Source organism: Methylobacterium soli, from assembly GCF_008806385.1.
GTDB classification, from domain to species: domain Bacteria; phylum Pseudomonadota; class Alphaproteobacteria; order Rhizobiales; family Beijerinckiaceae; genus Methylobacterium; species Methylobacterium soli.
This window is the reverse complement of sequence record NZ_VZZK01000031.1, coordinates 1-86,438: the sequence shown is the minus strand read 5'-3', so window position 1 is coordinate 86,438 and position 86,438 is coordinate 1. Positions and strand designations below refer to the sequence as shown.

The window sequence follows — 86,438 nt, the reverse complement described above, 5'->3', positions numbered from 1 at the left end:
CAGGGGCCGGATCGACTGATCCAGATCCTCCGGACGGCTCTCCGGGCTCAGAAGCGTCGGCGCCGACGGCGCGCCCGCTGGCCCGGAGGAGGCACGCTTGGCGGAGGGCCTGGGGGAGGACGGTCTAGGGGGCTTGCTCATGAGCCCGCCCTCCTAGCGCGCGCGGCGTCGGAAGTCGAAGCGCCGCGCGACCGGCCTCACGCGACCTCGGGCTCGATCTTCTCGAGGCCGCCGATATGGCGCTGGGCGTAGAGGGGCAGGCCGATCTGCTTGATCAGCTCGAGCTGGGTCTCGAGGAAGTCGATATGCCCTTCCTCGTCCGTGGCGAGGTCCTCGAACAGGATCTTGGACACCCGGTCGTTGATCGAGTCGCAGTACTTGGCCGCTTCGAGATAGAGCGCGCGCGCCTCGTTCTCGGCGGCGAGATCGCACTCGATGATCTCCTGGACGTTCTGGCCGATCCGCAGCGGATCGAGTTCCTGGAGGTTGGGGAAGCCTTCGAGGAAGAGGATGCGGTCGACGAAGCGATCCGCGTGGTTCATTTCCTCGATCGATTCCTTGCGCCAGAACTTGGCAAGGTCGATGTAGCCCCAATCGTTCAGCATGCGGAAGTGGAGCCAGTACTGGCTGACCGCCGTCAGCTCGCTGCGAAGTCCTCGGTTGAGGTACTCGACAACCTTCGCATCACCCTTCATCGGTCCGTCTCCCTGCGGCACATGTCAGCCGGAAGGGAGGGCCGGCGCGGTCTGCGCGCTCAGGCGGCGATCCCCTCCTCCGCAGTTTGGACCTTGACCAGAGTACAGCTGCTTGCGCAAGCGCTGGAGCAGGAATGCCCGGCCTCGTCGAGGGCCTTCTGCATGATCGACCGGATCGTGCGGGCGCAGCGCCCGCATTTCGGGCTGCAGCCCAGGCAGGCATAGACCTGCGCGGGCGTGCGCGGACAGGCCGGGCCATCTTGGAGGCAGGCGCGCACGGCGCCGTCGGACAGGACGTTGCAGGAACAGACGATCATTCGGGGCCGCAACTCGCGCGTGGATCACGCCGCAGGAGGAGGGGCGACCGTGCGGGCAAGGCCCGTCCGGCCGGTGAGGGATCGGGATGCGGGAGCGAAAACGCGAAGCCCCACACCAGCTTGTCTGCTAGATTAGAACTCTTGAAAACTACATTACTATCAACAACTTAGCCCCGCGCAGGCGGTTTGGCAACCTGGCATCCCAGGCGCACGCGCACAATTCAGTCGCGTGCGGCCGTTGGCCTCCGGGCGCGGCGGAGCGGGCAGAGCCGGGGATCGCGCTCAGCGGGCGAGCTCGCGCAGCCCCAGCCGGATCAGGGTCTTGGCCTCGGCGCCCTCGCCGGCCGATTTCAGGGCGGCCGCGACCGCGGTCGCGGCCTGGACCTGCGGGTAGCCGAGATTGACCAGCGCCGAGACCGCATCCGCCACGGGGCCGGGCGCGGTGCGGTCCGCGACCGCGTCCGTGAGGGCGATCAGGGCCGGGTCGATGGGGGCGTAGGCGGGGGCCTTGTCCTTGAGCTCGGCCACGAGGCGAGCGGCGAGGCGCGGGCCGACGCCGGGGGCGCGTGCCACCGCGCCCTTGTCGCCGGTCGCGATGGCGTTCGCCAGGGCGTCCGGCTCCAGCACCGAGAGCACCCCGAGGGCGACGCGGGAGCCGACCCCCTGCACGGTCTGGAGCAGCCGGAACCATTCCCGCTCCGGGTCCGAGCGGAAGCCGTAGAGGCGGATCATGTCCTCGCGCACATGGGTCTCGATGGCGAGTTCCGCGGCCTCGCCGGGCTTCGGCAGGCGCTGCAGGGTGCGGGCCGAGCAATGCACCACGTAGCCGACGCCCTGCACGTCGAGGATTACGAAATCCTCCCCGAAGGAATCCACCACGCCCCTGAGCTTGCCGATCATCGCGCCTCACCCGCCTCCGCCCCGTCCGGGCCTGCCTACAGGGCCGCGCGGGCGAAGGCCATGCGGCCGACACGGCCGCCCGGGATCGCAGGGACTTGGCCGAGACGGCCGCCCGATCCGGGGACCGGCCGGCGGGGACCCGGCAGAACCCGTCCGGTGTCGCCCGGGCGCGGCCGGCCCGCCTTGAGGCGGCTCCGGCTTCGTGACATCGAGGGAGCGCCCGCCACACGCGACGAAATGAGCCCGATGCGCCAGACCGCGCCGACCCTCGCCCTCTCCCTCCTGCTGCTGGCCGCCGGACCCCTGGCGGCCGCCGAATCCGGCACCCCGCCCGCGGCGGCCCCCGCCGCCCCTTCCATCGCCCCTTCCACCGACCCGACCCAGGTGCGCCCGGGCGCCTACCGGCTCGATCCGGCGCATGGCAAAATCACGTGGTCGGTGAGCCATCTCGGCTTCTCGACCTATTACGGCGGCATCACGGACGTGGCGGGCACGGCGCAGATCGACCCGAAGGACCCGGCGAAGTCCCGCCTCACGGTCACGATCGGCATCGACAGCGTCAACGGCCTCAACGACCAGCTGAACCAGCACCTGAAGTCGCCGGACTTCTTCGACGCCGCCAGATTCCCCAAGGCGATCTTCACCGCGACCGCGGTGGAGCCGACGAGCCCGACCACCGCCCGGGTCACCGGCGACCTGACGCTGAAGGGCGTGACGAAGCCGGTGGCCTTCGACGCCAACTTCAACCAGGCCGGGATCAGCCCCGTCGACAAGCAATACACGGTGGGTTTCGACGGGCGCGCCGTGATCAAGCGCTCCGATTTCGGCATCAGCGCCTTCCTGCCGCTCCTCGGCGACGAGGTCTCGCTGCGCCTCGAGGGCGAGTTCAAGGCGGTGGAGTAACCGCCCGCTCAGCGGCGCGCGAGCGCCGCCGCGATCCGGGCCGCGCCCGGGCCGGTGGCGCCGGCCGGGTGCAGGTGGTCGCGCCGCAGGGCGTGGGCGCCCCGGTGGCTGTTGTGGGTGATCGCGATGGCGAGGGCGTCGGCCGCGTCGGCGAGCTTGAACTCGGCCTTGGGCAGCAGGAACTTCACCATGGCCTGGATCTGGGTCTTCTCGGCGTGGCCCGAGCCCGCCACCGTCTTCTTGATGAGGTTGGCGGCGTATTCGTAGACCGGCACCCCCGCGAGGGCGGGCACGAGCAGTGCCATCGCGCGGGCATGGCCGAGCTTCAGCGTCGCCTGCGCGTCCTTGTTGACGAAGGTCTCCTCCACCGAGACCTCGTCCGGCCGGAAGGCCTCGACGATGCGGGTGATGCCCTCGTAGAGCTCGCGCAGGCGCAGAGCCAGGGGCAGGTCCCCGTCCGAGGTGACGACGCCGCAATCCACGTAGGCGAGCTTGGTGCCGGTGGCGGCGACGACGCCCCAGCCGGTGCGGCGCAGGCCCGGATCGATCCCGAGGATGCGGACGGGAATGCTCATGGGCCCTGCCTGAACGGGAGTGCGGAACGCGGCGCGTTTCCCCGCGCCTCTCCCGGAGCCATAAGGACATAGCGTGAACGAGGGGTTTCACCAAGCGCGGGCCGCCGCGGCGGGAGCGCGCCGGCGCCAACGTGCTGCAGCGCACGCAGCGGCGGCCCGCCCCTGTAACGCGAGCGGGCGCGCTCCGAACTCTCAGGACATCGCCCCGGCTCCGCGCCGGCGGCGCTCCCGATCCGGAGGCCCTGAGATGAAACTCCTCCTCGCCGCGACCCCGCTCACCGGCCACCTCAACCCGCTGCTCGCCCTCGCGCGCCTCGCCCAGGCGCGCGGCGACGAGGTGGTGGTGACGACCGCCCGCGCCTTCGCGGCGCGGGTCGCGGCGGCGGGCTTCCGCTGCGTGGCCTATGCCGACGACGACGCGCCGGAATACCGCGCCACCGAGCTGCCCGCCGGCCCAGAGCGCTCCCGGCGCGAGTTCGAGCGCCGCTTCGTCGACCCGATCCCGGTCCAGGCGGCGGCCCTGCGGAGGCTGATCACGGAGGAGCGGCCGGACGTGATCGTGGCCGGCACGATGTTCCTCGGCGTATTGCCGCTGCTGCTCTCGGAGGCGCCGCGCCCGCCCATCGTCGGCTACAACGTGAGCTTCCTGTTCCGCGACCGGGCCGACGGGGCGCCGCTCGGGCCCGGCCTGCCCCCGTCCCGGGACGCGGCCGAGCGGGCCCGCTACATCGCCTTCGGGGCGGCGGCGGACGCGGCCTTCGTCAACCCGGTGCGGGCCTACGCGGACGCGGTCCTGGCGCGCCTCGGCGCCCGGCCCCTCCCGGCCTCCCTGACGCAGTCGATCCTGATCCTGCCCGACGCCCTGATCCAGCCGACGGTACAGGCCTTCGAGTACCCGGAGGGCGCCCTGCCCGAGCGCCTGCACTTCGTCGGGGCGCTGCCGCTCCCCGCCGCCGAGACGCCGCGGCCGGATTGGTGGCCGGAGCTCGACGACGACCGCCGCGTCGTCCTGGTGACGCAGGGGACGCTCGCCAACGGCGATCTCGGCGAGCTTCTCGAGCCGACGCTCGCGGCGCTCGCGCACCGGGACGACCTCCTGGTGGTCGCCTCGACCGGCGGGCGCCCGGTCGAGGCCCTCAGCGGCCCGATCCCGGCCAATGCCCGGGTCGCCCCCTTCCTGCCCTTCGGGGCCCTGATGCCGAAGCTCGACCTCTTCATCACCAACGGGGGCTACGGCAGCGTCACCCAGGCGCTGGCCTCGGGGGTGCCGATGGTCTCGGCGGGCGTCACCGAGGACAAGGCCGAGATCGGCGCCCGCATCGCCTGGTCGGGGGCGGGGCTCAACCTCGCCGCCAACGCCCCCGGGCCGGACGCGATCCGGGCCGCCGCCGAGACCGTTCTGGCCGATCCGGGCTTCCGCGCCCGGGCCCGCGCCCTCGCGCTCGATTTCGCCCGCCACGACACGCCGCGGGAGATCCTGGCCGTCATCGACGGGGCGGCCGGCGCCCTGGCGCATCCGGCCGCGGCCTGAGGCGGCGCGCCCTGCGGAGCCGGGTGCCTCACGCCCCATACGCAAACGTGTAGAGCGGGTCCGGGCACCGCCAGGCCCGTGGCGCCGTTGTGACGGGAGCGCGCTCCCGCGCTCCGGAGCCCCGACCCCGCCATGGCGAGCTGGCCGCGTTGGCTGTTCAGGCGCGAGACGCTCCTGGGGGGTGGGGCGCTGATCCTCGCCGCCGGGACGGCGCTCGCCTGGTACGGCCTGCAGGCCACGGTGCTGACCATCGCGGTCGCCCCGCGGGACGGGACGGAGCCGGAGCTGATCAAGGCCTACGCGGACGGGCTCGACGCCGACCGCGCCGGCATCCGCCTGAAGATCCTGTCCTTCGACGACGTGCGGGAGAGCGCGGCCGCCCTGCAGGATGGCCGCGCCGACCTCGCGGTGGTGCGGCCGGACGTGGCGCTGCCGACGAACGGCCTCACCCTGGCGATCCTGCGCGACCAGGCGATGATCATCGCCTCGCCGGAGGCCTCCGGGATCAGGAGCTTCCCCAAGCTCGCGGGCAAGCGCCTCGGCATCGCCGCGCACAAGGAGGCGGATCTGCGCCTCCTGCAGAACCTCCTCGGCTATTACGGCCTGACGCTCGACACGGCCGCCGGCCCGGTCCCGCCCCGGGGCGTGCGCCTCGTCCCGGTGGACCAGGACGCCCTCGCGGCGGCGCTGCGCGGCCGGCAGATCGACGCCTTCGCGAGCATCATCGCCCCCTCGGCGCCCAAGGCCCTCGAACTCGTCGCGGCGGTCCAGTCCGTCAGCCGGAGCGGCAAGGTGGATTTCATCGCGGTGGCCGAGGACGACGCCATCATCGAGCGCTTCCCCAAGCTCCAGGCGGTCACCATCCCGGGCGGCCTGTTCGGCGGCCAGCCCAAGCTGCCGGACGACGACGTGAAGACGGTGGGCGCCTCCTACCGGCTGATGGCCCGCGCCTCCCTGGGCCGGGTCGCGGCCGCCGACGTCACCCAGCACCTGTTCGAGATGCGCACCATCGCCGGGCAGGCGACGGATGCCGCCGACTACATCCTGGCGCCGGCCTACGAGACCACCGCGGCGGCCACGAGCGCCCGCATCCCGATCCATCCCGGCGCGATCGATTACTTCGAGCGCGAGCAGCACAGCGTCATCGACCGCTACGGCGACACCCTCTACCTGCTCGCCGCCCTGGCGGGCGGCCTCGCCTCCGCCCTCGCTTGGCTGCGCCAGCGCCTCGCGACCCTGCGGCGCGAGCGCATCGACGAGGTGATGGACCGGCTCCTGGCGATCATCGAGGAGGCCCGGACGCTCGGCGACCCCGCCGCCCTCGCGGCCCTCACGGTGGAGATCGACCGCCTCGCCACCGACGTGGTGCGCTACGCCCGGGCGCGCGAGCCCGACGCCCGCACGATGGCGGCGGTCGCCATCGCGATCGAGACCGCCAAGGCCTCGGTGGCGGATTGCCGCCAGGCCCTCGCGGCGCGAGAGCCCGCGGCCGCCCCGGGCAAGCTCCGGCTCCACCTCGCCGGCACGGACGCGACCGCGTGAGCGCGGAGGGCGCCGAACGCACTGCCTCCACACGATCGGCGCGTCCGGAGCCGAGGCGGGCGGTCCTGTCGCGGCGGGCGGGCCGCGGACGCATCTGGTCTCGGTCGGGAGCGCGCCGTCAGTTCGTCAGGCGGACCGAGGCCACGGCGGTCTGGAAGAGCGCCTGCATCGCCGCGTTGATGTCACCGCCCGTCGAGACCTGGAAGAAGAGTCCGTCGGTCGCGCAGGCTTTCAGGCGCGTCGGGATCTTGGTCTCGAAGGGTTTGACGTTCGCATTGTAGAACCCGTTGTCGTAGATCGGCAGGTAAGTCGTGTAGATGATCCCGATGCGGATGCCCTTGTCCTTCATCGCCTGGCAGGTCGTCGGGTTGATCGGGCCGATGAAGCGGTTGTTGGTGATCTTGTAGCCGATGCTCGGGTCGCTGACGGCGCCGTCGATGGGCGTATCCTGAACGCCGTCGGTGACGAAGAACAGGAACCGGATCGGCGAGGCGGCCGTCACCCCGTTCCCGCTCGTCGGCACGACGCTGTTCATCTTCGTGATCGCCCGCTCATAGGACGTCTGGTTGTCGGGTTCGTTGTAGAGCGAGTAGGCGAGGTCGATCTGCGAGGCGTCGGACTTCGTCCGGTCGAGGTTCGTCGTGAGGGCGGAGATCTTGGTCTGGATGTCGCTGAAGGTCCAAACCTCCATGCGGAACTGCTGCGCCAGGCTCATGGTCTCCTTGGCGGTATCGACGAGGTTCATCACCGCGTCGCGCAGCACCTGGATCCGAAGCTTGATGTTGTTCTTCTTGGCGACATGGTAGAAATCGGTCTCGTCGTCACCCTTGATGTTCCCCTTCGAATCGAACTTGTACTCGTGGCAGGCGAAGGCACAGCCGCCCGTCAAAGCCTTCATGTTCGAGACGTCGGTATCGGTCGCGGCCAAGCCCATCGAGGGCGAGTTGTCGAGCAGCAGATAGAAATCGATGTATTGGGACATGTTGCGCGTCCCGGAGGCCGTGCCGCTGATCGCGAGCGCGCTGACATTCATCAACCGGCCGAGCGTGGTGCTCACCTTCGCGGCGTAAGTCGCGGACAGGGTCAACGACGTGACCGTCGTCAGGGGATTGGGAACGAACGAGGTCAGGGTCACGCCCGGGATCTTGGCGGCCTCGGCGCGGAACTGACGCTCCATGTTGGTCAGGGTCGCGGCGTCGATGGTGTTCGATTTCTGGCTCATCACGGCCAGGACCGCGGCATCCAGGGCCGCGTCCAGGCGGACCTTCGCGGCGTTGCGCCGGCTGTAATCGATCGCGGCGCCCGAGGCGAAGAGCATCGGCACCAGCATGAGGCCGAAGATGAGGGCGATCTGTCCGCTCCGGTCCGCGGAGAGGCGGCGCAGAGCTTGCCCGAGCTTCACGAGAGCGGTCATCGCAGGTCTCCGCCATCGCGGTTGGGACGGCCGAACGGCCAGGTCAGAAAATCGGGCATTTCGCGCCCCCCGGCATGACGATCTCGGTATCGGTCCGCTCGGCCCAGGCGACCTGCTGGCTGAAGACCAGGGACGTCGTGCCGAAGATCATGCGGTAGATCTTCGAGCCGACCAGCGGCACGTACGGCATGCTGACTTCAGCCAGGATGTAGCGGGCTCCGTCGGACTGGAAGGTCAGCGGAACGGCCGGAATCCCCTTGGTGCCGGTCAGGTCCAGGCGCGTGCGCGGCGTCGCGTTGGTCGTCGCGACGCTGGAACAGACGCCGCCGAAGAGTTGGCCGCCGATCGCCTCGACCCCCATGGCGCTGACCACGATCGCCACGTCCCGCGTGTCGAAGGGCTGCAGGATCGCCGCGGACGCGTTGAAGATGGTGTCCATCGACGACACGCTCGTACGGCCGCTGAGATCCGCGATGGTTCGGGCGAACTGGTTGAACCGGCGGCTGTTGTCGATCGCCCGCATCGTCTCGACCGTGCCGAAATATGCGATGAGGAGGAACGGCAGGATCAGGGCGAATTCCAGGGACGCGATCCCGTGCGATCGGGTCGCGAAGGCGCGGGCACGGCGCCGGACGCCCCCGAGGAGGCGGATCGCGCGCTGCGGCCTCACGAGGTGCAGACCTTCGTCGAGTCGTAGGGCTCGACCCGGAACACGGTTGCGGCCTGCAGGACGCGCTTGGCGCCCGCGAGCGTCACGAAGCCGGGGGACCACTGGCTGAAGAAGACCGGGAAGTCGACGGCGGCCTGGATGATGACGATGCCGCCGTTCTTGCCGCAGGCGTAGGAACCGCCGAAGGACGGATTCCAGTTGTTCACCCCGGTCCTGCTGGTGACGGTCGGGGAAACCAGCGCGACCTTGTCGAATTCGTCGACCTGCGTGATGTTGAGCCGCACGTTGGCGCAGGTGAAGAGCGTCCTGCGCGTCTGGCCGTTCTCCTTGCACAGCTCCGTCCGGAACGCCGTCAGGAGGTTGGCCGCCCCGCTCGTCGTGGCCGTGTTGGCCTGGAAGCGGCCCGTATAGATCTGGCGCCCGGCCTCCGCGACCGCCTGTTGCAGCATGTCCTCGGCCCATCCCCCAACCGCGACTTCGAGGGTCGCGCAGAGAAGGCTCAGGAACGGGATGACGACGAGGCTGAACTCGACCGCGGCCGAGCCGCGCTCGGCGCGCAGGAAGCGCCGGGCCCGGAGAAGCGGGCGTGGCGGGCGGCAGCCGGGAGGCGCCGCGGGGATTTTTGGGAGGCTCGACATCGGCTCGGTCGCGATGCGCTTCACGGGTCCATACGGCGCCGGCCGCAGGCCGGCGGAACGATTCTGAGCTTCGTCCGGCGCCGCATGATTGCGATCTCTGATCGCATTGATGCGGCGGCAGCCCGTTGAAGCTGTACAAGACTGCTTTAGAGCCAGGGCCTTGAAGATTCCTTTCCAGGTTGGCTGAGTTTTTGATCTTCTGAATAGATTCCGCGCTTCTCACGCGTCCTGGTGGCGGCTGAGGGCGCCGCAGGGGCATCGCGATCCACAGGAACATCGCAATCGACCCGGGCCTGACCGATCCGGGGGGCCCCATTCCGATCCCCGGCGAGCGGCAGCCCGGCGCCACGTCGCAAAAAACTTGACAAAAATCCTATTCTATGATCACTTGCCCAGACCTGCCGCCCGTCTCGACGGGGGCTCGTCCGGTGACCGACCGGGCGGGTTGGGGTGGTGGGGCGGTGCCCGCGTCGGTGGCTTCGGTCGCCATCGCCCCGGGCGGCGGCTCGACGCAACGCCGGCTCGGATTGCGGCGGGGGACCGGCGGAGGAAATGCCTCGGCTCCCGACCCTGTTCTGGGGGGCACGGGAAGAAACTGCGGCGCCGCCCAAGACGAGGCGGCGTGCGAGGAAAGCTCGTTCGGATCTCCTCGGGGGCGATACGCGACCCGCAGGATCGATAGCGCAGGTCGAGAGGCGTCGGAGACACCGCGACGTTGGACCGGCGGAGGCAGGAGCGCCCCCGCCGCGGGACGCCGGGAGACCGGCAAACACACGTTTCCCTGAGTGGCCTCGCGGCGTCCCGCGTCCCCCTCACGGCGCGACGGAACTGGGCCATGCCCCCGGAGCCTGCGGCTCGCGGGGGCCGGAACGCGTGGGCGCCGGGGAGGCGCGCGCGGCCTCAGGCCTCGAGCTTCGCCATCAGGGCATCCGAGAGGGCGAAGTTGACGTAGACGTTCTGGACGTCGTCCTGATCCTCGATCACCTCGACGAGGCGCACCAGCTTCTCGCCGGTCTCGTCGTCGACCTCGATGGTGTTCTGGGCCTTCCAGACGAGGCCGGTGCGGCTCGGCTCGCCGAAGCGGGCCTCCAGCGCCTTCGAGACCTCGCCGAAGGCCTCCTGGGCGCAGGTGACCTCGTGGCCGTCCTCGCTCGAGCGCACGTCGTCGGCGCCGGCCTCGATCGCGGCCTCCAGCATGGTGTCGGCATCGGCCACCGGGGCCGGGAACGCCACGATGCCGACCCGGTCGAACATGAAGGCGACGGCGCCGGTCTCGGCGAGGCTGCCGCCGGACTTGGTGAAGGCCGAGCGCACGTCGGAGGCGGTGCGGTTGCGGTTGTCGGTCTGGGCCTCGACGATGAGAGCGGCGCCGCCCGGGCCGTAGCCCTCGTAGCGGATCTCCTCGTAGCTCTCGCCCTCGCCGCCGGTCGCCTTCTTGATGGCGCGCTCGATATTGTCCTTGGGCATGTTCTCGGCGCGGGCCGCCAGGACGGCGGCGCGCAGGCGCGGGTTCATCGCCGGGTCGGGCGTGCCGAGCTTGGCCGCCACCGTGATCTCGCGGGCGAGCTTGCCGAAGAGCTTCGAGCGGACCGCATCCACCCGGCCCTTGCGGTGCATGATGTTCTTGAACTGGGAATGGCCGGCCATGGCGTGACCCTGTGGGTTTGTGTCGCGACGGAAATCGCGGCCCCGCCCCGGGGCTCGATCCTCGACGTCGCCGCGTTGGGATGGCGGGGTTATAGGCCGGCGCCCCGCCGGGAGGCAACGCGGGTCCGCGGCCCGCCCCGGCCGAACGCCCGCAGGACAACCGGAGACGCCACGATGCGGAACGCGACGATCGACCCGGACCGGACGGACGCAACCCGAGAGGGGCCCCGCGCCAAAATCACGCCGGGTCCGCGCTGGCTCAGGCTCGGCCTCACCCTGGCGCTCGGCCTGGCCGCGGGGGCGACGCTCTTCCCCCGGAAGGCAGAAGGGCGATCCGGGCGCAGCGCCCGGGCCGACGAGGCGGGCGGCTGAGACCTCAGCCCCGGGCCGCGTGCCAGGCCCGGAGCGCTGCGAGCGTCACGACGCCGCCGGGCCAGGCGACACCCGCGATTTGGCGGTGGGGGCGGCCGGGCTCGCCGAGATCGGAGATCGCCGAGAAGGCGCCGTCGAGGCGGTGGCTCTCGGTATAGGCGCTGCGGGTGGCGAGGACGGGCAGCCCGGCATCCAGTGCCGAGCGGATGCCGGCGGCGGAATCCTCGAACGCGACGGCCTCGGCGGGCGCGACGTCGAGGCGCCGGATCGCGAGGTCGAAGATGTCGGAGGCCGGCTTCTTGCGCGGGGCCTCGTCGCCCGACGCGATCACGTCGAAGGGCGCGTCGCCCGGCGGGAAGTTGACCGCGAGCAGCCGGTCGACATTCGGGCGGCTCGTGGTGGTGGCGACCGCGAGCTTCACCCCCGCCGCGCGGGCCTCGGCCACGAGGCGGGCGATGCCGGGCCGCAGGCCGAGCGCCCCGCTCTCCACGAGGTCGCCGTAGAGTTCGGTCTTCAGGCCGTGGATCTCGGGGAGGCGCGCGAGCAGCGCCCCGGCCTCGCCCGGATGGCAGGTCTCGATGTAGTGGGCGAGCCGCTCCTTGCCGCCCATCACCCGGAGCAGGTCGGCATAGACGGGCGGCGCCCAGTGCCAGGGCAGGCCGAGCCGCCCGAAGGCGGCGTTGAAGGCCTGCCGGTGCAGGTCCTCGGTCTCGGCGAGCGTCCCGTCGACGTCGAAGATCAGGGCCCTCAACATGACAGGGCGGCCCCGCCTCCCTGCGCGGCCGCCGCGCCCTCCCGGATCGCCGCGATGTGGCGGGCGTAATGGCCCGGCCCCTCGTGGAAGACGGCGTTGCCGGCCACGAACACGGTGGCGCCGGCCGCGGACGCCCGCGCCGCCGTCTCGGGGCCGATGCCGCCATCGACCTCGATGTCGATGTCGCGCCCCGCCGCCATGGCGCGGATCCGCGCGACCGTCTCGAGGGCGCTGCCGAGGAAGCTCTGGCCGCCGAAGCCCGGATTCACCGTCATCACCAGCACCAGATCGACCATGTCGATCAGAGGCTCGACCGCGGCGGCCGGGGTGCCGGGATTGAGGGCGAGGCCGGCGCGCTTGCCCATGGCCCGGATGGTCTGGAGCGAGCGGTGGCTGTGGGCGCCCGCCTCGACATGGACCGTGATCGTGTCGGCGCCGGCTTCCGCGAAGGCCGCCAGGTAGGGATCGGCCGGAGCGATCATCAGGTGCACGTCGAAGGGCTTCGCCGTGTGCCCCCGCAGGGCCTTGATGACGGGAGGCCCGAAGGTGAGGTTCGGCACGAAATGCCCGTCCATCACGTCGAGATGGATCCAGTCGGCGCCGGCCGCGTCGATCGCCCGAACCTCCTCGCCGAGCTTGGCGAAATCGGCCGAGAGGATCGAGGGGGCGATGAGGGGGCTCTTCATGGGATCCTGACCGTGATGACGTGCCGCGGGACGCCTCGGGCCGTGCCGCCCGGTGTCCGCTGTCTTGCGCCGTAATGTCTTGCGCCGTGGAGCCTTGCGCGAACCGTGCCGGCCGCGCCGCGATATAGTGTCGAACGTCCCCTCGCGACAGGACATTCGACATTCGGGTATGGACTGGTCGCCCGAGGCCCCGGCCCGCCGGTCAGGCGAGCCGGCGCCGGCGCTCCACCAGTTGCATGATGATCGGCGTGAGGATGAGCTGCATGGCGAGGTCGAGCTTGCCGCCCGGGATCACGATGGAGTTCGCCCGGCTCATGAAGCTGTCGTGGATCATGGAGACGAGATAGGAGAAATCGATGCCCTTCGGGTCCTTGAAGCGGATCACCACCATCGATTCGTCGGCCGTCGGGATCCAGCGGGCGATGAAGGGATTGGAGGTGTCGACGGTGGGGACCCGCTGGAAGTTGATGTCCGTCCAGGAGAATTGCGGGCAGATCGTCTGCACGTAATCGGGCATCCGCCGCATGATCACGTCGGTGACCGCCTCCGTCGAGTAGCCCCGGTACGAGCGGTCCCGGTGCAGCTTCTGGATCCATTCGAGGTTGATCACCGGCACCACGCCGATCTTCAGGTCGGCGTAGCGGGCGAGATCCACGCAAGCGTCGACGACGCAGCCGTGCAGGCCCTCGTAGAACAGGAGGTCCGAGGCCTCCGGGAACGCCTCCCAGGGGGAGAACGTCCCCGGGGGGGTGCCGTAGCGGGCCGCATCCGCCGCGTCGTGGGCGTAGTGCCGCGTGCGCCCACGGCCGGATTCGCCGTAGGTGCGGAACACCTCCTCGAGCTCCGGAAGCAGGTTGGCGCGGGGCGCGAAATGGCTGAGCGTCGGCTCCTCGGCCATCATCTTGCGCATCGTGTCGCGGTCGAAGGCGTGGAAGGCGTCGCCCTCGATATAGACGGCGCTGACGTCCTCGCGCCGGAAGATCTGCTCGAAGGTGTTGCGGACCGAGGTGGTGCCGGCCCCCGAGGAGCCGGTCACCGAGATGATGGGATGACGCGCGGACATGATTCAAACGGACATGGTTGCGACCGGCGGCGCGGAGCGCCCCGCCTAGCCGCGCATCAGCCCGCGCTGGCCGAAGAGCGGCGAGCGCGTGGCGGCGTGGTTGCGGCCCCCGTAATACTTGGCGACGCAGGCGACCTCCTCCTGCGAGCCGAACACCAGCGGCACCCGCTCGTGGATCCCGGTCGCCGCGATGTCGAGGATGCGGCGCTCGCCGTCGGTGGCGCCCGCGCCCGCCTGCTCCATCAGCATGGCGATGGGCGCCGCCTCGTAGAGGAGGCGCAGGCGGCCCTGCGCGTAGCCCTTGCGGCCGTCGCCCGGATACAGGAACACGCCGCCGCGCATGAGCACCCGCTGCGCGTCGGCCACCAGCGAGCCGAGCCAACGCATGTTGAAGTCCTTGTCCCGCGGCCCGTCGGCCCCCGCGAGGCAATCCTCGATGAAGGCCTTGATCGGCCCGTCCCAGTGGCGCGCATTCGAGGCGTTGATGGCGTATTCCTTGGCCGAGACCGGCACGTCGAGGCTCGCATGGGTGAGCCGGAAGGCCCGCACGTCGCGGTCGAGGACGTAGACCTGTGTGCCCTCGCCGAGGGTCAGGATCAGGGCGGTGGCCGGGCCGTAGGTGACGAAGCCCGCCGCGCGCTGCGCGGTGCCGGGGGTCGTGAAGGAGGCGATCGGGTCGGCAGGATCCTGCACCGCCGGCCGGATGCCGAAGATGGTGCCGACCGCCATGTTGACGCCGATATTCGACGAGCCGTCGAGGGGATCGATCGCGACCACGAGCGGCGCGCCCGGGTTGAGATGCATCACGCCCTCGGCCTCCTCGGAGGCGACCTCGGCCACCGGCGCCCCCTGCAGCGCCTCGGTGACGCGCTTGTGGGCGATGACGTCGAGGGCCTTCTGGACGTCGCCGTCGCTGTTCTGCTCGCCCGTCGCCGCCAGGTCGCCCCCGAGGGCGCCCCGGCCGATCACCTCGCTGATGTCGATCGCCGCCGCCGCGATCGCCGCGACGACGCTCGCCACGTCCTTGAGGTCGGCCCGGTCAGCGACGCTCTGCGCCAGACACGCATCGAGCCGAGACCCGATCGTCAGAGATCCCGTCGCCATCGGCTTCCTGTCCTTCCTCTGCCTGCGGGCCGCCTTCGCGCGCCGCGCCGGTCCATCCCGTCCGGGCACGAGCCCATACCCGTGACGGCCGCCGCATGATACCGCCCGGCCACGCCGGAGCGCCAGTGGCGTGCATTTCCGGCGGGAAAGATTTCTAAAAAAACTTGCGGCCAATCGCAAAAAAACTAGAAAACTCGCATGCGTAACCTGTCCCTGAAACAACTCCAGGCGGTAGCTGCCGTTGCCCGGCTCGGGACCATGACCCGGGCCGCGCAGGAGCTGAACGTCACCTCCGCCGCCCTCTACGCCCGCATCCGCCAGCTGGAGGAGGAGGCGGGCCTGCTCCTGTTCGACCGGACGCCGACGGGGCTGAAACCCACGGATGCCGGGCGCGAAATGCTGTGGGCGATCGACAGCATCAACACGGTGCTGGAAACCTGCACCGACCGGTTGCGCACCCTCAAGGGCGGCGCGGGCGGCCGCGTGACGATGGGCGTGGTCTCGACGGCCAAGTACTTCGCCCCGCAGGTGATCGCAGGGTTCGTGCGCCGGCATCCCGGCGTCGAGATCAACCTCTCCGTGGGCAATCGCGGCAGCACGGTGGAAGCCTTGCGCAACTACGAGATCGATTTCGCCATCATGGGCCGCCCGCCGCGCGACTTCGCGATCGAGGCGGAGATCTTCGGGCCGCACCCGCTGGTGCTGATCGCGGCGCCGTCGAATCCCCTGATCGGCCGCAAGGGTCTGACCCGGGCGGATCTGTCGGAGGAATCCTTCCTGGTCCGCGAGGAGGGCTCGGGCACCCGCACGGTGTTCGAGGAATTCATGAACGGGGTGATCATCAAGCGGGCCAGGCTCGGGATCGATTCCGGCTCGAACGAGACGATCAAGCAGGCCGTGATGGCGGGCCTCGGCATCGCGCTCCTGTCCGCCCACACGGTGGCGGCGGAGGTGGAGAGCGGGCGCCTCGTGCTCCTCGACGTGCAGGGCCTGCCGATCCGGCGGGACTGGTACGCGGTGCGCCGCGCCGACAAGGTGCTGGGCCCGGCCGCCCAGGCCTTCTGGGAGTACCTGATGCAGGACGGGGCCCGCTGGCTGCCCGGCGTCGACGCCGCCGCGGCCCTGGAGGCACGGGCATCATGAGCGGCATCGTCGTCGTCGGCGCCGGCCAGGCGGGCTTCCAGGCCGCGGCGTCCCTGCGGGAGGCGGGGTGGGCCGAGCCGATCACCCTCGTGGGCGACGAGCCGGGCCTGCCCTACCAGCGCCCTCCCCTCTCCAAGGCCTATCTGGCCGGCAAGTCGGATGCCGACGCCCTCAGCCTGCGGCCGGCGAGCTACCTCGCCGAGCACCGCATCACCCTCCGGGCCGACACCCGCGCGGCCGGCATCGACCGGGCGGCACGGCGCCTGCGCCTCGGCGACGGCGAGAGCCTCGCCTACGACCACCTCGTCCTCGCCACGGGGGCGCGCAACCGGGCCTTGCCGGTGCCGGGGGCCGATCTCGACGGGGTGCGCCAATTGCGCGGCCTCGCCGATGCGGACCGGCTCAAGGCCGATATCGCGACCGCCGGGCGCATCACGGTCGTCGGGGCGGGCTTCATCGGGCTCGAATTCGCCGCGGTCGCCGCCGCCCGCGGCATCGCCGTGACGGTCGTGGAGGCCACCGCCCGGCCGATGGCGCGGGCCGTCTCGGCCGCGATGGGCGCCTTCTTCCGCGCCGCCCACGAGGCGCTCGGGGTGCGCTTCGCCTTCGAGGCCGGGGTCGAGGCGATCGAGGGCGAGAATGGCCGGGCGACGGGCCTGCGCCTCGCGGGTGGCGAGCGGGTCGCGGCCGACCTCGTCCTCGTCGGCATCGGGGTCCGGCCGAACCAGGAACTCGCCGAGGAGGCCGGGCTCGCGGTCGCGGACGGGATCCGGGTCGACACGCTCCTGTCCACGGACGATCCCGCGATCTCGGCGATCGGCGATTGCGCCCGCTTCCCGAGTCCCTTCGCGCAGGGCCTCTCGCCGGACGGATCGGTGCGCATCGAGTCGGTGCAGAACGCCGTCGACCAGGGGCGCAGCCTCGCGGCCCGGCTCACCGGCCGGCCCGCCGCCTACGCGGCCGTCCCCTGGTTCTGGAGCGACCAGGGCCGCCACAAGCTCCAGATCGCCGGCCTGACGGCACCGGAGGACGCGAGCGTGACGCGCGGTTCCGGCGAGGCCTTCTCGGTGTTCCGCTTCCGGGGTGGTGCCCTCAGCGGCGTCGAGTCAGTGAACCGGGCCGCCGACCACATGGTCGCCCGCCGCCTCCTCGCCGCCGGCACGCCGCTGAGCCCCGAACAGGCCGCCGATCCGGACTTCGACATCAAGGCCCTGGCCATGAGACCGACGTGAGGGGCCGGGCTGAGGCCGGCGTGATCCCGGCCTGAATCTCAGCGGTCGTTCTCGGTGGTGAGGTCGTCCGCCCGCGTCCCCTCGTCGGGGGCGCTGCGCCGCTCCAGCCGAACGCCGGGCGAATCGCCGTTGCTGAAGACGGCCCCGGCCGCGATGAGCGCGCTGCGCAGGGCCTCGATCTGCCCGGAGGCCGGATCGCCGCGGCCGGCCTCGAAATCGCGCACGAAGGCCTCGCCGAGGCCGACCTTGGCGGCGAGGTCGGCCTCCGACCAGCCGAGGAGCCCGCGGGCCGCCCGCGACTGCGCCGGGCTCATCGGGGCCGACGTCCACCCGCTCTGCACGCCCTCGTCCGATCCCGTCAAACCGATCTCTCCTCGATCCTGCACGCCGCCGCTCCGGCAGGCGCCCAGACGACAACGACGGGGGTGGCCGATCGTTTCCGGGATCCGCCCGCGAGGATCCCGCGGCGGCTGCGGGAATCGCCCCGACCTGCGCCGCGGGTCGGCCCCTCGGCAAGGCTTCACCCGCCGATTTCCCCGGGAATCGCGGGAAAACCCACCTTCATCCGGTCTTGACCATATTTGTGCTGAAATCTTATCCGATTGGCGCTGCTGCACGCCACGGACTCAAGGTCCCGCTGGACAGCGCCGAGATCGTCGGCGTGCAGCCGAAGCTCTCGCGCATCGCCGCGAGCCCGGAATCAGGATCGACGCGATGCGGACACATCAAGGGACCAGACGATGAGAGCGACACTGATCGCCGCGTTGGTCTGCGCCGTGGCGGCCGGGGCGGTGACCGCGGCCACGCAGGCGCAGGCTCAGGGCATGTCGGGCTTCGGCAAGAAGAACCGCCGGCCCGAGGGCGAGGAGGAGAAGAAGCAGTACATCCCGGCGGCCAAGCCGCAGGAGAAGATCTTCCCCCTCGATTCGACCTGGACTGCCGTGACCCTGAACGGCAAGCCGTTCGGGGGCGCCGACCGGCCGAGCTTCATCATCGACAAGCAGTACCGCGCCCGCGGCTACGGCGGCTGCAACACCTTCGCGGCCACGGCCTTCCCGCTCCGCGAGCAGCACCTCGCGGTGGGTCCCCTCGCGCTGACCAAGAAGTCCTGCGACAAGAGCCTCCAGAGCGTCGAGCAGGCCTTCTTCGTCGCCCTGCGCACGGCCGCGCAATGGGACCTCGTCGGCTCGCAGCTCGTCATCAAGAGCCCGAACGGCGAGATCCGCTTCGACCGCGCCCTCTGAGGATCGCCGGCGCGCCGCCCGAAGCCGTGGCGGCGCGCATCTGAATACGCGCATCCGCGCGCTTTAAGCGCCCGTTGACCACGCTCCCGGGTTTGCCTGCCGGGTTTACCCTGCCTTGAACCGCCCGGCTCTTTGCTTCGTCCCGGATCAGGAACGAGGCGGGCATGCTTCAGCGAATCGGGTTTCGGGCAGGCGGCACGGCGCTTCGGCGCGACGCGCAGGACGACATGCGCTACACCGCACCCGAGAGCTTCCACCCCGGAGCCATCCGGATCGCGGCCGGCTCCGCCCTCTTCGCGACCCTGCTGGTGCTCTCCGCGCGGCTCTTCGGGCTCTGAGCCCGGACCGTCCGTCGCGGCGGCGTTCTCCCGCCCCGACCCGGCCTGCTGCGGACCCGGCATGAATCCTCCGCGCCCCATCCTCCACGTCATCTCGGGCCTGCGCACCGGGGGGGCCGAGACGATGCTGGTCGCGCTCTGCCGCGCCCTCGCCGCGCAGGGGCTGCCCCAGCACGTGGTCAGCCTGACCGAGGGCGGGCCGAACCAGCCCGTTCTGGAGCGGATCGGCGTGACAGTTCACGTCCTCGCGCCCGGCGGCCTCGTCGGCTCCGGCCTGACCGTGCTGGCCCTGGCCCGGCTCGTCCGGCGCCTGAAGCCCGCCGTGCTGCAGGGCTGGCTCTATCACGGGGACCTGTTTGCGGCCCTCGCGCACCGCCTCGCCGGGGCGCCCTGCACCACGCTGCTCGCCTGGGGCCTGCGCAACTCGGACATCGACCATGCCCGGTACGGGCGCCTCCTGGCGCTCGGCGCCCGCCTCTCCGGCTGGCCGGGCCTCGTGGTCTCGAACAGCCAGGCGGGGGCGGATTTCCACCGGGCGCAGGGGTACCGCCCGCGCCGCCTCGCGGTGATCCCGAACGGCATCGACACCGCCCGGTTCCGGCCCGACCCCGCCGCGCGGGCCGCCGTCCGGGACGAGCTCGGCCTGGCCCCGGACGCCGTGGTGGCGGTGCACGCCGCCCGGCTCGACCCGATGAAGGACCACGCGACCCTGCTCGCCGCCGCCGCGCGCGTGCCCGAGATCGCCCTCGTCCTCGTCGGCGCCGGCACCGAGACCTTGCGCCTGCCCCCCCATGTCCGCGCCCTCGGCCGCTGCGACGATCCCGAGCGGATCAACGCGGCGGGCGATATCGTGGTGTCCTCCTCCCGCTTCGGCGAGGGCTTCTCGAACGCCCTCGCGGAAGGGATGGCGGCCGGCCTCGCGCCCGTCGCCACCGCGGTCGGCGATGCCGGTCTGATCCTCGGCGGGCTTGGATGGCTGGTGCCGCCGGGCGATCCCGACGCCCTCGCGCGCGCGCTTGGAACCCTCGGTGCCCTCGCGCCTGCGGAGCGCGCGCAGGTGGGCGCGCAGGCGAGCGCGCGCATGCGCGAGGCCTTCAGCGTCGCATCCATGGCCCGACGCTTCCTCACGACTTGGCGCGACGCAGGCGCAGAGATCGCCGATACCGCAATCAACAGAACAACTTCGTGAATTAGAAGATACCTCGACGAGATCCGGGATATCGGCTAGGCGTGACCGCTGACGGCATCCGCCGCACGTTCGCGGCGTCGATCACGAAACCTGCCGCTCAGGAGACTTCCATGGCCGATTCCGCTGTTTCGTCCCATTCCGGCAAGCCCGGCTACGGCCGCGTCTTCGGCTCGATCACAGAGACCATCGGCAACACGCCCCTCGTGCGCCTCAACCGGCTGCCCCAGGAGCGCGGGATCGATGCCGAGATCCTGCTGAAGCTCGAGTTCTTCAATCCGATCGCGAGCGTCAAGGACCGGATCGGCGTCAACATGATCGACGCGCTGGAGGCCTCCGGGCGCCTGAAGCCCGGCGGCACCCTGGTCGAGCCGACCTCCGGCAATACCGGCATCGCGCTCGCCTTCGTGGCCGCCGCCCGGGGCTACCGCCTCATCCTGGTCATGCCCGAGACGATGTCCCTGGAGCGCCGCAAGATGCTGGCCTTCCTGGGCGCCGAGCTCGCCCTCACCCCCGGCCCGCAGGGCATGAAGGGCGCGATCGCCAAGGCCGAGGAACTCCTCAAGGAGATCCCGGGCGCGGTGATGCCGCAGCAATTCGAGAACCCGGCGAATCCCGAGATCCACCGCAAGACGACGGCCGAGGAGATCTGGAACGACACGCAGGGACAGCTCGACGCCTTCGTGGCCGGCGTCGGCACGGGCGGCACCATCACGGGCGTCGGCCAGGTGCTCAAGCCCCGTCTGCCGAACCTCAAGGTCGTAGCCGTCGAGCCGGAGGATTCCCCGGTGCTCTCGGGCGGCCAGCCCGGCCCGCACAAGATCCAGGGCATCGGCGCGGGCTTCATCCCGGGCATCCTCGATCGCGAGGTGATCGACGAGGTCATCACGGTCTCGAACCAGACGGCCTTCGAGACGGCGCGCCTCCTCGGACGCCTGGAAGGCATCCCGGGCGGCATCTCGACCGGCGGCAACGTCGCGGCGGCCCTCGAACTTGCGAGCCGGCCCGAATTCAAGGGCAAGCGCATCGTCACGGTCGCCTGCTCGTTTGCCGAGCGCTACATCTCCTCGGCCCTGTTCGAAGGGATCTGATCGCTTCGCGGACCCGGCGCGTCCCGCCGGGTCCGCTCACCGCGCGTCGTCGCCCGCCGGCCGCCCTGGAGCCGGAGCCTCTCTGGCCGCCTGCGCGGTCCTCGCCCGGAAGCCGCTCCGCGTGCCCAGCTCCGCCAACTGGCTCTACCGGCTGCGCGCCGTCTCGCGCCGGCCCTGGCTGCGGGTCGCCCTGTACAGCCTCGCGGCCGTGCTGGCGGCCCTGGCCTCGGCCTTCTTCGCGCCCCTGGTGCCGCCGAACCTCGCGGGCTCGATCGGCTCCGAGGCGGTTCATCAGATCCTGTCGGTGCTCGCGAGCAGCATGCTGCCCGTGGCCACCTTCTCGCTCGCGACCATGGTCCAGGCCTATGGCGCCGCCGACAGCAACGTGACGCCGCGTGCGGCCAACCTGCTGATGCAGGATCGCAGCGCTCAGACGGCGCTCGCGAGCTTCATCGGGGCGTTCCTCTACAGCGTCGTCGGGCTGATCGCCCTCAGGACCTCCGTCTACGGCGAGCAGGGTCGGGTGATCCTGTTCGGCATCACCCTGGCGGTGCTGGCGCTGGTGGTGGCGACGCTCGTGCGCTGGATCGACGCCCTCGCCCGCCTCGGCCGCATCGGCGAGACGATCGGCGCCATCGAGGCCGCCGCGGACGCGGCGATCCGGCGTCGCGCCAAGGCCCCTACGCTCGGCGGCCTGCCGTGGCGCCCGGCGCCCGCCGGGGCGGCGCCGCTGAGAGCCACGCAGACCGGCTACGTCCAGCATGTGGATGCCGGTGCGCTCGACGACCTCGCGGAGGCCAACGGGCTGGTGCTGCACCTGGCCGTGCTTCCGGGCAGCTTCGTGCATCGCGGGCATCTGCTCGCCGAGATCGTCGGGGAAGCCGACGACGAGGTCCGGCGGTCCATGGCCCTGGCCTTCGTGATCGGCGACAGGCGTATGTTCTAAGACGATCCGCGCTTCGGGGTGATCGTCCTGGCCGAGGTCGGGTCCCGGGCCCTGTCCTCGGCCATCAACGATTCGGGCACCGCCATCGAGGTGATCGGCGCCCTGGTGCGGGTCCTGACCCTGTGGCACGACCTGCGTCGGGAGGAGCCGGAGGCGCATTGCCATCGCCGTCTCTACGTGCCGGAAATCACCGCCGACGATCTCTTCGTCGACGGCCTCCAGCCGATCGCCCGGGACGGGGCCGGGATCGTCGAGGTCGGGATCCGCCTTCAGAAGGGTCTAGCCGCCCTCGCGACGCTGGGCGCCCAGGATGTCGCGCAGGCCGCCACGCGGCACGCCGATCTGGCCCTCGCCCGAGCGCTCTCGACCCTGACCTTCGCGGAGGACCGCGCCATGATTACGGCCGCGCGCCACGATGGCGCGATTTCCTCAGGCATTCCGAAGGATTGAAGCGGCCGTACCGGACGCCTGCACCCGGGCTTGCGCGGGCTCCGCGGCGGAGGCGAGCGTGCACCGCATCGGCTGAAAGCCTCGGCGGCGGACGGCTTCACGTCGCCGAGGCCACGCAACCTCGTTGCTCCGGACTCGGTTGTCCCGCCACATCAGGAGGAACAGCCATGACGGAACAGAATCGCGACAGGCCGTCGCTGAAGCAGTTCGATGCCTATACCGATCGCAACGGGCAGGATCTCGGCGGTGAATCTCCCCTCGACGTCGGCGTGCCCTCGCGAACGCAAGCCGATCTGAAGGGCGATCCCTCCGGCGAGGCCGAGACGGCCCGGCTGGCAAGCGACATGCCGCGTCAGGACGCCACGGACGAGACCGAAGCCGAGACGCCCCCTGAGAACCTGCGCCACATCGGCGACGCCTCGCAGCCCGACACCAAGGCGAAGGACGCGATCGACCGTGCGACCGCTGCCGTCGGCCAGGATGACGGGAAGCGGTGATGGCCAAGGACAACGTCCCGACCGGGACCGTCACCCGCAAGCCCGATGAGGATGTCGGCACGCCCGGTGGTCCAGCCGCGGGGGGTGGCCGCCAGACAGCGCAGCAGGCTGAGATGACGCGCATGGGCTCCGGCGGGCGCACCGATGGCGACCGCAACGAGGGCTGGGACGCGGCGGGCGGCGAACCCGGCCGCAACCCGCCGGCCTTGGGCGGCTCCTCGGCCGGTCATTCCGACCAGAAGGCCTCGCATGGACCCCGGGCCGGCGAGACCGTGGCGGATGGTTTGTCGAAGGCCGAGCGGAAGGCACGCTGAGGCGACGAGGAGCGACGATGAGCGACAGGACGGATCGAACCGAGGAGCAGGCGCCCGCCCCCGGGAAGAAACCCGCCAACACGGCGCCTGATGCCGTGATGGATCCGAACGAGAAGACCGAGGGAAAGCCTGGCCTCGGCCCGCGAGGCGGTGCGTCGCAGGACGACGAGACGGACCCCGGCAGCGGTTAGGGGCCCCCGGGCTTCAGGACCCGCGCCAGAACGACGGGTGGCCGCGGCTGACGTCACGGGAAGGCGCCGATCCGGATCTCGCCGGAACCGGCGCGAGCGATCCCGTGGGTGGCCTGGCAGGATGTCTACGGACCGACGGGGCCGGAGGCTCCGGAACGAGAAAGGGCCGGGCAATGATGCTCGGCCCTGTCCCATCCGTGCCCGGTGCTGAGCGCGTTCAGGCTCCCAGGGATTCCTTCGAGCGCTCGAAGCGCTTGCGATCATTAGGGTCGAGATGCGTCTTGCGCAGCCGAATCGATTTCGGCGTCACCTCGACGAGCTCGTCGTCCTGGATCCAGGCCAGCGACTTCTCCAGCGTCATGCGGATCGGCGGCGTGAGGCGGACGGCCTCGTCCTTCGAGGTGGTGCGGATGTTCGTCAGCTTCTTACCCTTGAGCACGTTCACCTCGAGATCATTCTCGCGGTTGTGCTCGCCGATGATCATGCCCTGATAGACCTTCCAGCCGGGCTCGATCATCATCGGGCCGCGATCCTCGAGGTTCCACATGGCGTAGGCGACGGCTTCGCCCTTGTCGTTCGAGATCAGCACGCCGTTGCGGCGGCCGGCGATCTCGCCCTTGAAGGGCTCGTAGGCCTTGAACAGCCGGTTCATGATCGCGGTGCCGCGGGTGTCGGTCATCAGCTCGCCCTGATAACCGATGAGGCCGCGGGTGGGCGCATGGAAGACGAGCCGAAGGCGATCTCCGCCGGACGGGCGCATCTCGAGCATGTCGGCCTTGCGCTCCGACATCTTCTGCACGACGACGCCGGAATATTCCTCGTCGACGTCGATCACGACCTCTTCGATGGGCTCCAGGATCTCGCCATTCTCGTCCTTCGACAGGACCACGCGGGGGCGCGAGACCGCGATCTCGAAGCCTTCGCGGCGCATCGTCTCGATCAGGATCGCGAGCTGCAATTCGCCGCGGCCCGAGACGTAGAAGCTGTCCTTGTCGGCCGCCTCCTCGATCTTGAGCGTGACGTTGCCCTCGGCCTCCTTGAACAGGCGGTCGCGGATCATCCGGCTGGTCACCTTGTCGCCCTCGGTGCCCGCGAGCGGGCTGTCGTTGACGATGAAGGACATGGTCACGGTGGGCGGATCGATCGGCTGAGCCTGGATCGGGGTATCGACCTGCGGATCGCAGAAGGTGTCCGCCACGGTACCCTTCACGAGGCCCGCGATGGAAACGATGTCGCCGGCCTCGCCGACATCGATCGGCTGGCGCTCCAGGCCCCGGAAGGCAAGGATCTTCGAGACGCGGCCGGTCTCCACGACCTTGCCGTCGCGGTCGAGGACCTTGATCGACTGGTTCGGCTTGACCGTGCCGGCGGCGATGCGGCCCGTGACGATGCGGCCGAGGAACGGGTTCGCCTCGAGCAGCGTGCCGAGCATCCGGAACGGGCCCTCTTCGGTCTTGGCCGGGGGCACGTGCTGCAGGACGAGGTCGAACATCGGGGCGAGGCCATCCGCCTGCGAGCCGTCGGGCGCCGTCGCCATCCAGCCGTTGCGGCCGGAACCGTAGAGGATCGGGAAATCGAGCTGCTCGTCGGTGGCGTCGAGAGCCGCGAACAGGTCGAAGACCTCGTTGACGACTTCGTTGATGCGCGCGTCCGGACGGTCGACCTTGTTGACCGCCACGATCGGGCGCAGGCCGATCTTCAACGCCTTCGACACCACGAACTTGGTCTGCGGCATCGGGCCTTCGGCCGCGTCGACGAGCACCACGACACCGTCGACCATCGAGAGGATGCGCTCCACCTCACCGCCGAAATCGGCGTGACCGGGCGTATCGACGATGTTGATGCGCGTGTCCTTCCAGACGACCGAGGTCGCCTTGGCCAGGATCGTGATGCCGCGCTCCTTCTCGAGGTCGTTCGAGTCCATCGCCCGCTCCTCGACCCGCTGGTTCTCGCGGAAGGTGCCGGATTGCTGGAGCAGCTTGTCGACGAGCGTCGTCTTGCCGTGGTCGACGTGGGCGATGATGGCGATATTGCGCAGCTTCATGGGATATCCGAAGCGAAAAGAACCCGTCACGCCGCGAGCCGCGGGGTTGCGGCCGGCCACGCCGGGTACGGGTTCGAGCTGTTGCGTTGCAATAGAAGGTGCGGACGCATCCGGCAAGTGCTGGTGGCTCGGGTCGGTGCGGCAATCCTCGAATGCCCGGCATTCAAGATCTGGGGTCGATCACCAGAACCGCCAACACCGCTCTGGCCCGGATCACGCATAGACGTCATCAGATAAGGGACAGGAGACGTCCGGGGGGTTGATGTTCGAGCGCGTCATTCACGCAGTGCTGAGTCTCGTCCTGCTGCTCGGCGTGGCGGTGCTGTTCTCGGCCAATCGGCGGGCGATCCGGCCGCGGGTCGTTCTGGCGGCGTTGGGCCTGCAGATCGCGATCGGCGCCCTGATCCTGTTCGTTCCGACCGGTCGCGCCGCCCTCGGGGCGGTGGCCGGCGTGGTTCAGACCGTGCTGTCCTACGGCGACAAGGGCACGGCCTTCCTGTTCGGCGGGCTCGTCGAGCCCAGGATGTTCGAGCTGTTCGGGGGCAGCGGCTTCATCCTGGCGCTGCGGGTTCTGCCGCAGATTCTCTACGTCTCGGCCCTGATCGGCGTGCTCTACCATGTGGGCGCGATGCAGACGCTCGCCCGCGTGCTCGGTTCCGGCCTGCAACGGCTGCTCGGCACGTCGCGGATCGAATCGTTCTCGGCCGTGATCACGATCTTCATCGGCCAGAGCGAGATCGCGGTCGCCCTGCGGCCGTTCCTGACGCTGCTGACCGGCGCCGAGCTCTTCGCCGTGATGACGAGCGGCGCATCCTCGACGGCGGGCTCGATCCTGGCGGGCTACGCGGCGCTCGGCGTCCCCATGGAGTACCTCCTCGCAGCCTCCTTCATGGCGATCCCGGGCGGACTTCTCTACGCCAAGATGCTAGTTCCGTCCGTCGAGCCGAGCCGGATCACCACCACACGGGTCGAGTTCGCTGAGACCCGGGCCGCCAATCTCATCGAGGCCGCCGCCGATGGCACCCAGAAGGGGCTCGCGGTGGCGGTGGCGGTCGGCGCGATGCTGATCGCCTTCGTGGGGCTGATCGCGTTCGCGGACGGCATCGTCGGGTATGCGGGCGGGCTCATCGGATATCCGGCAGCCTCGATCGAGGGCATCCTAGGCTGGGCTCTCAGCCCCCTCGCCTGGATCCTCGGGGTGCCTTGGGATCAGGCCTCCCTCGTCGGCGGCGCCATCGGGCAGAAGCTCGCCTTCAACGAGTTCCTGGCCTATGCCAATCTCTCGCCGACCCTGAAGGCCGGCAGCCTCGATCCGCGCACGACCGCGATCCTCTGCTTCGCCCTCTGCGGCTTCGCGAACTTCGCCTCGATCGCGATCCAGCTCGCGAGTTTTGCGAGCCTTGTCCCCGAGCGCCGGGCGGAGGTCGCCCGGTTCGGGCTGCGGGCGATCCTGGGCGGCACGCTCTCGAACCTGACGAGCGCGGCCATCGCGGGCCTCTTCCTGGCCGCTTGAACGCGGCCGGCAAGATCAAGCACCGCAAGATCAAGCACGACGACATCAAGCCCGGCGACATCGGGGGCGCAGCGCACGCCCTTCCGGCGACGGCCAGGAGGGCTGCGGCCGTGAGAGGGTGGTACGAAGGATCATGATCGTGGGTTTTTCCACTTCTGCCAGGGCGTGTCGCCTCGGCCCGTGCGACGAACGTGCTTTGCAGCCCGGCATGGATCGGACAGATTGGATCGATCATGACGATTGATCATGTCGATCTATCTCGGGTTGATCTGAACCTGCTGGTCGCCCTCGATGCGCTGCTGACCGAGCGAAGCGTGACCCGGGCCGCCGCGCGCGTCGGCCTCGGCCAATCGGCCATGAGCAGCACGCTCGCGCGCCTGCGCAGCCTGTTCGGCGACGAACTCCTGACGCGGGCTCCGGACGGCATGCGCCCAACGCCGCGGGCGCTCGCGCTGGCCGAGCCGGTGCGCTCGGCACTCCGGCAAATCCAGGCTCTGGTGCGCCGGGACGACAGCTTCGATCCACGCACCGTCGAGCGGGTCTTCACTATCGGCCTGCCGGACAGCACCGAGGTGCTGCTCGGGCCGAAGCTCCTGGCTTATCTGCGGGCCGAGGCGCCCGGCATCAGCCTGCTCCTGCGCTCGATCGACCGCATCCGGATCCTTCAGGAACTCGATGCCGACCGGGTCGATCTCGGCATCGGCCTGTTCTCCGAGGGCCAGTCGCACCACAAGCAGCGCCTGCTCTATCGCGACAGCTACGTCTGCCTGTTGAACGCGGATCTGCTCGGCATCGCGCCGCCGATCTCCCTCGACGATTACCTGCGCTTTCCCCACGTGCTGACGAGCCTGCGGGAGACCGCTCACGGGGTGGTGGACGACGCGCTGGCGAAGCTCGGCCTGAGTCGGACACTCGCGGTCACCACGCCTCGCTTCCTCGCCGTGCCCTTCCTGGTGCGGAGCGCCCCCGTGATCGCAACGATGCATGCACGTCTCGCGCATGTCTTCGCCGGCACGTTGGGGCTGACGGTCAGCCCGGTTCCGGTGAGCCTCGAGGACGTGTCCTTCTCGATGCTCTGGCACGCCTCCTACGACAACGACCCGGCTCATACCTGGCTGCGCCGGACCCTGGTGCGCCTCGCCGCGGACGCAGACCCACGGCCGTGATCTGAGGCGTCTCAGGCTGGGTTCTTGCGAGCGGCGAGCAGGAGGGTGTTCGGGCGGGTCTGCCGGGGCAGCGGCAACAGGCGGTTCAGCACCAGAGCCGCGCCGTAGGCGAAGGCCAGCGCCGCGTACCAGCTCTTGACCGGCTTGAAGTAACGGTCTCGGCAGCGGACCGGCGTCGCCTTCGCCATCCAGTGGATCATCGAATCGTGCCGATCCATGCCGATGGCGTGCACGCGCTCCGGCGTGAAGCCAAGGCTGCGGGCGAGCGCCTCCAGGGCGTTCGGCGTCCACCAGGTGAGGTGGTGCGGCGGCGCGTTCATGATGAAATTCGGGATCGTGGTGTTCGGCGAGGGCCAGAGCGGCGTGCCGACGAGGAGCGTGCCGCCGGGCTTGAGACAGGCCGCCATGGCCCGGGCGAAGCCGAGCGGGTCGGCCACGTGCTCGATCACCTGGAAGGCGCAGACGACGTCGTAGACCGGACCGAGGCGTGCCGCGTGCGCCTGGAGGGTCTCGGCCAGGATCGTGCCGCTCGGATCCTCCGCGGCGAAATTCGGGTCGAGGCCCAGATAGGTCGCGCCGGGCACGTAGGTCCGGAACCCGCCATGGCCGCAGCCCACATCGAGCACCCGCGCGCCGGCGGGCACGTGCTCGGCCGCCGCGCGGAATTCGAGGCGCTGCGTGCGGGATCCGGCGAGCTTATCGTGGGCGCCGATCTTGCCGTAGAAGGTGCGGTAGAAGGGCTCGTCGCCGGCGATCATCGGATCGAAGAAGATCAGCCCGGTCGGCGATTCCCAGAGGCCGAAGCGCCGGGCCGGCATCAACAATCCGCTGACGTCGACACCGCCGCCGTAGCGCCAGAGGTCGGTCAGCAGACGCGCCGAGACCCATTGGACGAGTCGCACCGCCGGCTCCCCGGTGATCGGGCAGGCTGGTGCCCCGTCCACGACCCTGTGCTCTGTGCCGGCCATCGGCGTCTCCGTTGGCATGGATGCGGCCCCATCACAACGGTCAGCGAGATGCGGCAAGGACCGGAACGCGGGAAAGCGCCGCGTCCTGGGCGTGTTTACACGGAAAGCCGCCTCCGCCATCAACCCGGGCGTCGGAACGGCGACGGGAGCCACGATGGACTCGGCCCAGGCACGCCTTCGCGCCGCACTACTTCGCGCCCCGCGCCTCGTGCCACCCGCGCGCGAGCCGCCGGACCGGGACCCGCCAACCCTCGCCTACCTCGCGGCTCTGCGCACCAACGGCATCGGCGGCTGGTCCCGGCGCGCCTACACGGACTCGATCGTGCCGCGGCGCATCTTCGGGCGGAACACCTTCACCCTCAGCGATCCGGACGCGATCCGCCACGTCCTCATCGACAACGAGGCCAATTACGCCCGCACCTCGGCCTCGGTCCGGATCCTGCGCCCGGTTCTGGGCGACGGGCTGCTGATCAGCGAGGGGCAGATGTGGCGCCGCCAGCGCCGGGCGCTCGCCCCGGCCTTCACCCCGAAGGCCGTGGAGGAACTCGTGCCCCACATCGCCGCCTCGGTCGAGGCGGCCCTCGCCGATCTCGCGGAGGCCGCCGCCCGCGGTCCCGTCGACCTGTTCCCGGCTCTGCACGGCCTCGCCCTGGAGATTGCCGGGCGCACCATGTTCTCGATGGGGATGGCACGCCACGGGCCGGCCTTGCGCGATCTCGTGACGGAGTACGGCGAGCGCCTCGCGCGACCGCATCTCCTCGACATGCTCCTGCCCCTGAGCCTGCCCGCGCCCCTCGATTTCGCGCGGGCGCGCTTCCGCCGGAAATGGACTCCGTTTCTCGACGGAATCATCGCCGCGCGCGCCGCCGAGCAGGCCGCGGAGACGGGGCCTCGCGCCTCGCGGGACCTCCTCGATCTCCTCGCCGCCGCGCGCGATCCGGAGACGGGTGAAGGCTTCTCGAAGGCACACCTGCGCGATCAGGTCGCCACCATGATCCTGGCGGGCCACGAGACCACCGCGGTGGCACTCCTCTGGGCCAGCTATCTCCTGGCGCTGGCGCCCGAGATTCAGGAGCAGGTTGCCGCGGAGGCGGCCGGAATCGAGCTCTCGGGGGACAAGGCACTGGAGAGCCGGCTGCCGCTGACGCGGGCGGTCATCGATGAGACCCTGCGTCTGTACCCGCCGGCCTTCGTGATCGTGCGCGCGGCGCGTGCGGCCGACAAGCTCGGCGACCACGCGGTCGCCAAAGGCGACGTGGCGGTGATCTCACCTTGGGTGCTGCACCGGCACCGGCGCCTCTGGGCGGATCCGGACGCGTTCGATCCGGCGCGCTTCCTGCCGGGCGGACCGGCCGTGCCGCGCTTCGCCTATCTGCCGTTCGGGGCGGGCCCGCGTGTCTGCATCGGGGCGCATTTTGCCCTGACGGAGGCGACGCTGGCGCTCGCCAAGCTGGTGACGCGCTTCCGGATCAGCCTGCCGGAGGGCACGGCGATCCTGCCGGCGGCTGTCGTCACGACCCAGCCCGACCATGCGCCGGCCTTCACCCTGCACCAGCGGCGGCCTTGAGGACCGCCGCCGGGATCAGGCCGCGACCGCCTGCTTGGCCTTGGCCGCCGTCTCGGTCCGAGCAGCCGTCAGCCGCGCGGCGGCGGGCAGGGGCAGCTCGATGTCGAGGCCGAGCGTCGAGACGCCCTCGCCGCGCTCCACCTTGATCTGCACCTTGTCCGGCTCGATCGCGACGTGCTTGGCGATGACTGCGAGGATCTCCTCGCGCAGGATCACCACGAGGTCGGAGCGGCCGTGATCGGCCCTCTCGTGGGCGATGATGAGTTGGAGGCGCTCCCGCGCCACCGGCGCGGATCCGCGCCGGGAGAAGATGTTGAGGAGGCTCATGCGGCCCTCCTTGTGAAGAACTTGCCGAGGAATGACTTGCGGTCGCTGGGCACGCTCATCGGCACCGCCTCGCCCTGCAGGCGGCGCACGGCGTCCGCGTAGGCCCGGGCCGGCGCCGAGAGCGGGTTGTTCAGGGTCACCGGGCAGCCGACATTCGAGGCGCGCAGCACCTCTTCGCTCTCCGGGATGATCGCCAGCAGCGGGATCGACAGGATCTCGAGCACGTCCTCGACCTTCAGCATGTCGCCGCGGTCAGCCCGGTTGGGGTCGTAGCGGGTGAGGATGAGGTGCTTCTCGAGGGTCTCTCCCTTCTCGGCCTTGATGGTCTTGGAATCGAGCAGCCCGATGATGCGGTCGGAATCGCGCACCGAGGAGACTTCCGGGTTCGTCACCACCACGGCCATGTCGGCGTGGCGCATGGCGAGCGTGGCGCCGCGCTCGATGCCGGCGGGAGAGTCGCAGATCACCCAGTCGAACTTCTCGCGCAGTTCCTCCATCACCCGGGCCACGCCCGCGTCGGTCAGCGCATCCTTGTCCCGCGTCTGCGAGGCTGGCAGCAGCGCGAGCTTGTCGAGCCGCTTATCGCGGATCAGCGCCTGCGCCAGCTTGGCGTCGCCGTTGACCACGTTGATGAGGTCGTAGACCACGCGCCGCTCGGCCCCCATCACGAGGTCGAGGTTGCGCAGGCCGACGTCGAAATCGACGACGCAGACGCTCGACCCGCTCTGCGCGATCGCGGCGCCGAGCGCCGCCGTGGTGGTCGTCTTGCCGACCCCGCCCTTACCCGATGTGACGACGAGAACCTTGGACATTCTCGCTTCTCCTTAATCCAGACTTGCCATTTTGATTGCACCGCCATCGAGCCAGATCTGCGCGGCCTTCCCGCGCAGGCTCGGACCCATCTCCTCGGCCGTTCGGACGAAGCGATCGATCCCGAGCAATTCGGGCTCGAACTTGCGGCAGTAGATGCGGGCGCGGGGGTTGCGGGCGGCGCCGGCGATGGCCCTCCCGCGCAGCGCGCCGTAGACGTGGATGGAGCCGCCAGCCAGGATCTCGGCTCCCGAGGAGACCGAGCCCATCACGGTGACGTCGCCACTCGGATGCACGATCGATTGCCCGGAGCGGACCGCACCCTCGATGGTCAGGGAGGTCAGCGGCTCAGGTTCCGGCGGAACCTGCGGGATCTCGACGGTGGTGACGGGATGCCCGTTCAGCAGAAGCGGCGGCAGGGCCTCGCTCATGCTGGCGGGTTCGGCACCCTCGACGCCGAGGACGCGAATGCGGCGCTGGCCGAGATCGGCTAGGATTGCCGCGAGGGCGTCCTTGCCGGGCTTGAGCGCGGCAACATCGAGGATCAGGGCGCGCCCCTCGAACAGGGTCGGGGAGCGCTTCAGCGTGGCGTCGAGATCGGCCAGCCAGTCGGCCAGCGGCATCTCGGGCGTCAGCGACAGGGCCTTGAAGGCGCGGCCGCGGAGCGGGAGGGGTCGACGGGGAGGAGCTTGAATGGTCACGGCGGTGAACGATTCCTTACCGGACCATTGGCGGCCGATATGGTTACCGAACGGTTAAGAATTCCGCCCCATCGTTAAAAGCACGCCGGTTTCGCGACCGCGGCGCCCCGATGGGAAGTTGGGCGACGCCCACCCCTTGCAATCGCACGATGAGGGAAGAAACCCTGCCCAGGCTGGTCTTCCGCAGGGAGGCTGAAAAGCATCAGCCTGACGGCATCCGGCGCAATGTACATTTGAGTACATCCGGCAGGATCGGAGCGTTACCGTTCCGCTGACTGCATCAAAGCGCAATGTTTTCGACGCGGTCCCGCGCCCTATCTTGGCGGACTCACAGGATATCCCAGGATCCTGTTGGGTGTTTCCGTGTCATTCCGGGACGAAAGGGAGGCCCCGAGCGGCCGGATCGACGCCACCACCGCCTCAATCGAGAGAGGTCACCTTGATAGTGTCCTCCACGAGACGGACCTCGACGGCCTGCCCCCGCTGGCCGGGACCGAGATCGTCGGCGGTGCGATAGAGCCCGTCGATGGCGATGAGTTCCGGTTCGAACTTGCGGCAGTAGATCCGTGCCTGCGGGTTGCCGGCCGCCCCCGCGATCGCCCGCCCGCGCAGGGTCCCGTAGACATGAATGGACCCGCCGGCGATCACCTCCGAGCCGGACGCCACCGAGCCCATCACGGTGATGTCACCTTCGAGATGCAGGATCGTCTGGCCCGAGCGCACCGGGTTGTCGAGGATCAGCGAGCGCACCGGCATCGGCGCGGTCTCGACGGGAGGCGGTGCCGCTGCGCCGGGTTCCGGCTCGGCGATGTCGCCGGCCGGACGCCCCCCCGAGAGCGGCGGCGGCAGGCCCGGACCGAGAAGCGCGGGCCCGGCGCCCTCGATCCCGAGGATTGCGATGTCACGCGCCCCGAGATCCGAGACGAGCCCGACGAGGTCATCGCGCTCGAGGCTGAGGCCTGACACGTCGAGGATGACGGGCCGCCCGGAGAAGAAGGCCGGCGAGCGCCGCGCCAGCGCATCGAGATCGGCGAGCCAGTCGACGACCGGTAGCGCCGGGGCGAGCACCATCGCCATGAAGGAGCGGCCACGGAAACGGATCGGGGGGCGGGGCGCTGTTTGGGTCACGGGACTGCTTCACGTTCGAATCGGCGGGCGCGCCCGCGTGGTGTTTCAGGGGCGGAGACCCTGCGCGCAGGCCAGAAGCCTACCCCGGCTTCCGCGCGCGGGGGGCCGGCGCGATGGGACCGTCAACACGTTTCGCGGACCGGTTCAATCCGCACAGGTTTTGACAGCGATCAGTCAAACATCCTCACTCCAGAGTAATTTGGAATGATTCCGAAACATAGGCATTGCAGCATCAAGCATCCACTTGCTACTGCCCGGGGGAAGGTCCTGCATTCAGCGTTCCGGGTGGTGGAGCAGTCGAGCCTGCGGAATCCGGCCCGCGGGCATCGCGCGGCCCTTCCAGATGGTCCCGCGGCCGCCCACGCCGCGCAATCACAGGTAACATGCTGCGCATGAGCGGGAAACACGGCGAGCGAGGCATGGTCTACCGGGCCGCGGTGGCGGGCCGCGTCGTGCTGGCGATCCTCGGGGGGTACGGCGTGGCCTCCCTCTGCACGGCGCTGCTCTCGCTGACGCTGCCGCTCGTCCGCTCCGAGGCCGTGACGCTCGCGACGCTCGTGAGCTTCGCCATCATGGTGGCGGCCGTCGTCTACGTGTTCGCGGCGCGTTCCCTCGGGCGCGCCGTCGTCGGGCTCGGCAGCTTGAGCCTTCTCCTCGGGGGCGGGCTCTGGCTCGTCAACGGCTTCGCGTGAGGGTCGCGTCCCCATGAGGCAGGGATTCCGCCAATCGATGGCGTGGCTGCACACGTGGTCCGGCCTCGTGGTCGGCTGGGTGCTGTTCGCCGTCTTCGTCACCGGCACGGCAACCTATTACCGCGCCGAGATCTCGGAATGGATGCGGCCCGAATTGCAGGCGGGCGCCTCGATCGAGAGCGGCCGGGCGGCGGATCTCGCGGCCGATTACCTGAAGGCCAAGGCGCCCGACGCGCAGGGTTGGTTCATCGGCCTGCCGCAGCCCGAGAAGCCGCTGATCGAATTGCATTGGTGGAAGGATCTCGTCTCCCCGATGCAGCACGCGCTGCTCGATCCGCGGACCGGCGCACCGACGCAGGCGCGAGACACGCAGGGCGGCGATTTTCTCTACCGCTTCCATTTCGAGCTCAACATGCCGCCGCTCTGGGGCCGCTGGATCGTCGGCATCTGCGCCATGATCCTGCTGGTGGCGCTGGTCTCGGGCATCATCACCCATCGGCGCATCTTCGCCGACTTCTTCACTTTCCGGCGCCACAAGTCGGCCCAGCGCGGCTGGCTCGACGCGCACAACGTCACGGGCGTGCTGGCCCTGCCGTTCCACCTGATGATCGCCTATACGGGCATTGTCACCCTGGCGCCGATGTACGTGCCCTGGGGCATCACCGCGGCCTTCGATGGCGACGCACCCCGCTTCTTCGTCGAGGCCGGGTTATCGCCGGAGGTGCGGGCGCCTGCCGGCAAGCCGGGCGGCCTGGTCTCGCTGGCCCCCCTCGTCGCCGCGGCAGAGGCCCGGGTCTCAGAGCCCCTGGAGCACGTCGCCGTCTACAATCCGGGCGATGCCGCAGCCACGATCGTCGCCATCTTCGAGGAGCGGAAGGGATTGGCGCACCTGCATCCGCAGATCGCCTTCGACGGTGCCACCGGCGCCGAGCTCGGCGCGACCGGGGCGGTGCGCCCGGCGACCCATATCTCCACGGCCTTCGTCGGCCTGCACGAGGCCCATTTCGCGGGGCCAGCCCTGCGCGCCCTGTTCTTCCTGTGCGGCCTGATGGGAGCGGCCGCGATCGCCTCCGGCCTCGTGCTGTGGAGCGTGGCACGCCTGCCGAAGGCGGACGAGCGGCCAGGCTTCGGCTTCCGGCTCGTGCGCGCTCTCAATGTCGGCGCGGTCGCGGGCCTGCCGGTCGGGCTCGCGGCCTATTTCCTGGCCAATCGCCTCCTGCCCGTGGGCCTCGCCGGACGGGCGGACATCGAGGTGCGGATCTTCTTCGGCGCCTGGGCGATGATCGCGCTCGCCGGTCTCCTGCGGCCCCATCTCCGCGCCTGGCGCGAGAGCCTGGGGCTCGCGAGTCTCCTGTTCCTCGCGATCCCGGTGGTCAGCGCCCTCACCACGGGCGCGCACCCCTTCGATGGCGAGGCGCGCTTCCTCGGCTTCGACGCCGCCATGCTGGCGACCGGCCTGCTCCTCGCCTTCGCGGCCTACGAGGCCGGGCGCGCCCGGCCCCAGCGCCGGGCCGTGCAGGCCGATCCGGCGGCGGAGCCCGCGCGGATCCCGGCGCCGCGTCCGGCCGGCACGCCGCAGAAACGCAATGCCGCCCTGCCGCAAGCCCGCCGCAGCGCGTGAGCCTGCACCCGAGAGCTCACAGCCGTGAACCCCCGCGCATGACCCCCATCGTCCTCGCCCTCAACCTTGCCCTGAGTTTCGCCGGCCTCGCGGCGCTCGCCCTCAGCCTCGACCGGCACCACCGCGACGCGTTCCTCACCCGCGCACCGACGAACCGGGCCCGCAGCCTGCGCTGGACGGGCTGGGGCGCAATTCTCCTGTCACTCGCGGCCTCCATCGCCCTGGATGGCTGGAATTTCGGTCCGGTCCAGTGGATCGGTGCGCTGACCGGCGCGGCCCTTCTCGTCGTTGCCCTGCTCTCCTACCGTCCGGGCTGGCTGCGGCCGGCGGCGCTGGCAGCCCTGCCGCTGGCGCTCCTCGCCCTCCCCTTCGCATTGCGGGGCTGAGGCCGACCCGAACCAATCCAGAGCCTCGGCTGTGTTTCGCCGCAGACCGGCCGGATGGCGCGGCAGGATCTTCGAGGGCATAGTCCCCCGGGGGCGCCAGGAGGTTTCGGTTTGCGGCAGGCATTCGCGCTGCAGGATGCGGTCGGTCTCGTCACCGGCGCGGGCAGCGGCATCGGCGCGGCCCTGGCGCGGACGCTCGCCGCCAAGGGTACGGCGCTCGCTCTGGTCGATCGCGACGCGGAGGGGCTCGACGCCACGATCCGGGCGGTCGAGACGCTCGGCGGGACGGCGAGCGGCCACGTTCTGGACCTTGCCGATGCCGAGGCGATTCAGGCGCTTCCCGCCTGGATCGAGGCCCGGTTCGGGCGCCTCGACCTCCTCGTCAACAATGCCGGCGTGGCGCTCGGCGGGCGCTTCGAGGAAACGGATCTCGCCGATTTCGAGTGGCTGATGGACGTGAATTTCCGCGCTGTGGTGCGGATGACCCACGCCTTCCTGCCATTGCTGGTCCGCGCGCCGATGGCCCAGATCGTCAACGTGTCGAGCCTCTACGGCCTCATCGCCCCACCGGGGCAAACCGCCTACGCGGCGAGCAAATTCGCGGTTCGGGGGTTCAGCGAGGCGCTGCGGCACGAATATGCGGGCACGCCGCTCGGCGTCACCCTGGTGCATCCGGGCGGGGTCGCGACGGGGATTGCCCGCAACGCCCGGCATCCCCGCGGCCTCGATGTGGCAACCGTCGAGAAGGCCCGGGTCGCCTTCGAGCGTTTCCTGCGCCTCAGCCCCGACGCCGCTGCCGCCGAGATCGCGCGGGCGATCGAGCGGCGCGCGCCCCGGGTCATCATCGGGCGGGATGCGAAGCAGGTCGCCTTCCTGCAGCGGCTGATGCCGGTCGGATATTGGGCACCGATTGCGCGGCTCACGGGACAGATGCGGTCGAGCGCGCGATGACGAGCCTGCGTGCCTACGCGTATGCCTGGCTGGTGAAACGCAACGTCCGCGCCCGCCTCGGCCCGATGCTCGACATCGCGCAGGTCCGGAAGACCCTGGAGGCACCCGCCTTTCCGGATCCCGGCGGCGTCACCTATGCGCCCGGCTCCGTCGGCGGCATCGCCGGCGAATGGGTTTATCGCGATGCGGCCGCCGGGAAGCCGCGCCTCCTCTACCTGCATGGGGGCGGCTTCATCGCCTGCTCGGCGCGCACGCACCGCCCCGTGACCGGATACCTCGCGCAGAGGGGTTTCGCGGTCTTCGCGCCGAACTATCGCCTCGCGCCCGAGCACCCCTTCCCGGCAGCGATCGAGGATGCGGTGGCGGTCTGGCGCGCCTTCGCGGCGGAGGGTCCGGCCGTGCTCGCGGGCGACTCGGCCGGCGGCAATCTCGCCCTCGCGCTGCTGCTCAGCGCGCGCGATGCCGGCCTCACCCTGCCGCGGGCCGCCGCCCTGTTCTCACCGGCCACGGATTTCCTCGGCGCGGGCGTCTCGCACACGGCCAATGCCGCGCGCGACGCGATGTTCGCCCCAGAAGGGCTCGCCCGCCTCCTGCCCGTCTATCTCGCGGGCGCCGACCCCGCCCAACCTCTCGCCTCGCCGCTCTACGCGGATCTCACGGGCCTGCCGCCGCTCCTGCTCCATGTCGGCGAGCGGGAATTGCTGCGCGACGACTCGACCCGCCTCGCCGAGCAGGCGCGGGAGGCGGGCGTGGCGGTGGACCTCACGGTGTTTCCGGTGGTGCCGCACGTTTGGCAATTCGCCCACGGCTTCCTGCCGGAGGCGCGCCGCTCCCTCGATCGCGCCGTCGCCTTCCTGACGGCGCAGGGGGCCGAGGCGGCGGGACAGTTCCGGACGAGGGCCGGTTCATGAGCGATTCCAACGCCCCGCTTCCTGGAGGCACGCTCGCCGTCCTCATCATCGGCTCCGGCTTCTCGGGCCTCGCCATGGGGATCCGCTGCCGGCAGACCGGGATCGGCCCCTTCGCCATCGTCGAGAAGAGCGACGGAATCGGCGGCACCTGGCACGAGAACACGTATCCGGGGGCGGCCTGCGACATCCCCTCCCACCTGTACTCCCTGTCCTACGTGCCCAAGCACGATTGGTCGCGTCTCTACCCGCAGCAGCCCGAGATCGCCGCCTACCTGCGCGAGACCGCGCGCGCCCAGGGCCTCCTGCCTCACCTCCACCTGCACACGCGGGTCATCGGGGCCAGCTGGGACGAGGCCGAGGCCGTGTGGCGCGTCGAGACGAACCGGGGCCCGCTTCGGGCGCGGGCGATCGTCTCGGGCATGGGCGGCCTGCACCACCCGGCCCTGCCGAACATCCCCGGCCGCGAGAGCTTCGCCGGAACCGCCTTCCATTCCGCCAGCTGGGATCATGCCTGCGACCTCCGGGGCAAGCGCGTCGGGGTGATCGGCACGGGCGCGAGCGCGATTCAATTCGTCCCGCAGATCGCGCCCGAGGCCGCCCACCTCACCCTGTTTCAGCGCACACCCGCCTGGATCATGCCCAAGCACGACCGCCCCATCACCGAGCGGGCGAAACGGGCCTATCGCCGCCTGCCCCTCGTCCGGCGACTGTTTCGCGCGCAGCTGTTCTGGATCCACGAGGTTCGGGCCTTTATGGGCTTCACCAAGGTGTCCAAGCTGACGGGCCAGGCCGAGGGTCTCGCCCGTCGCCACCTCGCCAAGGCGGTGCCCGACAAGGCGCTGCGGGCCAAGCTCACCCCACGCTACCGGCTCGGCTGCAAGCGGGTCCTGATCTCGGACGATTTCTACCCGACGATGATGCGCCCGAACGTGAGCCTCGAGACGGGAGGCATCGCCCGCATCACCCCCTCCGGCGTCATCCTGGAGGATGGCAGCGCCCACGCCCTCGATGCCATCATCTACGCCACCGGCTTCGACCTGACCGGGGGCTTCCAGAAGCTCGACCTCGTCGGGCGCGGCGGCCTGACCTTGCCGCAGGCCTGGCGCGACGGCATGGGCGCCTTCCAGGGCATCACGGTCGCGGGCTTCCCGAACCTGTTCCTGCTGATGGGGCCGAATACCGGGCTCGGCCACAACTCCATGATCCTGATGATCGAGGCTCAGGTGGAGCATGCCCTCTCCTGCCTCAAGGCGATGCGGGACAAGGGTGTGCGGGTCTTCGACGTGAAGCCGGAGGCCCAGGCCCGCTTCCTCGCCGACGTGCAGGCGCGGATGGCCGACAGCATCTGGCAGACCGGCGGCTGCACGAGCTGGTACCAGGACCACAAGGGCCGCAACACCGCCCTCTGGCCCGGCTCCGTCCTGGCCTATCGCCGCGGCGCGCGGCGGGCGCGTGTCTCGGATTACCGGGTCTCCTGACCCGGCGGAGCGGGCCGCACGGAAGCGGGCCGCGTCCGGCCGGCGACGGAACAGGGTTCGCCGCCCGCCCGTTATCCTGGCAAAGCTGCGCCATTCGCGCAGCCTGTCCAGCGCGAGGATGACCCCATGAGCCTGATCGGACGCATCGTCACCAAGATCCTCGGCAACGAGGACCGCCCCACCAGCCGCGACGACCGCAACGCGGATTCCAGCAATCTCGTCGGCCGGATCGTCACCAAGATCCTGCGCCGATAAATCCAGCCGAGGGCGTCCGGCAGCGCGGCGCGCGACCGGGCGCCTCAGGCCGCGCGGCGCTTCGCCTTGCGCTCCCGGCCCTGCCCCGGCGCGCTCTTGCCGGCTCGCGCCCGGTCGAGCACGAAGCGGGCATAATCATCCATGTCGCCGGAGAACGGCTTCACGGTGTTGTCGGCCGCCAGCCACAGGCGGTCGGCCACGAGCTCCATCAGCGAGCGGTCGTGGGTGATCAGGATGACGGCGCCCGCGTAGTCGTTGAGCGCGTCGAGGAGCGCCCGGCGGCTGTCGATGTCGAGGTGGTTCGTCGGCTCGTCGAGGATGAGCAGGTGCGGCGCCTGCAGGGCCACGAGGTTGAGGAGGAGGCGGGCCCGCTCGCCACCCGACAGGTTGTCGACAGCGGTCTCCTGCTTCGCGAAGGGCAGGCCGAAGCTCGCGAGTCGCGCGCGCCTGGCGGATTCGCTGTCGTCGGGCCGCTCGCGCCGGATGATGGCCAGCGGCGTGTCGGTCGGGTCGAGGGCCTCGATCTGGTGCTGGTGGAACCAGCCGACCTGCACGCGGCTCTCCCGCGCCATCCGCCCGGCACGCACCGCGAGGGCGCCGGCCGCCATCTTGGCGAAGGTCGACTTGCCCGCCCCGTTGACGCCGAGGAGCCCGATGCGGTCGTCGATGTCGAGGGTGAGATTGAGGTCGCGCAACACGGCCGGATCGTCGCCGTAGCCGACCTCCACGTCGGTGAGGTGCATGAGCGGCGGGGCGAGCGGCCGCTTCGGCGAGGGCAGGTGGAACTGTGCCACGTGTTCCTCGATCGTGGTGGCGATCGGCTCGAGCTTGGCGAGGCGCTTCATGCGCGACTGCGCCTGCGCGGCCTTCGAGGCCTTGGCCTTGAAGCGGTCGATGAAGCTCTGGAGATGCGCCCGCTCGGCATCCTGCTTCAGCTTGGCCGAGGTTTGGAGCCGCGCCTTCTCGGCCCGGCGCTTCTCGAAATCATCGTAGCCGCCCGTGTAGAGTTCGAGCTTCTCGCCTGAGACGTGCAGGATCGCGTCGACCGAGTTGTTCAGCAATTCCCGGTCGTGGCTGATGATGAGCGCCGAATGTGGGTAGCGCTTCAGGCGCGCCTCGAGCCACAGCGCCCCTTCGAGATCCAGGTAGTTCGTGGGCTCGTCGAGGAGGAGCATGTCGGGTTCGGCGAAGAGCGCGGCGGCAAGCGCCACGCGCATGCGCCAGCCTCCGGAGAATTCCGCCATCGGCCGGGCAAGGTCGGCCACCGAGAAGCCGAGGCCGGCCAGGATCTCGCCGGCGCGGGCCGGAGCCCGGTCAGCATCGATCTCGATCAGGCGCGCGTAGATCTCGCCCATGCGCTCGGGCGCGGCGGTCTCGAGTTCCCGGTTCAGGGCCTCGCGCTCGAGGTCGGCCGCCAGGATCGTGTCGATGAGACTGACCGAAGTCGCCGGGTGCTCCTGATCGACGGAGCCCACCTTGGCCGCCTTCGGCAGGTAAACGAGACCGGAATCCGGCTGGAACGCGCCGAGGATGATCTTGAAGAGGGTGGATTTGCCGACGCCGTTGCGGCCGACGAGCCCGACCTTCGATCCCGGCGGAACCGCCACGCTGGCCTTCGTGAAGAAGCGCCGCCCCCAGGCATTGAAGGTGAGATCTTCGATCTGGAGCATGCAGGGGACCGGCTGAAGCGAGAGGCCGCACCCTTGCGGATCACGGACGGAGCCGAGATCTACCGCAGCGCAGCAATCAACGCGAGGTTTCGCGCCGCATCTCTGGCCCGCATCCCCTGAATGCGGGCCGGCCTCCGCTCCTTACTGGGTCGCGGCCGTGACGGTCTTCAGGAGCGGCGCGGCCGGCACCGTATGCTCCCAGAAAGCCCCCGAGCGCGCCTTGTCGTAACCCGCCTGGTAGAGCTGGCGCATGTAGCCGGTGTCGAAGCCGCGTGCCGTCGTGGTGGTCGGCCCGCGCTCGTCAATATAGGTCAGGTTGAAGCCGACGCCGTTGGCGCGGGTGAAGGCGTAGGTGGTGGCGAGCGCCGCTCGGCTGCGGGCGCGGCTGCCGGTGGTGAAGGATCGCTCGACGATCGAGAGCGTGTTGTTCTTGGTGACGTCGAATTCCGGCTCAAGCCGCCCGTTGATCACGACGTAGATGCTCGCCTTGCCGTTGGTGCGCAGGCGCCCATCCCGCAGCAGGAAGGATTGGGGGAGCGTGAAGACCGGCGTCACCACCGATCCGTCGACATGCAATTCCTGGAAAGCACTGTTGCCGGCCTGCACGCCGATGAGCTGCGGCGGGAACACGGCCGGGATGCTGGCCGAGGCCGTGAGCACGTCGCGGAACAGATCGACCGCGTTCGGCGCTCCGCTCGCCGCGATCGCGCCCATGTTCCAGATCACGGCGCGCTGCGAGTCGAGATTCGTCGTCACGACGAGCAGGCGCCGGCCCTTGGCGTGTTCCGCCGCGACAGCGGCGAGCAGGTCCGCCGTGACGTAGCGGCCGATCAGGTCGCGCAGGCGGCCATCCCCGAAGAGCCCGGAGCCGAACAGCACGTTCGTCAGGCTCGGCGACTGCACCAGCGTCTCGGCGACGCCGCTCGTGTAGAACTCCGTCAGATAGGAATCGTAGGCCGAGCCGAGGAATGCGAAGGGGGCGATCAGCGCACCCGTGCTCACCCCCGAGACGAGGGAGAATTCCGGCCGGGCGCCGGATGCCGTCCAGCCGTTGAGGATGCCGGCCCCGTAGGCGCCGTCGCCGCCGCCGCCGGACAAGGCGAGATACGTGAAGGCCTGGCGCTTCGCCTCGGGGCGCGCCGTCATCTCGGTGAAGGTTTCCGCAGAGGCATCCGCGTAGGCGCGCGCCCCCGGAATGCCCGGAACACTCGCGAAGGAGGCCTGCTCGGCGGTGTACGAAATGCGCGGAACGGAGGAGCAGGCCGCCAAGTGACCCGCCAGCCCGAGCGCGAGCACGGCGCGCAACCATCCAAACCGACGTGGCATCACAATGTCCCAACGCTCTGCCTTCGACCCCTCAACCGAACGAGCTTGGCCATACTAGCGTTCCGGTCCAAGCTGAGCAATTGACGCGATGTGATCGGACTGATGCAGTGGCGCCACAGGATGCGGCCTCTGCGGCCGCTCGTGGACCGGCCACGGCCATTGCCGGTGGAAATACCGGCCCCGACGGCCAAGTCCGATTGTCGACTCTTGCATCGTCCACGAGGCCTCTTGTAGGTTCGTCCCGTCGCCGCGGGGGTCACCCGCGACGGCCATCACCAGTGGCGCACACCAACGGATTTCGCACCGGCAGACTCTGCACCGACGCGTTTCGCGCGCGGCCTGCGGTGTGCCTCGCGCGCCCGTATCCACGCCATGCCTGCCGGGGGGCAGAAGCGGTGACCGCATGCGTTCGGAGGGGGCGATGATGGAAGTGAGCCTGAGCTGGACGGACGAGCGCGTCGATCTCCTGCGCCGCCTGTGGGAAGACGGACAGAGCGCCAGCAAGATCGCTGCGCAGCTCGGCGGCGTCACGCGCAACGCCGTCATCGGCAAGGTCCACCGGCTGGGTCTCGCCGGCCGGGTCAAGCCCGTGGCCGGCACGCCCGCAACCACCCGCAAGCGATCGATGCGCGAGTCCGAGCCCGAGGCCGCGTCGGTCACCGAGATCGCCGCCGAGGCGCCCGAGCCGATCGCGATCACGTCGCATCGCCCGGCGCCGGATTTCCCGCCCGTACCGCCGGCCGCCATCGTCGACGCGGTTCCGCTCGCGGTCTCGCAGCGCGTCACGATCATGGATCTGCGCGAATCGATGTGCCGCTGGCCGATGGGCGATCCGACCACGCCGGAATTCCGCTTCTGCGGCGGCCGCTCCATCACGGGACTTCCCTACTGCACGCATCACGCGCAGATCGCCTACCAGCCGGCGGCCGAGCGCAAGCGCGACCGCCGCGTGGCGGGCTTGCGCTGATCGGCTGACCCGGGAGGGCGCTGCGCCGGGAAGAGCGCGGCAGGGTCTCGCGCCGGAAGGCGAAAGGGGCGATCCGCGTCCCGCCCGGGCACCGCCGAGATTGCCCCGGCCCAGGATGCCTCAGGCGGCGGTCGCGAACATCTCGTCGAACGAATAGCCGGAACCGCGCACGGTGCGGATCGGGTCCGATTGGCGCGGCCGGTTGATGGCTTTTCGCAGGCGCCCGACATGCACGTCCACGGTGCGCTCGTCGATATAGACGTCGTGGCCCCAGACCCCGTCGAGCAATTGCTCGCGCGAGAAGACCCGGCCGGGGCTCTGCATCAGGAACTCGAGGAGCTTGAATTCTGTCGGGCCGAGATGGATCTCGCGGCCCGAGCGGCGAATGCGATGGCTGACCCGGTCGAGCTCGATGTCGCCGGCGACCAACAGGTTCGCCACATGGGCGGGCTTGGCGCGGCGCAGGAGCGCGCGGATCCGGGCGAGCAGTTCCGGCACGGAGAACGGCTTGACGATGTAATCGTCTGCTCCCGTGCCGAGGCCGCGGATGCGGTCGCCCTCCTCGCCTCGGGCGGTCAGCATGATGATCGGCAGGCGCTCCGTCTCGCGGCGCGCCCGGATGCGACGGCACAGCTCGATCCCGGAGAGGCCCGGCAGCATCCAGTCGAGCAGGATCAGGTCGGGAAGTTGCTCCTGCAGGCGGAGGTCGGCCTCGTCGCCGCGCGCGGCCGAGTCGACGACGTAGCCTTCGGCTTCGAGGTTGTAGCGGAGGAGGAGGGTCAAAGCCTCCTCGTCCTCGACGATCAGGATTCGAGTGCTCATGCTCACGTGCTTATCCGCCGTGACGGTCTCAGGCGGAAATCTGGGGGCTGATCGTGGCGTAGTTCGAGGCGTCGTTCTTCGGCCGCTCGGTCGTCAGCGTCTCGCCGGTGACGAGGTAATGGATCGTCTCGGCGATGTTGGTGGTGTGGTCGCCGATGCGCTCCACGTTCTTGGCGCAGAACAGGAGGTGCGTGCAGAACGAGATGTTGCGCGGATCCTCCATCATGTAGGTCAGGAGCTCGCGGAACAGCGAGTTGTAGAGCGCATCGATCGCGCCGTCGCGCTCCCAGACGTCGTGGGCGGCCTTGGTGTCCCGGGAGCCATAGGCGTCGAGCACATCCTTGAGCTGCTCCTGCACGAGGTCGCTCATGTGCTGGACGCCGAGCACGATCTTCTGCGGCTGGGCCTGATCGCTGATCGCCACGACGCGCTTGGCGATGTTCTTGGCGAGATCGCCGATGCGCTCGAGATCGCCCGAGACGCGGATCGCCGAGATCGTCTCGCGCAGGTCGATGGCGAGCGGCTGGCGGCGCGCGATCAGCAGCACCGATCGCTCCTCGATCTCGCGCTGGAGCACGTCGAGGCGCTTGTCGGCGACGATGACGTTCTGCGCCAGCACCGTGTCGCGGCGCACGAGCGCGTCGGTCGCCTCGGTCATCATCTTCTCGGCCACGCCCCCCATTTCGGAGATCGAGCGGCGCAGATCCTCAAGATCGTTGTCGTAGGATTTGACGATGTGATCGGACATGATCGCTGGTCCTCGATCGGCCCGCGGGGCGGGATCGTGGTGAGGGAGTGAGGCTGGCGGCTCAGCCGAAGCGGCCGGTGATGTAATCCTGCGTCTGCCGCTTCTTGGGGTTCATGAAGATGCGGTTCGTCGGGCCGAACTCGACGAGCTCGCCGAGATACATGAACGCGGTGAACTGCGAGATGCGGGCCGCCTGCTGCATGTTGTGGGTCACGATCGCGATCGTGAACTCGTTGCGCAATTGCTCGATCAGCTCCTCGATGCGTCCGGTCGAGATCGGGTCCAACGCCGAGGTCGGCTCGTCGAACAGGATCACCTCCGGGCGCTGCGCCACGGTGCGGGCGATGCAGAGCCGCTGCTGCTGGCCGCCCGAGAGCCCCATGCCGGATTGCTTGAGCTTGTCCTTGACCTCGTCCCAGAGAGCGGCCTTGCGCAGGGATTCCTCGACGCGGACGTCGAGTTCCGCCTTCGGCAGCTTCTCGTAGAGACGAAGACCGAAGGCGACGTTGTCGTAGATCGACATCGGAAACGGCGTCGGCTTCTGGAACACCATGCCGACGCGGGCGCGCAGCTCGTTGAGATCGACCTTCGGGTCGAGCACGTTGCGTCCATCGAGCAGGATCTCGCCCTCGGCGCGCTGCTCCGGATAGAGGCTGTAGATGCGGTTGAAGGTGCGCAGCAGCGTCGACTTCCCGCAGCCCGAGGGCCCGATGAGCGCCGTGACCTGACGGTCGCGGAAATCGAGATTGATGCCCTTCAGGCCGTGGAAGCTGCCGTAGTAGAAATCGAGATTCTTCACGGCGATCCGCACGGGTGCGGTCTCGTTGGCCTGGCTGCGCCCGGAGGGGGCGGCGCTGATCGCGGGAGCGGCGTTCATCGGTGATGTCCTTCGGCAGGCATTCGAAGCAGATGGGCGCGCACGACGCGCGGAAGGCAGCGGGTCAGCGCGCGCGCTGCGGCTTGATCACGAACCGCGCGACGATCGAGAGGGCCAGGATCGTCATGGTGATGACGAGCGCGCCGGCCCAGGCGAGGCCTTGCCAGTTCGGGTAGGGCGAGAGGGCGAACTGGTAGATCATCACCGGGAGGTTCGCGACGCCGCCCATCAGGTTGGCGTTGAACCAGGAATTGTTGTTGAGCGCCGTGAACAGCAGCGGCGCGGTCTCGCCGGCGATGCGGGCGAGCGCCAGGATGATGCCGGTCACGATGCCGGCGGACGCCGCGCGCCAGGTCACGCTCATGATCACCCGCGACGGCGGCGCGCCGAGGGCGGCTCCGGCCTCGCGGAGCGAGCCCGGCACGAGGCGCAGCATGTCCTCGGTGGTGCGCACGATGACGGGCGTCGCGATGATGGCGAGCGCCACGCCGCCGGCCCAGCCCGAATAGGTCCCCATCGGCCGCACCATCAGGGTGTAGACGAACAGGCCGATCAGGATGGAAGGCGCCGAGAGCAGGATGTCGTTGAGGAAGCGGATCAGGTCGGCAAGCTTCGAGTTGCGGCCGTACTCGGCGAGATAGGTCCCGGCCATCACGCCGATCGGGGTCGCCACGCCGATCCCGATCAGGGTGAGAACGATGCTCCCCAGAATCGCGTTCGCGATGCCGCCACCCTCGGAGCCCGGTCCTGGCGTCGGCTGGGTGAAGAGCGTCGGCGAGAGCCCCTTCACGCCCTCGACGATGAGCATGAGCAGGATCGAGCCGAGCACCGCGGCCCCGACGAGGGTCGCCACGAGGCAGGACAGGCGCAGCACCCGGTCGGCCACCCGCCGCCCGGGGCGGACCCGGACCGTGAGCGAGGTGGCCGCCTGGGCGTCGGCGAGCGGGTTTCTGGCATCCATCGGAAGATCCTCAGGCGACCTTGACGCGGCGCACGAGCAGGCGGGCGATGATGAGGACGATGAAGGTGATGACGAACAGGATGCAGCCGAGCGCCATCAGGGCGTTGAGCTGCATGCCGTCGGCCTCGTTGAACTCGTTGGCAATGCGCGAGGCGATGGTGGAGCCCGGATCGAAGATCGAGGCCGAGAGCCGGTTGGCGTTTCCGATCACGAAGGTGACCGCCATGGTTTCGCCGAGCGCCCGGCCGAGGCCGAGCATCACGGCGCCGATGATCGAGACGGCGGCCTGGGGCACGAGGACGTGGCGCACGACCTCCCAGGTGGTGCAGCCGATGCCGTAGGCGCTCTCGCGCAGCATGGTCGGGATCTGGTCGAGCATGTCCCGGGTGATCGAGGCCACGAAGGGCACGATCATGATGGCCAGGATGATGCCGGCCGTCAGGATGCCGACGCCGGAAGGAACGCGTGCGTAGAGCAGGGTCCCGACGACGGGCAGCCCCTCGACGAGGTTCGAGGTCGGCACCTGCACGAAGCGCGCGAAGAGCGGCGCGAAGATGAACAGGCCCCACATGCCGTAGATGATGCTCGGCACCGAGGCGAGAAGCTCGATGGTCATGCTCACGGGCCTGCGCGCCCAGCCGGGGCAGAGCTGCGTCAGGTAGACCGCGATCCCGAGCGAGAGCGGCACGCCGATCAGGAGGGCGATCACCGCGGACGCGAGGGTGCCGATGATGGCCACCAACGCCCCATATTGCTCGGTGCCGATATTCCAGGCGCTGGACGTGACGAAGCCGAAGCCGAACTCCCGGAAAGCGGGCCAGCCCCCATAGGCGATCGAGGCCAGGATGCCCCCGAGCATCAGGAGGACGAGGAGCGCCGCGCCGTAGGCACTCGCCCGGAACAGGCCGTCGAAACCCTTGCCGGGGGCCTTGCGGACCACCGACCTCGCGCGCGCGAGTGCAATCTGTTCAGTCAAGGCGGTCATCCGCGTTTCTCTTCACCGGGAGGCGTGGTAGCGCGCGACGGGGCTCGACGCGAGCCGGACCGGATCGCCCGAGGGGCAGGCACCGCTCGTGGCGGAGCCTGCCCCTGGCAAGATGCCGTCGGAGCGGTGAGGCCTTACATGTTCAGGACGGGCTTGCCGTCCTTGCCCTTCACCTGCTTCCACTCCTCGTGGATCAGACCGACGACGTTGTCGGGAAGCGGCACGTAGTCGAGCTCGGAGGCGAGCTTGTCGCCGTTCTTGTAGGCCCAATCGAAGAACTTGAGCACGTCAGCCGACTTCGTCGGATCGGCCGCGTCCTTGTGGACGAGGATGAAGGTCGCGGCCGTGATCGGCCAGGCGTCGTCGCCGGCCTGGTTGGTCAGCGCGATGCCGAAGCCCGGGGCGCTCTTCCAGTCGGCGCTGGCGGCAGCGGCCTGGAACGCCTTGTCGTCCGGCTGCGGATACTTGCCGGCCTTGTTCTGGATCAGCGTGTAGCTGAGCTTGTTCTGCTTGGCGTAGGCGGATTCGACATACCCGATGGCGTTCGGGACCTGCTTGACGGTGGCGGTCACGCCCTCGTTGCCCTTGCCGCCCTGGCCGGCGGGCCAGCTGACCGTGGTGGCGGCGCCGAATTCCTTTTTCCAGGGCTCGGAGACCTGAGAGAGGTAGGTGGTGAAGATGTTCGTCGTGCCGGAGGCATCCGAGCGGTAGACCGGGGTGATCGTCGCCTCGGGCAGCTTCAGGCCCTCATTCAGCGCGGCGATCTTCGGATCCGACCATTTGGTGATCTTGCCGGCATAGATGTCGGCGACGAGCTCGCCGGTCAGCTTCAGCTTGCCCGGCTCGACACCGGCGATGTTCACCACCGTCACGACGCCGCCCATCACGGTCGGAAACTGGACGAGGCCATCCTTCTCCAGGGCTGCGGCCTTGAGGGGGGCATCGGTGGCGCCGAAATCGACGGTCCGGGCCTGAATCTGCTTGATGCCGCCGCCCGAGCCGATTGACTGGTAGTTGAGCCCGGTGCCGGTGTCCTTGCGATAGGCCTCGGCCCATTTCGAGTAGACCGGGAACGGAAAGGTGGCGCCAGCGCCCGTGATGTCGCCCGCGAGTGCCGGGAAGGCGAGCTGGGCCGTCGCGAGGCCGAGGGCAAGCGCGTAGGTAAAGGGTTTCACGTGCGTCTCCGTTAGCTGTCGGGCGCATCAATCCTGTACGGCACCCGGAGACCGGTCCGGGATCTGCGCGACCCGCCGAGATCCGGCTGCCGATAGTCTTAGCTCTCCGACGGTGCGGCTCTATGACGGCGGCATGACAGGGCGATGACAACCACCGGTGTGCCGGGGCGCCTGCGCAATTCGGCACGGGGACCGGCGCCGCCCGGGAGGAGGTTGGAGAAGGAATTCTGACGAGACCCGCCGCAATGGCACGGTTTCGCGGCCTCGCGCGTTCCTTACCGTATCCGGCAGTTCGCGGCCGGCCCCAAATCGTGGCCGGACCAAGGCCCGCTGATCGGGTAGAGGACGATGCGCACCGTGAGCAACGAACCGCATGCCGGGCCGCTCGGCACGGCGGATCCCGAGGAAGCCGCCTTTCTGGCGCTGCATGCCGAGCGGGAAGAGATCGAGCGGAGCCTCGCGCTGGCACAGGTCCGCCAGCGTTTCGGTCAGGATGACGAGGAGATCGAACGGGCCCGCGCTGAGGAGCGTGAGCTTCTTCTGAGCCTGGATCGCCTGATGACCCGGATCCGCGCCGCGGAATACAAGCGCCAGCCCGGCGCGCGGCGCTGGTAGAACGCGAGGATTCGGGCCGGGACGCTGGGGATCAGCCCGCGCGGCGGCGGTCGCGCTCCTTGTGGCGCAGGCGCAGGAGCAGATCGATCTGCGCGTCCGGGATCGGCTGGTTCTCGACGCTGCCCTCGTAGACCGAGCGCAGGGCGTGACCGAGACGGTACTGGGTATCGACGCTGAGGACAGGCACCGGTCCGCCCTGCTCGGGCGCGTGGGCCTCGGACTTGCCGGTCAACTGAGTCATCGTCTCCCCCCGAGACCTGATCCATCGACCGGGCGAATCGCGCGGCCTGCTCGATCAGATCACTCTCTGCCCGGATGGTTAACGAAGTGTTACTATTAAGCTCCGAGTAAGCTTAATAATCTGTTCAAGCCGACGCGCTCTGCAGGAGGCGGGCCGCCGCGGCGCGCGCCTCGTCCGTCACCGTCGCGCCGGCCAGCATCCGGGCGATCTCCTCGCGCCGCGCCTCGACCGGCAGGGAGGCAACGCGGGTCGCCACGCGGTCGCTGCCCTTCACCGGATCCTTGGCGATCAGGAAATGGGTCTGGGCCCGCGCCGCGACCTGAGGGGCGTGGGTCACGGCGACGACCTGGACGGTCTCGGCCAACCGGGCCAGGCGCGCTCCGATCGCATCCGCCACCGCACCGCCGACACCGGTGTCAATCTCGTCGAAGATCAGGGTCGGGGCCGAGCCCTTGTCGGCTAGGACGACCTTCAGCGCCAGCATGAAGCGCGAGAGCTCACCGCCCGACGCCACCTTCATCATCGGGCCGGGGCGGGTCCCCGGGTTGGTCTGCGCCCAGAACTCGACCCGGTCGATGCCTGCCCCGTCCCGCGATTCGGGATCGGTGGCGATCTCGGTGATGAAGCGGGCGCGCTCGAGCTTCAGCGGCGGCAATTCCGCCTTCACGGCCGCGTCGAGGGCTTTGGCAGCGCGCTTGCGCCCCTCGCTGAGCTTGGCCGCCGCCTTGGCATAGGCGGCCTCCGCCTCGCTCAGCACAGATTCCAGGCCGGCGAGGGATTCCTCGCCCGCATCGATCGCGGCCACGTCCGCGACGTAGCGTTCCCGCAGGGCGGCCAGATCGTCGGCCGGCACCGTGTACTTCCGGGACGCGGCGCGGAGCGCGAACAGGCGCTCCTCGACGCGCTCCAGCTCGCGCGGGTCGAACTCGGTCTCGGACACCGCCGCGTCGAGGACACTGCGCGCCTCGTCGAGGGCGACCAGGGCGGCGTCGAGGGCGGCGATGCAGGGATCGACCAGGGCCGGCAGCTGCGCCGCCCGGCGCTCCAGCTTGCGGATCGCGCTCGAGAGATGCGCGCTGCCCGAGTTCGGGCCGCCGACGGCCTCCAACGCCTCGTTCAGCTCGCGCGCGACCTTCTCGCTCTGCTGCATCACGGTGCGGCGCTCGGCGAGCGTCGCCTCCTCGCCCGGCTGCGGATCGAGGGTTTCGAGCTCGTCGACGGCGTGGCGCAGGAAATCGGATTCCTTGCGCGCCGCCTCGACCCGGGCCCTCTGCTCGGACAAGGTCGTGCGCGCGGCGCGAACGCGCTTGGCCGTGGCTCCCACCGCCGCGAGGGGCCCCTGGAGCCCCCCGAACGCGTCCAGGATGGCACGATGCGTGGTGGGATCGGCGAGGGCCCGGTCGTCGTGCTGTCCGTGGATCTCCACGAGGGCCGCCCCGATGGCGCGCAGCACCTGCACGCCGACCGGCTGGTCGTTGACGAAGGCCCGGGTGCGTCCGTCCGCCATCTGCGTGCGACGCAGGATCAGGTCGCCCTCGGTGTCGATCTCGGACTCGGCCGCGATCAGGCGCGCGGGATGATCGAGAGGCGCGTCGAACGCTGCGGTGATGCTGCCCTGGCTCTCGCCATGGCGCACGAGCCGTCCGTCGCCCCGCCCGCCCAGCGCGAGCGCGAAGGCGTCGAGGAGGATCGACTTGCCCGCGCCCGTCTCCCCAGTCAGGACGCTCAGCCCCTCGCGGAAATTCAGCTCAAGCTTGTCGATCAGAACGATGTCGCGGATCGCAAGCTGCACGAGCATGCCGCGTCGGTGGCCCCTTCGAACTGAATTGCCGTCATGTAAGGGGAAGTCGCCCGGACTTCATCCCCAAAATCACGCCCGGAATGCAAGGCGGGCGAGGCGGCGTCGGCCGGCCTCGCCCGCGAAGGCTCTTCGAGCGGTGCTTACTGCGCCGAGGCGGTGCGGCCGGTGATCGACGAGAACGTCTTGCTGAGCCAGGAGGTCTTCTCCTCGCGGGGCTGCAGGCCGCCGTTCTGCAGGAGCGCGTACGCGTCCTTGTACCAGGGACTGTCGGGGAAGTTGTGACCGAGAACCGCGGCGGCGTTCTGCGCCTCCTGGGTGATGCCGAGCGCCATGTAGGCCTCGACCAGACGCTCCAGCGCCTCCTCGGTGTGCCGGGTCGTCTGATACTTGCTGATCACGTCGCGGAAGCGGTTGATCGCGGCCGGGAAGTTGCGACGCTCGAGATAGAAGCGGCCCACCTCCATCTCCTTGCCGGCGAGCTGGTCGCGGGTGATCTGGATCTTGGCCTTGGCGTCGGAGGAATACTCGGAGGTCGGGTACTTCTGGACGAGTTCCTGCAGGGCGACGAGCGCCTTCTCCGAGCGATCCTGATCGCGGGTAACGTCCGGGATCTGCTTATATTGCGACATCGCCATCAGGTACTGGGCGTAGGCCGCGTCCTTGCTCGCCGGGTGCCGCTGCAGATAGCGCTTCGAGGCGTTGATGGCGTCGTCGTATTTCTGGCCCTCGTAATTCGCGTAGGCCGTCATCAGCAGCGCCTTCCGCGACCAGTCGGAATAGGCGTACTGCTTGTCGAGATCGCCGAACTTCTTGACAGCCCCCTCGAAGTCACTGTCCTCCATCTTGGCCAAGCCCTCACTGTAGAGCTTGTCCGCGGGAACATCGGGGATGACTTCGGGCTTGTACTTCTCGGCGAAGGGGTTGATCGAATCGAGAGCGTCGCAGCCGCCGAGACCGAGGCTCAGCGCCGTCAGGAGCACGGCCGCCAGGGCACCGCGATTCGGATAGGTGACAGGCATTTGCGGTCCATTCCCCAACAGGCGCGGCCATGTCGTCGCAAAGACGCGCGCCGTCAAGCCATCACGAATGTCGTTCGAAGCGGTGGACATCCTGCCACGGCGCGAAGGCCCGGGTCCTTCGTCACCTTGCCGCTCTTCACAGACGATTCACCGTGACGGGCAATTCGGGCGCGAAAACGGCGGGCGGACCTTGTGAGCGATCGGATGCCCGGTGTGGCTTGCGCGTTACAGGTCGCCCGCGAAGGCGGCGATCCCGAGGCCAACACCGAACTCGGCCAATGCGCTCTCGCGGCGGCTGCCCTGGGCCTCGATGATCGCGTAGTTGGCGCGATCCGAGAACAGGGCGGTCAGGACGCCGACATTCATCCGGTGGCCGCCGCAATAGGAGCGGTAGGCCCCCTGGAGCGGCAGGCCGGCAAGCGCGAGGTCACCGACCGCGTCGAGGAACTTGTGCCGCACGAACTCGTCCGCGAAGCGCAGGCCTTCCGGGTTCACCACCGCGGTCTCGCCGACCGCCACGGTGTTCTCGAGGGACGCGCCGAGGGCGAAACCCGCCTTCCAGTAGCGCTCGACGTCCTTCATCATCCCGAAGGTCCGGGCGCCCGCGATCTCGCGGCGGTAGGATGCGGCGGTGAGGTCCATGGCCTTGCGGCTGCGGCCGATCACCGGGCTCTCGAAATCGATCTCGACATCGAGGCGGAAGCCCCGGTCGATGGGGCGAAGCTCCGCGAAGGCGCGGTCGACCTCGATGCGAACGGGGCGGAGCACCTTGATCCAGCGGCGCGGGGCGCCGCACTGGGCGAGGCCGACGGCATCAATGGCCTTGACGAAGGGAAGCGCGCTGCCGTCGAGGATGGGCATCTCGGGCCCGTCGATCTCGATCAGGGCGTTGTCGACACCGAGCCCGTAGAGGGCGGACATCAGGTGCTCGATGGTGGCGACCGCTCCGGAGGCGACATCGCCGATGACGGTGCAGAGTTCGGTGGCGGAGACGCAGGCGTGATGGGCTTTGATGAGCCGGTCGTTGCCGGTGTGCATTCCGGTGCGGAGGAACGCGACGCCGTGATTGGCCGGTGCGGGACGGATCGTGATCTCGACCGGGTTCCCGGAATGGACGCCGACGCCGCGCAGGGTCGTCGGGCCCTTGAGGGTAATCTGTTGGTTCGTTCGCATTCCTTAGCCCTCGGCCGCGATCAGGCAGCACACCGCCTCCGGCGATGTGCCATGCCCTTCAGATCCGTCCGCTGCTTGAAGCCCCTGCGCGCGCTGACGGCGAAACCGCCGCGCTTTCTCGTTCCGGAAATTTGTATAGCTGCGCGCAAAAGCCCGGCCAAATCACGGATTCTTACGCTGTGTTACAGACACGCTTTCGCACAACGAATCTGAAAGCGCTTTCCGCTCAAGGCGTTAAAGACATGTTAAACCCGGCCCATCGCGGAGCCGGGTCTGTTGCCAAAAAACCGCAAGCCGGTGGTTGAGCGGACAACCAACGCCCGGTCGGAGTGCAATTGGCGCGACGCGGAGGCGTCGGAGACATCGGTGATCCCCCGCGGACAAGGCCCGCGGGGGAATTTCGGCTCAGTTGGCCTGGCGGCGCAGGAAAGCCGGGATCTCGAGCTGATCGTCGTCCATCATCCGCGGCTGCGGCGCGAGACGGCCTTGGGCGTCGAGATTGCCCTGCGCCGGGCGATAGCCCTGCGGGACCTGGGGCGCGGGGGCGCGCTTGGCATAGTCGGGCGCGGGCGGGGCCGGCGGCAGGCTGTGCTGCTGCGGGGCCGGTGCCCGGGCGGGCGCGGGCACGGGGGCCGGCTCGGCCTCCTCGCGGCGGCCGCCGAACCCGACGGTGGCGAGGCGGCGCAGCAGGGTCATGCGCTTGGAATCGGCCGGAGCCTCGGCGGTCTCCTCGCCGCGGCTGGCGCGGATCTGGGCCTGCCCGATCGGGGGCAGCTCGTGGATCTGCGGCATGCGCGGCGCGCGGGCGAGCGGGGCGGAAGCCGGAGCGGCCGGGCGCGGCGGCACGAACGGGCCGGCATTCAGGGGCTGGCTAGGCTCGGGCTGCGCGACCGGCGGGGCCGCGTAGGGCATCGCGACGCGCGGCTGCGACTGGGTCAGGACGACGTCGTCGCGCACCACCGCGGCGTGCGGCTCCATCCGCATCTCATGGCGCAGCTCGTGGGTGACCATCGCCTCCGGGAGTGCGGGGCGGGGCGGGCTCGCGGGCTGGGGAGCCTGGGCCTGCGGCATCGGCGCCGGCTCGGCGGCGCGGGCCGACGGGGCCGGCTGGGATGCGCGGGCACGGGCCTCGGCGCGCAGGCGCTCGGCCACCTCGGCGATGCGCTGCTCGGTCTCGGCGATCGCCGGATTGTTCGGCGAATGCGCGGAGATCAGCGCCGGCTCGATGCCGGTGGCGACGACCGAGACGCGGATGATGCCGTCGAGGCTCTCGTCGAAGGTGGCGCCCAGGATGATGTTGGCGTCCGAATCGACCTCCTCTCGGATGCGCGTGGCGGCCTCGTCGAGCTCGTACAGGGTGAGGTCGTTGCCGCCCGTGATCGAGATCAGCAGGCCGCGCGCACCCTTCATCGAGACATCGTCGAGGAGCGGGTTGGCGATGGCGGCTTCCGCAGCCCGGTTGGCGCGCTTCTCGCCGGAAGCCTCGCCGGTGCCCATCATGGCCTTGCCCATGCCGCGCATGATCGCGCGGACGTCGGCGAAGTCGAGGTTGATCAGGCCTTCCTTGACCATCAGGTCGGTGATGCAGGCGACGCCCGAGTAGAGCACCTGGTCGGCCATCGCGAAGGCGTCCGCGAAGGTCGTCTTCTCGTTGGCGACCCGGAACAGGTTCTGGTTCGGGATCACGATCAGGGTGTCGACGGAGGCCTGCAGCTCCTGGATTCCGGCCTCGGCGGTGCGCATCCGGCGCACGCCCTCGAACTGGAACGGCTTCGTCACGACGCCGACCGTGAGGATGCCCATGTCGCGGGCCGCGCGGGCGATGACGGGGGCCGCACCGGTGCCGGTGCCGCCGCCCATGCCGGCCGTGATGAAGCACATGTGAGCGCCCGAGAGCTGGTCACGGATCTCGTCGATCACCTCCTCGGCGGCGGCCGAGCCGACCTCGGGATGCGAGCCGGCACCGAGGCCCTGCGTCACGCCGAGGCCCATCTGGATGACGCGCTCGGCCTTCGACGAGGTCAGCGCCTGCGCGTCGGTATTGGCGACGACGAACTCGCAGCCGAGAAGACCGGACTCGATCATGTTGTTGACGGCGTTGCCGCCCGCGCCGCCGACACCGAAGACGGTGATGCGGGGCTTGAGTTCCCGGATGTCCGGCGCCTGCAGAGAAATGGCCATGATGTCGAGCCTCTCGTGACTTTCGGGTTTGTGTCTGGCGTCCAGTGCCGGCGCCGATGTCTGCGGTTCACGCGGGCGCCCAGGGGCGACCGCGCCTAACTCTCTAGAAACTTTCGCGAATCCAGCGACCGACGCGCGAGAAGTAGCCGTCCGTTCCGGTACCCGCGAAGGCGCCCTGCCCCCGCGGCTCGAAATGCTCCGCATGCGCCACCTGCGGGTAGACCAGCAGGCCGACGGCGGCCGAGAAGGCCGGCCCCTTGGCGGCCTCGGGCAGGCCCCGGATGCCGAGCGGACGCCCGATCCGGACCTGTCCCTGCATCACCCTGCGGGTGACCTCGGGCAGGCCGACGAGCTGGCTCGCGCCGCCCGTGAGCACCACGCGGCGCCCGGCCTGAGCGGCGAAGCCCGCATTGCGCAGCCGGTCGCGCACCAGCTCGATCACCTCCTCGACGCGGGGGCGGATGATCCGCACGAGCTGGGAGCGCGGCACATGGGCGGGGGCGTCGCCCTCGTCCTCGCCGACGCCGTGGACCGCGATCATGTCGCGCTCGTCGGACGGGGTGGCGATGGCGGAGCCGTAGAGCGTCTTCAGCCGCTCGGCCGCCGCGACCCGGGTCGAGAGCCCGCGGGCGATATCCATGGTGACGTGGTGGCCGCCCACCGCGATGGCATCGACGTGGACGAGGTGCCCGCCGGAGAAGACGCCGACGCTGGTGGTGCCGCCGCCCATATCGACGACGCAGACGCCCATCTCCGCCTCGTCGTCGACCAGAGCCGAGAGGCCGGCGGCGTAGGGGGTGGCGATCACCGCCTCGACGCCGAGGTGGCAATGCTCCACCGCGAGCATCAGGTTGCGGGCGGCCGCCGCCTCGCTGGTGACGACGTGCAGGTCGACGCCGAGCGCATCGCCGATCATCCCCGAGGGGTCGATCACGGCACCCTGGCCATCGAGGGCGTAACCCGTCGGCAGGGCGTGAAGCACGGCCCGTCCGGGGCTGACGCCGTGGGCGCTCGCGGTCTCGAGCACCCGCTCGACATCCGAGCCCGTGACGGTGCCGGTGCGCACGTTCACGCGCGCCTCGAAATGCTGCGAGGCGAGGCGCCCGCCGGACATGTTGACGATGACCGACTGGACCTCGACCTTGGCCATCCGCTCGGCGGCGTGGACCGCCTGGCGGATCGCGCCCTCGGCAGCCTCCAGGTCGACGATGGCGCCGCCCTTCAGCCCGAGCGAGCGCTGATGGCCGATGCCGATGATGCGGGCGAGGTGCGTCCGACCCCGCAGGGTCGAGAGCGCCTCGGCCGGCTGCAGCTCTGCGATGAGGCAGACGACCTTGCTGGTGCCGATATCGAGAACCGACAGCGTCGTGCTCCGCCGGGCGGAGAGCGGCTTCAGTCTCGGCGTGAGGCCGTGGTGGCTGTGCATCGAACGCTACCGGGAGAAAATTTCGGGGACGGACGGGCGGGCGGAGAGGCGCGTCGGGCGGCTCATGTCGCGGTCCCCTTCTTGGTCTTCTTCTGACTCTCGGCGCGGGCCGCGGCCGCCTCCTCCGTCAGACGCACGACCACCCGGTCGGGCATGCGCAGGTCGACGGCGATGACGTCCTTCTCGAGGATCCGGGCGTCGCGCTCGAGCTTGACCAAGCGAGCCAGGGCCTCGGCGCTGCCGGTCTCGGGCAGGCGAATGTCGACCCCGTCGAGCTTCAGCGTCCAGCGCCGGCCCGAGACGTAGGTCCCGGCGCGGATCCGGTCCCCGAGGGCGCCGGCGGCAGCGATCAGACCGAGATACTCGCTGAGCTTGGTGTTGGCGTCGTCGCCCACCACGAGCGGCAGGCTCGCGTAACGGTCGTCCCGCATGGTGTCGATCACGGTCCCGTCGGCGGCGATGACGCTGATCTCGCCGTTCTTCTGCCAGAGGGCGGCGGGCTCGCGCTCCACCTGGTTGATGACGATCTCGTTCGGGTAGAGCTTGCGCACGGAGGCGCTGGCGATGAGCGGTACGCGGATCAGGCGCTCGCGCACCTCGTTGACGTCCAAAAACAGGACCGACGAGCGCCAGTCGATGCCGGCGGCGGCGAGCACTTCCCGCTCATACATGCGCGAGATGCCCGAGATGGTGACGCGCTCGACGCCGAATCCGGCGATCCGCGCGAGGATATCGAGGGGCCGGCCCTGCTCGGCCACGAAGGCCTCGTAGCGGCCGCTGGTCACGAAGCCCGCGACCGCCACGACCGCGAAGGAGGCCGAGACCGCCATCACGCCGATATGGCGCGGCACGCGCTGCGCGATCGGCAGGGCGGGCCGGACACGGCGCGGTGCGGCGCGCCGGAGGAAGCGGGGCAGCCGAGCCAGCAGGCCGGCGCGGGGCCCCTCGCCGCCGGGATACCCGGCGGGGGTCAGCGACCCAACGTTGCGTCCTCCACCATCCATTGAACGAGCTCACCGAAACTCAAGCCAGCGTGGGCCGCGATCTCAGGCACAAGGCTCGTCTGGGTCATGCCGGGTTGCGTGTTGACCTCCAGCACGACGAGGGCACCGGTTCCCCCCGGTGTGTCGTCGTAACGAAGGTCGGCACGGCTGACGCCCCGGCAGCCCAGTGCTTGATGCGCCGTTAACGACAACTCTTGGACACGCTGGTAAACATTTGGTTTAATTTCTGCCGGGAGGACGTGGATCGACCCCCCCTCGGCGTACTTGGCGTCGAAGTCGTACCACTCGCCCGAGGCCGGCTTGATCTCGATGACGCCGAGTGCCCGGTCCCCCATCACCGCGCAGGTCAGCTCACGGCCCGGAACGTAAGTCTCAACAAGGACTTCCTCGCCGTAGAGCCAGTCCGCCCGGGCGAGTTCCTGGGGCGGATGCGAGCGCCCTTCGCGCACGATGATGACGCCCATCGAGGAGCCCTCCGCGATCGGTTTGACGACGTACGGAGGCGTTAACGGGTGTGCTTTGGCTGCATCATGACGGTTAACGACGCGGCCCTCCGGGACGCTCACGCCGGCCGCCTTCATGATCGTTTTGGCACGTTCCTTATGCATCGCGAGCGCGGAGGCGAGCACGCCCGAATGGGTGTAGGGAATCTTCAGGATCTCGAGCAGGCCCTGGATCGTGCCGTCCTCGCCCGCCGGCCCGTGCAGCGCGTTGAAGGCGACGTCGGGCCGAAGCTGGGTCAGCACGGCCGCGATGTCGGGCCCGACATCGACGGGCGTGACGCGGTAGCCCTGCTGTTCGAGGGCGCGGGCGCAGGCCGTGCCGGAATTCAGCGACACACTCCGCTCGGAGGACCAGCCCCCCATCAGGACGGCGACGTGCTTGGACATGGGCGGGCTCGTGGGTTGGAGGTGGTTCGGATGGCTTGACGACCGGCCGCGACGGAACGCTCCGCCCCCTTGCAGGCAGGAGCCGGAGCGCGGCGTGGTGCCGGGAGGATCGCGGCGGTGCCTGCTGGAACACCCCCACGCGGGCTCTTCGATCCCTGCCCCCTCTCAGCAAGGGGGAATCGCGCCCGGTTGTCGATCTCCTGTCAGGCAGCGATCCCGATTCGCTTGATCTCCCAGTGCAGCGTGACCCCCGAGGTCTCGCGCACGCGGCGGCGCACCTCCTCGCCGAGGCCCTCGATATCCGCCGCGGTGGCACCGCCCTGGTTGATCAGGAAGTTGCAATGCATCTCGGAGACCTGGGCGCCCCCCAGGGTCAGGCCGCGGCAGCCGGCCGCGTCGACGAGCTGCCAAGCCTTGCCGCCGTCCGGGTTCTTGAAGGTCGAGCCGCCGGTGCGCTCGCGAATCGGTTGGGCGGCCTCGCGCGCCGCCGTGACCCGGTCCATCTCGGCCTCGATCGCCGCGCGGTCGCCGGGGCGGCCCCGGAACAGGGCGGAGGTGAAGATCACGTCGTCGGGGGCCGAGGAATGCCGGTAGCGGAAGCCCATCTCCGCGTGGGTGAAGCTGCGGAGCCGACCGCTGCGGTCGACGCCCCGCGCCTCCACCAGCACGTCGGTGGTCTCGCCCCCATGCGCGCCGGCATTCATGCGGAGCGCCCCCCCGACGGAGCCCGGAATGCCGCGGAAGAAGGCGAGCCCGTCGAGGCCGGCCTCGGCGGCGGCCTTGGCGAGGCGCATGTCCGGCACCGCGGTCCCGGCGCGCAGGGTGTCCCCGTCGATCTCGACCGATCCGAAGGCCCTGCCGCCGAGCCGGATCACCACGCCCGGCACGCCGCCGTCGCGCACGATCAGGTTCGAGCCGAGGCCGATGACCGTGACGGGGATCTCCGGATCGAGTCCAGCGAGGAGCGCGGCGAGATCCGCCTCGTCGGCCGGCGTGAACAGGACCTGCGCCGGGCCGCCGACGCGGAACCAGGTGAGATCCGAGAGCGGCTGATTCGCGAGAAGGCGGCCGCGCAGGTTCGGGATGGCGCCCCGCAGGGCCGGAGTAATGTCCGCGAAGGCGCTCATCCCTTCAGCGTCGCGAGTTCGCCCGGAAGGGCGTAGGCCCACTGGGTGATGTTGCCGGCGCCGAGGCAGACGACGTAGTCGCCGGCCTGGGCGAGGCCGCCCACGATGCCGGCGAGGTCCTCCGAGCGCTCGAGCGCGATGGCGTTGCGATGGCCGCGGGACTTGAGGCCCGCCACCAGGCTGTCTCGGTCGATGCCCTCGATCGGCTGCTCGCCCGCCGCGTAGACGGGGGCGACGATCACCGTGTCGGCGTCGTTGAAGCAGGTGCAGAAATCATCGAACAGCGATTGCAGGCGGGAGTAGCGGTGCGGCTGCACGATCGCCACGACATTGCCGTCCGTCGATGCGCGGGCCGCCTTGAGCACCGCCTTGATCTCCACCGGATGATGCCCGTAATCGTCGAAGATCGTGGCGCCGTTCCATTCCCCCGTGCGGGTGAAGCGGCGCTTGACGCCGCCAAAGCCCGCGAGCGCCTTGCGGATCGCGTCCGACGAGACGCCGAGCTCGTGCGCGACGGCGAGCGCCGCGGTGGCGTTCAGGGCGTTGTGCTTGCCGGGCATGGGCAGGACGAGGTCCTCCATCTCCATGCGGAAGCCGGGGCGCCGGTCGCGGATCATCACCCGGAAGCGGCTCTGGCCGCCCTTCAGGTCAACGTCGATCAGGCGGACATCGGCCTGCGGGTTCTCGCCGTAGGTGATGATGCGCCGGTCCTCGATATGGCCGACGAGGTCCTGCACAATCGGGTGGTCGATGCACATCACGGCGAAGCCGTAGAACGGGATGTTGTCGATGAAGCGCCGGAAGGCGTCCTTCACGGCCTCGAACGAGCCGAAATGGTCGAGATGCTCCGGATCGATATTGGTGACGATGGCGACATCGGCCGGGAGCTTGAGGAAGGTGCCGTCCGATTCGTCGGCCTCCACCACCATCCACTCGCCCTCGCCCATGCGGGCATTGGTGCCGTAGGCATTGATGATGCCGCCGTTGATCACGGTAGGGTCGAGGTTGCCGGCGTCGAGCAGCGTCGCCACCAGGGAGGTCGTCGTGGTCTTGCCATGCGTGCCCGCGATGGCGACGCAGGACTTGAACCGCATCAGCTCGGCCAGCATCTCGGCCCGGCGCACCACCGGCAGCCGGCGCTCGCGGGCCGCCGCGAGCTCGGGGTTGTCCCGGCGGATCGCGGTGGAGACCACCACGAGGGCGGCCTCCTCGACATTCTCGGCCGCGTGGCCGACGAAGGTCCTCATGCCCTTCTCGGTGAGACGCCGGACATTGGCGTTGTCGTTCGCGTCCGACCCCTGCACCGTGTAGCCGAGGTTGTGCATCACCTCGGCGATGCCGGACATGCCGATGCCGCCGATGCCGATGAAGTGGATGGGTCCGAGCTTGTCGGGCAGCTTCATGGGAAGAACCGTTCCGTCTTGGAAGGCGCGGCGCGCCTTGCCGGGCGCCGCGGGGGCGAGATCCCGGAAACAATCAGATGCGGGCTGCCGTCTCGATGACGACGGTGGCAAGCCGCTCGGCGGCGTCGTGAATGCCCGCGCTTTTGGCCGCTGATGCGGCGCCGGTCAATTTTTCCGGATTTCCGAAGAGATCGACGAGCTCGGAGGTGAGGCGGTCCGGCGTGAAGCTCGACTGGGGCAGGCTGAGCGCGGCGCCGATGCCGGCGAGCGTCGCGGCGTTGGCGGCCTGGTCCTGATCGAGGGCCCCGGGAAGCGGCACTAGGATCGCGGGCCGGCCGATGGCCGCGAGCTCCGAGACCGTCGAGGCGCCCGAGCGCGAAACCACCAGATGGCTGCGCGCCATGCGGCCCGGCAGGTCGCGGAAGAAGGGGGCCGCCTCGATGCTGCGCAGGCCCATGGCGAGGTAATCGTTCTGGACCGCGGTGAGATCCTCGGGGCGGGCCTGCTGCACGAGGTTCAGCCGCGCCCGGATATCGGCCGGCAATTGCGCGATCGCCTTGGGCACCACCTCGCCCATCACCCGCGCGCCCTGGCTGCCGCCGAAGACGAGGAGATGCAGGTCGTCCTCGGAACCGAGCAGGGGATAGGGCGTCTTCGCCGCCTCGAGCACCGCGGGGCGCAAGGGGTTGCCGGTGTGAATTCGGGGCGCCTTGGCCTTGTCGGGCACGCCGCGCACGGCCGCGAAGCCCGTCGCGATGGTGCGAGCGCCCCGCGCCAGGAAGGCGTTCGCCCGGCCCATCACGGCGTTCTGCTCGTGCAGGATCGTGGGCACGCGCAGGATCTGGCCGGCGAGCACCGGCGGCACGGTCGGGTAGCCGCCGAAGCCCACGATGGCGGCCGGGTTGATGCGCCGGATCTCGCGTGCCGCCGCGCCGAAGCCGCGCCCGAGGGTCAGGATCGCGCCCGCGCGCTTCAGGGGCGAGCGGCCGGACGGCGTCGCCGACGCGATGGTGACGATCTCGGAGGCCGGGAACCCGCCGGCGATCGAATCGACCCGCGCATCGGTGGCGAGCACCACCCGCACGCCGCGGGCGCGCAGCGCGTGGGCGAGGCTCTCGGCCGGGAAGAGATGCCCCCCGGTGCCGCCGGCACAGAGGAGGATGGTGGCCTGGAACACCGTCACCGCATCACTCCGGCGACAGTGGCGGGCGCGGTCCCGGGCGGCTTCTGGCTGAGCATGGTGACGCGAGGCCGCTTGCGGGTCAGCGCGATCAGGAAGCCCATGCCCAGCGCCAGGGAGATCAGCGAGGAGCCGCCGTAGGAGACGAAGGGCAGCGTCATGCCCTTGGCGGGCATCAGCTGGGTGTTCACCGCCATGTTGATGCAGGCCTGCAGGCCGAACAGGGTGGTGAGTCCCGTGATCGCCAGCCGCGAGAAGGTGTCGTCGGTGCGGCGCGCGAGCTTGAGACCGCGCATCACGATGTAGACGAACAGGGCAACGAGGCAGAGGCAGACGATCACGCCGAACTCCTCACCGGTGACGGAGAAGATGAAGTCCGTATGTGCGTCGGGCAGGTGGCGCTTGGCCACCCCCTCGCCCGGGCCGGTGCCGAACCAGCTGCCCGAGCGGAAGGATTCGCGCGACCAGAACTCCTGGAAACTGTCACCCGAATCACGGTCGAGGAAGCGCGTGATGCGCTCGCGGACGTGGTGCAGGAAGGTGTAGGCGGCAAACACCCCGACGAGGCCGAGCGCACCGAGGCCCGCCACCCAGAACCAATGCAGCCCGGCCACGAAGAACAGCGCGCACCAGACGATGGTGATCAGCATGGTCTGCCCGAAATCGGGCTGCAGGATCAGCGGTACGATGGTGATGGGCAAGAGCAGGATCGCCAGGAAGCCGCCCGGCATGTCACGCCGTTGCGCGCCTTCCGAGAAAGCCCAGGCGGCCACCACCACGAAGGCGGGCTTCACGAATTCCGAGGGCTGCAAGCCGAACGAGCCGAATTGGATCCAGCGATGCGCGCCCTTGATCTCGGGACCGAATTTGCCGGCCAGGATGCAGAGCGCCACGCCGGTGATCCAGGTGCCGAGCGCGAGGCGCCGGATATGGCGCAGGCTCAGGAAGGAGACCGCAACGATCAGCAGGATCGTCGGCGCGAGATAGAGAGCCTGCCGGTTCAGGAAGTAGAAGGTCGGCAGGCCGATGCGCTCGGCCACCGGCGGGCCGCCGCCCATCAGGAAGACGAGGCCGGCCACCATCAGGGCGCCGAGCGCCGCCAGCAGGCCGCGATCGACCGTCCACCACCAATCCGTGAGGGGCGTGCGTTCCGCGCGGGACATCATGGAATTACGCGTGCTCCGTGACACGGACCGCTCGGGCCGAGCGGTCCACGGCCGGGCGCGATCCTGTGACGGAATGGTAAATGGTTTCTTATGGTTATCGGATTCTGCGCGGGCTCGTCGTCCTCAGGGCAGCGCCCGCACCAGCTCGCGAAACTGGTTGCCCCGGTCCTCGAAGCTCCGGAACTGATCGTAGGAGGCGCAGGCCGGCGAGAGCAACACGACGGGCTCCGGGGCGCCCGCGGCGGCGGCCCCTTCCGCGGCGGCGCGGGTCGCGACGTCGAGCGTCTCGCAGCGGGTGAACGGCACGGCGCCCTGGAGCGTCGCCGCGAAGGCATCCGAGGCCGCGCCGATCAGGTAGGCATGCGCGATCCGGTCGAAGAACGGCACGAGGGGGAAGATGCCGCCCTCCTTGGCCTTGCCGCCGAGGATCCAGTGGATGTCGCGGAAGGCGGTGAGGGCCTTCTCGGTCGAGTCGGCGTTCGTCGCCTTCGAATCGTTGACGAAGAGCACGCGGCCGCGCCGTCCGACCTCCTCCATCCGGTGGGGCAGGCCCGGGAAGGAGCGCAGGCCCGCCTGGATCGCCGCGTCCGCGACGCCGAGCGCCCGGCTCACCGCGACCGCGACCGCCGCGTTCTGCCCATTATGGGCTCCCCGCAGCGAGCCGATGCCGGAGATGTCGGCGACCTGCGTGCCGGCATCGTCGAAGATGCCCGTATCCCGCACGACGAGGCCGCCGGCGGGGCCGGCGCCGGTCCCCACATGGATGCGCAGGCTCGCCCCCTCGCGGCGCTCGGCGATGGCGCGGCTGAAGCCGTCGTCGATACCGATCACGGCGAGGTCCGAGCCCCGGATCAGGCGCTCCTTGATGCCCGCGTAATTCTCCATCGCCCCGTGCCGGTCGAGGTGATCCGGCGTGATGTTGAGGAGGACGCCGACGCTCGGCTTGAGCGAGGGCGTCAGGTCGATCTGGAACGAGGACAACTCGATCACGTGCACGCGCGCGGCGCTCGGTGGCTCCAGCGAGAGGATCGCGGTGCCGATATTGCCGCCCATCTGCACGTCGCGGCCGGCCTGCCCCAGGATATGGGCGATCAGGGCCGTGGTGGTCGACTTGCCGTTGGTGCCCGTGATGGCGACGAAGGGGGCGTCGGGCGCGCTCGTCTCCCGCTCGCGGCAGAACAGCTCGATGTCGCCGATGATCTCGAGGCCGGCCGCCTTCGCCCGCTCCACCGTCCAGTGCGGAACGGGGTGGGTCAGCGGCACGCCGGGCGCCAGAACGAGCGCGGCGAAGGTCGACCAGTCGGCCTCGCGCAGGTCCGCGGTGTGGATGCCCTGGGCGGCCGCCCGGGCCATGCTGTCGGGATTGTCGTCGCAGGCAATGACGGTCGCACCGCCCGCCTTCAGGCTGAGCGCGGTGGCGAGACCCGAGCCCCCCAGACCGAACAGGGCGACGGATCGGCCGGCAAAGGTGGTGACAGGAATCATCAGCGTCTCGGAATTGCCAGGAGCTTCGAGGTCTTCCCGTCCCTCTACCGCATCCCGAGCCGACCGGGTCAGCGGACCGCGAAGGAAGCCTCCGGGTGTCCCGGCGGAATCCGGGGCGCGGTCGAGACGTCCGCTTCGGGCCGGGCTCTCGGGATGAGGGGGATCGGAGATCGAGGCGCCGCCTCAGCGCAGCTTGAGCGTCGCCAGCCCGGCGAGCGCCAGGATCACGGCGATGATCCAGAAGCGGATCACGACCTGCGGCTCCTTCCAGCCCTTCTGCTCGAAGTGGTGGTGAATCGGCGCCATCCGGAAGACGCGCTTGCCCGTCAGCTTGAAGGAGGCGACCTGGATGATCACCGACATCATCTCCAGCACGAACAGGCCGCCGACGATGGCCAGCACGATCTCGTGCTTCGTCGCCACCGCGATGACGCCGAGGAGGCCGCCGAGCGCGAGCGAGCCGGTATCGCCCATGAAAATCTGCGCGGGCGGCGCGTTGAACCAGAGGAAGCCGAGGCCCGCTCCGATCACGGCGCCGCAGACGACGGCGAGCTCGCCGGTGTCGCGCACGTAATTGACCTGGAGGTAGCTCGCCGTGAACGAGTTGCCGACCAGGTAGGCGATGACCCCGAAGGTGCCGCAGGCGATCATCACCGGCACGATGGCGAGCCCATCGAGGCCGTCGGTCATGTTCACGGAATTGCCCGCGCCGACGATCACGAAGCCACCGAACAGCACGTAGAACCAGCCGAGGTTCAGCAGCGCGTCCTTGAAGACCGGGAAGGCGAGCTGGTTCTGCAGGGAGGCGGGCGAGTAGACCGCGATCATGGTGCAGGCCGCGATCGCGATCAGCCCCTCCAGCGCCAGCCGGAACTTGCCCGAGAAGCCCTTGTGGGACTGCTTCGTCACCTTGAGGTAATCGTCGTAGAAGCCGATCGCGCCGAAGCCCAGCGTCACCGTCAGGGTGATCCAGACGTAGTGATTGCGCGGGTTCGCCCAGAGCAGGATCGCCACGATCGCGCCGGCCAGGATCATCAGGCCGCCCATGGTCGGCGTGCCGCGCTTCGTGAGCAGGTGGGTCTGCGGCCCGTCCTCGCGGATCGGCTGGCCCTTGCCCTGGCGCAGGCGCAGGAGCGAGATGATCAGCGGCCCGAACCAGAACACGAACAGGCCCGCCGTGAACAGCGCCCCACCCGTGCGAAAGGTGATGTAGCGGAAGACGTTGAGGGCCGAGAGCGAGCCGCTCAGGTCCGACAGGAGGTACAGCATCCGGGGCTCGACCGCAGCGTGATGTGAAATCAGGAGTTCGGGTTGCGAAGGGCGCGGTACGCCTTCGGTCCGTTCGCGCCGCGACCATGCGCGCCGCGAAAGCTCGTCACGGAGCAGCCGACAGGGCCGCCTCGCGTTGCGTTGGGTCGTTCGCGTAGCGGGCTTTGAGGGCTTCGACAATCCGCCCCATGCGGATGCTGTTCGAGCCCTTGACCATCACGGCGTCGCCCGGGCGCAGGGTCGCGATCAACGAATCGGCGAGCTCCGCCGCCGTCGCGGCGCTGACGCCGCGGCAGCTCAGGGGCAGCGCCTCGAACAGGTGGCGCATCAACGCACCCGCCGTGAAGACGAGGTCGATGCCGTTCGCCGCAATCGGCTCGGCGAGCTCGCGATGGTGGCGCTCGGCCGCCTCGCCGAGTTCCAGCATGTCCCCCAGAACGGCGATGCGGCGCCCACGCGGGCCGGTCTCGATACCGGCGAGCGTCGCGAGGGCCGCGCGGATCGAGGCCGGGTTGGCGTTGTAGCTCTCGTCGACGAGGCAGGCCTCGCCGTCCCTGATCGCCAGCACGGTGCGCTCGCCGCGCCCGACCGGAGGCTTGAGGGCCGCGAGCGACAGGGAGGCGCGGGCCAAATCCGCCCCGAGGGCGTGGACGACCGCCATCACGCCGAGGGAATTCATGGCGACGTGCCGGCCCGGCGTGCCGAGTTGGTAGGTGACCGGGATGCCCATCACGCTGGCGTCGATCACCGAGAGGTCGGGACGCAGCACGATCCGATTCGCGCGCACATCGGCGTCCGGATGTTCCCCGAAGGTGATGACGCGCCCGGCCCGGGAGGCCTGAGCATGCGCGAGGAGGCGCGGATAGTTCGGATTGTCGCGGTTGATCACGGCGACGCCGCCGGGCTTCAACCCGGAGAAGATCTCGCCCTTGGCGTCGGCAATGGCCGAGAGGGAGCGGAAATGCTCGATATGGACCGGCTCGATCGTGGTCACGAGCGCCACGTCGGGCCGCACCATGGCGGTCAGCGGCAGGATCTCGGCGGCGTGGTTCATGCCGATCTCGAATACGCCGAACCGGCTCGCGGCCGGCATGCGGGCCAGCGTCAGGGGCACGCCCCAATGGTTGTTGTAGGACGCGACCGAGGCGTGCGTCGGCCCCTGCGCCGCGAGGACGTGGCGCAGAGCCTCCTTGGTGCCGGTCTTGCCCACGGAGCCCGTCACCGCGACGATCGCCGCGCCGGTCCGGGCTCGGGCTGCGAGCCCGACGCGCCGCATGGCGTCGAGGACCGGATCGTCGCTCGCGCCGGGAACGGCCAGGACGGGGCCGGTTCCCGCGAAATCCGCCGCGCGGGCCTGGGCCACCACGGCGGCTCCGGCGCCGCGCGCGAGCGCTGCGGGCACGAAGTCGTGGCCATCGCGGGTCTCGCCCGCGATGGCGAAGAACAGATCGCCGGGCTGAAGCGTGCGCGTGTCGATCGAGGCGCCGGTGATCGCGCGCGGCGCGCCGTGCAGGCGCCCGCCGGTCGCGGCTTCGAGGGCGTCGGGGGTCCAGAGGGGCGTATCGATCATGCCTGTAGCTCCGCGATCGCGGCGCGGACCACATCGTGGTCCGAGAACGGAAGCACGCGATCTCCCACGATCTGGCCGGTTTCATGTCCCTTGCCGGCCACGACGAGGACGTCGCCGGGCTGAAGCGCGCGCACGGCCTCGCGGATCGCCTCGGCGCGATCGCCGATCTCGACGGCACCTGGCGCGGCCGCGAGGATCGCGGCCCGGATCGCGGCTGGCTCCTCGCTGCGCGGGTTGTCGTCGGTGACGATGACGCGATCGGCGAGGCGTCCGGCGATCGCGCCCATGATCGGGCGCTTGCCCCGGTCGCGGTCGCCGCCGCAGCCGAAGACGACGCAGAGCCGTCCCGTCGCGAAGGGTCGGAGCGCCGTCAGCACGCCTTCGAGCGCCTCGGGCTTGTGCGCGTAATCGACGAGGCAGAGCGCGCCGTTGACCTCGCCGACCCGCTCCATGCGGCCCGGAACGCCGGTGAGATGTTCGAGGGCGGCGAAGACGCCCGTGGGGTCGGCAGCCCCTGCGGGCGTCGCGAGGACGAGGCCCGCGGCCAGGAGCGCGTTCTCGATCTGGAAGCCGCCGACGAGGGGAAGGCGGACCTCGCGCGTGCCGTCCGGGCCATCAGGCTGCGACAATGCGATCTGCAGGACCTGAGCGAAGCCCTCGGTCCGCGCATCCAGGAGGCGAATCGCCGTGCCGGCGCGCCCGGTGGTGCGCACCGCGAGCCGCGCATCCGTCGCGGCCGCGACCACGCGCTCCGCATAGGCCCCATCGGCATTGATCACGGCCGGGATGCCGGCCGGCGCCAGGGTCGTGAACAGCCGGAGCTTGGCCTGGAGGTATTCCTCGATGGTCGCGTGATAGTCGAGATGGTCGCGGCCGAGATTGGTGAAGCCCACCGCCGTCAGCGCGACGCCGTCGAGGCGCCGCTGCTCGATGCCGTGGGACGAGGCCTCCATGGCCAGGTCGGTGATGCCGTCGCGCGCCAACCGCGCCAGGGTCTCGTGAAGCGTCACGGGACCGGGGGTGGTCAGCGAGCCGTAGGAGGCACCGCGGTTGGTGACGATGCCGACCGTGCCGAGGCTCGCCGCCTCGCGGCCGAGCCGCGACAGGATCTGGCGCACGAAATCGGCGACCGAGCTCTTGCCGCTCGTGCCCGTCACGGCGACGACCGTCCGGGGTTGGCCCCCGTGGAAGCGCCGAGCCGCCGTCGCGAGACAGCGGCGCGCATCCTCGACCGAGATCCAGGGCACGTCGGGATCGAGGTCGGCGGGCGCCTCGCCCTCCCCCACGACCGCGATGGCGCCGGCCGCGACGGCCTTGGCGGCGAACAGCTTTCCGTCGGCACGGGTGCCCGGCACGGCGACGAAGACGAAACCCGGCGCGACCTTGCGCGAATCGGCCGTCAGGCCCGCCACGACATAGTCCCCGGCGCCGTCCAGGCGGGCATCCGGGAACAGGTCGTGAAGCTTCGGGCCGATGGCGATCATGGGCCGCCCAGTTGGTTCGCGTGGTAGGCGCCGAGCTTCACCATGAGCGGGAACGGCTTGGCCGGCGGCTCGAAATAGGGCGGCAGGCCGAGGATCGGCGTGACGCGCTCGATAACCTTGCCCGTGACGACGCCCGAATTCCAGGCCGCCGTGGCGTACCCGCCGCTCTCGGGCAGGCCCTGCGGCTCGTCCATGATGGTGACGAAGAGGTATTTCGGCTTGTCCATGGGGGCCGCCGCCATGAAGGTCGTGAACAGGCGGTTCTTCACGTAGCGCCCGTTGATGACCTTCTCGGCCGTGCCGGTCTTGCCGCCGACGAAGTAGTAGGGAATCGCCGCCTTCTTGGCCGATCCCTCGACCGCGTTGAGGCGCATGATGAAGCGCATCGCCTCGCTGGTCTCGGGCTTGAGCACCTGCGTGGCCTTGGCATGCGCCGCCTCGGCCGTGGTCTTGAGGAAGGTCGGCGTCATCAAGAAGCCGCCATTGGCGATGGCCGCGACCGCCGCCGAAGCCTGAAGCGGCGCCACCGCGAGACCGTGGCCGAACGCGATCGTGATGGTGTTAATCTCGGTCCAGCGGGGCGGCACGATCGGGGCCGCGCTCTCGGGCAATTCGGTGCGCAGCCGGTCGAGGAGGCCCATCTTCCGCAGGAAGGCCTTGTGGCCGGGCACGCCGACGCCGAGCGCCATCTTGGCCGAGCCGATATTTGAGGAATGCGTGAACACCTCCGGCATCGTGATGACGCGGTTCGTGCCGTGGTACTCGTGGATCTTCTGGCGGCCCCAGTTCAGCACGCCGCCCCGGGTGTCGAACGTGGAGTTGACGTTGTACTTGCCGGATTCGAGCGCCATGGCGAGCGTCATCGCCTTGAAGGTCGAGCCCATCTCGTAGACGCCGACATTCATCCGGTTGATGCGGTCGTCCGAGAGCGCGTCGACCGGGTTGTTCGGGTCGAAATCCGGCAGCGAGACGAGGGCGATCACCTCGCCGGTCTGCACGTCGAGGATCATCGAGGCGCCGGCCTTGGCCTTGAAGTGCTCGACGCCCTTGGCGAGCTCGTCGCGCACCGCGAACTGCGCCCGCAGGTCAACGGATAGTTGCAACGGCTTGAGGTCGGTCTGCTTGGCGACGAAGCCGAATTCGTTGAGCGCCTTCACACCCTGGGTGTCGATGTACTTCTCGATGCCGGCGATGCCGACATTGTCGAGATTCGTGACGCCGAGAATATGCGCGGCGGCGGTGCCGTTCGGGTAGACCCGCTTGTGGTCGGGCAGGAAGCCGATGCCCGGAATGCCGAGGCGGTGCACCTCGGCCTGTTGCTTCGGGGTGATCTCGCGCTTGACCCAGACGAAGCCGGCGCCCTTCCGGTCCTTGCGGGAGGCGAGCTTCTTGCGCAGATCCGTCGCGTTGAGCTCCGGCAGCACGGCCGTGAGGAGCTCTACCGCCTCGTCGACGTCGTAGATGTTCCCGGGCTCGGCGAAGACCGAGACCGTGCGGATGTCGGTGGCCAGGATCTCGCCGTTGCGGTCGACGATGTCGGGGCGGATCGCCGTCGTGGCGGCGGCCGCCACCCGGTGCTCCTGGCTCGGGGGCTCGCCGAACGCCGCCATCATCAGGAGGCGCACGCTGATCGTTCCGAACACCGCCGCGAAGGCGAGGCCGACGAGGCCGACGCGGGTATAGGACCGCTCGATCGCGAGGCGGAACATGGACCGGACCAGAGCGGCCAGCCGGTTCTCGGCGGGCTCGGGCGCGGAGGGCGCGGCCTCCGCGAGGTCCGCCTCGTGCGGGGCTTGCGGCTCCTGCGCCTCGGCGCCGTGGGCGGCCGCTGCGTCGAGGGCGGGATCGCCGTCGGGACCGGGCGGGGGGGATGCGTCTGCGGACACGGGAACTACCTCGAAGCCGTGGTCGGTGTTCGGGTCGTGGTGGTGCGGGGAATCGAGCCGGTGGTGCGCGGATCGAGGGGACCCGGCTTCTCCTTCGGCGTCGCCGTCGCGGCGAGAAGGCGGCCGATCTCATCGCCGCGCTCGGGCCGCGCCGGCAGGTCGGAGAGGCGGGCGAGATGCTCGGTCCCGATCGGCTCGAGGGCCAGGTGCTTCTCGACCGCGGCCTGCAGCCGGTCGGGTCGCGTCAGGAGCTGCCACTCGGCGCGCAGCACCGCGATGGCCTGACGCTCCTTGTGCAGGCCGCTCTTCAGCTTCGAGACCTGACCCGCCTGATACAGCGTGTCGTACTTGATCGAGTAGGCGTAGACCGCCGAGGCGACGAGACCCAGGACGGCCAGGAGGTTGAGAAGTCGGATCACCGGCGCGATCCTCCGCGCGAGGGGGATGTCTCAGGCAGGCTCGCGAGCATCGCGATGGCCGCGAGGGGCTCGGGCGCCGGAGCCTCAGTGCGCTGCGCGGCCCGGAGCTTGGCCGAACGGGCACGGGGATTGGCGGCCGTCTCGGCCTCCGAGGGCAGCACCGGGCCCTTGGTCACCGGCTGGAAGCTCTTGGGAACCGGGCGCTCGACGCTCGGGAGATGGCGGGAGGCCTGGACGGCCCGGCCGCTGCGCGCCGAGAAGAACTGCTTCACGATGCGGTCTTCGAGGGAGTGGAAGGTCACCACCGCGAGGCGCCCGCCGGGCCGCAGAATGCGTTCGGCCGCGTGCAGCGCCCGCACCAACTCGCCGAGCTCGTCGTTCACGGCGATGCGCAGGCCCTGGAAGGTGCGGGTCGCGGGATGGATCCCGCTCGCGGGATCGGCGCGCACGACGCTCGCGACGATCTCGGCGAGCTGCGCCGTGGTCTCGATCCGGCCGCGGCGACGCGCCTCGAGGATCGCCCGGGCCACGGCCCGCGAGCGGCGCTCCTCGCCGTAATGGAAGATTATGTCGGCGAGCGTCGCCTCGTCCGTCTCGTTGACGAGGTCGGCGGCACTCGGGCCAGCCCGCTCCATGCGCATGTCGAGGGGGCCGTCCTGACGGAAGGAGAAGCCGCGCTCGGGCTGATCGATCTGCATCGAAGACACGCCGATATCGAGCACGACCTGATCGGCGCCGGTGTCGCCGGAAGCCTCCACGATCGCGTCGAGGTCACCGAAGCGGCCCGGCACCAGTTCCAGGCGTCCCTGTGCCTCCGCCACGAGGCCCTTGCCCGAAGCGATGGCGCCGGGATCCCGGTCGATCGCCAGGACGCGGATCCCGGGATCGGCTGCCAGGATCGCGCGGGTGTAGCCGCCCGCCCCGAAGGTGCCGTCGACCGCGAGGCCGGGGCCCTTGATCGCGAGCGCCGTGAGAACCGGTTCGAGCAGAACGGGAATGTGGGGACCGTCCGTCCTGGGGACGGCCTGTACCTTGGGGGGCCGGCTCATCGCGGCCTCGCGGCGTTGGACGGAATCCGGACGGCGGCGTCGGAAACGAGTCGGCTCATGTTTGCCTGCGGTACCCGAGATCCGCATTGCCGCGAACCCGGACGAGGGGGCGGCCCCGGATGCGCGACGGCCATAGGCTCGCGCACGAACGAACACCCAGCGGTTGTGGGGAACGTCCGCCGATCCGAAAATCGCCGTTGACGGGATGATGGCGGGTAACATGGGCCTCTGAAGGTCGTCAACGCGCACGGCCGCAGGGTGCCGGACGCGGCCGATCAGACCTCAGCAAGGTTAACCGAGCGTAAGTGACCGCCCGAAATGTCGCTCGGGCGCGTTCACCGGAAGCTGTGCCATGTCGTTGAGCGCGCAACCCGATCGGGGGGAAGAACCGGGCGCCGGCACGAGCGGATCAGTCGGCCTGTAAGCCGGGTTCTGTAGGGCTCGGATACCTTGCGGCACCCGAACGTGGCGGCCATTCCTCTGGGACGATCGTTGCCGACCGCCTCGAGCAACCAACCCGGGCGACGGGCCTGGAGAGTGGGCCTGCCCGCTTCCTCGCGGGAGCGGACGTGTCGCCCCTATTCGGTTTTGCTCCCGGTGGGGTTTGCCGTGCCGTCCGCGTTGCCGCGTCCGCGGTGCGCTCTTACCGCACCCTTTCACCCTGACCCTGCGCGCAGGGAGCCTGCGTTCAGGGCGGTCTGCTCTCTGTGGCACTGTCCCTGGGGTCGCCCCCGCCGGACGTTATCCGGCACCGTCTCTCCATGGAGCCCGGACTTTCCTCCCCGGACGCGAGGCCCGGAGCGGCCGCCCGGCCGACTGATCCGGCGCGGGTGTGCGCGGTCCGCTCCGCGGGGTCAAGCGGGCGCGCGGTGCCTGCGCTGCGGGCATGCCCGGATTTTCACCCTGAAGTTGCAAGCGGCCGGCCCTCACCCTAGCTGGACCATCGAGGGTCCGGCCGGCCTTCGGCCGCGGCGCCCTCGCGAGAGAGGAGACGACCATGGCGACGCAAGACACGACTTGGACGCTCGAATCCGTCCAGGCCCTGACCGAGATGGCCCGTGAACGCATCCCGGTCTCGGTGATCAGCCTCAAACTCAAGCGACCTGTCGAGGCCGTCTCGGCCAAGCTCGCCGAGCTCGGCATCACGCCGGCCGTCGATACCGGCGCCCCCTGAACGGCCTGGGCGTCCGCGGGGCGCGCGCGCAGCCCCGCGCGACCTCACCAGGTTCCGGTATTCTCCATCGACACCCACGGCTCCTGGGGCGCCTTCGCGCCCCCCTTCTGCAGGATCTCGATGGAGATGCCGTCCGGCGACTTCACGAAGGCCATATGGCCGTCGCGCGGCGGGCGGTTGATGGTGATGCCCGCATCCTTCAGCCGCTGGCAGAAGGCGTAGATGTCGTCGACCTGATAGGCGAGGTGGCCGAAATTGCGTCCGCCCGAATATGTCTCGGGGTCCCAGTTGTAGGTCAGCTCGACGAGGGGCGACTTCGTGGCCTCCGCCCGTCCGACATCCCCCGGGGCCACCAGGAAGACGAGGGTGAAGCGGCCCTTCTCGTTCTCGACGCGACGCACCTCCCGCAGCCCGAACGCATCGACGTAGAAGGCGAGGGCTCGGTCGAGATCCGCGACGCGGACCATCGTGTGCAGGTATTCCATGGGCCATCCCTCTCCGGTGATGCGTCCTATCTGGCCCTGGGCCCGGTGGCGTCAACGCCGGCATCCGCGGCTGGGGGGCGGGCTTCGGCGCGGGATCCATTGCACCCGGCCCCGCAGGGGTTAGAACGCGGGCGGTCCCCGACACGCCCGGCGAGAGGCTCCATGCGCACCGAGACGCCCCCGACGATCCGCCTGGAGGATTATCGCCCGAGCAGCCACCTGATCGACCGGGTCGAGCTCGACGTGCGCCTCGCGCCCCACGAAACCCGAATCACCGCAACGCTCGCGCTGCGCCCCAACCCGGCGGGCGAGCCCGGTGTCCCGCTGGTTCTCGACGGCGACGACGTAATCCTCCTGGCCCTCGATCTCGACGGCCAGGCCCTGCCGCCCGACGCCTACGCGGCCACGCCCTCCGGCCTCACCCTGCATCGCCCGCCGGCGCGGCCCTTCACGCTGCGCATCGAGACCCAGGTTGATCCCACCGCCAACACCAAGCTGATGGGCCTCTACCGCTCGAACGGCGTCTATTGCACCCAGTGCGAGGCCGACGGCTTCCGGCGCATCACCTACTTCCTCGACCGCCCGGACGTGCTGTCGGTCTACACCACCCGGATCGAGGCGGAGCGCGACGCCGCACCGGTGCTGCTGGGCAACGGCAACCCCGTGGCGGCGGGCGAGGCCGGCGAGGGCCGCCACTACGCGGTCTGGCACGACCCGCACCCGAAACCCGCCTATCTCTTCGCCCTCGTCGGGGGCCGCCTCGACAAGGTCGCGACCCGCTTCACGACGATGGAGGGGCGCGACGTCGCGGTCGCGGTCTATGTCGAGCCCGGCCAGGAACCGCGGGCGGATTACGCGCTCGGGGCCGTCCTGCGCTCGATGCGGTGGGACGAGGAGGCCTTCGGCCGCGCCTACGACCTCGATGTGTTCAACGTCGTGGCCGTCTCCGACTTCAACATGGGCGCGATGGAGAATAAAGGCCTCAACATCTTCAACGACAAGTACGTTCTGGCAAGTCCCGAGACGGCGACGGACCAGGACTACGCCAACATTGAGGCGATCATCGCCCACGAGTACTTCCACAATTGGTCGGGCAACCGCGTGACCTGCCGCGACTGGTTCCAGCTCTGCCTGAAGGAGGGCCTCACGGTCTTCCGCGACCAGGAATTCTCCTCCGACATGCGCTCGCGCGCCGTGCACCGCATCGGCGAGGTGCGCACCCTGCGCGCCCGCCAGTTCCCCGAGGATGCCGGCCCCCTCGCCCACCCGGTGCGGCCGCGCGCCTACGCGGAGATCAACAACTTCTACACGGCGACCGTCTACGAGAAGGGAGCCGAGATCGTCCGGATGCTGTCGACCCTCGTCGGCCCGGCGCCGTTTCGCGCCGGCATGGACCGCTACTACGCGCAGAACGACGGCCGGGCCGCGACGGTCGAGGATTTCCTCGACGCCTTCGCGGTGGAGAGCGGACGCGACCTCGCGGCCTTCGCGCAATGGTACGAGTGGCCGGGCACCCCCCGCGTCGAGGTGGAGGGCCGCTACGATGCGGCCGAGCGCCGCTACACGCTGCGCTTCAGCCAGGATCTGCGGGGCGGTGCACCGCCCCTCGTCATACCGGTGGCGCTCGGCCTCGTCGGCGCCTCCGGACCAATTTCGGAAGCCACCTGCCCGGAGGTCCGCGACGGCGTCTTCGTGCTGGACCGGACGAGCGCGGGCCTCACCTTCACGAACGTGCCCGAAGCGCCGGTGCCGTCCCTGTTTCGCGGCTTCTCGGCACCGGTGCGGGTCGAGATTGCCCTGAGCGATGCCGAGCGCCTGACGCTCCTGCGCCACGACACCGACGCCTTCAACCGGTGGCAGGCTGCCCAGAGCATCGCGATGCGCCTCCTCGCCGATCGCGGCACGGCCCGCGCGCGCGAGGCGGAGGATGCGGGACCGGCCGCGCAAGCCTATGCGGAGGCGCTGGCCGCCTTCCTGGACGCCGAGGCGCTGGCCGACCCGGCCTTCGCGGCCCTGGTGCTCGGGCTTCCGGGGGAAGGCGACGTCGCCAACGAGATCGGCAGCGACATCGATCCGGACGCCATCCACCGCGCCCGGCAGAGCCTGCGCCGCCATCTCGGCCGGGCCCTCGGCGAGCGCCTGAGCCGCCTGCGCGCCGATCTCACCGAGGCACCCGGGACGCCGTTCAGCCCGGATGCCGCCTCGGCCGGACGACGCGCGCTCCGCAACGCCGCCCTCGACCTGATCGCCGCGGCCGATCCCGTCCGGGGCACGGCACTGGCGCGCGCGCAGATCGACGAGGCCACCAACATGACCGATCGCCTGGCCGCGCTCGGAATCCTCTCGCTGATCCCGGGCGAGCCCCGTGAGGCCGCCCTCGCGGCCTTCGGGGAGCGCTACGCCGACGAGCCCCTCGTCCTCGACAAGTGGTTCGCGATCCAAGCGGCGATCCCGGAAGACGCCACCCTCGCCCGCATCGCGCGCCTGCGCCAGCACCGTGCCTTCTCGATGACCAACCCGAACCGCGTGCGGGCACTGATCGGCAGCTTCGCCCTGGCCAACCCGACGCAGTTCAACCGCCTCGACGGCGCCGGCTTCACGTTGCTCGCGGAGACGGTCGAGGCCCTCGATAGGACCAATCCGCAGATTGCGGCCAAGCTTTTGACGAACTTCGGTTCATGGCGACGGCTTGAACCCGCAAGGTCCTCGAAAGCCGGCGAAATTCTCGCTCGGATCAAGGCCGTTCCGGGCCTGTCGCGCGACGTCGCCGACATCGTGGCCAGAACCTTGTCCGGATCGTTAACATCCTCTTAAAAATAGACTATTTCGACTCAGTCCCTGGCAAAATCACGTTCCTGACAATCGCGGCCTGTCAAGGATCGGCCCGAGAAAGCCGTGGACAAGCTCGTCCTCCGGGATGATCATATAAGCATGATTCGAAGCGAGCCGGTCTGACCGCTTCGGAGGATTCACACAGCGAGCGGCGAGGTTCGGTCATGCCGGAGGCGGATTCCGCTTCCCTCTCCGCGCGTGCGGATACGATCCTTGGCATCCACCGACCCACGCGCGCGTCGCATGCGCGTTTCGTCCGGGCCGAGACGTGGATGCGCTACGCGGTTCCCGCCCTGCTCGCGACGTTCCTGGCCTGTCTCGGCGGCGTCGCCACCCTCTATCTCCAGATGCAGCGCGAGGAGATTTTCCGCCGGGCCATCGTGGATATCGAGACCTTCACGCGTCTCACCGCCGCCGCCTTGCCGAACACCGCCCTGTCGGGCGACGCCGCCCCCGCACGCCTCGGAAGCCTGATGCCGGAGGGCTCGCTGCAGGCGGGCCGGCAGGTTCTGGTGATCTCCCCGGCCGAGCGGATCGTCGCCGCCTATCCGCCGCTCTCCGGCTCCTACGAAACCCTGAGCGAGGTCATCGGCGAGGTGCAGGCGCTCTCGACGCTCGGCGAGCGCGCCGGCGTCATGAGCCTGACGCTCGCCAACGGCCAGGCGGCCTTCGCGACGATGCGCCAGGTGCCCGGCGACACGGCGCGGATTGCCGTGGTGCAGCCCCTCGATCCGATCGTGGCGAGCTGGAACGAGCGGGCCCACCATCAGGCGGTCCTGCTCGGCGCGGCTGGCCTCGTCATCATCGGCATTGCCGTCGCCTACGGGCTGCAAACCCGGCGCGCCCACGCGGTCGACCGGCTCTGCGAGCAGATCAAGCAGCGCCTCGACACGGCGCTCGGCCGCGGCGGCTGCGGCCTGTGGGATTGGGACATCCCGCGCGGACGCATTTACTGGTCCGACTCGATGTACGCGCTGCTCGGCTATCACCGCGAGCGGGAGTTCCTCTCCTTCGGCGACGTCAACGCCCTGGTCCATCCCGATGACGGAGACCTCTACAGCCTCGCCCGCGGCCTCGCCGCGAGCCAGACGACCATCGACCATGCCTTCCGGATGCGCCGGGCCGACGGCGCCTATGTCTGGCTGCGCACCCGCGCCGAGATCGTGCCGGATCCCAGCGATGGCGGGCGCCATCTCGTCGGTATCGCCGTCGACATCACCGAGCAGCGCAACCTCGTGGAGTCGAACGCCACCGCCGACATGCGCCTGCGCGACGCCGTCGAGGCGATTTCCGAGGCCTTCGTCCTCTGGGACACGAGCAACAGGCTCGTTCTGTGCAATTCGAAGTTCCGGCACCTCCACGCCCTCAGCCCGGAGGATGCGCAGGCAGGCCGGCGCTACGCCGAGATCATGGGTCGGGGCGTGCTGCCGCGCGTTCGGCGGGAGATGCCGGACGCGGAGCCGGCAGGCGCCACCTCGCGGACCTTCGAGGCGGAGCTGACGGATGGGCGCTGGCTCCAGATCAGCGAGCGGCGCACCAAGGATGGCGGCTACGTCTCCGTGGGCACCGACATCACCAGCCTGAAACGGCATCAGGAACAGCTCGTCGCCTCCGAGCGAGAATTGATCGAGACCGTCAAGGATCTCAAGCGCTCGCGCCGGACCCTCGAACTCCAGACCCAGCAACTCGCCGACCTCGCCGAGCGCTACCTCGACCAGAAAGCCGCGGCCGAGAGCGCCAATCAGGCGAAATCCGAGTTCCTGGCCAATATGAGCCACGAACTGCGCACGCCGTTGAACGCGATCATCGGCTTTGCCGAGCTGATGGAGAGCGAGGTCTACGGAGCCCTCGGGTCGCCGCGCTACGGCGATTATTGCCGCGACATCCGCGCGAGCGGAAACTACCTCCTCTCGGTCATCGACGACATCCTCAACATGTCCCGGATTGAGGCGCAGCGTGTCCGGCTGGTCCGGCGCGAGCTCTCCCTCGATTCGGCGGTGCGGAGCGCCTTCAAGCTCGTCGCCGAGGCGGCACGGGCGAAATCACTCGCGGTCTCGGTCGATCTCAGCCCGAACCTCACGCTCCTGGCCGACGAGCGCGCCCTGCATCAGATCCTTCTCAACCTGATGCAGAACGCCGTGAAGTTCACCCCGGCCGAGGGCCGCATCATGATCCGGGCGCGCTCGGCGGGTGATCAGGTGCACCTCTTCATCGAGGATAGCGGCATCGGCATCCCGAAGGATGCCCTCTCGAAGCTCGGGGCCCCCTTCGCGCAGGTGGAGACCAATCTCACGCGCAGCTACAAGGGCTCCGGCCTCGGCCTTGCCATCGCCCGGGCCATGGCGGAGCTGCACGGAGGCGCCCTGCGCATCCGGTCCGAGGAGGGCCTCGGCACCATCGTCCTCGTGCGCCTGCCGAGACCCACCGCCGAACGCCTCGCGGCGCTCGCGGCCGACGAGACCTCGCAGCAGACCGTGGCCGCTCTCCGCGAGGCCGCGGGGGCGAGCCTTCGCCCGGCGCCGCGTCAGCCCGCGGCGGTGTGAGGGTGGCTGCCGGCTCGCGATCACGCGGGCCGGATCAGGACAGGAGCCCCTCGAAGATCGCCCGCACCTCCCGGCGCTCCACGGCGAGCTGCGCCGTGAGCGCGCGGGCATCCGGCAGCCCCGACGCGGCGGCGAGCCGTGCGAGCGCGACCGGCGAGACGTCGGTCGGCGCCCCCTCGACCATGAGGCGCTGCCAATGGTGCACGTCGTCGAAGAGGCGATAGGCGCTCACGAGCCGGTCAGCCGCGTCCATCGGCAGCAGGCCCTGGCCGGCAGCGGCCGGCAGGAGCGTCGGCGCATCGAGCCCGACGAGACCGGGATGGTGCCCCGCCTGTCCGAGAACGAGGGCCTGCGCCAGGAAATCGAGATCCAGGAGTCCCCCGGGCGCGAGCTTCAGATCGAGGTCTCCGCCATCCCCCTTCTCGCGCGCGACGAGGTCGCGCATCGCGCGCACCTCGCGGTTCACCGCATTCGCGTCACGGGGCGCGCAGAGCACCGTCCGGATCGCCTCCGTGATCTCGGCGGCCAGATCCGGATCTCCCGCGATGACGCGCGCACGCGTCAGGGCCATCAGCTCCCACAACTCGGCCTCCTCGCGCAGATAGGCGAGGAAGCTGCGAAACTGGGTGGCGATCATGCCCTGGCCGCCGCCCGGACGCAGGCGCAGATCGACCTCATAGAGGCCGCCCCGCCGCGTCGGGGCGGTCAGCGCGGCGACGAGGCGCTGCGTCAGCCGGTTATAGGCCACCCCCGCATCGAGGGGCCTCGGGCCCGTGCTGGTGCGGTTCTCGGGGTCGAAATCATACAGAACCACGAGGTCGAGATCGGATTCCGCCGTGAGTTGGCGGGATCCGAGGCGACCGAGGCCGAGCACCACGATGCGCCCGCCCGGAACCGTCCCGTGGTCGGTGGCGAAGACCTGCGCGACCGCCGCCAGCGAGGTGGCCACGGCCGCCTCGGCGATCCCCGCGAAGGCTTGGCCTGCACCGCTCGGCGGCAGGATGCCGGACAGGAGCCGCGCCCCGGTGACGAAGCGCATCTGCCGGGCGGCGTCGCGGCTGCGGTCCAGGAAATCCTCGTGGTTGCCGGGTGCGCCGACGAGGCCGCGATACTGCTCGGCAAGCTGGCCCGCGTCGGTCGTCGGATCGACGAAGGCGGGATCGATCACCGCGTCGAGGACGTGCGGGCTGAACGCCACCGTGTCGGCCAGCCGCGGCGCAGTGCCGAGCAGGTCGGCGAAGAGCAGGCGCAGCCGGTCGTGCGAGCGCAGGATCGTCAGGAGCTCCACTGCGGCAGGCATGCGCCCGAAGGCCCGGTCGAGGGCATCAAGGGCGGCATCTGGATCCGGCGTGCCGCCGAGCGCCTGCATCAGGGTCGGGACGAGTTCCGTGAGGACTTCGCGGGCGCGTGGGCTGCGCACCGCCGGGCGCCGCCCGAAATGCCAGCCGCGCACGGTCTCGACCGCGCGTTCCGGCTCGCGGAACCCGAGCTGCTGCAGGGTTTTCAGGGTGCCGGGATCGTCGCCCGCCCCGCTGAAGACGAGGTCGCCGACCTCCGAGGAGAGATCGGGCTCCGCTTCGAACAGCAGGGCGTAGCGGGCCTGGACGGCGCGCGCATGCTGCAGCATCACGGCCTCGAACGCGGGCAATCCGGAAAAGCCCGCGAAGCGCGCGAAGCTCTCGAGTTCGGCCGGGTCCGTCGGCAAGCGCTGGGTCTGCTCGTCCCGGACCATCTGCAGGCGGTGCTCGATCGTGCGCAGGAAATCGTAGGCCGCCGCGAGGGCGTCGCGGGCGTCGGCGTCGATCCAGCCCTCGTCGGTCAGGCTCGCCAGCATCTCGATGGTGCGGCGACCGCGCAGGGCCGGACGCCGGCCGCCGAAGACGAGTTGCTGCGTCTGGACGAAGAACTCGATCTCGCGGATGCCGCCGCGCCCGAGCTTGATGTCGTGGCCGGCGACCGCGATGGTGTCGTGCCCGCGCACGGCGTGGATCTGCCGCTTCATGGCATGCACGTCGGCGATCGAGGCGAAATCGAAGTACTTGCGCCAGATGAAGGGCCGGAGTTCGGCCAGGAAGCGCTCGCCCGCCGGGATGTCGCCCGCGATGGGGCGCGCCTTGATGAAGGCGGCCCGCTCCCAGTTCTGCCCCAGCGTCTCATAGTAGGTATAGGCGGAATTCAGCGCCATCGCGGTGGGCGTCGAGCCCGGATCGGGCCGGAGCCGGTAATCGACCCGGTGGACATAGCCCTCCCCGGTCCGCTCCTGCAGGAGCTTCGCCACCCCTTGGGCGAAGCGGCTGAAGAAGGGCGTCGGCTCGAGCCCTTCCTTCAGGGACGCGACCTCGGGATCGAAGAAGACCACTAGGTCGATGTCGCTCGAGTAGTTCAGTTCGTGCGCGCCGAGCTTGCCGAGGCCGAGGACCACGAGACCGGTCCCGTCCTGCAGCGCCTGCCCATCCGCGAGCCGGAAGCGCCCGAGATCGGCGGCCTGTCGGAGCATCGCGTCGATGGCCGCCGAGACCGAGGCGTCGGCGAAATCCGAGAGCGCCCGCGTCACGGTGGCGAGCGGCCAAAGGCCGCCGATATCGGCGAGCGCCACGAGGAGCGCATGCTCCGCACGGTTGTGGCGCAGGCGCCGGCCGACAGCCTCGAGATCGACCATCTCGCCCGGTTTCGGGGCTCCCGCCGCGCGCTGGTCGGCAATGATCGCCGCGCTCGCGGCCTCGGGCGCCCTGTCGGCGAGCCGGACGAGACGCTCGGGATCGCGGCTCACGAGCTGCCACAGGAAGGGGGAATGGTCGGCAAGTCCGAGGAGAAGGGCCCGCATCGGTCCATCGCGGACAGATTTCGGGAGCGCCTCCGCGATATCGGCGAGCCGTGCCTCGGCGTTCTCGGGGTCCGACAGGGAAGGCGCCGCCGTCAGGCGCTCCCGCAAGCTGGAGCCGTCGCTCATGTCCGTTCGCCCTCGCTCTGGGCGGGCAGGGTTACCACAACGCGCAGGCCCGGGGCATTGTCGCGAAGCGCGAGCGTTCCCTGATGCAGCCGCACCACGGCCTGGACGAGGCTGAGGCCAAGCCCGAATCCGGGCCGCGAGCGGGCATCCTCCAGCCGCACGAACCGGTCGAGCACCCGTCCCCGCGCCTCTTCCGGAATGCCCGGACCGCGATCGCCGACGCTGAGAACCACCTCCCCGCCCACGCGGCGGGCCTCCAGGGTGATGCGGCCCTCCGGGGCCCCGTCGGCATTCCCATACTTGATGGCATTGTCGATCAGGTTGGCGAGGGCCTGCCCGATCAACTCGCGGTTGCCCATGATCACGAGATCGGGCTCGGTCTCCATCTCGAGGCGCAGGCCCCGCTCCTCGGCCAGCGCCTCGTAGAGCTCCCCGACCTCGCCGGCGACGCGGCCCGCATCGAACGGCCCCATGATCTCGCGGGCATTGCCGGCCTCGAGCCGCGCGATCATCAGGAGGGCGTTGAACACCCGGATCAACCCGTCGCTCTCCTCGATCACCGATTCCATGGCGGCCCGCAGGGCATCGGGGGACGCGGAATGACGCAGGGCCTCGTCGGCCCGGTTGCGCAGGCGCGTCAGCGGCGTCTTCAGATCGTGGGCGATGTTGTCGGAGACCTCGCGCATGCCGCGCATCAGCTCGCCGATCCGCTCCAGCATGGCATTGAGGTTCTGGGCGAGGCGGTCGAGCTCGTCGCCGTTGCCCGAGACGGTCAGGCGTCCGTCGAGATCGCCCGCCATGATGCTGCGCGTCGTCTCCGTCATGTCGTCGACGCGCTTCAGGACGCGGCGCGCCACGAACCAGCCGCCGACGACGCCGAGGATCACCACGAGGGCCAGCGAGGAGCCGAATGTCCGGCTGATCACGGCGCGCAGGCGGTCGCGCTCCTCGACATCGCGCCCGACGAGGAGGCGGAAGCCGCCCGGCAGGGTGAAGATGCGCACGAGCGCCCGGTGCTCGGAGCCGCCCGCCTCGCCGCCCCGGCTGTAGACGGTCTCGGCCTGGCCGGGGGCGGAGAGCAGGCGCGCCGGAACCTCGCCGACATTGCCGACCACGTGCTCGCCTGCCGCGGTGGTGACGAGATAGAGCGAGGCGCCCGGCTCGCGCGAGCGGCGCTCCACCACCGCGATGAGGCGGCGCAGGCCGCCGGCATTGTACTGCTCGGACAGGCCGTTGATCTCAGCGTCGATGGTCGAGACGATCTGATCGTCGAGGACGCTGCGGGCATTCCACGCGACGTAGCCGAGCGCGAAGAACGCAAAGGCCGCGAAGACGACGAGATAGGCGAGCGAGAGCTTGAACGCCGTGGTGCGGAACAGCTTGCCCAGACGGGCGAGCGGGCCCTCCGGAACGGTCCCCGGCAACGCTCCGCTCACGGGGCGCGGCCGTCATCGGCGCGCACCATGTAGCCGGCTCCCCGGACCGTGTGGATCATCGGTGCGTCGAAGCCCTTGTCGATCTTGGCACGAAGCCGCGAGACATGGACGTCGATCACGTTGGTCTGCGGGTCGAAATGATAGTCCCAGACGTGTTCGAGCAGCATGGTCCGGGTCACGACCTGCCCGGCATGGCGCATCAGGTATTCGAGGAGGCGGAACTCGCGGGGCTGCAGGACGATCTCGCGGGCGGCGCGGGTCACCCGATGGGACAGGCGATCGAGCTCGAGTTCGCCAACCCGGTAGGCGGTGGCCTCGGCCGTCCCGGGCGCCGCGGCACGGCGGCGGGCCAGGACTTCCGTGCGGGCGAGGAGCTCGGAGAACGCGTAGGGCTTGGGCAGGTAGTCGTCGCCGCCGGCCCGCAAGCCCTTCACCCGGTCGTCGACCTGGCCGAGGGCGGAGAGGATCAGGACCGGGGTGGCGACATCCTGCTCGCGCAGGGAGCGAATCAGCGACAGGCCGTCGAGCTTCGGCAGCATCCGGTCGACGATGAGCACGTCGTACGCCCCCTCGCGGGCGAGCGCGTAGCCATCGAGGCCGTCGAGGGACTGATCGGCGACATGTCCGGCCTCGCGAAAGGCCTTGACCAGATAGGAGACCGCCTCGCGATCGTCCTCGATGATGAGCAGGCGCATGGCGAACTTCCATAAGGCGAGCGGGCGCGGCAGGAAATGGTTCGCATGCGTTCCCCCCTCCCCTCTTCGCGCGATCGGGACGGCAGGCCGGTTCTCGCGCGAAAGCCGGCCTGCCGCGGGCACGGCGGCCGCGGCAGCTCGCGGGGGCAGACGAGCGGCGCGGGCGCGCGGACCCTCCGGAACCGCCAAGGGAGAATGTCCCTCGGCAGCGTCCGGCACGGCCCAGTCTCGGCGCCCGCCCATTACGCCACGATCGCGGGCGCGTGACGATTCGGTAAGATGATCGCGCGTGAAGCCAGGGCCGGCGAGATCCGGTGCACGAAGAGCCCCGAAACGACGAAAGGCCGCTCTCCGGTGAGGGAGCGGCCTTTCGGACAGGATCGTGCTGAGGGGATGTTTGGCGATTGCGCTGGGCAGGTCTGGCGGCGACCGACTCTCCCGTG

At 69.9% G+C, this 86,438-nt stretch carries 78 protein-coding genes, 1 other RNA gene and 1 pseudogene; 29 read left to right on the top strand and 51 right to left on the bottom strand.

Features of this window, described 5'->3' with window-relative positions:
* Nucleotides 1–197: 197 nt before the first annotated feature.
* The 3 genes from bfr to ruvA all read right to left on the bottom strand — a co-directional run bounded on the left by bfr (nt 198) and on the right by ruvA (nt 1,912).
* Complete coding sequence (gene bfr / locus F6X53_RS23970) at nt 198–695, bottom strand: bacterioferritin (RefSeq protein WP_151003017.1); 498 nt, start codon at nt 693–695, stop codon at nt 198–200.
* A 59-nt stretch (nt 696–754) separates the two neighbouring features.
* Nucleotides 755–1,012 (bottom strand): (2Fe-2S)-binding protein, encoded by a 258-nt coding sequence (locus F6X53_RS23965; protein ID WP_151003015.1) that lies wholly within the window; start codon nt 1,010–1,012, stop codon nt 755–757.
* A gap of 282 nt (nt 1,013–1,294) precedes the next feature.
* Nucleotides 1,295–1,912, bottom strand: coding sequence for a Holliday junction branch migration protein RuvA (gene ruvA / locus F6X53_RS23960; RefSeq protein ID WP_151003013.1), 618 nt, complete (start codon nt 1,910–1,912; stop codon nt 1,295–1,297).
* Nucleotides 1,913–2,158: 246 nt separating this feature from the next.
* Here ruvA and F6X53_RS23955 point away from each other — a divergent pair, with 246 nt between their 5' ends.
* Nucleotides 2,159–2,815, top strand: coding sequence for a YceI family protein (locus F6X53_RS23955; protein ID WP_151003011.1), 657 nt, complete (start codon nt 2,159–2,161; stop codon nt 2,813–2,815).
* Between the two features lie 8 nt (nt 2,816–2,823).
* On the opposite strand, the gene ruvC is transcribed toward F6X53_RS23955, so the two are convergent.
* The gene (ruvC, locus tag F6X53_RS23950; protein WP_151003010.1) at nt 2,824–3,390 is read right to left on the bottom strand and encodes a crossover junction endodeoxyribonuclease RuvC; all 567 of its coding nucleotides are present in this window, start codon (nt 3,388–3,390) and stop codon (nt 2,824–2,826) included.
* Nucleotides 3,391–3,637: 247 nt separating this feature from the next.
* Here ruvC and F6X53_RS23945 point away from each other — a divergent pair, with 247 nt between their 5' ends.
* Together F6X53_RS23945 and F6X53_RS23940 are read left to right on the top strand one after the other, a co-directional pair.
* A complete protein-coding gene (locus tag F6X53_RS23945; protein WP_151003007.1) occupies nt 3,638–4,921 on the top strand; it encodes a nucleotide disphospho-sugar-binding domain-containing protein in 1,284 nt (427 codons plus the stop codon).
* A 132-nt stretch (nt 4,922–5,053) separates the two neighbouring features.
* Nucleotides 5,054–6,463, top strand: a complete 1,410-nt coding sequence (locus tag F6X53_RS23940; protein WP_151003005.1) for a TAXI family TRAP transporter solute-binding subunit — start codon at nt 5,054–5,056, stop codon at nt 6,461–6,463.
* A 118-nt stretch (nt 6,464–6,581) separates the two neighbouring features.
* On the opposite strand, the gene F6X53_RS23935 is transcribed toward F6X53_RS23940, so the two are convergent.
* From F6X53_RS23935 to F6X53_RS23920, 4 genes are all read right to left on the bottom strand, one after another.
* Complete coding sequence (locus F6X53_RS23935) at nt 6,582–7,877, bottom strand: TadE/TadG family type IV pilus assembly protein (RefSeq protein ID WP_151003003.1); 1,296 nt, start codon at nt 7,875–7,877, stop codon at nt 6,582–6,584.
* A gap of 43 nt (nt 7,878–7,920) precedes the next feature.
* On the bottom strand, nt 7,921–8,547 hold the full coding sequence (locus tag F6X53_RS23930; protein WP_238296014.1) for a TadE/TadG family type IV pilus assembly protein: 627 nt from the start codon (nt 8,545–8,547) through the stop codon (nt 7,921–7,923).
* Nucleotides 8,544–9,209, bottom strand: a complete 666-nt coding sequence (locus F6X53_RS23925; RefSeq protein WP_238296013.1) for a TadE/TadG family type IV pilus assembly protein — start codon at nt 9,207–9,209, stop codon at nt 8,544–8,546. The genes F6X53_RS23930 and F6X53_RS23925 overlap by 4 nt, the downstream gene beginning before the upstream one ends.
* An 876-nt stretch (nt 9,210–10,085) precedes the next feature.
* A complete protein-coding gene (locus tag F6X53_RS23920; protein ID WP_151003001.1) occupies nt 10,086–10,832 on the bottom strand; it encodes a YebC/PmpR family DNA-binding transcriptional regulator in 747 nt (248 codons plus the stop codon).
* A 174-nt stretch (nt 10,833–11,006) separates the two neighbouring features.
* Between F6X53_RS23920 and F6X53_RS23915 the strand changes: the two genes are divergently transcribed.
* Nucleotides 11,007–11,204, top strand: coding sequence for a hypothetical protein (locus F6X53_RS23915; RefSeq protein WP_151002999.1), 198 nt, complete (start codon nt 11,007–11,009; stop codon nt 11,202–11,204).
* Nucleotides 11,205–11,208: 4 nt separating this feature from the next.
* On the opposite strand, the gene F6X53_RS23910 is transcribed toward F6X53_RS23915, so the two are convergent.
* The 4 genes from F6X53_RS23910 to F6X53_RS23895 form a co-directional block, all read right to left on the bottom strand.
* The gene (locus tag F6X53_RS23910; RefSeq protein ID WP_151002997.1) at nt 11,209–11,958 is read right to left on the bottom strand and encodes an HAD-IA family hydrolase; all 750 of its coding nucleotides are present in this window, start codon (nt 11,956–11,958) and stop codon (nt 11,209–11,211) included.
* Nucleotides 11,952–12,644: a ribulose-phosphate 3-epimerase gene (rpe, locus tag F6X53_RS23905; RefSeq protein ID WP_151002995.1), complete on the bottom strand. Its 693-nt coding sequence runs from the start codon at nt 12,642–12,644 to the stop codon at nt 11,952–11,954. The genes F6X53_RS23910 and rpe overlap by 7 nt, the downstream gene beginning before the upstream one ends.
* 202 nt (nt 12,645–12,846) lie before the next feature.
* Nucleotides 12,847–13,707, bottom strand: a complete 861-nt coding sequence (locus F6X53_RS23900; RefSeq protein WP_151002993.1) for a phosphoribulokinase — start codon at nt 13,705–13,707, stop codon at nt 12,847–12,849.
* Nucleotides 13,708–13,752: 45 nt separating this feature from the next.
* Nucleotides 13,753–14,811: a class 1 fructose-bisphosphatase gene (locus F6X53_RS23895; RefSeq protein ID WP_151002991.1), complete on the bottom strand. Its 1,059-nt coding sequence runs from the start codon at nt 14,809–14,811 to the stop codon at nt 13,753–13,755.
* A gap of 198 nt (nt 14,812–15,009) precedes the next feature.
* On the opposite strand from F6X53_RS23895, the gene F6X53_RS23890 reads away from it, so the two are divergent.
* Nucleotides 15,010–15,954: a LysR family transcriptional regulator gene (locus tag F6X53_RS23890; RefSeq protein ID WP_151002989.1), complete on the top strand. Its 945-nt coding sequence runs from the start codon at nt 15,010–15,012 to the stop codon at nt 15,952–15,954.
* Nucleotides 15,951–17,186, top strand: a complete 1,236-nt coding sequence (locus tag F6X53_RS23885) for an NAD(P)/FAD-dependent oxidoreductase (protein WP_151002987.1) — start codon at nt 15,951–15,953, stop codon at nt 17,184–17,186. The genes F6X53_RS23890 and F6X53_RS23885 overlap by 4 nt, the downstream gene beginning before the upstream one ends.
* Nucleotides 17,187–17,224: 38 nt before the next feature.
* On the opposite strand, the gene F6X53_RS23880 is transcribed toward F6X53_RS23885, so the two are convergent.
* Nucleotides 17,225–17,548: a helix-turn-helix domain-containing protein gene (locus tag F6X53_RS23880; RefSeq protein WP_373875847.1), complete on the bottom strand. Its 324-nt coding sequence runs from the start codon at nt 17,546–17,548 to the stop codon at nt 17,225–17,227.
* A 378-nt stretch (nt 17,549–17,926) separates the two neighbouring features.
* Here F6X53_RS23880 and F6X53_RS23875 point away from each other — a divergent pair, with 378 nt between their 5' ends.
* The 8 genes and pseudogenes from F6X53_RS23875 to F6X53_RS32595 all read left to right on the top strand — a co-directional run bounded on the left by F6X53_RS23875 (nt 17,927) and on the right by F6X53_RS32595 (nt 23,443).
* Nucleotides 17,927–18,430 carry an META domain-containing protein gene (locus tag F6X53_RS23875; RefSeq protein ID WP_151002985.1) on the top strand — a complete coding sequence of 168 codons (504 nt, stop codon included), beginning with the start codon at nt 17,927–17,929 and terminating at the stop codon, nt 18,428–18,430.
* Nucleotides 18,431–18,594: 164 nt separating this feature from the next.
* Complete coding sequence (locus tag F6X53_RS32600) at nt 18,595–18,768, top strand: hypothetical protein (RefSeq protein WP_191970964.1); 174 nt, start codon at nt 18,595–18,597, stop codon at nt 18,766–18,768.
* A gap of 61 nt (nt 18,769–18,829) precedes the next feature.
* The gene (locus F6X53_RS23870) at nt 18,830–19,957 is read left to right on the top strand and encodes a glycosyltransferase (protein WP_151002983.1); all 1,128 of its coding nucleotides are present in this window, start codon (nt 18,830–18,832) and stop codon (nt 19,955–19,957) included.
* Between the two features lie 110 nt (nt 19,958–20,067).
* Nucleotides 20,068–21,045, top strand: a complete 978-nt coding sequence (gene cysK, locus F6X53_RS23865) for a cysteine synthase A (RefSeq protein ID WP_151002981.1) — start codon at nt 20,068–20,070, stop codon at nt 21,043–21,045.
* 121 nt (nt 21,046–21,166) lie between these two features.
* A pseudogene (locus F6X53_RS23860) lies at nt 21,167–22,441 on the top strand (DUF2254 domain-containing protein).
* A gap of 167 nt (nt 22,442–22,608) precedes the next feature.
* Nucleotides 22,609–22,938 carry a hypothetical protein gene (locus F6X53_RS23855; protein ID WP_151002979.1) on the top strand — a complete coding sequence of 110 codons (330 nt, stop codon included), beginning with the start codon at nt 22,609–22,611 and terminating at the stop codon, nt 22,936–22,938.
* Nucleotides 22,938–23,252, top strand: coding sequence for a hypothetical protein (locus tag F6X53_RS23850; protein WP_151002977.1), 315 nt, complete (start codon nt 22,938–22,940; stop codon nt 23,250–23,252). The genes F6X53_RS23855 and F6X53_RS23850 overlap by 1 nt, the downstream gene beginning before the upstream one ends.
* Nucleotides 23,253–23,269: 17 nt before the next feature.
* Nucleotides 23,270–23,443, top strand: coding sequence for a hypothetical protein (locus F6X53_RS32595; RefSeq protein WP_191970963.1), 174 nt, complete (start codon nt 23,270–23,272; stop codon nt 23,441–23,443).
* Nucleotides 23,444–23,660: 217 nt separating this feature from the next.
* Here F6X53_RS32595 and typA read toward each other — a convergent pair whose 3' ends face one another.
* A complete protein-coding gene (typA, locus tag F6X53_RS23845; protein WP_151002975.1) occupies nt 23,661–25,487 on the bottom strand; it encodes a translational GTPase TypA in 1,827 nt (608 codons plus the stop codon).
* Nucleotides 25,488–25,749: 262 nt separating this feature from the next.
* Here typA and F6X53_RS23840 point away from each other — a divergent pair, with 262 nt between their 5' ends.
* Together F6X53_RS23840 and F6X53_RS23835 are read left to right on the top strand one after the other, a co-directional pair.
* Nucleotides 25,750–27,000, top strand: coding sequence for a NupC/NupG family nucleoside CNT transporter (locus tag F6X53_RS23840; RefSeq protein ID WP_151002973.1), 1,251 nt, complete (start codon nt 25,750–25,752; stop codon nt 26,998–27,000).
* A gap of 233 nt (nt 27,001–27,233) precedes the next feature.
* Nucleotides 27,234–28,166 carry a LysR family transcriptional regulator gene (locus tag F6X53_RS23835; RefSeq protein ID WP_151002971.1) on the top strand — a complete coding sequence of 311 codons (933 nt, stop codon included), beginning with the start codon at nt 27,234–27,236 and terminating at the stop codon, nt 28,164–28,166.
* 11 nt (nt 28,167–28,177) lie between these two features.
* On the opposite strand, the gene F6X53_RS23830 is transcribed toward F6X53_RS23835, so the two are convergent.
* Nucleotides 28,178–29,134, bottom strand: coding sequence for a class I SAM-dependent methyltransferase (locus F6X53_RS23830; RefSeq protein ID WP_151002969.1), 957 nt, complete (start codon nt 29,132–29,134; stop codon nt 28,178–28,180).
* Between the two features lie 154 nt (nt 29,135–29,288).
* Between F6X53_RS23830 and F6X53_RS23825 the strand changes: the two genes are divergently transcribed.
* Nucleotides 29,289–30,701 (top strand): cytochrome P450, encoded by a 1,413-nt coding sequence (locus F6X53_RS23825; RefSeq protein WP_151002967.1) that lies wholly within the window; start codon nt 29,289–29,291, stop codon nt 30,699–30,701.
* A 15-nt stretch (nt 30,702–30,716) separates the two neighbouring features.
* Here the strand turns inward: F6X53_RS23825 and minE are convergent, their stop codons facing one another.
* The 4 genes from minE to minC (F6X53_RS23805) all read right to left on the bottom strand — a co-directional run bounded on the left by minE (nt 30,717) and on the right by minC (F6X53_RS23805) (nt 33,667).
* Nucleotides 30,717–31,028, bottom strand: a complete 312-nt coding sequence (gene minE / locus F6X53_RS23820; protein ID WP_151002965.1) for a cell division topological specificity factor MinE — start codon at nt 31,026–31,028, stop codon at nt 30,717–30,719.
* Nucleotides 31,025–31,840 (bottom strand): septum site-determining protein MinD, encoded by an 816-nt coding sequence (gene minD / locus F6X53_RS23815; RefSeq protein WP_151002963.1) that lies wholly within the window; start codon nt 31,838–31,840, stop codon nt 31,025–31,027. The genes minE and minD overlap by 4 nt, the downstream gene beginning before the upstream one ends.
* Nucleotides 31,841–31,852: 12 nt before the next feature.
* Nucleotides 31,853–32,461 (bottom strand): septum site-determining protein MinC, encoded by a 609-nt coding sequence (gene minC / locus F6X53_RS23810; protein ID WP_373875997.1) that lies wholly within the window; start codon nt 32,459–32,461, stop codon nt 31,853–31,855.
* 498 nt (nt 32,462–32,959) lie between these two features.
* Nucleotides 32,960–33,667 carry a septum site-determining protein MinC gene (minC, locus tag F6X53_RS23805; protein WP_151002958.1) on the bottom strand — a complete coding sequence of 236 codons (708 nt, stop codon included), beginning with the start codon at nt 33,665–33,667 and terminating at the stop codon, nt 32,960–32,962.
* Between the two features lie 392 nt (nt 33,668–34,059).
* Between minC (F6X53_RS23805) and F6X53_RS23800 the strand changes: the two genes are divergently transcribed.
* The 7 genes from F6X53_RS23800 (at nt 34,060) to F6X53_RS23770 (ending at nt 39,961) form a co-directional block, all read left to right on the top strand.
* Entirely contained in the window at nt 34,060–34,359 is a 300-nt protein-coding gene (locus F6X53_RS23800; protein WP_191970962.1) for an iron transporter, read from the top strand.
* Between the two features lie 13 nt (nt 34,360–34,372).
* Entirely contained in the window at nt 34,373–35,980 is a 1,608-nt protein-coding gene (locus F6X53_RS23795) for a PepSY-associated TM helix domain-containing protein (protein ID WP_151002954.1), read from the top strand.
* Nucleotides 35,981–36,018: 38 nt separating this feature from the next.
* On the top strand, nt 36,019–36,366 hold the full coding sequence (locus tag F6X53_RS23790; protein WP_151002953.1) for a DUF3325 domain-containing protein: 348 nt from the start codon (nt 36,019–36,021) through the stop codon (nt 36,364–36,366).
* A 111-nt stretch (nt 36,367–36,477) separates the two neighbouring features.
* Nucleotides 36,478–37,317, top strand: a complete 840-nt coding sequence (locus F6X53_RS23785) for an SDR family NAD(P)-dependent oxidoreductase (protein ID WP_238298527.1) — start codon at nt 36,478–36,480, stop codon at nt 37,315–37,317.
* Entirely contained in the window at nt 37,314–38,228 is a 915-nt protein-coding gene (locus tag F6X53_RS23780) for an alpha/beta hydrolase (protein ID WP_151002949.1), read from the top strand. The genes F6X53_RS23785 and F6X53_RS23780 overlap by 4 nt, the downstream gene beginning before the upstream one ends.
* Complete coding sequence (locus tag F6X53_RS23775; RefSeq protein WP_151002947.1) at nt 38,225–39,706, top strand: flavin-containing monooxygenase; 1,482 nt, start codon at nt 38,225–38,227, stop codon at nt 39,704–39,706. The genes F6X53_RS23780 and F6X53_RS23775 overlap by 4 nt, the downstream gene beginning before the upstream one ends.
* A 126-nt stretch (nt 39,707–39,832) precedes the next feature.
* Complete coding sequence (locus F6X53_RS23770) at nt 39,833–39,961, top strand: TFIIS helical bundle-like domain containing protein (RefSeq protein ID WP_151002945.1); 129 nt, start codon at nt 39,833–39,835, stop codon at nt 39,959–39,961.
* 44 nt (nt 39,962–40,005) lie between these two features.
* Here the strand turns inward: F6X53_RS23770 and F6X53_RS23765 are convergent, their stop codons facing one another.
* Nucleotides 40,006–41,631 carry an ABC-F family ATP-binding cassette domain-containing protein gene (locus F6X53_RS23765; protein WP_151002943.1) on the bottom strand — a complete coding sequence of 542 codons (1,626 nt, stop codon included), beginning with the start codon at nt 41,629–41,631 and terminating at the stop codon, nt 40,006–40,008.
* A 141-nt stretch (nt 41,632–41,772) separates the two neighbouring features.
* The gene (locus F6X53_RS23760) at nt 41,773–42,957 is read right to left on the bottom strand and encodes a patatin-like phospholipase family protein (RefSeq protein ID WP_151002941.1); all 1,185 of its coding nucleotides are present in this window, start codon (nt 42,955–42,957) and stop codon (nt 41,773–41,775) included.
* 421 nt (nt 42,958–43,378) lie between these two features.
* Here F6X53_RS23760 and F6X53_RS23755 point away from each other — a divergent pair, with 421 nt between their 5' ends.
* Nucleotides 43,379–43,924 carry a GcrA family cell cycle regulator gene (locus F6X53_RS23755; RefSeq protein ID WP_373876006.1) on the top strand — a complete coding sequence of 182 codons (546 nt, stop codon included), beginning with the start codon at nt 43,379–43,381 and terminating at the stop codon, nt 43,922–43,924.
* A 120-nt stretch (nt 43,925–44,044) separates the two neighbouring features.
* Here the strand turns inward: F6X53_RS23755 and phoB are convergent, their stop codons facing one another.
* The 6 genes from phoB to pstS form a co-directional block, all read right to left on the bottom strand.
* Nucleotides 44,045–44,746, bottom strand: coding sequence for a phosphate regulon transcriptional regulator PhoB (gene phoB / locus F6X53_RS23750; RefSeq protein WP_151002939.1), 702 nt, complete (start codon nt 44,744–44,746; stop codon nt 44,045–44,047).
* Between the two features lie 28 nt (nt 44,747–44,774).
* Nucleotides 44,775–45,494, bottom strand: coding sequence for a phosphate signaling complex protein PhoU (gene phoU / locus F6X53_RS23745; RefSeq protein WP_151002937.1), 720 nt, complete (start codon nt 45,492–45,494; stop codon nt 44,775–44,777).
* Between the two features lie 61 nt (nt 45,495–45,555).
* Nucleotides 45,556–46,371, bottom strand: coding sequence for a phosphate ABC transporter ATP-binding protein PstB (gene pstB / locus F6X53_RS23740; protein ID WP_151002935.1), 816 nt, complete (start codon nt 46,369–46,371; stop codon nt 45,556–45,558).
* Nucleotides 46,372–46,435: 64 nt separating this feature from the next.
* Entirely contained in the window at nt 46,436–47,332 is an 897-nt protein-coding gene (pstA, locus tag F6X53_RS23735) for a phosphate ABC transporter permease PstA (RefSeq protein WP_151002933.1), read from the bottom strand.
* A 10-nt stretch (nt 47,333–47,342) separates the two neighbouring features.
* On the bottom strand, nt 47,343–48,317 hold the full coding sequence (gene pstC / locus F6X53_RS23730; protein ID WP_151002931.1) for a phosphate ABC transporter permease subunit PstC: 975 nt from the start codon (nt 48,315–48,317) through the stop codon (nt 47,343–47,345).
* Nucleotides 48,318–48,451: 134 nt separating this feature from the next.
* On the bottom strand, nt 48,452–49,492 hold the full coding sequence (gene pstS / locus F6X53_RS23725; RefSeq protein WP_151002929.1) for a phosphate ABC transporter substrate-binding protein PstS: 1,041 nt from the start codon (nt 49,490–49,492) through the stop codon (nt 48,452–48,454).
* 357 nt (nt 49,493–49,849) lie between these two features.
* Between pstS and F6X53_RS23720 the strand changes: the two genes are divergently transcribed.
* A complete protein-coding gene (locus tag F6X53_RS23720) occupies nt 49,850–50,107 on the top strand; it encodes a hypothetical protein (protein WP_238298667.1) in 258 nt (85 codons plus the stop codon).
* 31 nt (nt 50,108–50,138) lie between these two features.
* On the opposite strand, the gene F6X53_RS23715 is transcribed toward F6X53_RS23720, so the two are convergent.
* The 20 genes from F6X53_RS23715 to rnpB form a co-directional block, all read right to left on the bottom strand.
* Nucleotides 50,139–50,348, bottom strand: a complete 210-nt coding sequence (locus tag F6X53_RS23715) for a hypothetical protein (protein ID WP_151002925.1) — start codon at nt 50,346–50,348, stop codon at nt 50,139–50,141.
* Between the two features lie 124 nt (nt 50,349–50,472).
* Nucleotides 50,473–52,146, bottom strand: a complete 1,674-nt coding sequence (recN, locus tag F6X53_RS23710) for a DNA repair protein RecN (protein ID WP_151002923.1) — start codon at nt 52,144–52,146, stop codon at nt 50,473–50,475.
* Nucleotides 52,147–52,289: 143 nt separating this feature from the next.
* Complete coding sequence (locus tag F6X53_RS23705) at nt 52,290–53,168, bottom strand: outer membrane protein assembly factor BamD (RefSeq protein WP_151002921.1); 879 nt, start codon at nt 53,166–53,168, stop codon at nt 52,290–52,292.
* Nucleotides 53,169–53,393: 225 nt separating this feature from the next.
* Complete coding sequence (lpxC, locus tag F6X53_RS23700) at nt 53,394–54,341, bottom strand: UDP-3-O-acyl-N-acetylglucosamine deacetylase (RefSeq protein WP_151002919.1); 948 nt, start codon at nt 54,339–54,341, stop codon at nt 53,394–53,396.
* A gap of 405 nt (nt 54,342–54,746) precedes the next feature.
* Nucleotides 54,747–56,522 (bottom strand): cell division protein FtsZ, encoded by a 1,776-nt coding sequence (gene ftsZ, locus F6X53_RS23695; RefSeq protein ID WP_151002917.1) that lies wholly within the window; start codon nt 56,520–56,522, stop codon nt 54,747–54,749.
* A 103-nt stretch (nt 56,523–56,625) separates the two neighbouring features.
* Entirely contained in the window at nt 56,626–57,948 is a 1,323-nt protein-coding gene (ftsA, locus tag F6X53_RS23690) for a cell division protein FtsA (RefSeq protein WP_151002915.1), read from the bottom strand.
* A gap of 62 nt (nt 57,949–58,010) precedes the next feature.
* Nucleotides 58,011–58,952, bottom strand: a complete 942-nt coding sequence (locus F6X53_RS23685; protein ID WP_151002913.1) for a cell division protein FtsQ/DivIB — start codon at nt 58,950–58,952, stop codon at nt 58,011–58,013.
* Nucleotides 58,919–59,842, bottom strand: coding sequence for a D-alanine--D-alanine ligase (locus F6X53_RS23680; RefSeq protein ID WP_151002911.1), 924 nt, complete (start codon nt 59,840–59,842; stop codon nt 58,919–58,921). Before F6X53_RS23680 ends, F6X53_RS23685 begins: the two co-directional genes overlap by 34 nt.
* 203 nt (nt 59,843–60,045) lie before the next feature.
* Complete coding sequence (gene murB / locus F6X53_RS23675) at nt 60,046–60,969, bottom strand: UDP-N-acetylmuramate dehydrogenase (protein ID WP_151002909.1); 924 nt, start codon at nt 60,967–60,969, stop codon at nt 60,046–60,048.
* Nucleotides 60,966–62,372, bottom strand: coding sequence for a UDP-N-acetylmuramate--L-alanine ligase (murC, locus tag F6X53_RS23670; RefSeq protein ID WP_151002907.1), 1,407 nt, complete (start codon nt 62,370–62,372; stop codon nt 60,966–60,968). Before murC ends, murB begins: the two co-directional genes overlap by 4 nt.
* A 73-nt stretch (nt 62,373–62,445) precedes the next feature.
* Nucleotides 62,446–63,555, bottom strand: a complete 1,110-nt coding sequence (gene murG / locus F6X53_RS23665) for an undecaprenyldiphospho-muramoylpentapeptide beta-N-acetylglucosaminyltransferase (RefSeq protein ID WP_151002905.1) — start codon at nt 63,553–63,555, stop codon at nt 62,446–62,448.
* On the bottom strand, nt 63,552–64,718 hold the full coding sequence (locus F6X53_RS23660) for an FtsW/RodA/SpoVE family cell cycle protein (protein WP_151002903.1): 1,167 nt from the start codon (nt 64,716–64,718) through the stop codon (nt 63,552–63,554). The genes murG and F6X53_RS23660 overlap by 4 nt, the downstream gene beginning before the upstream one ends.
* 123 nt (nt 64,719–64,841) lie before the next feature.
* Nucleotides 64,842–66,203 (bottom strand): UDP-N-acetylmuramoyl-L-alanine--D-glutamate ligase, encoded by a 1,362-nt coding sequence (gene murD / locus F6X53_RS23655; RefSeq protein WP_151002901.1) that lies wholly within the window; start codon nt 66,201–66,203, stop codon nt 64,842–64,844.
* 183 nt (nt 66,204–66,386) lie between these two features.
* Nucleotides 66,387–67,472, bottom strand: a complete 1,086-nt coding sequence (gene mraY / locus F6X53_RS23650) for a phospho-N-acetylmuramoyl-pentapeptide-transferase (protein ID WP_151002899.1) — start codon at nt 67,470–67,472, stop codon at nt 66,387–66,389.
* A 106-nt stretch (nt 67,473–67,578) separates the two neighbouring features.
* Nucleotides 67,579–69,042 (bottom strand): UDP-N-acetylmuramoylalanyl-D-glutamyl-2,6-diaminopimelate--D-alanyl-D-alanine ligase, encoded by a 1,464-nt coding sequence (locus F6X53_RS23645; RefSeq protein ID WP_151002897.1) that lies wholly within the window; start codon nt 69,040–69,042, stop codon nt 67,579–67,581.
* Nucleotides 69,039–70,526 (bottom strand): UDP-N-acetylmuramoyl-L-alanyl-D-glutamate--2,6-diaminopimelate ligase, encoded by a 1,488-nt coding sequence (locus F6X53_RS23640; RefSeq protein WP_151002895.1) that lies wholly within the window; start codon nt 70,524–70,526, stop codon nt 69,039–69,041. The genes F6X53_RS23645 and F6X53_RS23640 overlap by 4 nt, the downstream gene beginning before the upstream one ends.
* Nucleotides 70,523–72,256, bottom strand: a complete 1,734-nt coding sequence (locus F6X53_RS23635; RefSeq protein WP_373875934.1) for a peptidoglycan D,D-transpeptidase FtsI family protein — start codon at nt 72,254–72,256, stop codon at nt 70,523–70,525. The genes F6X53_RS23640 and F6X53_RS23635 overlap by 4 nt, the downstream gene beginning before the upstream one ends.
* 161 nt (nt 72,257–72,417) lie before the next feature.
* Nucleotides 72,418–72,831, bottom strand: a complete 414-nt coding sequence (gene ftsL, locus F6X53_RS23630) for a cell division protein FtsL (protein ID WP_151002893.1) — start codon at nt 72,829–72,831, stop codon at nt 72,418–72,420.
* Nucleotides 72,828–73,880 (bottom strand): 16S rRNA (cytosine(1402)-N(4))-methyltransferase RsmH, encoded by a 1,053-nt coding sequence (rsmH, locus tag F6X53_RS23625; protein WP_151002891.1) that lies wholly within the window; start codon nt 73,878–73,880, stop codon nt 72,828–72,830. Before rsmH ends, ftsL begins: the two co-directional genes overlap by 4 nt.
* Nucleotides 73,881–74,285: 405 nt before the next feature.
* An RNA gene (rnpB, locus tag F6X53_RS23620) (RNase P RNA component class A) lies at nt 74,286–74,700 on the bottom strand.
* 177 nt (nt 74,701–74,877) lie between these two features.
* Here rnpB and F6X53_RS32590 point away from each other — a divergent pair.
* A complete protein-coding gene (locus F6X53_RS32590; protein WP_191970961.1) occupies nt 74,878–75,054 on the top strand; it encodes a hypothetical protein in 177 nt (58 codons plus the stop codon).
* A 44-nt stretch (nt 75,055–75,098) separates the two neighbouring features.
* Here the strand turns inward: F6X53_RS32590 and F6X53_RS23615 are convergent, their stop codons facing one another.
* Nucleotides 75,099–75,539, bottom strand: a complete 441-nt coding sequence (locus F6X53_RS23615) for a VOC family protein (protein WP_151002889.1) — start codon at nt 75,537–75,539, stop codon at nt 75,099–75,101.
* A 162-nt stretch (nt 75,540–75,701) separates the two neighbouring features.
* On the opposite strand from F6X53_RS23615, the gene pepN reads away from it, so the two are divergent.
* Nucleotides 75,702–78,353, top strand: a complete 2,652-nt coding sequence (gene pepN, locus F6X53_RS23610) for an aminopeptidase N (RefSeq protein WP_151002887.1) — start codon at nt 75,702–75,704, stop codon at nt 78,351–78,353.
* Between the two features lie 182 nt (nt 78,354–78,535).
* Nucleotides 78,536–80,914 carry a PAS domain-containing sensor histidine kinase gene (locus F6X53_RS23605; protein ID WP_151002885.1) on the top strand — a complete coding sequence of 793 codons (2,379 nt, stop codon included), beginning with the start codon at nt 78,536–78,538 and terminating at the stop codon, nt 80,912–80,914.
* A gap of 34 nt (nt 80,915–80,948) precedes the next feature.
* Here the strand turns inward: F6X53_RS23605 and F6X53_RS23600 are convergent, their stop codons facing one another.
* The 3 genes from F6X53_RS23600 to F6X53_RS23590 are packed head-to-tail and all read right to left on the bottom strand — an operon-like array spanning nt 80,949 to nt 85,995.
* The gene (locus tag F6X53_RS23600) at nt 80,949–83,864 is read right to left on the bottom strand and encodes a bifunctional [glutamine synthetase] adenylyltransferase/[glutamine synthetase]-adenylyl-L-tyrosine phosphorylase (RefSeq protein WP_151002884.1); all 2,916 of its coding nucleotides are present in this window, start codon (nt 83,862–83,864) and stop codon (nt 80,949–80,951) included.
* Complete coding sequence (locus F6X53_RS23595) at nt 83,861–85,300, bottom strand: HAMP domain-containing sensor histidine kinase (RefSeq protein ID WP_151002882.1); 1,440 nt, start codon at nt 85,298–85,300, stop codon at nt 83,861–83,863. The genes F6X53_RS23600 and F6X53_RS23595 overlap by 4 nt, the downstream gene beginning before the upstream one ends.
* Entirely contained in the window at nt 85,297–85,995 is a 699-nt protein-coding gene (locus tag F6X53_RS23590; RefSeq protein WP_151002880.1) for a response regulator transcription factor, read from the bottom strand. Before F6X53_RS23590 ends, F6X53_RS23595 begins: the two co-directional genes overlap by 4 nt.
* Between the last annotated feature and the right edge of the window lie 443 nt (nt 85,996–86,438).

What these genes read in the sequence shown, in the direction of transcription:
- pstC (WP_151002931.1), bottom strand. Translation starts at nt 48,317, where the DNA reads ATGACCGCCTTGACTGAACAGATTGCACTCGCGCGCGCGAGGTCGGTG.
- F6X53_RS23895 (WP_151002991.1), bottom strand. Translation starts at nt 14,811, where the DNA reads ATGGCGACGGGATCTCTGACGATCGGGTCTCGGCTCGATGCGTGTCTG.
- rpe (WP_151002995.1), bottom strand. Translation starts at nt 12,644, where the DNA reads ATGAAGAGCCCCCTCATCGCCCCCTCGATCCTCTCGGCCGATTTCGCC.
- pstA (WP_151002933.1), bottom strand. Translation starts at nt 47,332, where the DNA reads ATGGATGCCAGAAACCCGCTCGCCGACGCCCAGGCGGCCACCTCGCTC.
- phoB (WP_151002939.1), bottom strand. Translation starts at nt 44,746, where the DNA reads ATGAGCACTCGAATCCTGATCGTCGAGGACGAGGAGGCTTTGACCCTC.
- F6X53_RS23605 (WP_151002885.1), top strand. Translation starts at nt 78,536, where the DNA reads ATGCCGGAGGCGGATTCCGCTTCCCTCTCCGCGCGTGCGGATACGATC.
- F6X53_RS23760 (WP_151002941.1), bottom strand. Translation starts at nt 42,957, where the DNA reads ATGCCACGTCGGTTTGGATGGTTGCGCGCCGTGCTCGCGCTCGGGCTG.
- cysK (WP_151002981.1), top strand. Translation starts at nt 20,068, where the DNA reads ATGGCCGATTCCGCTGTTTCGTCCCATTCCGGCAAGCCCGGCTACGGC.
- mraY (WP_151002899.1), bottom strand. Translation starts at nt 67,472, where the DNA reads ATGCTGTACCTCCTGTCGGACCTGAGCGGCTCGCTCTCGGCCCTCAAC.
- F6X53_RS32595 (WP_191970963.1), top strand. Translation starts at nt 23,270, where the DNA reads ATGAGCGACAGGACGGATCGAACCGAGGAGCAGGCGCCCGCCCCCGGG.
- ruvA (WP_151003013.1), bottom strand. Translation starts at nt 1,912, where the DNA reads ATGATCGGCAAGCTCAGGGGCGTGGTGGATTCCTTCGGGGAGGATTTC.
- typA (WP_151002975.1), bottom strand. Translation starts at nt 25,487, where the DNA reads ATGAAGCTGCGCAATATCGCCATCATCGCCCACGTCGACCACGGCAAG.
- F6X53_RS23935 (WP_151003003.1), bottom strand. Translation starts at nt 7,877, where the DNA reads ATGACCGCTCTCGTGAAGCTCGGGCAAGCTCTGCGCCGCCTCTCCGCG.
- murC (WP_151002907.1), bottom strand. Translation starts at nt 62,372, where the DNA reads ATGAAGCTGCCCGACAAGCTCGGACCCATCCACTTCATCGGCATCGGC.
- pstB (WP_151002935.1), bottom strand. Translation starts at nt 46,371, where the DNA reads ATGAACGCCGCTCCCGCGATCAGCGCCGCCCCCTCCGGGCGCAGCCAG.
- murD (WP_151002901.1), bottom strand. Translation starts at nt 66,203, where the DNA reads ATGATTCCTGTCACCACCTTTGCCGGCCGATCCGTCGCCCTGTTCGGT.
- F6X53_RS23790 (WP_151002953.1), top strand. Translation starts at nt 36,019, where the DNA reads ATGACCCCCATCGTCCTCGCCCTCAACCTTGCCCTGAGTTTCGCCGGC.
- F6X53_RS23640 (WP_151002895.1), bottom strand. Translation starts at nt 70,526, where the DNA reads ATGATCGCCATCGGCCCGAAGCTTCACGACCTGTTCCCGGATGCCCGC.
- phoU (WP_151002937.1), bottom strand. Translation starts at nt 45,494, where the DNA reads ATGTCCGATCACATCGTCAAATCCTACGACAACGATCTTGAGGATCTG.
- F6X53_RS23830 (WP_151002969.1), bottom strand. Translation starts at nt 29,134, where the DNA reads ATGGCCGGCACAGAGCACAGGGTCGTGGACGGGGCACCAGCCTGCCCG.
- minD (WP_151002963.1), bottom strand. Translation starts at nt 31,840, where the DNA reads ATGTCCAAGGTTCTCGTCGTCACATCGGGTAAGGGCGGGGTCGGCAAG.
- minC (WP_373875997.1), bottom strand. Translation starts at nt 32,461, where the DNA reads ATGCCGCTGGCCGACTGGCTGGCCGATCTCGACGCCACGCTGAAGCGC.
- lpxC (WP_151002919.1), bottom strand. Translation starts at nt 54,341, where the DNA reads ATGCGAACGAACCAACAGATTACCCTCAAGGGCCCGACGACCCTGCGC.
- F6X53_RS23840 (WP_151002973.1), top strand. Translation starts at nt 25,750, where the DNA reads ATGTTCGAGCGCGTCATTCACGCAGTGCTGAGTCTCGTCCTGCTGCTC.
- pepN (WP_151002887.1), top strand. Translation starts at nt 75,702, where the DNA reads ATGCGCACCGAGACGCCCCCGACGATCCGCCTGGAGGATTATCGCCCG.
- ruvC (WP_151003010.1), bottom strand. Translation starts at nt 3,390, where the DNA reads ATGAGCATTCCCGTCCGCATCCTCGGGATCGATCCGGGCCTGCGCCGC.
- F6X53_RS23890 (WP_151002989.1), top strand. Translation starts at nt 15,010, where the DNA reads ATGCGTAACCTGTCCCTGAAACAACTCCAGGCGGTAGCTGCCGTTGCC.
- F6X53_RS23775 (WP_151002947.1), top strand. Translation starts at nt 38,225, where the DNA reads ATGAGCGATTCCAACGCCCCGCTTCCTGGAGGCACGCTCGCCGTCCTC.
- F6X53_RS23685 (WP_151002913.1), bottom strand. Translation starts at nt 58,952, where the DNA reads ATGGATGGTGGAGGACGCAACGTTGGGTCGCTGACCCCCGCCGGGTAT.
- F6X53_RS23910 (WP_151002997.1), bottom strand. Translation starts at nt 11,958, where the DNA reads ATGTTGAGGGCCCTGATCTTCGACGTCGACGGGACGCTCGCCGAGACC.
- F6X53_RS23660 (WP_151002903.1), bottom strand. Translation starts at nt 64,718, where the DNA reads ATGATGTCCCGCGCGGAACGCACGCCCCTCACGGATTGGTGGTGGACG.
- F6X53_RS23965 (WP_151003015.1), bottom strand. Translation starts at nt 1,012, where the DNA reads ATGATCGTCTGTTCCTGCAACGTCCTGTCCGACGGCGCCGTGCGCGCC.
- F6X53_RS23645 (WP_151002897.1), bottom strand. Translation starts at nt 69,042, where the DNA reads ATGATCGATACGCCCCTCTGGACCCCCGACGCCCTCGAAGCCGCGACC.
- F6X53_RS23850 (WP_151002977.1), top strand. Translation starts at nt 22,938, where the DNA reads ATGGCCAAGGACAACGTCCCGACCGGGACCGTCACCCGCAAGCCCGAT.
- F6X53_RS23825 (WP_151002967.1), top strand. Translation starts at nt 29,289, where the DNA reads ATGGACTCGGCCCAGGCACGCCTTCGCGCCGCACTACTTCGCGCCCCG.
- F6X53_RS23680 (WP_151002911.1), bottom strand. Translation starts at nt 59,842, where the DNA reads ATGTCCAAGCACGTCGCCGTCCTGATGGGGGGCTGGTCCTCCGAGCGG.
- F6X53_RS23800 (WP_191970962.1), top strand. Translation starts at nt 34,060, where the DNA reads ATGAGCGGGAAACACGGCGAGCGAGGCATGGTCTACCGGGCCGCGGTG.
- F6X53_RS23765 (WP_151002943.1), bottom strand. Translation starts at nt 41,631, where the DNA reads ATGCTCCAGATCGAAGATCTCACCTTCAATGCCTGGGGGCGGCGCTTC.
- F6X53_RS23615 (WP_151002889.1), bottom strand. Translation starts at nt 75,539, where the DNA reads ATGGAATACCTGCACACGATGGTCCGCGTCGCGGATCTCGACCGAGCC.
- F6X53_RS23600 (WP_151002884.1), bottom strand. Translation starts at nt 83,864, where the DNA reads ATGAGCGACGGCTCCAGCTTGCGGGAGCGCCTGACGGCGGCGCCTTCC.
- F6X53_RS32600 (WP_191970964.1), top strand. Translation starts at nt 18,595, where the DNA reads ATGCTTCAGCGAATCGGGTTTCGGGCAGGCGGCACGGCGCTTCGGCGC.
- F6X53_RS23770 (WP_151002945.1), top strand. Translation starts at nt 39,833, where the DNA reads ATGAGCCTGATCGGACGCATCGTCACCAAGATCCTCGGCAACGAGGAC.
- F6X53_RS23885 (WP_151002987.1), top strand. Translation starts at nt 15,951, where the DNA reads ATGAGCGGCATCGTCGTCGTCGGCGCCGGCCAGGCGGGCTTCCAGGCC.
- F6X53_RS23915 (WP_151002999.1), top strand. Translation starts at nt 11,007, where the DNA reads ATGCGGAACGCGACGATCGACCCGGACCGGACGGACGCAACCCGAGAG.
- F6X53_RS23755 (WP_373876006.1), top strand. Translation starts at nt 43,379, where the DNA reads ATGATGGAAGTGAGCCTGAGCTGGACGGACGAGCGCGTCGATCTCCTG.
- F6X53_RS23835 (WP_151002971.1), top strand. Translation starts at nt 27,234, where the DNA reads ATGACGATTGATCATGTCGATCTATCTCGGGTTGATCTGAACCTGCTG.
- F6X53_RS23715 (WP_151002925.1), bottom strand. Translation starts at nt 50,348, where the DNA reads ATGACTCAGTTGACCGGCAAGTCCGAGGCCCACGCGCCCGAGCAGGGC.
- bfr (WP_151003017.1), bottom strand. Translation starts at nt 695, where the DNA reads ATGAAGGGTGATGCGAAGGTTGTCGAGTACCTCAACCGAGGACTTCGC.
- F6X53_RS23945 (WP_151003007.1), top strand. Translation starts at nt 3,638, where the DNA reads ATGAAACTCCTCCTCGCCGCGACCCCGCTCACCGGCCACCTCAACCCG.
- F6X53_RS23940 (WP_151003005.1), top strand. Translation starts at nt 5,054, where the DNA reads ATGGCGAGCTGGCCGCGTTGGCTGTTCAGGCGCGAGACGCTCCTGGGG.
- minE (WP_151002965.1), bottom strand. Translation starts at nt 31,028, where the DNA reads ATGAGCCTCCTCAACATCTTCTCCCGGCGCGGATCCGCGCCGGTGGCG.
- F6X53_RS23920 (WP_151003001.1), bottom strand. Translation starts at nt 10,832, where the DNA reads ATGGCCGGCCATTCCCAGTTCAAGAACATCATGCACCGCAAGGGCCGG.
- F6X53_RS23875 (WP_151002985.1), top strand. Translation starts at nt 17,927, where the DNA reads ATGAGAGCGACACTGATCGCCGCGTTGGTCTGCGCCGTGGCGGCCGGG.
- F6X53_RS23590 (WP_151002880.1), bottom strand. Translation starts at nt 85,995, where the DNA reads ATGCGCCTGCTCATCATCGAGGACGATCGCGAGGCGGTCTCCTATCTG.
- F6X53_RS23870 (WP_151002983.1), top strand. Translation starts at nt 18,830, where the DNA reads ATGAATCCTCCGCGCCCCATCCTCCACGTCATCTCGGGCCTGCGCACC.
- ftsA (WP_151002915.1), bottom strand. Translation starts at nt 57,948, where the DNA reads ATGCACAGCCACCACGGCCTCACGCCGAGACTGAAGCCGCTCTCCGCC.
- F6X53_RS23900 (WP_151002993.1), bottom strand. Translation starts at nt 13,707, where the DNA reads ATGTCCGCGCGTCATCCCATCATCTCGGTGACCGGCTCCTCGGGGGCC.
- ftsZ (WP_151002917.1), bottom strand. Translation starts at nt 56,522, where the DNA reads ATGGCCATTTCTCTGCAGGCGCCGGACATCCGGGAACTCAAGCCCCGC.
- F6X53_RS32590 (WP_191970961.1), top strand. Translation starts at nt 74,878, where the DNA reads ATGGCGACGCAAGACACGACTTGGACGCTCGAATCCGTCCAGGCCCTG.
- F6X53_RS23780 (WP_151002949.1), top strand. Translation starts at nt 37,314, where the DNA reads ATGACGAGCCTGCGTGCCTACGCGTATGCCTGGCTGGTGAAACGCAAC.
- recN (WP_151002923.1), bottom strand. Translation starts at nt 52,146, where the DNA reads ATGCTCGTGCAGCTTGCGATCCGCGACATCGTTCTGATCGACAAGCTT.
- F6X53_RS23705 (WP_151002921.1), bottom strand. Translation starts at nt 53,168, where the DNA reads ATGCCTGTCACCTATCCGAATCGCGGTGCCCTGGCGGCCGTGCTCCTG.
- murB (WP_151002909.1), bottom strand. Translation starts at nt 60,969, where the DNA reads ATGAGCGCCTTCGCGGACATTACTCCGGCCCTGCGGGGCGCCATCCCG.
- F6X53_RS23795 (WP_151002954.1), top strand. Translation starts at nt 34,373, where the DNA reads ATGAGGCAGGGATTCCGCCAATCGATGGCGTGGCTGCACACGTGGTCC.
- F6X53_RS23955 (WP_151003011.1), top strand. Translation starts at nt 2,159, where the DNA reads ATGCGCCAGACCGCGCCGACCCTCGCCCTCTCCCTCCTGCTGCTGGCC.
- F6X53_RS23855 (WP_151002979.1), top strand. Translation starts at nt 22,609, where the DNA reads ATGACGGAACAGAATCGCGACAGGCCGTCGCTGAAGCAGTTCGATGCC.
- rsmH (WP_151002891.1), bottom strand. Translation starts at nt 73,880, where the DNA reads ATGAGCCGGCCCCCCAAGGTACAGGCCGTCCCCAGGACGGACGGTCCC.